We start from the raw sequence: 110,041 nt of genomic DNA, 5'->3' as shown, positions 1-110,041 counted from the left end.
AACGATCGGGACCGCGACGGCTCGCGCCGCGGCGCGGGCGGCCCGTCTCGCCTGCGTCGCAGGCCTCGCGCTCAACCTCTCGGCCTGCTTCCGCCCACTCTACGGGCCGACGGCGTCCGGCGAGTCGCTGCCCGCGCTGCTCGCCGGCATCCAGGTCGACGACATCGCGATGGCGCGCGACCAGGAGCGCATCGGGCACTACCTGCGCAGCGAGCTGATCTTCGCCCTCGACGGCTCCGGCCAGCCCGGGCCGAAGCGCTACCGGCTGAAGCTGCAGGGCAGCGAGTCGGTACAGACGCCGATCGTCTCGACCACCACGGGCCGCGCCGAGGCCGGCACCATCGTCGGCGTGGTCAAGTACAGCCTCGAAAACCTCGACGGCACCAAGATCGTCACCGAGGGCGTGGCGACCTCGACCGCGACCTATGACCGCTCGGTGCAGCGCTTCGCATCCCTGCGCGCCGCCCGCGACGCCGAGATCCGCCTCGCCTCGGTGCTGGCCGACCAGATCAAGACCCGCCTCGCCTCGGTGCTCTCGGCCAAGCCTTGAGGATCGGGCGGGGAGCCCGGGCGTGACCGCGGTCAAGGCCGGCGAGATCGATGGGTTGCTGCGGCGCGGGCCGGACCCGCGCATGCCGGTGATCCTGCTGTTCGGCCCCGATACCGGGCTGGTCGCCGAGCGCGCCAAGCAGCTCGCCGAGGGCTTCGTCACCGATCCGGGCGACCCGTTCGCCCTGGTGCGGATCGACGGCGACGTGCTCGCCGGCGATCCCGGCCGGCTCGTCGACGAGGCCGGCACCGTCGGGCTGTTCGGCGACAAGCGCGCGATCTGGGTGCGCCCGACGAGCCGGCCGATAGCGCCCGCCGTCGAGGCGCTGCTCAAGGGCGAGATCCAGGGCACGCGCATCGTGATCGAGGCCGGCGATCTGGCCAAGACCGCGCCGCTGCGCACGCTGTGCGAGAAGTCGGCCAAGGCGCTGGCGATCCCATGCTACGCCGACGACGCCCGCGCGATCGCCGACCTGATCGACCGGACGCTGGAGGCGCGCGGCCTGCGCATCGACCGCGACGCCCGCACCCTGCTGGCCGAAAGCCTGGGCGGCGACCGCCGGGCGAGCCTCGCCGAGATCGAGAAGCTCGCGCTCTACGCGGCCGGCACCGGAACCGTCGGGCTCGACGACGTCGAGGCGGTGGTGAGCGACGTCGCCGGCAGCCAGCTCAACACCCTGATCGACGCCGCCTTCGCGGGCCAAGGCGACGTGGTGGAGCGCGACATCCGCCGCTTCCGCCACGAGGGCCTCGACCCCTCGGCGATGTTGGGCTCCGGCCTGCGCCATGCGCTGCAGCTGCTCGCCGTGCGGATCGAGGGCGGCGACAAGGCGCCGAGCCTGATGGTCGCGAGCTGGCGCGGCCTGCACTTCAAGCGCAAGGGCAGCATCGAGACGCAGCTCGCCCGCTGGAGCCCCAACACCCTGCGCCAGGCGGTGCAGATCCTCCAGGACGCGATCCTGGCCTGCCGCCGCTCCGATCCGGTCCTGGCCCACGCCCACGCCTCCTCCGCCCTGCTGCGGATCGCGACGCAGGCGGCGCGGCGACGGGGCTGAGGCCCGGATCGCGCAAGCAAAGCCCGCCGATCGGCGCCGATCCGGCTTGACGAGCGACCGCCGCGCCGGATCACGCTGCGTGATCCGGCCGAAGCCCCGCCGGGCCGCTACCTACGGCTTGGCGAACCCGATGTCGGCGGCCACCGCATCGAGGCGCGCGGGCGCCCGCTCCTTCCGCTCGGAATAGCGGTCGACCAGGAGGTCGGCCCGCTCGCGGGTGAGCAGCGTGAACTTGTAGAGCTCCTCGCAGACGTCGACGACGCGGTCTTAGAGCGGCCCCGGCTTCATCCGGCCGGCCTCGTCGAACTGCGTGTAGGCGGCGGGCACCGAGGACTGGTTGGGGATGGTGATCATCCGCATCCAGCGCCCGAGCACGCGCAGGGCGTTGACGGCGTTGAACGATTGCGAGCCGCCCGAGACCTGCATCACCGCGAGCGTGCGCCCCTGCGTCGGGCGCACCGAGCCCTCCGAGAGCGGCAGCCAGTCGATCTGGCTCTTCATCACGCCGGTGAGCGTGCCGTGGCGCTCCGGGCTGACCCAGACCTGCCCCTCCGACCACAGCGAGGCGGCGCGCAGCTCCCGGACCTTCGGATGGTCGGCGGTGGCGTCGTCCGGCAGCGGCAGGCCGTCGGCGTGATAGATCCGCGCCTCGCCACCCATCGCCGCGAGCAGGCGGGCCGCCTCCTCGGCCAGGAACCGGCTGAAGGCGCGCGCGCGCAGCGATCCGTACAGGATGAGGAATCGCGGCGGATGGGCGAAGCTGGTCTTCGGCGCGAGGGTGCCCGGCGTCGGCACGGCGAAGTGCTCGGCGGCGATGTTGGGCAGATCGGCGAAGGGCGGCTTGTCCACGCGTCGGGCGTCCGTTATGTTTCAATATTCATTGAAATATTGGACCGACGATGGACGAAGCGCAAGCTCTGGCCGCCTTCGGCGCGCTCGCCCAGGCGCACCGCCTGCGGATCGTGCGCCATCTCGTGACCGCGGGGCCGGAGGGCGTCGCGGCCAGTGCCCTCGCCGGCGCGGTCGGCGTCTCGACCTCGAACCTCTCGTTCCACGTGAAGGAACTCGCGCATGCCGGGCTGATCGCGTCCCGGCGCGAGGGCCGCTCGATCCTCTACAGCGCGGCCTACCCGGCGCTCGGCGGGTTGATCCAGTTCCTGATGCGCGATTGCTGCCAGGGCCACCCGGACGTCTGCGCGCCGGCCCTGTCCGCCCTCGACACCTGCCGAATCCTTACCGATGACGAACGCCATCGCTGACGCGACGGCCGCCGGAGCCCCCAGATCGACGTCGCCCCGGGCGGCGTCCGTCCGTGCCGCCCGTCCGAGGCGGTGCGCGATCTGCTCCCGGACCGGCGCGGCTGGCGGCCCGGGGCCGGCTCACCGCCCCTCGGAGATCCGCCGGCCCTTGGTCTCGCGCTTGTAGAGGGCGATCGCCGCGGCGCATTCGGGCGACAGTTTGCTCAGGTTGGCCCGGAAGCAGGCCTCCACCGCCGGGCCGCCGGGCGGGTGCTCGCTGCAATGCTCGAGGTAATCGCCGGTGCAGTTCTGCTTCAGCGCCTCGCGGATGGAGCTGGTCTGGGCAAGGCCGAGACCGGGGATCGCGAGAAGGCCTGCGGCCAGGATCATCGTGCGTAGGCGGGGCATGGAGGTGTCCGTGCGAAGGATGGAACGGGCCGCGCGAACGGCCGGAGGCCGGCACCGAGGCCCGAATGCGAGCCTGCAGGCCCCGCCGCAACGCCACGGCGTGGACCGATGGAACGCGCTCCCGGACGGTGGACGCAGCCCGCTTCTAGGCGCGCGCACGCCGCCGCCACAAGGCTCGGCCCCGCATCCGTCCCGGGATCGGACGCGGGGGCAAGAGATCCGGACGCCGCGATGAGGCGTCCGGCGTCGGCCGGTCAGCCGGCGTCGGGCACCTGGAAGCGGCGGCAGAGATCCTCGAATTCCTGGGCCGTGCCGTAGCGGATCCGGATCTCGCCGGCCTCGGACGACTTCGCCTTCAGGGTCACGCCGAGGCCGAGCGCCAGGGCGAGGCGGCTTTCCAGCGAGCGCACCTCGGCGGTCTTCTCGGTCAGCCCACGCGGCCGGCCGGGCCGCGACACGTCGTCGGGCTGCTGCTCGGACGCGGCGATCGCCTCGACGTCGCGCACCGTCAGCCCCTCCTCGACGATGCGCTTGGCCACCAGCTCGGGCGCGCGCACGCCGAGCAGCGCGCGGGCATGGCCGGCGGTGATCTCGGCCGCGACCAGCCGCTCCTGCACCTTCGCCGGCAGGTTGAGCAGGCGCAGGGTGTTGGCGAGGTGGCTGCGGCTCTTGCCCAGGATCTCGGCAAGCTCGCGCTGCGTATAGGAGAACTCGCTCATCAGCCGCTCGTAGCCGGAGGCCTCCTCGATGGCGTTGAGGTCGGCGCGCTGGATGTTCTCCAGGATCGCGAACTCGAGCGAGGCGCGGTCGTCGATCTCGACCACCACCACCGGCACCTCGTCGTGCCCGGCCCGCTGGGCCGCGCGCCAGCGGCGCTCGCCCGCCACGATCTCGAACGTGCCGGGCACCTCGCCGAGCGCCCGCACCACGATCGGCTGGATGATGCCGCGCATGCGGATCGAAGCGGCGAGCTCGTCGAGGTCGGTCTCGCTGAAGCTGCGGCGCGGGTTGCGCGGGTTCGGTCGCAGGAACTCGACCGCGACCTTACGCTGCGCCTGCACCTTGCCCGCCTCGTTGCCCGCATCCCCGAAATCGCCGATCAGGGCCGCGAGCCCCCGCCCCAGCCGGGGCCGTGCCACCTCGTCCGCCATCCCGCTCACCCACTCACTCCGTTACGCATCGTTACGCCGTACACCTGAACCGTCCCGGGCCGCATCCGCCCGCCGAAACGGGCGGGTCGCGACTGCTCACGCCGCCGCCGGCACCCGGCCCTCGCGCTGGATCACTTCCGAGGCGAGCCGCAGGTAGGCCTGCGAGCCCGCGCATTTCAGGTCGTAGAGCAGCACCGGCTTGCCGTGCGAGGGCGCTTCCGACACGCGGACGTTCCTCGGGATCATGGTCTCGTAGACCTTCTCGCCCATGAAGCCGCGCACGTCCGCTACCACCTGCGTCGACAGGTTGTTGCGCGGATCGAACATCGTCAGCACGATCCCCTGGATCGTCAGCTTCGGGTTCAAGGCGCCGCGCACCTGCTCGACGGTGCGCAGCAGCTGGCTCAGGCCCTCGAGCGCGAAGAACTCGCATTGCAGCGGCACCAGCACCGCATCGGCGGCGGCGAGCGCGTTGATGGTCAGCAGGTTCAGCGAGGGCGGGCAGTCGATCAGCACGTAGCTGACGTCGCGCGTCGCGTTCGCGTCGCGCAGGCCCCGCAGCACGTTGCGCAGGCGGTGCGCCCGGTCGGGCAGCGAGGCCAGCTCCAGCTCCAGGCCGAGCAGGTCCATGGTCGAGGGCGCCACCGACAGGCGCGGAACCGCGGTGGGCACCACGGCCTGGGCCAGCGACGCCTCGCCCGCCATCACCTCGTAGGTCGAGACCCGGCGGGCGCGCCGGTCGATGCCGAGCCCGGTCGAGGCGTTGCCCTGCGGGTCGAGGTCGATCACCAGAACCTGCTCGCCGATCGCCGCGAGCGCGGTGCCGAGGTTGATCGCCGTCGTGGTCTTGCCGACGCCGCCCTTCTGGTTGGCCAGCGCCAGCACCCGGAGCGGCCGCGCGGGCGCGGCATCGGCAGCGGGATGGGGAGTCGCGTCGCTTGTCATGGGCGCCTGGGAGACGGGAACGCTTGGGGGAGTGGCAGGCTCTCGAGAGCTAGGGGCTCTTGGGAGCGAGGGCGGTGACGCGGACGATCCGGGCGGCCGACTCGGTTCGGCTCGGAATGAGATCGTGGCCGACTGTCCACCGCGCCGCGGCATCGGTCAATTCCGCAACCGCTTCCCGTCCCTTCGGAAACAGCCCGGTGGTGCCCGTTTTCAACAGTGGCTCGGTCCAGGCGAGAAGCTGGTCGAGCGGCGCGAGCGCCCGGGCGCAGACCACGTCGACCCCCTGGTGATCGCCGATCACCGCCTCGATCCGCGCGTTGTGGACCGTTACCGGCGCCCCGGTGACCCGGGCCGCCTCGGTCAGGAAGGCGCACTTGCGGGCGTTGCTCTCGACGAGGTCGACGCGGATGCCGGGCGGCCCGGCGATGGCGAGGATAAGCCCGGGGATGCCGGCGCCCGAGCCGAGGTCGAGCCAGCGGCGCGCCTCCGGCATCAGGTCGAGCAGCTGCAGCGCATCGGCCACGTGCCGCGTCCAGACCTCGGCCAGGGTCGCCGGCCCGACCAGGTTCTTGATCGTCTGCCAGCGCGCCAGCTGCGCCACGTAGAGATCGAGCCGTTGCGCTGTTTCACGTGAAACATTCGCGGCGGCGAGCACGCGGTCGCGATCGGCGCTCATCGCGAGGCCCCAGGAAGGCTTCGGACGACATCCGCGGGTTCCCCTCCCCCCCCTGCGGGGGAGGGTGGGCCTCGCGTCAGCGAGGGTCGGGACAGGGGAGCGCCCTTTCCGGAAACGGAGCTCCCCTCTCCCCCCCTGCTCCGCAGGGTACCCTCCCCCGCAGAGGGGGGAGGGAAGACGCGCGTTGCGGCTAGGACCATCCTCACGATGCCACCGCCTCGCGACGCCGCGCATGCGCGGCGAGCAGCGTAAGCGCGGCCGGGGTGACGCTCTCGATCCGCGCCGCCTGCCCCAGGGTTCCCGGCCGCACGGTCTCGAGCTTGATCCGCATCTCGTTGGAGAGCCCGGCGATGCGCCCGTAATCCAGCCGAACCGGCAGGCTCACCGCCTCGTCGCGGCGGAAGGCGGCGATGTCGGCATTCTGCCGGTCGAGATAGACCGCGTAGGTCGCATCCGTCCGCAGGCGCTGGGCGATCCGCGGCGAGACCGCGCTCAGCTCGGGCCAGACCGAGGCCAAGCGGCCCCAGTCCAGATCGGGATAGGAGAGAATTTGGAAGGCGGTGCGGCGGATGCCGTCCTGGTTGAGCGCGAGGCCGTGGGCCTGCGCCTGGGTCGGCGTCAGGGTCAGCGCGTCGAGGCGGGCGCGCACCGCCGACAGCTCCGCCTGCGACGCGGCGAAGTGCGCCGCCCGCCGGGTCCCGACGCAGCCGAGCGCGGCCCCGCGCGGGGTCAGGCGCTCGTCGGCGTTGTCGACGCGCAGGCTCAGGCGATACTCCGAGCGCGAGGTGAACATGCGGTAGGGCTCGCTCACCCCATGGGTGACGAGGTCGTCGATCATCACGCCGAGGTAGGATTCGGCCCGGTCGAAGGTCGCCACCGCCGCGCCGCCGGCGATCCGTGCGGCGTTGATCCCGGCGACCAGCCCCTGCCCCGCCGCCTCCTCGTAGCCGGTGGTGCCGTTGATCTGCCCGGCGAGCAGCAGGCCCGGCAGGCGCTCGGCCTGAAGCCCGGCATCGAGCTCGCGCGGGTCGACGTAATCGTACTCGATGGCGTAGCCCGGCCGCAGGATCCGCGTCGCCTCCAGGCCCGGGATCAGGGCGACGAGCCGGTGCTGCACCGCCTCCGGCAGCGCGGTGGAGATGCCGTTCGGGTAGATCGTCGGGTCGTCGAGGCCTTCGGGCTCGAGGAAGATCTGGTGGCCCTCGCGGTCGCCGAAGCGCACCACCTTGTCCTCGATCGACGGGCAGTAGCGCGGGCCGCGGCTGCTGATGCCGCCGGAATACATCGGCGACAGGTGCAGGGTCTCGCGGATCAGGTCGTGGACCGCTTGCGTCGTCCGGGTGATGCCGCAGCGGATCTGCGGGGTGGTGATCCGCTCGGTCAGGGTCGAGAACGGCACCGGCTCGGCGTCGGCCTCCTGCATCTCCAATCTTGACCAGTCGATGGTGCGGCCGTCGAGGCGCGGCGGGGTGCCGGTCTTCAGGCGCCCGAGCCGGAAGCCGAGCCGGTCGAGGGTCCGGGCCAGCCCGACCGCCGGCGCCTCGCCGACGCGGCCGGCCGGGATCTGAACCGGGCCGATATGGATCAACCCGCGCAGGAAGGTGCCGGTGGTGAGCACCACCGCGCCGCCGCTGAGCGTCCGCCCGTCGCCGAGCACGATCCCGGCGACGCGCCCGTCCCGCACCACCAGATCCTCGCAGGCGCCTGCGACCACGGTCAGGTTCCGGGTCTCGGCCACCGCCGCCTGCATCGCCGCCGCGTAGAGCTTGCGGTCGGCCTGGGTGCGCGGCCCGCGCACCGCCGGGCCCTTGCGCCGGTTGAGCAGCCGGAACTGGATGCCGGCCGCGTCGGCGACCCGGCCCATCAAGCCGTCGAGGGCGTCGACCTCGCGCACGAGATGGCCCTTGCCGAGGCCGCCGATCGCCGGATTGCACGACATCGCGCCGATGGTCGCCGGATCGTGCGTGACCAGGGCGGTGCGTGCGCCGCACCGGGCGGCGGCCGCCGCCGCCTCGACGCCGGCATGGCCGCCGCCGACGACGAGGACATCGAAGGCCTGTGGAGACGTCTCATGCATCCGCGGGATGTGCCGCCGCGCTGCGGAAAGGTCAATCGCCCGGGATCCGCTGAGCGGGATCGCATCGATCGTGCCCCATCCAGAGGCACGGTGCCGTCGCCTTCGGCAACGAATACTGCATTCGATCAGTCGATCCACCCGGCCCGAGCCTTGCCGCACGATGGCCGACTACGTTCGGCAGTCGAACGTGGCGAATTTCGATACCGACCCTAGATGAAACCCCTTGCGGGACTCACGATCGCGTGTCATCGACGATCTGTGAACGACTTATGAACGGACAACGGCGTCCGTCCCGGCCACCCGGGATTTCGTGACATCGCAGACCTCGCACGTGCGAGGGCGACCAACGAGGATCGAGACGATGCACATCATCACCATCGGCCTGGGTGCGCTCTGTTGCGCCGGCGGGGCCGTCGCCCACTTCATCGATCCGAGCCAGCGCAAGGAAGGCGTCTTCGGCCTCGCCGGCTTCGGCTTCCTGCTCACCGGGATGTTCCTGACCCGCTCGTGACACGCGATCGGGTTTTCACGTGAAACATCGGGCGTGTTTCGCGTAAGCCGGTGACAGGGTCGACATCGTCGGCGTCGTCCGTCGACATCGCCTTGGGCGACCAGCCCGCGCGACGCGCACGCAGCCTGTTCAGCGCGACAGCATCGAGCCGCCCCTCGCTCCGCGCAAGGAAGGGGGAAAACCGCGCTACTTGCCGATGCAGAAGCCGGAAAACAGGCGATCGAGCACCGCCTCGATCCCGACATGGCCGCCGACCTCGCCGAGCGCGCGGACGGCCAGGCGCAGATCCTCGGCCACCAGTTCCGGCATCGCCGCGACGGCGGGCAGCCGGTCGAGATGGGCGACGCAGCGCTCCAGGGCGTCGCGGTGGCGTTCGCGGGTGATGAGCGCATCGCCGCCGCCGAGCGCAGCCTCGGCCTCCGCGGCGATGGCATCAAGCAGCGCCGGCATCCCCTGCCCCGTCAGCGCCGACACGGCGAGGCCGCCGCCAGACCCGTCGGCGAGGTCCGCCTTCGTCCGCACGCGCAGCACCCGGCCGGTCGCCGCGGGCTCGGTCGCCTCCGGGCCCGGCGGCACCAGCATCAGGACGAGGTCGGCTTCCGCCATCCGGCGGCGGGTGCGCCGGATGCCCTCGGCCTCGACCGGATCGTGCGTCTCGCGCAGGCCCGCGGTGTCGACCAGCATCACCGGCAGGCCGCCGAGATCGAGCCGCACCTCGATCGCGTCCCGGGTGGTGCCCGGCACCGGCGAGACGATGGCCGCGTCGCGCCGGCTCAACGCGTTGAGCAGCGTCGACTTGCCGGCGTTCGGCGGCCCGGCGAGCACGACCCAGAACCCCTCGCGCACCCGCTCGCCGCGCCGCCCGTCGGCGAGCGCCGCGGCGATGGCGGCACGCAGGCGGGCGGCGCGGTCGAACAGGGCGCGATCCAAGGCCGCGTCGTCAACGTCGCCCTCGTCGGAAAAATCCAGCGCCGCCTCGGCGGCGGCCAGGCAATCGATCGCCTCGTCGCGCCAGGCCGCGACCTGCCGGCCGAGGGCGCCGTCGAGCTGGCGCAGGGCCTGACGGCGCTGAGCCTCGGTCTCGGCCTCGATCAGGTCGGCGACGCCCTCGGCCTCGGTCAGGTCCATCCGGCCGTTGAGCACGGCCCGCTGGGTGAAGGCACCGGCTTCGGCCGGGCGGCAGCCGGGAAAGGCGGTGAGCGCGCGGATCACGCCGGCCCGCACCGCGACGCCGCCATGCAGGTGCAGCTCCGCCATGTCCTCGCCGGTGACCGTGCTCGGCCCGGGCATCCAAGCGATCAGCGCCCGGTCGAGGATGGCGCCGTCGGTGGGGTCGCGCAGCGTCCGCAGCGAGAGGCGGCGCGGCGCCGGCAGCGGGCCGGCGAGCGCCGAGAGCACGGCACCGGCGGCCGGGCCGCTGACGCGGATCACCGCGATGGCGGCGCGCCCGAAGCCGGAGGCCGGGGCGAACAGGGTGGGGGGATCGCTCATAGTCGGATCGCTCATGCTCGGATCGCTCATGCTCGGATCGCTGATGGGGGCCCGGGGCTTCTCGGCATCCGCCCATCGGCGCGGGGGCGGCCGTCATCGATCGGCCGCATCCCGGCGAAAGGGTCTTGCCTCGGCAAACGACGTTGCGCAAACCGCGGGGCCGCGAAACCCGTCCGAAGGGAGCACGCCATGGCCCATACCCGTCGCGCGGTCGTCGCCGGCCTGGCGCTCGCCGGGCCGGCGCTCTCCGCCCGCGCCGCCGATCGCCTCGGCGCCGCCGCCAGGCGCATCGGGGCGCTCGAGGCGCGCCTCGGCGGTCGGGTCGGCGTGGCGTTCCGCGACGCGACGGGCGTGTTCCTCGGCCACCGCGCGGACGAAGCGTTCGCGCTGTGCAGCACCTTCAAGGTGCTGGCGGCGGCGGCGATCCTGGCCCGCGTCGCCGCCGGCCGCGAAACACTCGATCGGCGCATCGCCTACGGGGCGGACGATCTGCAGAGCTACGCCCCGGTCACGCGCTCGGCCCTGGATGCGGCCGGCGGCGGCCGTGCGGAGATGTCCGTCGATGGGCTCTGCGCGGCGGCGATCGTCCGGAGCGACAACACCGCGGCCAACCTGCTCCTCGACGCGCTGGGCGGACCGGCGGCGCTCACCGCCTGGCTGCGCGGGCAGGGCGACGCGGTCACCCGCCTCGACCGGACCGAGCCGACCCTCAACACCGCCCTGCCCGGCGATCCGCGCGACACCACCAGCCCGGCCGCGATCACCCGGACGCTGGACCGCTGCCTCCTCGGCGACGCGCTGGCCCCGCCGCACCGGGCGCGGCTGGAAGCCTGGATGGTCGCCTGCGAGACCGGCGGGGCCAAGCTCCGTGCCGGCCTGCCGCCCGCCTGGCCGGTCGGCGACAAGACCGGCAGCGGCGACAACGCGACGTCGAACGTCGTGGCGATCCTGCACCCGCCGGGCCGTGCGCCGATCTTCGCGGGTGTGTTCCTGACCGGCTCGGAGGCGCCGCCGGCCGCGCGGGACGCCGCCCATGCCGAGATCGGCCGCATCCTGGCGGAGGCGGTGTGATGGCCAAGGCGACGCCGCGGGCGACCCCCTCCTCGCGGGCGCTGGACAAGGCCGGCATCGCCTACGCGATGGTGGGCTACGCCTACGACCCGGAGGCGCCGCGCATCGGCCTGCAGGCGGCCGAGGCGCTCGGCGTCGCGCCGGGCTGCATCCTCAAGACCCTGATGGCCGCCGTCGACGGCCAGCCGGTCTGCCTGCTCATCGCCTCCGATTGGGAGGTGGCGATGAAGCGGGTCGCCGCCGCGATGGGCGGCAAGGCGGCGTCGATGCTGAAGCCGCCGGAGGCGGAGCGGATCACCGGCTACCACGTCGGCGGGATCAGCCCGCTCGGAGCCAAGCGCCGGGTGCCGGTGCTGATCGATGCGGGATCGCTCGCCGGCCGCACCGAGATCCACGTCAACGGCGGCGGGCGCGGCCTGCAGCTGCGGCTCGCAACCGCCGACCTCGTCACGGTGCTCCAGGCCCGGCTGGTCGCGTTGGCCGATCGGTAACGATCGGTTCACCCTGTGCGCCGACACTGGCACCGTGTGCCCGGTTTCCGCGGGTCGGGGGACGACGGGCGCATGCGCGCGAGAGCGATGATCCGGGCCTGCTTCCTCTGCGGCTTCGCCGTGGGGCCCGCCGGCGCGGCCGACCTGTTCGCCCCCGAGCCGGGGCCGGCCTATGGCGGACCCGTCGCGAGCGCGCCGCGCTACTTCCCGCACGGCGACGGCAGCGACGGCGTCCTGCTTCACGCCGCCCCGCCCCCGCGCCGGGTCGCCTGCCTGCCGCGCCGCGCGCCGGTGCCGACCAACGCGCCCGACGATCCGAGCTACGTCGGCTCGTCCTACGGCCTGTCGAAGCCGAGCTATTACGGCCTCACGCCCCCGCCGGGCGTCGACGACCCGTTCGGCCGGCCCCTGCTGCCGTATTGCCGATGAGCGCGGCGAGTTTGTTCCACCAGAAGCGGGGACCTGAGGTCGCCGCGAATCCGCGCCGCTTCACCGCGTCTGCAGACGTGCATTCTTGGACGCAAGGCACGGCCCGGATGCATCATCGTTTCGGCAGGGTCGGCGCAGATCGCAGGCGCATGCTGGCATGCGGCGAAGAGGGCGCTTAAGGCAGCGCTCGACGCCGCCGCCGGAGCCCGCCATGCCAGCCCATCCCACCCCCGAGACGCAGGCCATCACCGATCTCGCCCGCTTGCGCGAGACGGTCGCCGCGTGGCGCGCAGCCGGCGACCGCGTCGTGCTGGTGCCGACCATGGGCGCGCTGCATCGCGGCCACCTCGCGCTGATCGCGCATGCGCGGACCCTGGGCGAGCGCGTGGTGGCGAGCATCTTCGTCAATCCGACCCAGTTCGGCCCGAGCGAGGATTTCGCCCGCTATCCGCGCGACGCCGCGAGCGACCTCGCCCTGCTGGCGCAGGCCGGGACGGACGCGGCCTGGATGCCGGAGGCGGCCGCCATGTACCCGCCGGGGTTTTCGAGCCGCATCGAGGTGGGCGGCCTCACCGAGGGGCTGTGCGGCGCCTTCCGCCCCGGCCACTTCTCGGGCGTGGCCACCGTGGTGACGAAGCTGCTCAACCAGGTCCGGCCGGATGCCGCCCTGTTCGGCGAGAAGGATTTCCAGCAGCTGCAGGTGATTCGGCGCGCGGTCGCCGACCTCGACCTCGACGTCGCGATCCACGGCATGCCGACGATCCGCGAGGCCGACGGCCTCGCCCTGTCCTCGCGCAACCGCTACCTCGCGCCGGCCGAGCGGGCGACCGCGCCGAAGCTCCACGCGGTCCTGTCCGACATCGCGGCGCAGGCGCGGGACGGCGGCGAGACGGCACCTGCCATCGCGCGCGGGATCGCCGCGCTGGAGGCCGCGGGATTCGCCGTGCAGTACCTCGCCGTCTGCGATGCGGCGACGCTGGCCCCGCTCGCCCGCGTCGACGGCCCGGCCCGCGTGCTCGCCGCCGCCTATCTCGGCAAGACCCGTCTGATCGACAACGTTGCGGTGTGAGCCCCCCGCCGCGCCGGCGTCAGTGCTTGGCGAGCAGCGGCTCGGGCTGCGGCCCGTCCGTCTTGTCGCCCGGCTGATCGTCGAGCTTGCCCAGCGGCACGATCGCCCGCAGCCAGCCGCGGGTGTCGAAGCCGCCGTAATTGCGCTCGGCGACGTCCCGGGTGACGTAGGCCTGCAGGTTCACCGGCCCGAAATTGTAGCCGACGAGGGCGCCGACGGCGAACTGGCCCTGACGCTGGTAGCTCGCCCGGCCAGTCGGCAGGTCGGTGGAGCCGAAGGCGACGGCACCGACCTCGAGCTTGCCGAACTTCTTCGTCGCGGTCAGGTCGAGGTTGAGGAAGTCCGGGTAGTACGTGCCGGTGGGCGAGGTGGTGTCGAAGAAGATCCCGTAGAGGAAATGCGCCGTCAGGTTCCAGCCGTCGCCGTTGTAGGTCGCGGCGAAGCGCTGGTGCAGCACCGGGTTCCGGATCACCACCTTGGTGTCGCTCGGCAGGTAGGCGCCGAGCAGGTAGCTGACGCCGACATGCTGGCCGAGATCCCAGGCGAGCTGGGCCGCGAGCAGGGTCTGGCCGAACCCGCTCTGGTAGCGCGCGCCGTTCGGCGCCGTCGCGGTCACCGGCTGCAGCACCGTGAACTGGAGCCGGGCATCCAGCACCCGCCACGGCGTCGCCCAGATGATGGACGGCAGGTTGACGTTGAGTTCCGAGTCGCGGGGTCGCGTGTCGCGCACGCCGAAGCTCGACGTGTCGATGAGGTACAGCCCCTCCGCCAGCGGAAACCCGGCCGGCAGGCCGACGGTCTGGCCCGGCTGCGCGGCCGAGCCCGCCCGGGCGGCTCCGTGCGCGGCGCACGCCACCGCTGCGCCCACGAGCGCCACCTTCCAACCCGACACCGGCACGCAAGCCTCCTCCGCCGACGCGGTTCGCCGGCAAACGGACCATGCACGGATCGCGGCCGATCCGCCGCCTCCGATCGCGGGCACCGCACGATCGCAGGTTCGGCGTTGCAACCGGGCCACGCCGTCGCCGGGACGGCGCCCAGCCGCTCGAGCATTTTCCAGCGAGGTGGATCCCGGCTCGCGTGAAGAAAATGCTCTAGACCCCCTTGGGATGCGCGGCGAAGAAGTCGAGCATCGCGCGCGAGGCGTCGGGCCCGTGCGGATCGGTGAAGCTGCCGGCCCGGTCGCCGCCGGACCAGGCGTGGCCGGCGCCGCGCACCCGCCAATCCTCCAGCATCACCCGGCCCGCCGCGTCGGCGTAGCGGGTGCGGGTGTAGGGATGGCCGTCGCCGTCGAATTGCTCGCGCGAGGGCGTCAGCGCCGCGGCGCCCGCCTGTGCCAGCACCTGGTCGGCGTTGCGGATGCTCACCGTGGTGTCGTCCTCTCCGTGGAAGACGATCGTAGGCACGCGGGTGCCGCCGGGGCCGGCCGCGCCCATCTGCATCGCCATCATCGCCGAGCCGACGTCGCGGGCGCACGACGCGGCGAGGCCGGAATGCACGCCCACCGCCGCGTAGAGATCGGGAAAGGCGCGGGCGATGTTGGCCGCCGCCGCCCCGCCGGCCGAGAGCCCGGCGATGAAGACGCGGTCCGGGTCGATCGCGTGCTCGGCCATCACCGCGCGGGTGAGCCCGGCGATGATCGCGGCCTCGCCGGTCTCGCGGCCCTGGTCGCGCGGCTCGAACCAGTTCCAGCAGCGTTGCGCGTTGGCGCGGCCGGTCTGGACCGGGTAGGCGACGAGCACGCCGTCGCGCTCCGCCAGCCGGTTCATGCCGGTGCCGACGGCGAAGTCGTCCGCGGTCTGGTTGCAGCCGTGCAGCATCACCACGAGCGCGGCCGGATTCTGCGGCCGGCTCGGGACGAACAGGCGATACTCGCGCGCACCCGCCGGCCCGGCGAAGCTTTTGGTGACGAGCGATCCCTCGCCCTCGGCGGGCTCGGCCGAGCGGCCCGGCATCGGCGGCTTGGCGAAGCCGAAGCCGGGCGCCAGCCCCTTCGTGTTGAGGCCTTTGGTGTTCAAGCCCTTGGCGCTCAGGCCCTTCAGCACCGGCGCCAGCCCGCGCACGACGCCGTCGACCGCCGCACGCAGCTTCTCCGGGATCGGGCCGGCCGACGCGGTTTCGGCTCGGGGCGAAGCGCTCCTCGGCGCGGCCTCGGGCCTGGGCGCGGCCGCGGGCTTGGGCGCGGCCTCGACCTTCGCCTCGGCCCGGGGCGCGGATCGCGGGGCGTCGTCGATGCGCTCGGCGGTCAGGTCGAGGGTCGGCGGCTCGATCGCCTTCGGCGTGTCCTGCGGCGTGTCCCGCGGCGTCGCGTGGCCGCCGAGGCTGCGCTGGATCAGGTCGGTCGCCTCCGCGAGGCGGCCGGCACCGGTCAGCCGGGTCGCCTCCATCATGTCGGCGAAGCGGTCGCGCATCGAGTCGGAATGGTCGGTCATGGGAAGTCCTGGGGATCGCCGTGGGCGGATCGGAATGGGGCAGGAGGCTCGGAGCGGAGGCTCGGAGCAGAGGCGCGGCAGCGCCTCAGCGCAGCCGGTCGGCCAGCGCGGCGCGGACGGCGGGGCTGGCCTGGAGGCTGCCGAGCACGTCGAGGGAGGCGATCGCCGCACGGGCGAGGTCGGGGGTCACGTCGTCGGCGATGGTGGCGAGGCCGAGCACGCGGATGTCCAGCATCCGTCCCTCGGCCCGGGCCGCCTCGAGGCTGGCGCGGTCGATGTGGCGCAGGCCGAGCTCGACGCTGCGCCGCGCCATCGACTGGCGCGTCACGTCGGCATGCCGCTCGATCTGGTTGCGGATCGCGGTGCGGATGAAGTCGCTGCGGTTCGAGAACACCCCTTCGGCCACGAGCAGGTCGATGTGCCCGAGGTCGACATGCCCGAGGTTGATCGTGATCTTCTCGCTCTCGGGCTGCCGCGCCGCCGCCCGCGTGGGCTTCGGCCGTGCCATCACATCCATCATCGCGACCATCCCGTCACCATCCGTGTGGATGGCATATGGGGGCGCCATATTGCATTGCAATATGGGCTTCGTGCGATGCACCAACCCGTGAGGGCGGCTCTGCCGTCAGACGGCGGTGTCCTCGCCGATGTACTCGGCCCAGATCGCGCTGGCGCCGAGGCCGGCGCGGAATGCGGCGTGGCGCTCGCGCTCGGCGTCGGTCAGGCGGGCGCGGGCGGTGCGGACCGTGCGCACGACGCTCTCGGCGCTGCGGTCGACGACCGCGTCGGCGACCGCGGTCGCGCCGAGATCGAACCCGGTCTGCTTGCCGCCGAGCAGCTCGATGTAGACCTCGGCCAGGATCTGCGCGTCGAGCAGGGCCCCGTGCTTGGTGCGGCGGCTGGTGTCGATGCCGTAGCGGCTGCACAGGGCGTCGAGGTTGGCCGGCGCGCCGGGGTGCTTGCGCCGGGCCATCGGCAGGGTGTCGACCACGCTCTCGAGGACGATCGGCGGCGGCGCCTTGGCCCCGAGCCGGGCGTATTCCATGTTGAGGAAGCCGACGTCGAACGGCGCGTTGTGGATCACCAGCCGGGCGTCGCCGCAGAACTCGATCAGCGCGCCGGCGATCTCCGAGAACAGCGGCTTGTCGGACAGGAACGTGTCGGACAGCCCGTGCACCTTGAAGGCACCCTCCGAGACCGCCCGCTGCGGGTTGCAGTACTTGTGGAACGTCCGGCCCGTGGGGATGTGGTTCAGGAGCTCGACCGCGCCGACCTCGATCAGCCGGTCGCCGGTCTTGGGGTCGATGCCGGTGGTCTCGGTGTCGAGAACGATCTCGCGTACGACGTCGTGCATGATGTCCGGTCCCGAACGCTTCCGCGCGTCGCCTACCCGATTAGCCCGCTCGGGTTAACCCGCGCCTTCAGCGCCGCCGCAGGCGGACGTAGAGCGCGCCGGCGCCGCCGTGGTGGCGGGCGGCCTCCTCGAAGCCGAGCACGATCGGGCGCAGCTCCGCGCCGCGCAGCCAGTGCGGCACCGAGCGGCGCAGCACGCCGCGCTCGGCATAGGCGTCCTCGCCGCCCTTGCCGGTCACGACCAGCACCCGCGCATGCCCGGCGGCGCGCGCCCGCATCAGGAAGCCGACCAAGGCCGCGTGCGCCTCGGCCTGATAGAGCCCGTGCAGGTCGATCCGGCCCTCGATCGCCAGCACGCCGCGGCTGAGCCGCTGGCGCTCGCGCCGCTCCAGCCCGGGCGGGGCGGGGCCCGGGACGAAGGCCGGCCGCACCGGCGTCGGCGGCGCCGGGGCCGGTGTCCCCGCGCCGAGCCGGACCACGCGCCTGGGCTTCTTCGCCGGCGCGACGACGGCGACCGGGCCGGGCACGACGCTCGGCATCGCCGGCACGGGCTCGGGGAGCGGCACCGCCTTCTTGGCGGGGCTTTTGGCCGGCGCAGGTTTCGGCGTCGGCTTCGCCGCGGCCGGCGCCGCGGGCCCTGGGGCGTCGGCAGCGGGCTTGGCCTTCCGCAACGTCGCGCGGGCGCGCAGCGGCGTGATCAGCTTGGCGATCTCGCCCCAGAGATGGGCATCCTCGTGGGACAGCGCCCGCGGCCGGCGCGGCGGCCTCATGCCGGACGCTCGGATCGCGTGAGGTGAAGCGCGGGTCTCTTCTTCCATGGGAGAGGGAGCCGCGCCGTGACGCCCAGGATCCTTCCGGCTTCCACACTCCGACATGCGGACATTCGTTCGTCCGTTCCGGTTCCAGCGAGTCGCGGAAAGCGATGGCATTGGAGCCATGGCGTCGGAGACCAGAACCCCCTCATGGCGCGGCCGGCTTAGGCAGGAGCACGACGAAGCCGGGCTTGGTGTGCAGGTCTCCGGCCGCGACGCCGGCCGCCGCGCCGGTGCCGACGTAGAGGTCGCCGCGGGCCGGGCCGAGGATGGCCGAGCCGGTATCGGCCGCGACCACGAGGTGCCCGCTGCCGGGCTGGCCGGGCAGCCTGCCCTCCAGCCAGAACGGCAGGCCGTAGCGCCAGAGGGTGCCGTCCACCGCCAGGCTGCGGCCGGGGCTGAGGGGCGCGCCGGCCGCGCCCGGCGGGCCCAGGGCGGGATCGGTGACCGGCTCGGTGCGGAAGAAGATGTAGGACGCGTTCATCCGCATCAGCCGGCGGGCGTGGTCCGGGTGCGCGCGCAGCCAGGCGGTCCAGCGGGCGAGGCTGAGGTCGTTCAGGGCGAGGTGCCCCTCCGCCACCAGCAGCTTGCCGATCGAGGTGTAGGGCCGGCCGTTCTTGCCGTCGTAGAGCACGCGGATCGCCGACCCGTCGGGCAGGCGGACGCGGCCGGAGCCCTGCACCTGCAGCACGAACAGGTCGACGGCGTCGCGCAGCCACAGCAGCGGGCGGGTGCGGCCGGCGATCGCCCCGTCCTCGATCGCGGCCCGGTCGGGATAGGCCTCGAACCCGGCCGCCGCCGCGCGCCCGGCGCGCAACGCCGGATCGAGGCCGGGGCGGGTCTCGCCGGGGGCGAGCGTCACGAGGTCGTCGGGCCGGGCGAGCACGGCGGCGGCGAAGCCGGGGCCGGGCGCCAGCGATCCCTCGAGCTGCGGCTCGAAGTAGCCGGTGAGGAACCCGGTCTTCCGCTCGGGCTCGGTGCCGTCGGCCGGGCGCACGACGCGGTAGGCCGAGAACCGCTCCTGGAAGAACCGCCGCGCCCGCTCGGGCCAGCCGGCCCCGGTGCGATCGAGCGCGGCGGCGGCGGTGCAGGCGGCGGCGAGGTCGGCCGGCGACCCGGCGACGCCGGCGGCCTGCGCCGGATCGGGGCCGGGCGCGGCGCAGGTCCGGCGGAAGGCATCGAAGGCCGCCGCCGTCTCGTCCGCCTGCCAGCCGGGCAGGGCCGCGATCGCGACCGGCTCCAGCACGGCGTTGCCGACGCGCAGCGGCTCGGCGGCGCTCGCCGCGGCGGCCCCCGAAACGAGAGCGACCGCAGCGCGGAACGCTGCGGTCGGACGGGGCGGGTGTCGGGGCGGCATGGCTCTCGGGACGATGGCTGCGCGGGCGCCCTCAGGCCCCGGCTTCGGTCGCGACCAGCTGCCAGTTCGGGTCGCGGGTGCCCAGGGTGCGGGCGAAAGTCCAGACGTCGGGCACCTCGACCACGGCCTCGGCGCTGCCGTCCACCACGACGCCGTCGGCGTTGCGGGTGGCGGTGATGAGGTTGGAGAGGAACCGCACCGTGACCTGCGCGACGCGGTTCCGCACGTCGACGGCGACGATCTCGGCCTTGTCGATCGAGACGAAGGTGGTCTCCACCGTCTGACGGTTCTTCTCGCGCTCGGCGATGGCGCGCTCGAACGCGTCGCCGACCTCGCGGGAGAGCAGGGATTTCAGGGTCTTCCGGTCGCCCTTGGCGAAGGCGATCATGATCGCCTCGTAGGCGCCCTTGGCGCCCTCGATGAAGGCGCGCGGCTCGAAGCCGGGCTCAGCCTGGACGATCGCCTCGAGGCCGCGGGCGACGGCCGAGCCGGGCTCGGCGATGCCGCGCCAGTCGCGCGCCTGGGCCTCGGCGGCGCGCTCGGGCTGGACCCGGTCGGCGCCGGGCAGGCGCACGACGTTGTCGCCGTCGCCGCGGCCGGGCTGGGGCTCGGTGCGGCTGCGGTCGACCGGCTTGAACGGGGCGCGCTCGGCGCCGGTCTTCTGCCCGAGGACCGAGCGCAGCCGCCAGATCACGAAGACGGCGAGCGCCAGGAAGATGATCGTCGTCACGTCGAAGCTGTCCTGCATCACCGATCCGATGGTGGCCGCCGTGGAGCGCGGGTCCCGGCCGCAGCCTTGGCCCGTGCGCGCGGCTCCGGGAAATCCGAGAGGGGTCGCACGATGGTCATGTCACGCCGCACGCATCCTCGAGCGGACGCGGCCGGGCTCTCGAGGAAACGCGCCGCGTCCCCCTTTGCATAGGGGGCAATGGGCATATGGGGCAATGCACCGGCCGGTTCCAGGCGACATCGCGGAGGATCGCCCCGGCCGCGTCGTCGCGACACGCGCCGCCGGGACCGGCCGCGGCCCGACGCCGGCACCCGGTCGGCCGGGCGGCGGCACGGGGTCCGCGCGCCGTCCGGCGCCTCGCTTGTCCGCATCGAACGGGCATGTTAGCGGCCTCGCCTCTGCCCACGACCGCACAGGCATGGCGGTCACCCGTAGCCATCGGCCCGCGGCCGGTGTTCGATCTTTCGAGAAGGATGACCCGCCATGGCCGATTCCCCCGCACCGAACGGCAACGGGCAGGCCGACGAGGCCCCCGCGATCAACGCGCTCGCGCAGTACACCAAGGACCTGTCCTTCGAGAACCCGAACGCGCCGCGCTCGCTCCAGCCCCAGGAGGGCCAGGGCCCGCAGATCAACATCCAGGTCAACGTCAACGCGCAGCAGCTCGCCGAGGCCGACTTCGAGGTCGAGCTGACGCTGGAGGGCGACGCCAAGATCAACGGCGACGTGCTGTTCGCCTTCGACCTGAAGTATGCCGGCGTGTTCCGCATGCGCAACATCCCGCAGGACCAGGTCCACCCGGCGGTGATGATCGAGTGCCCGCGCCTGCTGTTCCCGTTCGCCCGCCAGATCGTGGCCGAGGCCGTGCGCAACGGCGGCTTCCCGCCGCTCTACATCGACCCGATCGACTTCGTCGGCCTCTACCGCCAGAAGGCGATGGAAGCCCAGGGCGCCGGCGAGGCGACCGGCCCCCTCGCCTCCTGAGTTCCGCGGCCTCCCGCGTCTCGACGACAGCCCGGCCGCCCGCGCGGCCGGGCTGTTTCGTTTTCACGGGAAACACCGCATCCGGGCGGCTCGCTGAAAGCGATCCGCCGGCGCGGACAGCCCGGCCGGCACGCCCGGGGCGCGTTACAGGATCGCTTCGATGCCCTTGTGGCTCACCAGCGAGAGCAGCTTGAGCGAGGGACCGCCAGGCTTGGCGTCTCCCCGCTCCCACTTGCTCACCAGCGAGGTCGTCACGTTGAGAGCCTTGGCGAAGATCGCCTGGCTCATGTTGGCCTGTTCGCGGATCCGCCGGATGCTCTCGGGCGGCAGCGGCTCGATGGGCGTGAGGCACGAAACATCGAACCGGCGCAGCGTCGCCTTGTCGATCGCCCCGATGGCGTGAAGGTCGCTCGTGGCCTCGTGGATCGATCGAAGCAGATCGCTCCTATAGGTCCGTTTCGGGCTTCTCATCGGAGAGGTCCTTCCACCCCTGGGTTTCGGCAAGCGTCTCGAATCCGGCGTCGCCGACATCTGCGAGGATCTTCGCGAACGCGCGAAGGGTCGTCAGTTCGGCACCCTTGATGTTGGGTTGGACGTTCTTGGGAAAGATGTGCAGGACGACGCATCGCCGGTCCGTGACCAGGAAGAGGACGGCACGGAAATCGCCCTTTCGGCCGACGTGCTGCTTGTACAGGTGAGCGCCGATCTCGGCGTCCACCAGCCCGAGATTGGCCTTCTCGGCGGCCTTGGCGAGCGTGCCCGCGGCGATCTTGCCCTTGCAGGCCTGCTTCCATGCCGAGCGGGTCACGAAAAGTCTCATGACACCCCCGACATGGACCGAACCTCGATCCGTTCGGCGGCCTCTCAAGACCGGGAACGCAAGCGCTCGGTACCGACGCCCAAAGTATAGGAACGAATCCTACGGTTCAAGCCTCTCCCCGATCCCGGGGCAGCGCCGCCCTCGGTGCCGTGGAGACCCTCACCGCGCCACGCCGCGATAGGCGGCCGCCAGCGTGCGCAGCGCCGCGGCGGCGCGCGGGTCCGGCGCCTGCGCGTGCAGCACGATCCGGGTGAGCGGCAGGGCCGGCAGCCCGAACGCGGCGCCGACGTCCCGCGCGCCGGCGGGCGCGACGCTGGGGGCGAGCGCCGCCACCGCGAGCCCGGCCGTCACCGCGGCGCCGACGGCGAGCACGCCGCCGCCGACGAAGATCTCGCTCCAGGGCAGGCCGGCCGCGTCGAGCGCGCGCAACGCCGCCGCCCGGACGTTGCAGGGGCCGGCGAGCGTCGCCATCGGCAGGGGCGCGCCGGGCTCGAACCGGAAGCCGAGGGCGGCGAACCACGCCAGCCGCTCCTCGGCCAGCACCGTGCCGCCCGCCTCGGCCGGGTCCTCGCTCCGGACGATCGCCGCGTCGACCTCGCCCGCATCGAACAGGCGCATCACGTCGCGCGACGGGGCGATCCGCACCTCGACGACGAGGCCGGACCCGGCGAGCCCGAGCCGGTGCAGCAGCGCCGGCAGGTCCGGGCCGGCGACGTGGTCGCTGATCCCGAGGACGAGCCGGGCGGGCGGCGCGGCGGCGAGGTCGGCCATCGCCCGCGCATGGGCCGCCAGCAGATCGCGGGCGGCGGGCAGGAAGCGCTCGCCCCGCGCCGAGGCCCGGACGCTGCGCGGGGTGCGGTCGACGAGGCGGCAGCCGAGCCGGTCCTCGAGCCGCTTCAGCCGCAGGCTGATCCCGGCCTGCGAGGTCTCCAGCGCCGCGGCGGCGCGGGTGAAGCTCGCCAGGTCGACGGTGAGCACGAAGGCCTGGACGCTTTCGATGTCGAGCGGGCGGGTCATCAGCACAACGATCCGTTATGGCAGATATAGCGCCCGATATCTTGCCGTTATCATCGCGGACGGCAAGGGTGTCCCTCGACCGGACCCGAGGACCCCCGCCATGCCCCTGACCCGCATCTCCCTGCGCGCCGGCAAGAGCCCGGCCTACCACGCCGCTCTCGTCGCCGGCCTCTACGCGGCGATGCGCGAGGCCTTCGCGGTGCCCGAGAACGACCTGTTCACGGTGATCCACGAGCACGGCTCCTCCGCCTTCGCCTACGATCCCGGCTATCTCGGCATCGCGCGGGACGACGACCTCGTGATGATCCAGATCACCGCCAACGACACCCGCGACACCGCGCAGAAGCGGGCGCTCTACGCGGCGATCGCCCGCAACCTCGGGCGGGATCCGGGCGTGAAGCCGGGCAACGTGCTCGTGAACCTGGTGGAGGTCGCGCGCGAGAACTGGTCGTTCGGCGACGGGCTGATGCAGTACGGCCCGCCGGCGTGACGATCCGGCGCGGCAGGCCGCTTTGAGCCGGTCCGCCTCCCGGCGTGTTCCCGAGGAGGCGCCGCATGCCGCGGCCTCACCGATGGGAACGTCATGTCCGACACCGCCTCCCCGCGCCCCGAGCCGCCCTTCGCGGCCCGGCCGATCCCCTATCCCGGCCGCTCGTCCGAGATGCAGCCGCCGCCCGATCACGGCGAGCACAGCTACGTCGGCTCCGGCCAGCTCACCGGCAAGGTCGCGCTGATCACCGGGGGCGATTCCGGCATCGGCCGGGCGGTGGCGATCGCCTATGCCCGCGAGGGCGCCGACGTGGCGCTCGCCTATCTCGACGAGCACGACGACGCCAAGGACACCGCCGCCTGGATCGAGAAGGCCGGCCGACGCGCGCTGCTCTTGCCGGGCGACGTCTCGGAGGCCGGCCATTGCGCCGCGCTGGTCGAGACGACGATCGCGGAGTTCGGCCGGCTCGACGTGTTCGTCAACAACGCCGCCGTGCAGGTGCTGGCCGACGACCTCGAGGGCATCGCGATCGCCGACTGGGACCGGCAATACGCGGTCAACGTCCACGCGATGTTCTACATCCTCAAGGCCGCCTCGCCGCACCTGAAGCCCGGCGCCTCGATCATCGCCACCTCCTCGGTCAACGCCAAGAACCCGGTCGAGCAGCAGCTCGCCTATTCCTCGACCAAGGCGGCGCTGTGCAACATGGTGGCGAACCTCGCCAAGATCCTGGGCAAGCGCGGCATCCGCGCCAACGCGGTGCTGCCGGGCCCGATCTGGACGCCGCTGATCCCGTCGACGATGTACACCAGCCAGGTCGAGAGCTTCGGCTCGATGACGCCGGCCGGGCGCCCCGGCCAGCCGGCCGAGCTCGCGCCCCCCTACGTGATGCTGGCCTCCGACGCGGCGAGCTACATCAACGGCGCGATGATCGCGGTGACGGGCGGCATGGTCACGATCTGAGGGCGGGTCTCGGCGCGCGGTCCGGGCGCCGTCGCCGGGCGCCCGGACCGCGCGCCGAGGGAGCCGGACGGCATCCGAGCCACGGCCTAAACCCGCCGTTAACCGAGATCGGCAATTTGTCGGATCGCTAGTGGCGTCGCTCGGGCTGTCCCTGCCGCCGCGCAAGGGTGGCAAATCATGCGGCTGATCATCGGCACACTGGTCGTCTTCGCCTGCGTCTTCGGCAGCTACGCGGCGATGGGCGGCCACCTGGAAGTGCTGTGGCAGCCGTTCGAGTTCGTCATCATCCTCGGCGCGGCGATCGGCGCCTTCATCATCGGCAACACCGGGCCGGTGCTCAAGGCCGTGCCCGCCATGCTGGCCACGCTCGTGAAGGGGCCGAAATACAATCAGCAAGCCTATGTCGAGCTGCTGGGCATGCAGTATTCGCTGTATCGGCTCGCGAAGCAGAAGGGCCTGATGGCGCTCGAGCCGCACATCGAGGAGCCGAGCGAGTCGGCGCTGTTCAACAGCTTCCCGACCTTCGCGGCGAACCACCACGCGGTCGAGTTCGTCTGCGACTACATGCGTATGGTGACGCTGGGCGCCAACAACGTCCACGAGATCGACGCCCTGATGGACGAGGAGCTGGAGACGCACCACCAGGAGCAGGAGCGGATCATCTCGGCGATGCAGTCGCTCGCCGACGGAACGCCGGCGCTCGGCATCGTCGCCGCCGTGCTCGGCGTGATCAAGACCATGGGGGCGATCAAGGAGCCGCCGGAGGTGCTGGGGCATCTGATCGGCGGCGCGCTCGTCGGCACCTTCTTCGGCGTGTTCGTCGCCTACGGCTTCTTCGGGCCGATGGCGCAGTCGCTCAAGAGCCTCTTCGAGGCCGAATCCAAGTACTACGTCTCGCTCAAGGCGGGCCTCCTCGCCCACATCGCCGGCCAGCCGCCGGTGATGGCGGTCGAGTTCGCCCGCAAGGCCCTGATGAGCGACGTCCGCCCGACCTTCAACGAAGTGGAAGCGGCGACCGCCGCCCTGCCCGCCTAGTTCCGACCCCACCTCGCGCAGGGACTCGACGGCCATGGCCCTCCAGCCGATCATCATCAAGAAGGTCAAGAAGGCCGCGCATGCCCACCACGGCGGGGCCTGGAAGATCGCCTATGCGGACTTCGTCACCGCCATGATGGCGTTCTTCCTGCTGATGTGGCTGATCAGCATGACGACGCAGGAGCAGAAGATCGGCCTGGCGGAATACTTCGCGCCGGCGGCTTCGAGCCCTGCGACCAGCGGCGCCGGCGGCTTGCTGTACGGCACCTCCCTCGACACCTCGGGCAACAAGCCGTCCAAGCCCCGCGAGGCGGCGACGGGCTCCGCCCAGCAGGAGGATGCGGTGCGCGCGAGCAGCCCGGGCAGCGCCAGCGATCTCGAGGCGAGCCGGCGGGCCGCCAGCGTTCCGGCCAACTACAGCGCCATCGCCAGCCTCCGGCAGGCGCTCCAGAAGCTGCCCGAGATCGCCGAATTGTCGCGCAACATCGTGTTCGAGACGACCAAGGAGGGCGTGAACGTCTCCCTCGTGGACGACGACGGCCGCTCGATGTTCCGCGAGGGCTCCGTCGAGCCCTACGAGCGCACCCGCCGCGTGCTGGAGGCGCTCGCGCCCGCCCTGCGCAAGCTGCCCAACCGCCTGTCCATCAGCGGCCACACGGCCGCCGCGCGCCCGGGCTCGACGCGGGCCGGCGAGCCCTGGACCCTCACCGCCGGGCGGGCGCTCGCCGTGCGCGAGGTCCTGGCCGGTGCCGGGGTGCCCAACGACAACTTCGCGTCCGTGGTGGGACGCGCCGACACCGAGCCGGTCTTCCCCGACAATCCCTACATCGCGCCGAACCGGCGGGTGACGATCACCCTGCTCAACGGGAGCCCGCCGGTGCCCCCGAACGTTCTCCGCTGACGACGGGGCGCCCGGCGCCCTCCGAGGCCGCAGCGTCTTCCCGCGCGCCGCTTTCCGCCCCGAGCGGACCGCTTGCGCCGCCTGAGCACCGCGACTCCGCCCGATCCGATCGTACCTTGACCGCGGGACCGGACCGGGCCACGCCCTGCGCCGCTCCCGCGTGCACCCAAGGACGGCATGGCCCCGACCACCCACCTCGCCCTGATCAACGTCTTCATCGGCGACATCCAGGGCGGCTTGGGACCGTTCCTCGGCACGTGGCTGGCCGAGGCCGGATCGTGGAGCCCGGCCCGCGTCGGCCTCGTCACCACCCTGGTCGGGTTCGGCACGCTGCTGCTCTCCGGCCCGTTCGGCGCGCTGGTCGACCGGGTCGGGCGGCCGCGGCTGCTGATCGCCGCGGCCTGCACCGCGATCCTCGCAGGCACGCTGCTGCTGCTGCCGGCCCGCGCCTTCGCCTTCGTGTTCACGGCGCAGCTGCTGGCGGCGGCCGGCGGCACGCTGCTGCTGCCGGCGGTGACCGCGCTGACCCTCGGGATCGTCGGCAAGGACCGGTTCCCGAGCCAGCAGGGGCGCAACCAGGCCTTCAACCACGTCGGCATCCTGATCGCCGCCGGCGCCATCACGCTGGGCACCGCCCGGTTCGGGTCGGCGATCGCCTTCTGGGTGCTCGGCCTGATGGCGGTGCTGGCGATCGCCGCCGCGCTGACCACCCCGGCCTCGGCCTGGAGCCAGCGCCGCGCGGTCGGCTGGACGGAGCCCGGTGGGGAAGACGGAGCGGAGGAGGCGCCGCAGCGGGCCGGCATCCGCGCCGTGCTCGGCGACCGCCGGCTGCTGGTGCTCGCCTGCGCGCTGACGCTGTTCAACCTCGGCAGCGGCGGCATGCTCTCGCTGCTCGGCCAGAAGCTCGTCGCCACCGCCGTCAGCGCGACGCACTGGACCGCGATCTACGTGATGGTGGCCCAGCTCACGATGGTGCCGGTGGCGCTGTTTTCCGGCTCGCTCGCCGACCGGCGCGGCCGGCGCAAGCTGCTGCTGGCGGCCTTCGCGGTGCTGCCGGTGCGCGCCGCGCTCTCGGCCTTCGTCGACGACCCGACCTGGCTGATCGCGGCCGAGATCCTCGACGGCGTCGCCTCCGGCATCGTCGGCGTGGCGGTGCCGGTGGTGGTCGCCGACCTGACCTGGGGCTCGGGCCGGACGCAGACGGCGCTCGGCACCGTCAACGCGGTGCAGGGCATCGGCGGCGCGCTCTCGGCCTGGTACGGCGGCCTCGCCTTCGGCCTGCTCGGCTGGACCGGCGCGTTCCTGGCGCTCGGCGCGCCGGCGCTGGCGGCGCTCGCCCTGGTGATCTGGTTCGACGCGACGCCCGAGCCCGGCCGGCGCTCGCGGCGGCGCCAGGCCCGCACCCTGCACCCCGCGACGTGATCCCGGAACTGCAGGATCGGGCGCGGGTTCACGCTCGCGCATCGGGTGGCACGAAACGTGACGCGCCGGGGCGCGACAGGCCCCGTGTCGGCCGGTCGCATCGTCCCGACGCGCGGCCGCCCGCACCTTACCCCCTCCCCTCCTCGCCCGCCCCTTGCCCGAGACAACACGGAAACGGCCCCCTCCCATGCGCGACGACGCCACCGGACGCACCCTCACCGCCCACGAATCGCACGAGACGCCCTGGCTCAGCGTGGTGCTGGGCTACGGGCCGATGCTGCCGCTGGCGGCCGGCGCCGCCGCCGCCTGGTGGATGCGCGGCCAGCCGCTCGACTACCTCGTCGCCCTGATGACGATCCTCTACGGCGCCGCGATCCTGCTGTTCCTGGCGGGCGTCCGCCGCGGCGTCAGCTTCCGCACCGAGGGCGGCCCGACGGTGATGCAGATCGCGACGATGCTCGGGCTGTTCGTGCTCGGGCTCTCCGCCCTCGTCACCGTGGTGATAGGCAAGGCGATCCCGGCGCTCGGCCTCCTGATCGTCGGCTACGCCGCCATCGCCGTGCTCGACCCGATCGCCGCGCGCGCCGGCGAGGCGCCGCTGTTCTTCGCCCGCCTGCGCCCGCTGCAGATGCCGATCGCGGTGATCAGCCTCGCGGCCCTGCTCTGGCTGAAGTGGATCTCGCCGTACTAGGTCGCTGCTCATCCCTCCCCCCGACGGATCTCGGGCTTGCCCGAGATCCGTACCCCGTGTGCCCAAGGCGGGCAGGCCCGACTTGGGTGCGGGGGAGGATGGCCCGCGAAGCGGGTCGGGAGAGGGGAGCGACGGTTCCGGATACGGCGCTCCCCTCTCCCGACCCTCGCTGACGCGAGGCCCACCCTCCCCCCGCTGAGGGGGGAGGGAGAGGCGCGGCGGACGCCTCGCCGCTCGGACACGACGACGGCCTTCGAAAACCTGCCCGGCTTGCCGCTGCCCCCGCCGCCGCGATACAGCCCGGCGACCCCCGAAGCGCGCGATCGAAACGAACCGTCATGTCCAAGGCCGATTCCAACACCGGCGAGAAGCCCGGCCTGAAGGCCCGCCTGCCGCGCGGCTTCGTCGATCGCCGCGCCGCCGAGATCGCGGCGCAGGGGCGGATGCTGGAGACGATCCGGGCGACGTTCGAGCTCTACGGCTTCGAGGCGCTGGAGACCCCGTTCGTCGAGTACACCGAGGCGCTGGGCAAGTTCCTGCCCGACCTCGACCGCCCGAACGAGGGCGTGTTCTCGTTCCAGGACGACGACGAGGCCTGGCTCTCGCTCCGCTACGACCTGACCGCGCCGCTCGCCCGCCACGTGGCCGAGAACTTCGACGCGATCCCCAAGCCCTATCGCAGCTTCCGCAACGGGTTCGTCTTCCGCAACGAGAAGCCGGGGCCGGGCCGCTTCCGCCAGTTCATGCAGTTCGACGCCGACATCGTCGGCGCGCCGTCGGTCGCCGCCGATGCCGAGGCCTGCATGCTGATGGCCGACACGCTGGACCGGCTCGGGCTCGCCGGCCGGTACGTGATCAAGGTCAACAACCGGAAGGTGCTGGACGGCGTGCTCGCGACGATCGGGCTCGCCGGCGACGCCCAGGCCGGGCAGCGCCTGACCGTGCTGCGCGCGATGGACAAGTTCGACAAGTTCGGCACCGAGGGCGTGCGCCTGCTGCTCGGCCCCGGCCGCAAGGACGAATCGGGCGACTTCACCAAGGGCGCCGGGCTCGATTCCGGCCAGGCCGACAAGGTGATCGCGCTGCTGCTCGGCGGCGGCTCGGACGCGGCGCCCGAGCGCTTCGCCTTCGTCGACGCGCTGCTCTCGGCCTTCGGCGAGAACGAGACCGCGCGGGCCGGCATCGAGGAGCTTCGGACGATCGCCACGCTGGTCGACGCGGCCGGCTACGGCGTCGACCGCATCCGCGTCGACCCCTCGGTGGTGCGCGGGCTCGAATACTACACCGGCCCGGTCTACGAGGCCGAGCTGACCTTCCCCGTCGTCAACGAGGACGGGCAGACCGTGCGCTTCGGCTCGGTCGCCGGCGGCGGGCGCTACGACGGGCTCGTCGGGCGGTTCCGCAGCGAGCCGGTGCCGGCCACCGGCTTCTCCATCGGCGTGTCGCGGCTGTTCTCGGCGCTGCAGCTCACCGGCAGCCCGCTCGTCGAGGCGGCGGCGAAGCCCGGCCCGGTGGTGGTGCTGGTGCTCGACCGCGACGAGATCGCCGCCTACCAGCGGCTCGTCGCCACCCTGCGGCAGGCCGGCATCCGGGCCGAGCTCTACCTCGGCGGGGCCGGGATGAAGGCGCAGATGAAGTATGCCGACCGCCGCGGCAGCCCGGTGGCGATCATCCAGGGCTCGAACGAGCGCGCGGCCGGCGAGGTCCAGGTCAAGGACCTCATCGCCGGCGCCGAGGCCGCCCGCAACATCGCCAGCAACGCCGAGTGGAAGGCCGCCCGGCCGGCGCAGTTCTCCTGCCCGGAGGCCGAGATGGTCGCCCGCGTGCGCGAGGTGCTGGCCCAGCACTTTTCGGACGAGGCCTGAAGGCAAGCGCCAACGGTCAGACTCTCCCTCCCCCGCACCCCAGTCGGGCCTGCCCGACTCGGGCACACGGGATGCGGATCTCGGGCGAGCCCGAGATCCGTCGGGGGGAGGGAAGAGCGGCGGCTCCCTCAGCGCGGGCAGCCGGCGGCGCGCTCCCGGCGCTGTATCTCGGCGACCTTGGCGCGGTCGCGGGCCGAGAGCGGCACGTCGGCGATGTCGTCGTAGCGGCAGCCGGCCTTGCCGAAGGCGCGGATCCCGCGCGGCGTGCGGAAGCAGTAGCCGGCCTCGGCGTAGACCGCGTTGCGCTCGCCCCAGAGTTCGTCGCAGGGGAATTCCGCCAGCGCCGGCGCGGCGAGGAGCGGCCAAGTCGCCAGGGCCAAGGTCGCCGGCAGGAAGGCGAGGGGGAGGACGCGCATCGGGGTCGGTTCCCATCGGGTCGGGTCGTCGGGTCGGGAGCCCGCATCATAGCCGGTGCGCCGGGCGCCGCACGGCCGCCGCGTCCCACAGGTTCGCCCCTGCGTGTTCATTCGCGCCCGTGCGCGGCGGCGGGGCGGTCGCCAAGCCCGGTTCCGGTTGCTACAGAACCGCTCGACGACGACGGGCAGGATCATGACGCGACCGCAGGCAGGAGAGATGGGGGCGGACGGGCTCGCACAGGCGCGGCTCTCGGCGCATCTCGCGCAGGGCGGCTACCGCTTCGTGACGCCGCCGGTGCTGCAGCCGGTGGAGCCGTTCCTGGAACTGTCCGGCGAGGACATCCGCCGGCGCATCTTCGTGACGCAGGGCTCGGACGGGGCCGAGCTGTGCCTGCGGCCGGAGCTGACGATCCCCGTCTGCCGCCTGCATCGCGCGCAGGCCGAGGGGCAGGCGGCCGATTACAGCTATTGCGGCCCGGTCTTCCGGCTGGCGGCCGACGAGCCCGACGAGTTCCTGCAGGCCGGCATCGAATCGATCGGCCGCACCGACACGCCGGCCGCCGACGCCGAGGTGCTCGGCATCGCGCTGGAAGGCCTCGCCCTGTTCGGGCACGCGGCGCCGGGCGTGCGCCTCGGCGACATGGGGCTCACGGTGGCGCTGCTGGAGGCCCTGAGCGTGCCGCCGGCCGCCAAGCGCCGGACGCTGCGGGCGCTCGCGGCCGGGCGCTCGCTCGACGCGGTCACCAACGCCGCCCAGCCCGAGGACCCGCATGCGGGCCTGCTCGCCGCGATCCAGGGCCAGGACCCGCGCGGCGTCCGCGCCTTCGTCGAGGACGTGCTGGCGATCGCCGGGATCTCGGCGGTGGGCGGGCGCAGCGCCGGCGAGATCGCCGAGCGGTTCCTGGCCAAGGCCGCGGCCCAGGCCAACGGCGGCGCCGGCCTGAACGCCGAGAACCGTGCGCTCGTCGACCGCTACCGCGCGATCGGGGGCGACCCGGACGCCGCCGCCCGCGACCTGCGGGCCCTCGTCCGCGACGCCGGCCTGCGCCACGACGCGCTCGAGGCGGCGCTCGACCTGTTCGAGGAGCGCAACGGCTTCATCGCCGCCCGCGGCCTGGCGCTCGAGGGTTTTCGCTTCTCCGGCGCCTTCGCGCGCAACCTCGACTACTATACAGGCTTCATCTTCGAGGTGACGGCGACGACGGACCGCGCCGGCCCGGTGCTGGTCGGCGGCGGCCGCTACGACGGGCTCCTGACCCATCTCGGCAGCGCGACCGCGCAGCCGGCGGTCGGCTGCACCTTCTGGGTCGACCGCGTCGCGCGCTGGGTCGACCCCGCGGCGGGAGCCGGCCGACCCGTGGCGGGAGCCGCCCGATGAGCGAGACCATGGACATCCCGGACGCCCCCCTGGTGCTGGCCGTGCCCTCCAAGGGCCGGCTGCAGGAGAACGCCGCCGCCTTCTTCGGCCGCGCCGGCCTGCGCCTGGCGCAGGGGGCGGGCGCGCGCGACTACCGCGGCAAGCTCGTGGGCGTGGCCGGCGTCGAGGTGCGCTACCTCTCCGCCTCCGAGATCGCGAGCCAGCTCGCCTCGGGCGCGGCCCATCTCGGCATCACCGGCGAGGACCTGATCCGCGAGACGCTGTCCGACGCGCACGGCCAGGTCGAGCTCCTGACGCCGCTCGGCTTCGGCAACGCCACCGTGGTGGTGGCCGTGCCCCAGGCCTGGATCGACGTGCGCGCCATGGCCGACCTCGACGAGGTCGCCGCCGAGATGCGCGCCCGCCACGGACGGCGCCTGCGCATCGCCACGAAGTACGTCAACCTCACCCGCCGCTTCTTCGCGGAGAAGGGGGTGGCCGACTACCGGATCGTGGAGAGCCTGGGCGCCACCGAGGGCGCGCCGGCCGCGGGCTCGGCCGAGATCGTGGTCGACATCACCACCACCGGCGCGACGCTGGCCGCCAACGCCCTGAAGATCCTCGACGACGGGGTGATCCTGCGCTCGGAGGCCAACCTCGTCGCCTCGCTCAACGCGCCCTGGGGCGCCCACCAGCGCGACGCGCTGCGCGCCGTCCTCGGCCGGATCGCCGCCGAGGAGCGGGCGCGGACCACCCGCGAGGTCCGCGCCGCGATGCCGGATTCCGGCGCGATCGACCTCGCCAGCATCAGCGGCCTGCACGAGGCCGAGCTGCCCTACGGCGCCCCGCGCGGGGCCGACGGCGAGATCGTGATGCGCTGTCCCGCGGACGCGGTGTTCGACCTCGCCGACGCCCTGGTCCGGGCCGGCGCCAGGGCCGTCACCGTCCGCCGGATCGACTACGCCTTCGCCGCCGAGAACCCGCTGGCGGAGCGGCTCCTGGCGCGGCTGTAGCGGCTGCAATCTGGCAAGACGCCCCGTGCCGTGCTCGATGTCCTCTCGTGGGCGACACGGTGACAATCTGCCTGCCGTAGCACTGCCGTCCCCCATCGATGGCAGGAGCGCATTGCGGGGTTCCGGCAGGCCCCGCCCCACGGCGTGAGGAGGCTTCGGCCTCCTTTCGCATGTCAGAGGGCGGCCCGGATGAGCGGGTACGGCTTGCGCAACTCCCGTCTCATGTCCCGGTCCCGCATCGTTGGGAACACCAACCGGTCGCCTATTGCGGCCCCTGCTTGGCGAATTCCGACTGCACCGCGCGCAGCACCGTCAGGCGCGCGTCGTAGATCGCCTTGAGGCAGGCGGTGTCGGCGGCGCAGGCGCGGCGCTCGGCGAGCCAGGTCTCCTGGTCGTCGCGCAGCTTGGCGCGGCCGCCCATCGGCAGCACGTCCTTCAGGATCTCGAAGCGGGTCGCCATCTCGACGTCGCGGTCGTTCAGGGCGAGCGTGGTGCAGACCGCCCGCTCGTCGGCGGCCTTCGCCGCCTCGCAGTCGAAGCTCGCGGCCCGGGCCGGCCCGGCGGCCAGCAGGAGGGCGAGGACGGGCAGGACAGGCAGGACGAGGCTTGGCTTGATGGCGAAGGTCATGGCGGTCCAACGGGGTGCGGCGGCGATGCGTTCGCCATCGCATGCCGGCCGGGTTAACCGAACGGAAAAATCGCTTCTTTCGGCGCCGCCGACAGAACGGCCCCCTGCGGTCGCAGCCGCGTCGGGCGGGGGATGGCTCGACCTCCGCCGACGATCTCCGGACCGCGATCGCCCCGCTCTCGCCGCCCCGGTGTTGCCGCCCTCCTCGACCCGCCCCGGAGGCGGACGGCCTCCCGTCGACCGCCGCACCGCCCTCGCCGGCATCGCGTTCGGGCGGCGCTCGGGCCTGCCCTGCACGCTGAGACCGGATTCGGGATCGGCCAGATCATCCCCCCGCCCGGACAGCTTCCAACCAGCGGTAGTTCATGCCGGATTAACACGCTGCGAGGTGTGATCGCGGTGCGACGTGCGGAACAAGCGTCGCTCCTTGAGGTGTTCCTATGAAGATCAAGAGCAAGACTTCCACCATCAAGTCGGTATCTGTCGCGCTCGGCGCGCTCGTCCTCGTGAATACGGGCGCTTGCGCTCAGTACGCGTCGGATCAGGCCGCGCACGCCGCCGACGTCCGCGCCATCCAGGCCCGACGCGATCAGCATGCCGCCAACGTCGCGGCGCTGTACGGGGATTACGCGGCGGCCGATGCCTACGCGCACGCCGCCCATGTTCGCCGCGTTCAGTCCTACCGGGACGCCGGGTACGCGCAGCGGCTCCGGTACTGGGGCTACTGAGGTCCGGATCGATCCTCTGCCGCCGGCCGATCGATGTGCGCGCCGAGCCGGGACGACGGATCGTCCCGACCCGGCGCGCGGACGCGGCCGCACGGCGATCGAAGGTGTCTTTCCATCCGGCATCCATCGCACTCGAACATGCCCTAGAGGCCGGGCTTCACGATCACCAGCACGACGATGACGATCATCAGCAGCGTCGGCACCTCGTTGAGCACCCGGTAGAACTTATGGCCGCGGGTATTCCGGTCGGCGGCGAAGTCCTTGACCATCCGGGCGAGCCAGCCGTGGATGCCGCTCATCGCCAGCACCAGCAGGAACTTCGCCTGGAGCCACCCGGTGACGTAGGCGCCGCTGGTCCAGGCCAGCGTCAGCCCGAGCACCCAGGTGACGATCATCGCCGGGTTCATGATCGCCTTGAGCAGGCGCCGCTCCATCACCTTGAACGTCGCCGACTGCGCCGCCGCGCCCGGCCCGGGGGGGAGGGCGGCGTGATAGACGAACAGCCGCGGCAGGTAGAGCATCCCGGCCATCCACGCGATCACCGCGACGACGTGGAACGCCTTGATCCAGGGATAGAGGGTGTCGAGCACGGGCGAGGGTTCCGGATGGGATGGTCGGGCAGGGCGCACGTCTCCGACATCGCACGGATAGGGCGCGTTTCCCCTCTCCCCGCGTGCGGGGAGAGGCCCACAGGCACCTCGTCGTGCCTGTGGGAAGCGGCGGCGAAGCCGAAGCGGCGGTGAGGGGGCGCGGACGAACGAGGCTCCGCCGTCGAAGCCCCCTCACCGTCGGCTGCCGCCTCGCCGCGACGACGACGAGGTCGTCGCGGCCCTCTCCCCGCAGGCGGGGCGAGGGGATGCGCGGCCTCTCGGACGCTTTTCAGGAGGACGGCGAGCCGCCCCTCAACCGCGCCAGCATCTGCTCCACGTGGGCCACCGGCGTCTGCGGGGTGATGCCGTGGCCGAGGTTGAAGATGTGCGGCAGGCCGCGGGTGGCCTCGAGCACCGCGTCGACGGCCGCGTCGAGGGCCGCGCCGCCTTCGATGAGCGTGTCGGGGTGGACGTTGCCCTGGGTCACCGTCGTCGCCGGCACCCGGTCGCGCAGGGCCTTGAGGTCGATCGACCAGTCGACGCCGACCGCGTCGGCGCCGGTCTCGGGCACCACCCGGGCATGGCCCTCGAGCCCGGCGCCGCGGCAGAACACGATGATCTTCGCATCCGGCACCTCGGCGCGGATGCCGGCGACCATCCGGGCGATCGGCCCGAACGACCAGCGGCTCAGCGCGTCGCGCTCGGTCTCCTCGGGGAGCGCGCTGTCGGAGACGTCGCCCACCGGCTCGACCAGCGCCGTGCCCGGCGGCAGCGCCGGCGGCAGCGTGCCGGCATGCGACTCGAAGATCTGCACCGCGTCGGCGCCGGCCCGGAGCTGGCGCACGAGGTAGGCGGTCTGCACGGTGACCAGGCGGTCGATCAGCGCGTCGACCAGGCCCGTGTCGGCCTCGGCCAGCGCACGGGCGGGCGCGAGGTCCGGCGTGCCCCGTCCCCCGATCATGTAGCTCGCCACCGTCCAGGGGCCCCCGCAGAAGCCCAGGAGCGTGGTCTCGGGCGGCAGCTCCGCCCGCAGGCGCCGCACCGTCTCGAAGACCGGCGCGAGATGGGCGAAGATCGCCGGGTCGTCGGCCTGGCGCAGGCGCTCGAACGCGGCCCGGCCTTCGAGCGGATCGAGGCGCGGCCCCTCGCCCTCGACGAAGCGGACGTCCTGCCCGAGGGCGTGCGGGATCACGAGGATGTCCGAGAACAGGATCGAGGCCTCGAAGCCGAAGCGCCGGATCGGCTGCAGCGTGACCTCGACGGCGAAGTCCGGGCTGTAGCAGAGGTCCAGGAACGAGCCGGCCTCCGCCCGCGTCGCCCGGTACTCCGGCAGGTAGCGCCCGGCCTGGCGCATCATCCAGGCGGGGGGCGGCGAGACCGCCTCGCCGGCGAGCACCCTGAGGACCTTGCGGTCGGGACCACCCTGCACCGTGCCCTGCGTGGCCATCCTGTCCCCCAATGCCGCCTCCCGTTCCGCCCTGCCGGGCTCAGGTCTCGTTCTCGAAAGGCCCGTTCGTCCGGTCCCCGTCGCGGCGCGACGAGGCCGTCCCCAGGCCGGCTCTATCTTAGAGAAGAGAGATTCTAGGACTCTGTTTTTTCTCTTGGAGGCTGAGTCACGGGATCGCAACCGTGTCCACAGGCTCTCCCGGCCGCAACGCCGTTAAGCAGGCTTTAACGGATTGCCGCTAATGTCTGCGATAGGCCAGTCCCGCCAGCGCCTTGCGCGGTGCGACGGAGCCGTGCGCGTGCCTGCGTCCCGGATTCTCCCAGGCGCACGGATTCCGCCATGCCGATGATGACGGTCTGTTGACGCCGGAGTCGATGGATTTCGCGGTCTCCGGCTGGACCGGGCCGGCGGGCCATCCTATCCACACTCATCGACTCCCCTGACGGCCGGCGGTGGATAAGGGCGTTTCGTCCCTTTTTTCCGACTCCGAGGAGACCGGATGCTTCGAGCGGCCGCGCGTTCCGACATCGTCTCCTCCGGCCGCCGGATGCGGTCGGCGCCCTGCGGGGACGCGTGCGGGCGGCGAGGGGCACGGATATGAGCCGCAGCTACTTCCACCTCCACCTCGTCTCGGATTCCACCGGCGAGACCCTGATCAACGTCGGCCGCGCGGCCGCCGCGCAGTACGAGGGCGTCTCGGCGATCGAGCACGTCTACCCGCTGGTGCGCTCCGGGCCGCAGCTCGAGCGGGTGATCTCGGAGATCCAGGCGGCGCCGGGCCTCGTGCTCTACACCCTCGTCGGCGGCGATCTCGGCGAGCGGCTGGAGAGCGCGTGCCGGGAATCGAGCTCGCCCTGCCTCTCGGTGCTGCAGCCGGTGCACAACCTGCTGCAATCCTACCTCGGCACCCAGAAGGCGGCGCGGCCGGGGGCGCAGCACACGCTCAACGCGGAGTACTTCAAGCGCATCGACGCGATGAACTTCACCCTGGCCCACGACGACGGCAACCTGCCCGACGACCTCGAGGAGGCCGACGTGATCCTGATCGGGGTCAGCCGCACCTCGAAGACGCCGACGGGGATCTACCTCGCCAACCGCGGGCTCAAGACCACCAACCTGCCGCTCGTGCCCGGCATGCCGCTGCCGCCGGCGCTGGAGCGGGTGCGCAAGGCCCTCGTCGTCGGGCTGATCGCGTCGCCCGAGCGCATCGTCCAGATCCGCCAGAACCGCCTGCTCAGCCTCAAGGCCGACGATTCCTCGATGTACGTCGACAAGGACGCGGTCGCCGACGAGATCACCGCCTCGCGCCGCCTGTTCAGCAAGAACCGCTGGCCGACCATCGACGTCACCCGCCGCTCGATCGAGGAGACCGCCGCCGCGATCCTCGACCTCTACCGCGACCACCGGCTGAAGTTCATCGCGGCGTGAGGCCGGCCCTCAGCCCGCCCTGCTGCCGGCCGGGCGGATGCTGAGCTCCAGGCCCAAGGCCCGGAGCACGCCCATGAAGGTCGCGAGCTGCGGATTCCCGCGGTTCGACAGGGCGCGATAGAGGCTTTCCCGCGATCGGCCGGTCGCCTGGGCGATCCGGGCCATTCCGTGGGCGCGCGCCGCCTTCCGGCAAGGACGCGCGGGCGGCGTATCGCCGGCGTGAGCAGCGATGCAGCTTCGAAGCGACACTTCGTCGGCCCGATGCTGGGCCCGCGTCCCGTCCCGCAACGCACACCCGCCCGCACCCACCCCGTTGACCACCCGCTAACCCGGGTCGCGGTAGACCCGTCACGGGGCCAGCGTCGCGTATCGGTCCCGCCGGCCTCGTCGCCCGGTTCATCCCGGACGGCGGGGCTTTGCGCGTCGCGCCCGGCGACGATCGGCTTGCGGGCGCGCGCCGATCCGTGACACTCCGGCGGGATGCAGCCTTCCTCCCCCTGGCTCGGGTCCGCGCCGCTCCTCCTCGCCTCGACCAGCCCGACGCGGCGGATGCTGCTGGAGAGCGCCGGCCTGGCCGTCGAGACGACGGCGCCGGGCGTCGACGAGCGCGCGGTCGAGGCGGCCTGCGCCGGCCCGGATCCCGGGACTTCGTCCGGGACCCTTTCGCCCGAGGCCTTGGCGCTGCGGCTTGCCGAGGCCAAGGCGGTGGCGGTCGCCGGGCGGCATCCCGGCCGCGTCGTCGTCGGGGCCGACCAGGTGCTCGCCTGCGACGGCGCGGTGTTCCACAAGCCCGCGGGCCTGGACGCGGCGCGCGCACAGCTGGCGCGCCTGGCCGGGCGCACCCACCTCCTGCACGCGGCGGTCGCCCTGGCGCAGGACGGCGCGGTCGAGAGCTTCGTCGAGACCGTGCGCCTGACCCTGCGCCCGCTCGATCCCCAGGCGATCGCGACTTATGTGGCGCTGGCGGGCGCGGAGCGCGTGCGGGCGAGCGTCGGCGGCTACCAGCTCGAAGGGCTCGGCATCCACCTGTTCGAGCGGGTCGAGGGCGACCACAGCACCATCCTGGGCCTGCCGCTGCTGCCGCTGCTCGCGCGGCTGCGGGCCAAGGGCCTCCTGGCATTCTAGGGACGCGACATGGCGGGACACGATCACCACGACCCTGCCGGGCACCGGCATCCCGATGCGGGGCACGACCGGGGCCACGACCATGCCGGCCATGATCACGGTGCGCATGACCACGCGGGTCACGACCATGCCGGGCACAGCCATGCCGGACATGGTCATGGCGGCCACGGCCACGTCCACGCGCCGGCGAGCTTCGGACGTGCCTTCGCGATCGGCATCGGGCTCAATGCCGCCTTCGTGGTGATCGAAGCCGGCTATGGATGGGCCGCCAACTCGATGTCGCTGGTGGCCGATGCCGGCCACAACCTCTCCGACGTGCTCGGGCTGGTGGCCGCCTGGGTCGCGTCGGTGCTGGTCAAGCGCCGCTCGACCGCGCGCTTCACCTACGGCCTGCGCGGCTCCTCGATCCTGGCCGCCCTGTTCAACGCCGTGTTCCTGCTCGTCGCCACCGGTGCGATCCTGTGGGAGGCGGTCTCGCGCCTGATCCATCCCGAGCCGGTGGCCGGCACCGCGGTGATGGTGGTGGCCGGCCTCGGCATCCTGGTGAACGGGGTCACCGCCTGGCTGTTCGCGTCGGGCGCCAAGGGCGACATCAACATCCGCGGCGCCTTCCTGCACATGGCCGCCGACGCCGCGGTCTCGGCCGGCGTCGTGCTCGCCGGCCTGATCATCCTCGCCACCGGCCTCGACTGGATCGACCCCGCCGTCAGCCTCGTCGTCGCCGGGCTCATCGTCTGGGCGACCTGGGGCCTGCTGCGCGACAGTGTCGCGATGTCCCTCGACGCGGTGCCGCCGGGCATCGACCCGGACGCGGTGCGCGCCTATCTCGGCGCCCGTCCCGGGGTCTCGGGCCTGCACGACCTCCACATCTGGCCGATGAGCACCACCGAGATCGCGCTGACGGCCCATCTCGTGATGGCGGACGGCCATCCGGGCAACGGCTTCCTCGTGGAGATCGCCGAGGCCCTGCGCGCCCGCTTCGGCATCGCCCACGCCACGGTGCAGATCGAGGAGGCCGGCGGGCCGCCCTGCCTCCTCGCGCGGGAGTGCGTCGCGTGAGGCGCGCCTTCGTCGTCGGCCACCCGATCGCGCATTCGCGCTCGCCGCTGATCCACGGGCACTGGCTGGCCGAGCACGGGATCGCCGGCAGCTACGCGCGCATCGCCGTCGCGCCGGCGGACTTCGCCGAGTTCTTTCGCCGGCTACCGGAATCGGGTTTTGCCGGCGGCAACGTCACGATCCCGCACAAGGAGGCGGCCTTCGCGCTGAGCGACAGCCTGACGCCGCGGGCGCGGGCGATCGGCGCGGTCAACACGCTGGTCGTCGGCGCCGACGGACGCATCGCCGGCGACAACACCGACGCGCCGGGCTTCGCCGCGCATCTCGACCGGAACCTTGGCGAAGGCTGGCCCGAGCGGGCCGGCACCGCGCTGGTGCTCGGGGCCGGCGGGGCGGCGCGCGCCATCGTCGTCGGCCTGGCCGAGCGCGGCCTGGCGCGGATCGTGGTCGCCAACCGCACCCGCGAGCGGGCGGAGGCCGTGGCGGCCTTGGCCCCCGGCATCGCCACCGCGATCGCCTGGGACGCGATTCCAGAGGCGATGCCGGAGGCCGGGCTCCTGGTGAACACCACCGCCCTCGGCATGGCCGGCCAGCCGCCGCTCGGCCTCGACCTCGGCCCGCTGCCGGCCCGCGCGGCGGTGGCCGACATCGTCTACGTGCCGCTGGAGACGCCGCTGCTTGCCGCCGCCCGCGCCCGCGGCCTTGCCGCCGTCGACGGGCTCGGGATGCTGCTGCACCAGGCCGTGCCCGGCTTCGAAGCCTGGTTCGGCGTGCGCCCGGCGGTGACGGAGGCCCTGCGCGCCGTCGTCGTGGCCGACCTGCCGGGATAGATTGGCCTGGATGAGCGACACCGCGCGCAAAAAACCGTTCGTGCTCGGGCTCACCGGCTCGATCGGCATGGGAAAGTCCGCCACCGCGGCGATGTTCGCCGCCCGCTTCGTGCCGGTGCACGACGCCGACGCGGCGGTGCATGCGCTCTACGGGCCGGGCGGCGCGGCGGCCGAGGCGATCGGCGCCGCCTTCCCCGGCACGCTCGCGCCCGACGGCGGCGTCGACCGCACCCGCCTGCGCGACGCGGTGCTCGGGCGGCCGGACAGGCTCGCGACGCTGGAAGGGCTGGTCCATCCGCTGGTCCGCGCCGCCGGCCACGCCTTCCTCGAGCGCCACGCGGCCGCGCCGCTGGTGCTGCTCGACGTGCCCCTGCTCTACGAGACCGGCGGCGAGACCCGCTGCGACGCCGTCCTCGTGGTCACCGCGCCGCCCGCGGTGCAGCGCGCCCGGGTGCTCGCCCGCCCCGGCATGACCGAGGCCGCCTTCGAGGCGATCCGCGCCAAGCAGATGCCGGACGCCGAGAAGCGGGCGCGGGCCGACTACGTGATCGACACGAGCCTCGGCTTCGCCGCCGCCGAGGCGGAGGTGGCGCGGATCGTCGCGCGGATATCCGACCAGGCGGGACATCGCTGACGTGGCTCCAGCGATTAACCTGGTCCTAACCCATTCGCGATAAACTGCCGGATCAATAAGAATTAACGCATCACCGTTAATGATTGCCTTCGAATCAGGAGGTGGTGCTGCATGTCGAAACGCCTGGAAGCGATGCGGGCCAATCCCGCGGCTGGGTGGACCGTGTCGGACATCGCTGCGCTCTGCGCCGAGTTCGACGTAGCTTGCCATCCACCACGGGGCGGCGGTTCGCACTATCGGGTCGGCCACCGGTCGCAATTCGAAAAGTTGACGATCCCCGCCGCTCGGCCGATCAAGGGGTGGTATATCCGCGAACTTGTTCGGTTCATCGACAAGGTCGGAGCCGCGCCATGAGCGAACTCACCTACCCCGTGGTGATCTCCCCACTGACCCAGGACGACGGCGGCGGCTTCGCTGCGACCGTGCCCGATCTCCCCGGCTGCATGTCGGACGGCGAGACGCCCGAGGAAGCGCTCGTGAACGTCCGCGACGCGATCGACGCGTGGATCGCCATGGCTCGCGAGCTCGGTCATGCCGTGCCCCCTCCCTCGCACGCGCTGCAGCGGGCTGTCGGCTGAACGGCACGCGCCGTCCTCGGCCGACGTCCGCCGCCGCCCGACGGCGTTCGGTTCCTCCACAGGGGGCGATATTTCGTCGGGAGCCGATGCGGGGGCGGCGGGTTGGCAGCCCAGGGGCCGCCTGCCGTCGCGGGCCGCCCGCGACGCACCCGAAGGACATCCGCCATGGCCACCAAGCCGAAGACGCTGCACGATGCGTTCTACGAGACGTTGAAGGACGTCTACTACGCCGAGAAGCAGTCGGTGAAGGCGCTCAAGAAGTCGGCCAAGGCCGCCGAGCATGCCGAGCTCCGCCAGGCCTTCGAGACCCATGCCGAGGAGAGCGCCAACCAGGTCGAGCGGCTCGGCCAGGTGTTCGAGATCATCGGCAAGCCGGCCCGCGCCAAGACCTGCGAGGCGATGCAGGGCATCACCTCCGAGATGGAGGAGGATCTGGAGGATTTCGGCGACAGCCCCGCCGCCGACGCGGTGCTGGCGGCCTGCGCCCAGGCGGTCGAGCACTACGAGATCGCCCGCTACGGCACCCTGAAGACCTGGGCCGCCCAGCTCGGCTACGCCGACGCGGCCAAGCTCCTCGACGAGACCCTGCAGGAGGAGAAGAAGACCGACGCGCTGCTCTCGGAGATCGCCGAGAAGCTCAACCTCGACGGCACCGAGCCGACCGAGGAGCCCGCCGGCAAGAAGGGCGGCCGCAAGGCGACGTAGGCGCGCACCGAACGACCCCGTCCCCGCATCGCAGCGCACGACGCGCCCCCTCTCCCGCACGGGGGAGGGGGCGCGTCGTGCGTCGAGCGATCCGGTCCTGCGGGGATTGGCCGATCCGGCCATCCGCTTCGAGACGGCTTTCTCACCTCTCGGTTCGAGACCGACCCTGCCATCCCGGGGCTGCGCAGCAGAGCCCGGGATCCGGAGCCGCCGACGGCGCCATCTTCAGCGCGACCTGCGGTTCTGGATGCCGGGCAGGTCCGCGGCGCCCCGGGATGACGACGGCGGGTGCCGCGACCGCGACGCCCATCGCTCCGATCCGCCCACTCCGCGCGAGCCCCCGGTCGGAGCGAGGCCTCGGAAACCCACCCCCTTGAGCCGGCATCGAAAACGCGATATGCGTGGTCTGCCCTCCTAAAAAAAGCGCCGCCGCCGCATCCGTGAGCCCCCGGGGCTCCGCCCAGACGATGCACGGGTCCGCCGCAACCGTTTGCGGCCAGACATCCGGCGCCCTCTCCCGATTGCCAGGCTCCCTGCCTCAACCTTCGCTTTCGTCGGTTCAAGACATCCCATGAACGAACAGTCCGACGTCTCCGCCCTCGCGGACATCCCAGGCTCGAACTTGCCCGACTCGAACTTGCCCGACCCGACCCCGTCGACCGAGGGCGCGCTCGCGGCCTCCGACCTCGACGCCATGCGCGAGGTCAAGCTCCAGGACCTTAAGTCCAAGACGCCGACCGACCTGATCGCCTTCGCCGAGGAGGTCGAGGTCGAGAACGCCTCGACCATGCGCAAGGCCGAGCTGATGTTCGCGATCCTCAAGCAGCTCGCGGCCAAGGAGGTCGAGATCATCGGCGCCGGCACCTGCGAGGTGCTGCAGGACGGGTTCGGCTTCCTGCGCTCGTCGGAATCGAACTACCTGCCGGGCCCGGACGACATCTACATCTCGCCGACCCAGATCCGCCGCTTCGGCCTGCGCACCGGCGACACGGTGGAAGGCCCGATCCGCGGCCCCAAGGACGGCGAGCGCTACTTCGCGCTGCTCAAGGTCAACACGATCAACTTCGAGAACCCGGAGAAGATCAAGCACAAGGTCCACTTCGACAACCTGACGCCGCTGTTCCCGACCCAGCGCTTCAAGCTGGAGCTCGACGCGCCGCCGAAGAAGGACTTCTCGCCCCGCATCATCGACATCGTCGCCCCCATCGGCAAGGGCCAGCGCGCGCTGATCGTCGCGCCGCCGCGCACCGGCAAGACCGTGCTGATGCAGAACATCGCGCAGTCGATCACCATCAACCACCCGGAATGCTACCTCATCGTGCTGCTCATCGACGAGCGGCCGGAGGAGGTCACCGACATGATCCGCTCGGTGAAGGGCGAGGTCATCGCCTCGACCTTCGACGAGCCGGCCACCCGCCACGTGCAGGTCGCCGAGATGGTGATCGAGAAGGCCAAGCGCCTGGTCGAGCACGGCCGCGACGTGGTCATCCTGCTGGATTCGATCACCCGCCTCGGGCGCGCCTACAACACCGTGGTGCCGTCGTCGGGCAAGGTGCTCACCGGCGGCGTCGACGCCAACGCGCTGCAGCGCCCGAAGCGCTTCTTCGGCGCGGCCCGCAACATCGAGGAGGGCGGCTCGCTCTCGATCATCGCCACCGCGCTGATCGACACCGGCTCGCGCATGGACGAGGTGATCTTCGAGGAGTTCAAGGGCACCGGCAACTCCGAGATCATCCTGGACCGCAAGGTCTCGGACAAGCGCATCTTCCCGGCGATCGACATCACCCGCTCGGGCACCCGCAAGGAGGAGCTGCTGGTTCCCCCGGACGCGCTCAAGAAGACCTACGTGCTGCGCCGCATCCTCAACCCGATGGGCGTCACCGACGCGATCGAGTTCCTGATGGACAAGCTGCGCCAGACCAAGAGCAACGGCGACTTCTTCGACTCGATGAACACCTGAGGGGTTTCGGGCCTTCGGACGAAAAAGAAGGCCCCGATCCTTGGATCGGGGCCTTTTTCATATGCGCCGTACCTCTTCCCTCCCCCCTTAAGCGGGGGAGGGTGGGCCTCGCGTGAGCGAGGGTCGGGAGAGGGGAGCGACCTCTCCGGATAGCGCGCTCCCCTCTCCCGACCCGCTTCGCGGGCCACCCTCCCCCGCAGAGGGGGGAGGGAGAAACCGCTCCGCCGCTCAGGTTCGTCGCCGCCGCCGCACCAGCATGTTCAGCCCCTCGACGCCGGCCGAGAACGCCATCGCGGTGTAGATGTAGCCCTTCGGCACGTGCGCCCCGAAGCCTTCGGCGATCAGCGTCATGCCGATCATGATCAGGAAGCCAAGCGCCAGCATCACCACGGTCGGGTTCCGGGCGATGAAGGCCGAGAGCGGCTCGGCGGCCACCAGCATCACGATCACCGCCGCGATCACGGCGATCATCATCACCGGCACGTGCTCGGTCATGCCCACTGCGGTGATGATCGAGTCGATCGAGAAGACGAGGTCGAGCAGCAGGATCTGGCCGATCGCCGCGGCGAAGCCGATCGCCGCGGCGCCCGTCGCCTTCTCCGGCGGGGGGTCGACGCTGTGATGGATCTCGCTGGTGGCCTTCCACAGCAGGAACAGGCCGCCGGCGAGAAGGATCAGGTCGCGCCAGGAGAAGGCGTGGCCGGCGACCTGGAAGACCGGGCTCGTCAGCTGCACGATGAAGGCGACCGTGCCGAGCATCCCGAGCCGCAGCACCAGGGCGAGCCCGATGCCGATGCGGCGCGCCTGCGCCTGGTGCTCGGGCGGCAGCTTGTTCGTCAGGATCGAGATGAAGATCAGGTTGTCGATCCCGAGCACCACCTCCATCACCACGAGGGTCGCGAGCGCGGCCCACACCGTCGGGTCGGCGGCGAGCTGAACGAGATGGTCCATCGGGCCCCTCCCTCGAAGCGCGCGCGCCTCAGCGCGGCGAGAGCCGGTTCGCGGTGCCCGGCCGGCGGGCGGCGTCCGGCGCGTAGATCCTCAGGATCTTCGGGAAGACCTTGAAATGCGCCGGGGTGTGGGTGGTGAGCTCGCCGTCGGTGTTGACGGCCCGCGGCTTGCGCGTGCTCAGCACCACCTCGGTGGTCTGGAAGGCGCGCACGTCCTCGGCCCTGCCATGGGTGCCGCGGCGGAGCGCCGGCAGCAGCGCGAGCAGCCGCCACCAGTGCTTCACCTCGAGCGAGTAGAAGTCGAGCTTGCCATCGTCGACGGTGGCGGTCTCCTCCACCGTCATGCCGCCGCCGTAGTGGCGCCCGTTGCCGACCGAGGCCTGGATCGTGGTGACGCGCTCGCGCTTTCCGTCGTGCTCGATCGTCACCGTGAAGGGCCGCACCCGGCGCAGCACCCGGAAGGCGGCGATGGCGTAGCCGACCGTGCCCCATTTCTTCTTCGATTCGGCGGTGAGCCCGCCGGCCAGATCCGCCGAGAAGCCGATGCTCGCCACGTTGAAGAAGTAGTGCCCGTTGACCCAGCCGAGATCGACCGGCTGCGCCGCCGCCGTGGTGATCAGCTCCGCGGCCGCCACCGGGTCGAGCGGCAGGCCGAGGGAGCGGGCGAGGTCGTTGGCGGTGCCGAGCGGCAGGATGCCCAACGGCAGCCCGGTCTCGACCAGGGCGGGTGCCGCCGCGTTCATGGTGCCGTCGCCGCCGCCGAGGATCACGAGGTCGACGTCGTGCGCGTGCCGCCGGATCACCGCGCAACCATCGCGCTCGGGCTCCGGCTCGACCAGGTCGAGCCCGCCCGCGCGCAGCGCGTCGCGCACGGCGTCGATCGCGCCGCCGCCGTTGCGGGCCTTCGGGTTGCACAGCAGCAGCGCCCTGCGGCGGCCCGCTGCATCGTCATGGGGAGGAACGCCCGCGCTCATCGGAAAACCTCCGGCATCCCGGATCGAGTTTGCGAATCGGACAAGCGGCAGCCCTTCGGCGCGTTCGCCCCCCCGCGGGGGCGCGGGGGCGACGGCGTGGCAGAGATCCGACATCGCGGTCGACGCCTCGACCGCCAGAGGGGCCCGGACCCGGAATACGGCCTAGGTGGCGTACCCGCCGATCGATCTCAACCCCGGCGCCCGCGCAATCGCGCGCTTCCCATGGGCCGGGGCGGCGGTTTCCGCGGCTTGGACGGTCTTCCGCTCGCATCGATCAGGACCGAAGCCTTCGGCCCGGCCCGGCCGGGTGCCTCGAGCGACCGGGTCCACCGGGCGGACTGCGCGCCTGTCGGGGAGGGGACGCGCGCGTGCTTGGCGTGGTCTTGGCGCGGTCTTGCGCTCCCGATCGGCCGGCGCAATCGCGGGCGTCCGCCGGCACCGGACGCGATTCGCGCGACCCGTCGATGCCGAAGGCGGTCGATCCGCGACGGCGTGCCGGTCCGACGGAACCAGCCGCCCACCCGCTTGCGTTAACCTCGGCCGTTCTAAAACGCCCCGTTCGACGTTCGGCCACCATCCGGTGATCCCATGTGCTCTGATCTCCCGCGCTTCGGCGCCCGGCGTTCCACGCTCGCGCTCGGCCTGATCCTCGCCGCCGGCGCAGTGCAGGCGCAGACGCCTCCGGCCTGGGTCGATCCGCCGGCGAAGGTCGCGCCCGGCACGCCGGCGCCTAAGGCCGAGCCGCAGCCGCAATCGCAGCCGCAAGCGCAACAGCCCCCAGCACGGGAGTCGACGCGGCCGGCCTTCGAGACCGCGGCCGGCACCGGTCGGAATGCGAAGCCGGATCGCGAGACGGCGCAGCCCGCCGGGAACGCGGCGAGCCCGGCGCCCGCCTTCGCGGAGACCGAGCGCGACGGGGCCGCCATGGGGGGGCCGAGCCGGCGGGCCGAGCGGCCGCGCCTGCGCCGTCGCTCGGCGCGGCGGCTCTCCGACACGCCGGCCGCCGACGCGCTGACCGTCGCGCCGCGGATTCCCTCCGGCGCGCGCGAGGCGGCGGCCGACCCGCGCTTCGCCGACTGGGCCGGGCAGGCCCAGGGCCTGGCCGAGGATTACCTCGCCTCCTTCTCCGGATCGAACGGCGCCATGGTCTCGGGCGCGTCGCGCTTCTACGGCGAGCGCCTGCGCTTCCACGGGCGGATGACGACGTTCGCGGCCCTGCTCGCCGAGAAGCGCCGCTTCGCGCAGCGCTGGCCCGAGCGGCGCTACGAGCCGCACGACACCCGCACCGCCTGCAATGCGGCGCTTCAGAGCTGCGTCGTGCGCACCCTCGTCGACTTCCGGGCCGGCAACCCGGCCCGCGGCGCGCGCTCGCAAGGGGTCGCCGAGCTGGTGCTCGAGGTGAGCTTCGCCGGCGGCCGGCCGGTGATCGTCTCCGAATCGAGCCGGGTGCTGCGCCGCGGCGCCACGGTCGGCGCGCTTCCCGGAGCCGGCGCCAACGGCTAGACGACACGCCATGACAGCCTCGGCCACGAAACCACCGGCCACCGGAACATCGGCCACGACGCCCCCGGATGCGGAAGCCGAGGCCGCGACGGCGCGCCCGGCGCTCGCCGGCCCTGAGCGCGCGGCCCTGCGCGGCGCGGTCGAGGCCGAGATCGCGCGCCGCAACCCGAAGCCGGTGGCCCTGCGCACGCTGCAGCTCCTCGCCGAGGCGGCGGTCGAGCCGTCCGAAGCGCCGCCGGGCCATCGCGTCGTCGACCGCCACGGCCGCCCGCGCCGTCATGCCGGGTCGGACGCGCCGCTGACGCTCGCCGAGCTCGTCGACGAGATCCAGGCCCGGCACCCGGCGCTGTTCCGGCCGCCGGCGACCGTGCCGGCCGAGCCCGAGCCCGAGGCGGCCAAGGACGCCAAGGACGCCTCGTTGCTGGCCGGCGCCGCCGAGATGCGCGCCGCCACCGCCCGCCTCGTCGAGACTGGCTCCGAGCGCGCCCGGGCGCTGGCCGAGCGCTCGACCGAGCAGGGCCGGGCGCTCGCCGAATCCGCCGCCGACCGCGTCTCCGGCGTCCGGGCGGGGATGGCCGCCTGGCTCGCCGCGCGGCACGCGGCGGCGGCGAACAGAGCCGCCGAGACGACGGCCGGCGCGGCCCCCCAGCCGGCCTCGCGCGATCCGGCATCCCCCGATCAGGCGTCCCGCGATCCCGCTTGGCGCGAGCAGGCGTCGCGGGTCGGGGCTTCGGCCCGGGACGGGGTCGGCCGCGTCGCCGCGCGCCTGCGCGACTGGCAGGGCGAGAGCGAATCCGTGCGCCAGCACCGGCGCTGGCTGGCCGGCGGCACCGCGGCGGCCCTGCTCGCGGTGCTGGCGGCCGGCCTCGTCGTCGGCAACCGTGCGCCCGAGAACGAGAGCCCGGCCCAGCGTGCGACGCGGGCCGGCGCCGAGAAACCCGCGCCGGCCGCGCCCGCGCCCGATCCGGTGACGCCGCCGCCCGAGACCGCCGACACGGTCGGCCTGCCCGAGCCGCCGGCTCCGCCCGCCGCCAACGCGATCAGCGGCAAGGCCGAGGTCATCGACACCGCGACCGTGCGCGTCGCCGGCAAGCTGATGCACCTGTTCGGCGTCGAGTGGGTGCGCGGCGGGCAGGCGGACGAGCTCACCAAGTACCTCGCCGGCCGGCCGATCACCTGCACGCCGGTGCCGGGCAGCGAGAACGTCTCCTGCACCGTCGAGGGCCGCGACCTCTCCGAGGTGGTCCTGTTCAACGGAGGCGGCCGCGCCTCGCCCGAGGCCTCCCCCGAGCTCGTCGCCGCCGAGGACCACGCCCGCACCGAGCGCATCGGGGTGTGGAAGCGCTAGAGCAGCGTCGCGCGAGGTGGACGCCGGCTCGCGTGAAGGCAACGCCATCCCGCGAGACGCGAGAGCGTTTTTCCGCGATCCGGTGATCGCGCAAAATACGCTCCAAGCCGCACGGGACGGACGCGTCGCCCGGACCCGCGCCAGCCGGGCGATGTGGGGAGGCGCCGCCCCTGCGAGGACGAGCGGCGCCCGTTCGCGCCGTCGCCCCCGGCTGCGCTAGGATGCCGGCGCGCCGCGTCGGCGCCTTGCGGGGATGGCGATGAGTCTCTCGATCGGCCTGAGCACCTTCGCGGTCGTGGCGGCGATCCTCGTGGTCGTGACGCTGGCGGCCGGCATCAACATCGTGCCGCAGGGCTACGTCTTCACCGTCGAGCGCTTCGGCCGCTACGCCCGCACCCTCGAATCCGGGCTCGGGCTGATCACCCCGTTCGTCGAGCGCATCGGGCGCCGCGTCAACGTGATGGAGCAGGTGATCGAGGTGCCGAGCCAGGAGGCCTTCACCCGCGACAATGCCGGCGTCACCATCGACGCGGTGGTGTTCTACCAGGTGCTCGACGCCGCCCGCGCCTCCTACGAGATCTCCAATCTCGACGTTGCGACGCGCACCCTGACGATGACCAACATCCGCACCGTGGTCGGCTCGATGGACCTCGACCAGCTGCTCTCGCACCGGGACGAGATCAACGAGCGGCTGCTCAGGGTGATGGACGCCGCCGCCTCGCCCTGGGGGGTGAAGATGACCCGCATCGAGATCAAGGACATCGTGCCGCCGGCGGATTTGGCCGGCGCCATGGCCCGGCAGATGAAGGCCGAGCGCGAGAAGCGCGCCTCGGTGCTGGAGGCGGAAGGCCACCGCCAGGCCGACATCCTGCGTGCCGAGGGGCGCAAGCAGTCGGCGATCCTGGAGGCGGAAGGCCGCAAGGAGGCCGCCTTCCGCGACGCCGAGGCCCGCGAGCGCTCGGCCGAGGCCGAGGCGAAGGCCACCGGCATGATCAGCGCCGCGATCGCCGCGGGCGACATCGCCGCGGCGAACTTCCTGGTGGCCGAGAAGTACGTCGAGGCGGTGCGCGCCATCGCCACCGCCCCGAACCAGCGCGTCGTCGTGGTGCCGATTGAGGCGGCGGCGCTCGCCGGGACGCTGGGCGGCATCGCCGAGATCACAAAGTCGGTGTTCGGGGAGGGCGCGAGCCCGCCGCGCGGACGCTCCGGCACCCCGCCGAACGCGGGCACGCCGCGCGCATGAGTGTTGCCGACATGAGCCTCGCCGACATCCCCGCGACCCTGGGCGCGGCCTGGGCCTGGATCCTCGCCGGCCTGGCGCTGGCCGGGCTCGAGCTGGCGGCGCCCGGCATCTTCCTGATCTGGCTCGGGCTCGCGGGGCTCGCCACCGGCCTCGTCGCGGCGCTCGTGCCCCTGCCGTGGCAGGCGCAGCTGCTGCTGTTTTCCGGACTCGCCGTCGCCGCGGTGCTCATCGCCCGCCGCCTCGGCCGCGACCACGTCCCGACCCTCAACCGCGCCGACCGCGGCCTCGTCGGTCGCGAAGGCCTGCTCGCCGAGCCGATCCAGGACGGCGCCGGCCGCATCCGCTTCGACGACACCCTCTGGCGCGTCACCGGCCCGGACCTCCCCGCCGGCGCGCGGGTGCGGGTGACGGGCATCGACGGGACGGTGCTGGTGGTGACGGGAGCGTGAGGCGGCTGCGGCTCGGGCTGGCCGCATCGTTCGCCGCTCCGCCCCGTCATCCCGGGGCCGCGCAGCGGAGCCCGGGATCCAGTGCCGCAGGTCGATCTTCAGTCCGCACCCTCGGCGGCTCTGGATTCCGGGCTCGCCTGCGGCGCCCCGGAATGACGGGGGTGGCGCCCCCTCACCCGAACGCGCCGACCTCGTGCTGGATCATCCCCGAGATCTCGCGCACCTGGGTGAACATCTTGGCGATCGGCTGGAACAGGCCGGAATGCTCGGCCTCGTAGGTGCCGACGTCGCGCGGGCCGGCCGGCTCGCCGAAGTTGAGGCCGAGCGTCGGGTCGGGGGTGACGGGGAAGATCTCGTCGAGGAGCTTCAGGCAGCCGTCGATGTCGAGGCGCAGGAAGCGCTCCAGCAACTGCTCGCGGCTGACGCCGGCCTGGGGCCGGAAGCCGGGGATGTGGACGGCGGTGAACCAGATCCGGTGGATCAGCGCGAGGCGGATCGCGTGGAGCAGGGTGAGGCGCACCGACATCTTCCGCAGGTCGGGGGCGGCGGCCTGCAGGCTCAGCGCGTCGGTGGTCAGCCGCCCGAACAGGCGGCGCAGGTTCGGCGCGAGGTCGAGGCGGTCGAGGACGCCGGCGATGACGATCAGCTCCTCGCGCCGGCCGTCCTTCTGGGTGCGGCGGGCGCGCTCGAGCCACACCGCGGGGTCCAGCGTGTCGATGTAGGCGCGCAGCACGTCGAGGTCGCCGACCGAGGCCGCGTGCTGGACCAGGCGGAAGGCGCGGGAGAACCGCACCGAGTCGCGGCGCATGTCGCGGAACAGGTCGGGCGCGCGCCCCGCCGCGCGGCCGAGCCCGTGCAGGGAGTTGGCGAGGTAGCCGAGCTGCTGCAGGATCGCGTTGTTGGGGATCGCCCGCATCTGGCGCGGATGGGTGATCAGCGCCGGCCCGCCCGAATCCGACTGCCGCGCCACCGGGCGCGAGCCGGTGCGGTCGATCAGCCCCGGGCCGAAGGTGCCGAGCAGGGCGGCGTAGCCGGGATCGTCGACCAGCGCCTCCATGTCCTGGCGCACGACGGTGAAGAACTCGAGGGCGAAGTCGGTCTCGGCGTAGACCGGATCGTCGGCGGCGTCCGCGCCCTCGGCCGCGTCGGAGAGGGCGTAGTCGGGGAAGGCGTCGTCCTCGGCCACGTCGAGGGCGTAGACGTGCTCGGCCACCCGCGCGATCGAGGCCTCGGCGATCGCCTGCGAGCCGAACAGCAGGTAGCCGTCGGTGCCCTGGAAGCTCGATTCGAGGCGGACCTTGATCCCGGCCTTCTGGTTGCGCGCGCGCGCATCCTCGGGGGCGAGGTAGGCGAGGCGGTCGCGCAGGGAGGTCGGGTGGGCGCCGCGGCCGATCGATTCGCCGTGGGTGTCGAAGATCGCCAGCTCGACGTCGGCGAGCCCGTTCGAGACCAGCATCTCGGTGATGCGCAGGCGCAGCCGCTCGATCCAGAAGGTGGCGGCGAGCTGGCCGACGTAGCGCCCGGAATCGGAATAGCCGAACTGCACGGTGAGGCGGCCGATGCGCTTGAGGTAGCGCCGCCAGTGCGGGTTGCGCAGCGCATCGTCGAGCACCCGGATGCCCTGCTCCAGGGCGCTCGCCGTCTCGAACAGCGGCGTGATCTCGAGCTTGTCGGCGATGCCGTAATGGCGCGCGAGCCAGAGCGCGGCCAGCAGCGTGTAGCCGGTCTCGGTCTCGGCGATGAGGAAGCGCACCGGGTGCGTGCCGTCGACGTGCTTGAGGATCTGCGCGATCGTCATCATCAGCCGGGCGGCGGAGGCGCGCTCGGCGGCGAGCGCACCGAAATCCACCGCCACCGGTTGCACGTCGTTGAGCAGCGTGTGGATCGCCGAGAGGTGCGAGCGGCGCTGGGCGGCGTCGGCCGGCTCGCCTTCGAGGTCGATGACCCGGCGGACCGCGTTGTGGATCTGGCTGGCGTTGAGCCGGAAATGCGGCAGCGCGTTCGAGAGCCCGTGCGTGGCGATGCCCGAGCGCAGGACCGCGATCCTGCGCCGGTCGGCGTCCGTCTCGGCCGCGGTGACGGCGCCGGCGAGCCCGGCCAGCAGCGCGCCGGAATCGGTCTGCGCCCGCTCGCGCTCGATGATCAGCGCCAGCGCGAAGCGGTGCACCGCCTCGAGCGAGGGCTTGTCGCCGAGCCGCGGCGCCACCGCGAGCTGGCGGTTGACGGCGGCCAGCGCCTGCTCGGCGAGCGTCCGCACCACGTTCGCGGCGGGGATGGCGGGGAGGTGGCGCATCACCCGGTCGAGCTGCATGCGCTTGGATTCGAGGCGGTAGCGCAGGGTGTCCCACCAGCCGATGTCGGTGCGCCCGTCGGTGTCGCAGCCGACCCAGCTGGCGATGGCGAAGGGCTTCGGCACCAGCTCGGTCCAGCGGTCGGGCCAGCGCCTCTGCGCGGCGTCGAGCAGCGCGCCGTTGAACGCGTCCACCGCCTCGCGGCCGTGGTTGGCGGCCACGCAGGCCTGCTCGAACTCGCCGTCGAGGGTGATCGGCGCGTCCGGCCGGGTCGAGAGCCGGGCGGCCTTCTCGATCAGGGGCGCGCGCGCATCCGGGTCGTCGAGGCTCGCGGCCTCGGCGAGCAGGGCCGCCACCGCCTTCGGCATGCCGAAGGTCGGGTGCGCGGTGAACACCACGGCGAAGGCGGTGCGCGCGATCCGGTCGCGGAAGCTCTTGAAGGCGCCGGGCCGGTCGGGCACCGCCGCCACGAGGCGCGCCGGCATCGCCGCGTCGGCATCGGGATGGTCCTCGATGCCGACGTAGGCGCGCAGCCGCGCCGCGCGGTCGGCCAGCGCCTGCGCCCGCAGGCGCACGAACAGCGCGTCGAGGTCGGCCTCGCCGATCTCGTCCCGGTCGAACCGGCGGGTGATCGCCAGCGTCACCGCCAGCACGGGGTTGCGGAACGGATCCTCGCTCGCCTGCTCGCGCGAGGCCTCGATCAGCCCGACGAGATGGCCTTCGAGCTCCTCCGGGTCGCGATGGGCGTGCGTTCGCATCGGTCAGGCTCCGGCAGGACGGGGGCAGGCGGCTTTTGGCGGGGACGCCCGGCGCGTGCAAGGCGCCGGCGGCCCGGGGCCGGAGAGGCAAGGACCGTTCCGCTCCGGCCAAGGTCTCGCCGCGGATCCCGGGCGCGTGCGGTCGCAGGCGTGCCCCGGGGTGCATGCGGCCTCCGCTTGCGCTAACGCTGCGGGGCAATGGAAACGCTCCTGATCCTGGCGGCCGTCGCGGCCTGCGCGGTGGCCGGCACGGTGGTGCTCCGGCTGCTCGCGCGCGGCCGGCGCGAACCGCTACGCCTCGACAGCGAGCACGACGCCGCCGACGAGGCGCTGCTGCTGGCCGAGATCGGCCCGACCGCGAGCCCGATCGACCGCTCCGGCGCGGTGCTCGACCTCGAGCCGATCCGGGCGGAGAGCCGGGAGGCGCCGCGCCTGGCCCGGCCCGATCGCACGGAGGGCGACCCGCGATGAGGACCTTTCTGCTCGCGCTGCTGGCCGCCGGGCTCGCCGCGGCGCCGGCCCAGGCGCAAGTCGCGCCGCCCGCGCCGGCCGCCCCTGCGCCCGTCCCTGCCCCCGCTCCCGAGCCGGCCCCGCCGACCCCGGCCGCCGACCTCGCGGTGCTGCAACCCTGCGGCGCGCGGGCGGCGCGCTTCGAGGGCGCCAAGGGCTTCGACGTGGTGGTGACGCGGATCGGCCGCGCCAGCATCGCGAACCCGCTGCGGCCGCTGACGCCGGAAACCAGCCAGGTGCTGCAGGTGGTGATCGCGGCCAAGCCCGCCACCGCCTACGGGCCGGACCTGACGGCGCTGCGCCGCGGGCCCGCCCCCGCCGCCCTCGAAACCCAGCTCGGCGCCCCGATCCGCTGGGAGAACGGCCTGCCGGACCTGCCCGACCCGCTGCCGATCGTGGCGGAGGACGGCACCCCGCTGGCCGCGCTCGCCTTCCGCGCCTGCATCGACCCGCCCGCCGTCGCCGCGCCGCCGGTGGTCGCACGCGGGACCAAGGGGAACGGCCAAGGGGCGAGCAAGGGGGCGGGCAGGGGGAACGCCAAGGGCAACGCCAAGGGGAACGCGCAGGGCAACGCTCTCGAGGCCGGGCCGGCGGACGGCGCGCCCGACCCGAGCGGCGCCGGCCAGGAACCGGCGAAAGCGGCCGCGCGGAGGCCGGCGAAACCCGCGCCGCGCAAGGATGCGGCCCCGAAGGTCCCGCCCGGCTTCCACGTCCCGCAGGGCGCCATCGCCGAGTAGGCGCGGGGTTCGGGCGGAGGCTCGCCGCGTTCTTCCCGCGCCTGACGCGGGTTGTCGTGCGCGCATCTCCGCAGGACGGCCCCGGATGGCTCGTTCCCGGCGCAGGACGGCCCCCTCTCCCGTCCGGGAGAGGGTTGGGGTGAGGGGTGCGACCTCGCCGGAAAGACCTGTCCCCTCGCCCTGTCCCTCTCCCGAACGGGAGAGGGGATCCGCGCCTCGCCGGCACGAGGCGCGGGTGCGACAGCCTTTTCGGCCGAGGCAAGCGCGTGCTGAATGTGCCACCACGGTCCCCGGACCGAGCCTGATCGAAGGATGCGAGGAACCATGGCGGAGATGACGGCGGCCGGGGTGATCGCGGCGCTCGGGCTTCGGCCCCACCCGGAGGGCGGGCATTACCGCGAGACCTTCCGCGATCCGCGCCTGGTCGCGGGCCGCTCGGTCGGCAGCGCGATCTACTACCTGCTCGACGTCGGCGAGGTCTCGGCCTGGCACCGCGTCGACGCCGCCGAGATCTGGCACTGGCACGCCGGCGCGCCGCTGGTGCTGACCGTGAGCCCGAACGGCCACGACGCCGCCGCCCACCATCTCGGCCCCGACCTGGCGCGCGGGCAGCGGCCGCAGCTGGTGGTCCCCGAGGGCCATTGGCAGACGGCGACCAGCCTCGGCGCCTGGACGCTGGTCGGCTGCACGGTCTCCCCCGCCTTCGACTTCGCCGGCTTCGAGATGGCCCCGCCCGACTGGCGCCCGACGCCGCGGTGACGCGGGCGCGTCCGGGCCGGGCCGCCGAGACGACGGCCGCGCATTCCCCTCGCCCCTCGCCCCTCGCCCATCGCCCCGCGGGCCGGGAGAGGGGAGGCGGCGCCGCGGATCGTCGATGCGGACGCGACGCCGCTCCCGCTCGCGCCCCGCGGCGCGAGGCCCGCAGCGCGACGAGCGCCCCGGCGACGATGAGCGCGCAGGCGAGGCCGAGCACCGGGGTCGCGGCGGCGTAGCCCGCGGCGACGAGGATCAGCGTCGAGAGCACCGGCGCGGCGTAGGCCGCGACGCCGAGCAGGCGGATGTCGCCGCGCTTGCAGCCAATGTCCCACAGGTAGAACGCCGCCCCGACCGGGCCGAGGCCGAGGGCCGCGACGGCGCCCCATTGCAGCGCGCCCGCCGGCCACGCCGTCACCTCCCAGGCGCGGTGGCAGGCGAGGCTGAGCGCGGCGGTGGCGAGGCAGAAGCCGGCGACCGCATCCGTCGGCACCGCGCCGACCCGGCGCGACAGCACCGAGTAGCCCGCCCAGACGAAGGCCGCGGCGAGCGAGGCCGCGTAGCCCGGCAAGGCCGCGTCCGAGAGGAATCCCGCAGCGGCGCCGCGAAGGTCGCCGCGGCCGAGGAACAGCGCCACCACGCCGGCGAGCCCGAGCACCGCGCCGAGGAGGTGGCCGGGCCGCAGCCCGCCGGCGCCGGGGAGCCGCGCCGAGAACAGCACGATCAGCAGCGGCCAGAGATAGTTGATCAGCCCGGCCTCGGCCGGCGGCGCCAGCCGCAGGGCGGCGAAGTACAGGGCGTGGTAGCCGAACAGCCCGCCGACCCCGAGCGCCCAGACCGGCCAGGGCTGGCGCAGCGATGCGAGGCCGGCGGCGATCCCGCCCCGGCGCGACAGCCAGCTCGCGCAGCCGACGAGGCCGCCGAGCGCGAACGTCATCGCCGCGAGCTGGAACGGCGGCACCGCCCCCGACGCCGCGGTGAACAGCGCCAGCAGCGACCACAGCAGGATCGCGCCGCAGCCGAGGAGGGTGGCGGAGGAGGAGGAGATCGCGCGAGACCCGTGATCGCGGAAGGGATTCCGCTCTCCCACGGACCCGCGGGCGAGGGCAACGGGGTTTTGGCGCGGGGCAGGCCCGGTCGGACGGCATCCCGGAACCACGCATCTCCCTCACCCCGCCGAGAAGCCGTCCGCGTCGCGCGCCGCGTGCAGGAAGCCGATCAGGCGTTCCGCCAGGAGGCCCGGCGGCTTCGCCGGGCGGATCAGCAGGGTCGCGATCGGCAGGCGGGGGCGGAAGGGGCGCAGCACGATCGGCAGGGCGAGGTCGCGGGCGGCGACCGGGTCGACGATGGCCAGCCCCAGACCTTCGGCGACGAGGCCGCAGCGGGCGGCGGTGTACTGCGCCGTCGGGCCGAAGCGCGGCGCCAGGCCGGCGTCGCGGAACGCCGCCTCCACCGCCTGCTGGAAGTCGCCGGGCGCGCCGGCGATCAGCGGCACGTCGGCGAGGTCCTGGACCGTGATCGCGCGCCCGCCCGCCAGCGGATGGCGCCGGGGCAGGGCGCAGACCGCGTCGACCGTCAGGAACGGCTCGGCGATCACCCCCGCATGGCCGGAGCGCGGGCGTACCAGGCCGAGATCGCACTGGCCGGAGGCGGCCCAGGACCAGATCGTGTCCGGCGCCGGCACGTGCACAGCCACCCGGGCTTCGGGATGCGCCGCCCGGAGGCGGCCGATCGCCCGCGGCAGCAGGCGGGCGACGAGCGACGGCTGGCAGGCGATGCGCAGCGGCCCGGTGCCCATCTCGCGGATGCGGCGGGCGGCCTCGCGCAGGTGGTCGAGCCCGGCATAGGTGCGCTCCACCTCGCGGGCGAAGGCCTCGCCCTCCGCGGTCGGCACCGCGCTGCCGTGCCCGCGCAGGAACAGCGGGAAGCCGAGGTCGCGCTCGAGCTGCGCGACCGCGCGGCTCACGTGCGGCTGGCCGATGCCGAGCGCCTCGGCCGCCCGCGTCATGCCGCCATGGCGCAGCACCGCGCGGAACAGGTCGAGATGGGCGGGGTTCATCATGCCCGATCCGCATGAAAAGCGAGGTTTCGGGCATTTTACGGCATGGGCCGGGGGTGGTTGTCAAGGCGCGGGCGCAGCCGGAGCGGCCGGCGGGACGGCGAACGCGATGCGGACGATCCTCAAACCGACGAATTCGACATCGACGATCCCGGCCCGGGCGACTCATGCGGGCTGGGGCAGCGGGCTCCTCGGCATCCTCATCTTCAGCGCCTCGCTGCCGGCGACGCGGGTGGCGGTGGCCGGCTTCGCTCCGCTGTTCCTCACCGCGGCCCGCGCCGCGATCGCGGGGCTGCTCGGGGTGGGGCTGCTGCTGGCGTTGCGCGCGCCGCGGCCGCTGCGGCGCGACCTCGGCCCGCTGGCGATCGTCGGGCTCGGCGTGGTGATCGGGTTCCCGCTGCTCACCGCGCTGGCGCTCCGGCACGTCACGGCGGCCCATTCCATCGTCTTCCTCGGCCTGCTGCCGCTGGCGACGGCCGTGTTCGGCGTGCTGCGCGGCGGCGAGCGGCCCAGGCCCGCCTTCTGGCTGTTCTCCGGCCTCGGCGGCCTCGCGGTCGCGGGCTTCGCCCTGGCGCAGGGCGGGGCCGGGTCGCTCGCCGGCGACCTGTCGATGCTGGCCGCGATCCTGCTCTGCGGCCTCGGCTACGCCGAGGGGGCCGCGCTGTCGCGCCGGCTCGGCGGCTGGCAGGTCATTTCCTGGGCGCTGGTGCTGTCGCTGCCCGTCACCCTCGCGCTGGCGCTCGCGACCCTGCCGGAGGCGTGGGACGTCGGCTGGCCGGCCTGGGCGGCGCTCGCCTACGTCTCGGTGTTCAGCATGCTCGTCGGCTTCGTGTTCTGGTATCGCGGGCTGGCGCTCGGCGGCATCGCCGGCGTCGGCCAGCTCCAGCTGCTGCAGCCGTTCCTCGGCCTGGCGCTGGCCGGCCTCCTGCTGCACGAGCCCGTGGCGCCGAGCATGCTGCTCGCCACCGCCGTGGTCGTCCTGTGCGTGGCCGGGGCCAAGCGTCATGCCTGACGTTGTCCGTCGGGCGATCGCGCGGGCTCACGCCGCCTGTCGCGCGACCGGACGCGGCGCGGGGCCTTCCCTCGCCGGCCCAAGGCACTCACGCATCGTGCAGGTCGAGCCGACGCGATCCGCGTCGATCGGTTCGCCCGGGGCAGAGACGTCAGGCGGCGCTCGCGCTGGCGATGGTGCTGCCGACGGCTTCCGCGATCGGCTTGAAGGCGTTGACGAGATCCGGGTCGACCTTGCCGGTCATGCCGCGGAGGAGGTCGTAGGCGGCCTCGCCCGAGAGCGGGCGCTTGTAGGGCCGCCGCTCGATCAGCGCCCCGTAGATGTCGCAGACCGTGATCAGGCGCACGAGGTCGGGGATCTGCCGCGCGGCCAGCCCGTCCGGATAGCCCGAGCCGTCGAGCGCCTCGTGGTGGGAGCGCACCACCGCGAGCATCGCCGCCGGGTAGTCCTGGCCCTGCAGCATCTCGATGCCCAGCACCGGATGGGTCCGCATCACCGCCATCTCGGCCTCGTCGAGGCGGGCCGGCTTGTTGAGGATCGCCAGCGGGATGCGGGCCTTGCCGAGGTCGTGCAGCAGCGCGGCCTGGGTCAGGTCGCGGCAATCCTGCGTGCGCAGGCCGAGCTGCCGGGCGAAGCCCGCCGCGAGGCCGGCCACCAGCAGGCAGTGCTGGTGCGTCGCGTCGTCGAAGCGCCAGACCACGTCGAGCCAGCCGCGGATGTCGGCCTTGTTGAGGGCGCCGACCACGAGGTCCGCGCCCGCCGCCGCCATCGCCGGGGCCGGGGCGCGGCCGGCGCGGCCGAGGTCGAAGATCCGCGTCAGCGCGGTGTCGGCCTCGGCGATGGCGGCCCGCACCGCGGTCCGGCCGCCGTCGGGCGCGGAAGGGGGCGCGGAGGGAAGCGCGGCGTCCGGTGCGGGCGATGGCGCCGGCGCGTCGACCGAGGGCGCCGGCACGACGGCGCGCAGGGCCGGCACGAGCTCGCGCAGCACCGCGTCGGCGCGGAGCGTGCGGGTCGCGCCGAGGGCCTGCGCCTGCAGGTGCGCCCGGGGCGTGTCCTCGTGGAGGACGCAGAGGAAGGGGACGCGCCCCGGGCCGAGCCGGTGCATGTACCGGTGCAGGCCCGAGACCTGCTGCGAATGGGCCAGCGAGGCGTCGCCGACCACGGCGACCACCTGGGACAGGTCGGGCGCGTTCCGGGACTGGTAGGGATCCAGCAGGTCGATCACCAGCGGCTCGCCGAGCGGTCGGAGCTGCCCGGCGAGCCTCCGGCCGCGCTCGGGCTGATCGGTGAGGACCAGGATCGTCTTCATGGATGTGCTTCGCCGCCCGCGATCCGCCCTTTCGCGCATCATGGGCCTGATTCCTCACCAGCAATTAAAGCAATCGCGGGTTGAGCGCGCAAAAAGCGGCCGGCGTGCATTGGCCTATAGGCACCGCGACGGGCAGATCCGGCTAGAACCCCCCCTGCGTCCCGCCGCCGCATCCGCAGCCGGCGGCGGTGCCCGATCGCGCCGGCGATGCAGGGGCGGGAAGCGTCGGGCGGCCGCGGACCCGGTCCGGGCGGGGGACCCGGGCGGCCCCCCGTCGTCGTTTCAGGCGATGTACTGGGCGCCGTTGATCGTCAGGGTCGAGCCGGTGATGAAGCCCGAATCCTCGGCGGCGAGGTACTCGACCGCGCGGGCGATCTCCTCGGCCTCGCCCAGCCGCCCGACGGGGATCGTCGAGATGATCTTGTTGCGCACGTCCTCGGGCACCGCCATCACCATGTCGGTGGCGATGTAGCCCGGCGCGATCACGTTGACGGTGATGCCCTTCGCGGCGCTCTCCTGGGCCAGCGCCTTGGCGAAGCCGATCACGCCGGCCTTGGCGGCCGAGTAGTTGGCCTGGCCGATCTGGCCCTTCTGGCCGTTGATCGACGAGATCAGGATGATGCGCCCGAAGCCGCGGTTGCGCATGCCCTCGATCACCGGGCGGGTCACGGTGAAGGCCGAGTCGAGGTTGGTCTTGATGACCGCCTGCCACTTCTCGAAGGTCATCTTGTGGAACAGGCCGTCGCGGGTGATGCCGGCGTTGTTCACCAGCACGTCGACGGGGCCGACCTCGGCCTCGACCGCCTTGATGCCGGCCTCGCAGGCGGCGAAGTCGCCGACGTCGAACTTGAACACCGGGATGCCGGTCTCGGCCTTGAAGCTTTGAGCCGCCTCGTCGTTGCCGCCGTAGTTGGCGGCGACTTTGTAGCCCTTGGCCGCCAGGCCCTTCGAGATCGCCGCGCCGATGCCGCGGGTGCCGCCGGTGACGAGGGCGACGCGTTGCTGAGCCATGGTTTCCTCCAGTTTCTTGAACGTGTTCCAGTTTCTTGAACGTGTTCTCGGTCGCGATCGGGCCGGGTGCGACGGGCGTCGCCTCCGGCCCGCGGATGGTGCCGTCATGCCGCGTGCGGATGGCGTCCGCACGCGAAATGTTTTGCGTCCGGCCTAAAGCCGGATTTTCGGCTCCGGAGAGCTGTGGCTCACGCGCGCTCGATGCACATGGCGACGCCCATGCCACCGCCGATGCACAGGGTGGCGAGGCCCTTCTTGGCATCGCGGCGCTTCATCTCGTGCAGCAGGGTGACGAGGACGCGGGCGCCGGACGCGCCGATCGGGTGGCCGATGGCGATGGCGCCGCCGTTGACGTTCACCTTGGCGTCGTCCCAGCCCATGTCCTTGTTCACCGCGAGCGCCTGGGCGGCGAAGGCCTCGTTCGCCTCGATCAGGTCGAGGTCGGCGGGCTTCCAGCCGGCCTTGTCGAGCGCCTTTCGCGAGGCCGGGATCGGGCCCGTGCCCATGACCTTGGGGTCGACGCCGGCGGTGGCCCAGGACTTGATCGTGGCGAGCGGGGTGATGCCGCGGCGCTCGGCTTCCGAGGCCGACATCAGCACGATCGCGGCGGCGCCGTCGTTGAGGCCGGACGCGTTGGCGGCCGTCACCGTGCCGTCCTTGGAGAAGGCCGGCTTCAGCTTGGCCATGGCCTCCACCGTCGCGCCGTCGCGGATGTACTCGTCGGTGTCGACGACCACGTCGCCCTTGCGGCCCTGGACGGTGACCGGGGCGATCTCCTCCTTGAAGCGGCCCTCCTTGCGGGCGGCCTCGGCCTTGTTCTGCGAGCGGGTGGCGAACTGGTCCTGCTGCTCGCGGGTGAGCTGGAAGGCCTGCGCCACGTTCTCGGCGGTGGTGCCCATGTGGTAGCCGTTGAAGGCGTCCCAGAGCCCGTCCTTGATCATGGTGTCGACGAGCTTGACGTCGCCCATCTTCTGGCCGCCGCGCAGGTACTGCGCGTGGGGGGCGAGCGACATCGACTCCTGGCCACCGGCGACGATGACGGTGGCGTCGCCGTTGGCGATCTGCTGCATGCCGATGGCGACGGTGCGCAGGCCCGAGCCGCAGACCTGGTTGACGCCCCAGGCGGTGGCCTTCTCGGGGATGCCGGCGGCGATGGCGGCCTGGCGGGCGGGGTTCTGGCCGGCGCCGGCGGTGAGCACCTGGCCGAAGATCACCTCGTCCACGTCGTCGGGGGAGACGCCGGCGCGCTCGAGGGCGGCCTTGATCGCCACCTTGCCGAGCTCGTGCGCGGGCACCGTGTTGAAGGCGCCGCCGAACGAACCAACCGCCGTGCGCGCTGCGCCGACGATGACGATGTCTTCGCTTGCCATCTGAAACGTTCTCCTCGTGGTCGGCCGGCGCGTCTTGGAGATCGCGCGCTCGAAAATGCCGTTCCCCCGGATGAAGGGCCTCGCTCGATCGAAGTCAAGAAGGCTGAACCGCCGGGCGTGACGCTCGGCGGGCGGCGGCTGCTCGCTCGGGCGACCCGGGACGCGCCGGGAATTAGCATTATTCCGCGGGAAAAGGCGCCAGATTGCTATTTTCGTCGCCGGCTGAAAGCCTTAAGGTCGAGATCGGCGCGTGGGCGGCTCCCGGCGGCGGGGGCCCGGCCGTGGTCGTCGCGCGATCGGGGAGAGGCCGCAGAGATGGCGGACAGCGTCAAGGCACAACAGACCGTCATCAAGAAGTACGCCAACCGGCGCCTGTACCACACCGGAACCTCGACCTACGTCACCCTCGAGGACCTCTCGACGATGGTGCAGAACGGCGAGGACTTCGTCGTCTACGACGCGCGCACCAGCGACGACATCACCCGCTCGGTGCTGACGCAGATCATCTTCGAGCAGGAGAACAAGGCCGGCGCCGACAACCTCCTGCCGGTGGCGTTCCTGCGCCAGCTGATCCGTTTCTACGGCGACAGCATGCGCACGATGGTGCCGAGCTTCCTCGAGTTCTCGATGGCGAACTTCGCGCGTGACCAGGACGGCCTGCGCGAGAAGTTCTCGACCGGCTTCGGCTCGTCGGCGTTCCAGAGCGCCATCGAGCAGCAGGTGCGGGCCAACATGGGCTTCTTCGGCGACGCCATGAAGATGTTCACCGGCTTCACCCCGCCCGGCGTGACGAACGCCGGCACCCATGCCGGGCAGGCCGCCCCGCCCGCGCCGGCCGCCGCCGCCGGCAGCGACCTCGACGACCTCAAGCGCCAGATGCTGGCGATGCAGGAGCGCCTCGAGGCGCTGGCGAAGAAGTAGACGCCTCTTCCCGCCCCCCGACGGATCTGGGGCTTGCCCGAGATCCGCACCCCGTGTGCCCAGGTCGGGCAGGCCCGACTTGGGTGCGGGGGAGGGGAGGGGCGCGTGCCGATAAAAGGTTGACGAACCGTTAACATCGGCCCCACCTTTGCAGCGCCGGCCCCGACCGGGCCGGGAGATGCGGGCGATGATGCAGATCGGGACAATCGGGCGTGTCGGGACGGTACGGGCGACCGTGCGGCCGCAGGCGCCCGAGCCGCGGGAGCCGGCGCGGCCGGCCGAGCCCTCCCGCGCCCTGGTGGCGATCGCCGGCAGCCGGGCCGAGGCGCCGGAGGACGCGGCCACGCAAAAAGCCCGCGGCGGCACGCGGCCGCTCGCAGGCTTCCTGACGCAGATGATCGTCGAATCCGACCCGACCCTGCGGCCGTCGCGGCTGGAGCGCACCGGGATCGCCGCCGCGCGCTACGCCGAGACGGCGCGGCTCACGGCCTGATCCCGGACGGCCGTCTCAGGCCTCGGTCGACTTGACGTTCAGGACCTGGCGGCCGCGATACATGCCGGTCTTCAGGTCGATGTGGTGGGGGCGGCGCAGCTCGCCCGAATCCTTGTCCGTCACGTAGGTCGGCGCCTTGAGGGCGTCGGCCGAGCGGCGCATGCCGCGGCGGGAGGGGGAGGTCTTGCGCTTCGGAACGGCCATGACGGGAAATCCTTGCGGTCTGGCGCCAAAGCGGCGCCCGGGCGTCTCCCGATCGGGATCGCCTCGCGCACCGCTCGATACGGAGATTCGAAGGCGCGCTTATAGCGGCGGCGGGCCGGCATGGCTAGGGGGCGTCGCGCGCCCTCGGCGAGCCCCCGGAACGGCGCGACGCTCCGCTCGGGAACGGCCGCGGATGGTGCGACGATGACGGCCCGTTGCCGGCCATTTGCGGGGCGCAATACTTGCCGACGGCGGGGTATGATGCCGCGGACGCAACCTGAGCCGGGGCCGGCGAAGATGCGTGCCACGCGGAAGAAAGTCGGGCGGGGGCAGAATTCTTTGAACCTTTTCCCGTCCATGCCCCGTTAAGCTTCGGGGCCGCCCGGCTGTTCGCATTACGAACCGGGCGCCCCGCCTCCTGAAGTCCCGCCGGCACGTGGGGTGACCCCGACCGACCCGACGGCGGATACGACCCGTTGAGAGAGATCACGTTCGATGGAATCGTCCGACGCGTGGCGCCAGACCGGCCGCCTGGACACCGAGCAGGGCAAGGGCGACCCGTTCGCCGCCGCGGTCCGCGCGACGCGGATGGCGATGATCATCACCGATCCGCGCCAGGCCGACAACCCGATCGTGTTCGTCAACGACGCGTTCCTGCGGATGACCGGCTACGCCCGCGACGAGATCATGGGCCGCAATTGCCGCTTCCTGCAGGGCGCGGGCACCGACCGCGGCGCCGTCGCGCTCATCCGCGAGGCGGTGACGGCGGGGCGCGACATCGCCATCGACATCCTGAACTACCGCAAGGACGGCACCCCGTTCTGGAACGCGCTGTACCTCAGCCCGGTCACCAACGAGGCCGGCGAGGTGCCCTACTTCTTCGCCTCGCAGCTCGACGTGACCGACCGCGTCGACGCGCACATGCGGGTCGAGCAGGAGAAGGCGCATTTCGAGGCCGAGGTCGCCAAGCGCACCCACGATCTCAGCCAGTCGCTCGCGACGCAGACGATGCTGGTCCACGAGGTCGACCACCGGGTCAAGAACAACCTCCAGATGATCGCCGCCCTGCTCGCCATGCAGACCAAGGCGATCACCGACCCGTCGGCGCGCGCGGCGATGGAGATGATGCTGACCCGCGTCGAGGCGCTCGGCACCGTGCACCGGCGGCTGTACCAGTCGAACGACGTCGAGCGCTTCGACGTCGCCGAGTTCGCCCGCGACCTCTCCAACGACCTGGTGCGCGGCTCCGGCCGCGACGGCATCCGCCTGCACCTCGACCTCGAGACGGTGGAGGTGCCGGTCTCCAAGGCGCCGCCGGTGGCGCTGATGATGAACGAGCTCATCACCAACGCGCTCAAGCACGCCTTCCCCGACGAGCGCCCCGGCCGGCTCTCCGTCACGGTCGCGCCGGACGGCAAGTACTTCGCCATCAAGATCGCCGACGACGGCATCGGCATGCCGATCGAGGTGATGGAGAAGCGCTCCTTCGGCAAGCGCCTCATCGGCACCCTGTGCCGGCAGCTGAACGCCAGCATCGCCTGGCAGTCGAACGAGCCGGGGACCACGGTCAACATACGCCTGCCGCGCGAGACGGCGGACAGTTCGGAGACGCCGTGACCGAACCGCTGCGGATCCTGGTGGTGGAGGACGAGGCCCTCATCCTCATGCAGATCGAGATGATGCTCGAGGAGGCCGGGCACCGCGTGGTCGGCACCGCCATGACCGCCGCCGAGGCGATCGCCCAGATCGAGGCGTGCCGGCCCGAGCTGGTGCTGATCGACCTGCGGCTCGCCGACGGCTCGTCCGGGATCGAGGTGGCGCAGGCGATCCGCGACCGCGCCGGCATCACCGCCGCCTTCATGACCGCCAACGCGCGCCAGCTCACCGAGGAGATGGAGGGGGCGACGGCGGTGATCTCGAAGCCGTTCAGCGAGACCGTGCTCGAGGCCGCGCTCGCCTACCTCGAGACCTGCGTGCGCCGCCCGCCGCCGACCGGCCCGGTGCCGAACGGGATGCGGATCTCGCCGCAATGCCTCGCCCGCTTCGCCGCGATGCGCCCCTGACGGCCGCCGGGCCCCGATGACGGAACGGATGCGCCCGCTCGGGATTGGAACCGGCGCCTGGGGCGGCGTGTCGCAGCGTTAAGCCGCGGTTCAAGCGCGCCGGCCCACACCCCAGGCCGTCGGCGCCGGGCACCGGGCCGCCGTTCCTTCGGGAGGACCACCATGGCCACTCAGTTCCTGCGCACCCTCGCCGTTCTCGCCTGCCTCGCCGCCGCGCCGGCGCTGGCGCAGAGCCCCGCCCCCGCGACCCCGACCAAGCCCGCGGCGACCGCGCCCGCCGCCCCGGCCGCCCCGATGAAGCCCTCGGCCCCCGTCGCCGGCGCGCCGAACGCCGCCAAGGGCGCCCTGCTCGACCTCAACAGCGCCTCCGCCGCCGAGCTCGACGCGCTCCCCGGCATCGGCGCCGCCCGCTCGGCCGCGATCATCAAGGGCCGCCCCTACAAGGGCAAGGACGACCTCGTGCAGAAGAAGATCCTCTCGCAGTCGGTCTACGACGGCATCAAGGACAAGGTCATCGCCAAGCAGAAGTGATTTTTTTGGCGGGGTTTGGCCGGCGCGCGGTGAGTGGGCTGCGCGCCGGTATGGAGGTGGGCAAAGCTCGACAGGGTTATTGACTGCTTTCAATCGGGAATACTCGTAGAAGCTGGTACAAGGTAGGCTTGAGTTTAATCGACAACCGAAAATGACCCGTCGCGGAAATCTAAGAGGTCTGCTCTTGGACAGTCTGTGGATCGGCGCCGGAGGCGAACCTACTCATTTGGCACACCCAATTTTATCTGATAGCTGCCTTATCGGACGCGGGGGGGGAATCCAGTTAAAACCAAATCCGCGCCGAATCAGCGCCCACCTTCAGCTCAAAAACTCGTCCAGTATGAGTGATCTGCGTTCATTATTGAGTTAAGATTTATTTGGACGCCGATCCACACCCTGGCTCCGAGTGATAAGATTCGGTCGGGTGAATTGCTGGCTGTGTAGGTGTAATTTCAGAGCATGTCCCAGTTGCCTGACACGCCACAGCCAGCACCGGCAAAGCCGATTGATCTTACCTCTGACCCAACTGTTGGTTGGGCAATATTTGTACTTGATGCTATCGCCTGCCTGTTTTGGGCGTACACCATAACAACTCTATTCGTCTTTGATGTGCTGAGGTACCTCGCTGAACGGTCCGTTCCTGATTACGTCTGGTTATTAGACTTCAAGGTCGTTCTGTTTCTGGGGATCGCAGCTTTCGCAGCGTTCTTTATTAGCAAGCTCGATCTCGTGTTTTGGAGTATGTATATTCTGGCATTTCCGCTTGTGCTATTGTTCTGGAAAATCCCGAAGCACGTATTTAAAACGGGCAGCCTCAATATAATATTTTATTTCATATTCACCGTAATTGGATTTTTTAGAAGCCTGAAATACAACATATTCGCCAGTTTCATCTCTGTCGCTAGTGCTATGATCGTTCTTCTATCTAGCAGCAAGCCTATGCTGTATGCGGCGAGCACGTGCTTAGGAGGATTGTTGCTGGCGATATTGGCGAGCCGTATCATTTCCGTGCTCAAGCCGGGCGACACATTTATCGTGTTCCGGAAAGTCATGAACTGGTGGCAAGATGCTACACTTAAGAAAATTGCTGAGGACACCGACTTTCGGCAATTCGCACTGATGAACCCAGACGACCGGGCAGTGCAACAGCAATTGTCGAACGTCGAGTTCGGCCTATTGTCCAATCGGGTAATGCTTTTCTCCGCAAAAAGCCTGCGAGCATATCAGAACAGCGGAGTAACCGCCGTATCAGGGGTGTTCGTCACCACTTTTTTGTTTGTAATAACAACGGTGTTTTTTACCCTGATTTATTATGCTGTTTATAAGATTGATGCTGCCAATTACTGTTTTACGGGAGAGCCATCAGGATTCGCATTCTTTGCCCTTAGCTTCAAAGCTATGTTCTTCACGACAATCAACGAGCTAAACCCAACAACAATCCTGGCGCAGTCCGTTAATATCGCACAAAACTTTATTTCATTATTCATCGGCGTAATATTCGTTTCCATTATCTTCACCTCGCGTAATCAAGTTCTTAGCTATCAACTTGACGAGACTATCAAGCGGCTCCAGGACGATGGGCAAGCTATCGAGTGTGCAATTTTTGGTCGTTATCAGATAAATTCGATGGACGAGTTGATGAATGAGCTTCGGCGTCTTAAAGCCGGTGGCCTGATGATTGCGGAGTTCTTCACCAAAAGGCTTTAGCAATACCGGTGAATGGTACAATATTTTGTAACACCTAGATTCTCATAATTATGTACATTTGGGTATGGGCGTTGGGGAGCTAATTGAGTAAGACGACGATAATAACGAGCGTAATATCACCGGCGGGAAGATTGACTTCGCTGGGCTTTAAGTTGCCTTCGATGGGCATTTAGCCCTATTCAAACTAAATAATTAATATAAATACAGCGAGCAACGCTTCAATATGTTTGTTAGATTCGCTTGGGATCGTCCTGAATATCACATTTGTCCCGCGCGGAGCTCGCCAACGCATCATGTCGGCGCGCGTATCTAACATTAAAGGGTGGTGAAGCGCGGTAAGATCCACGTGCAAGCCAGCGCGATCCTGGACGCGGCCGCTGCCGGACGCTTGACGTCGGGAAGGGCGTCAGGGTCGATGGCCGGCAACGTCCATTTCGCGAAACCAAACAGCATCCCAGATCGATACGAAGTTCTTGAGGAGCCATTCCGGCCAGTCTGTAGGGGCAGGATCAACCAGTCGGGCGGTAGGCTCCCTATCTGCGGCGGCACGCAATGCACAGCGGGCCATGCCTGAAATGGCCGACAAAGCTTGCTCGGACAGCATCTCGTCTACGTCCCACCACCGCCAGCCGCGAGGATGAGCGCCGAAGTTGTTTCGAATGAAGTAGGCATAGTCGGCTGCGCCTGCTCGTGCTTTCGACAGGCCCAACTCGCGACAGACTTGGCCACGGGTGGGTGAGGTAGAACTGGACTGCCGGACGCTCAAATACCCAGCCATGGCTTGGATGACGCAGTCGAAGGCGACAACCGCCTCGAGTGTGAAGTCACTTTTGAGCAATTGCTCGGCTCTTAGAAGGTGCGCGATGCCGAGATGGAGAGATGGGTCCAGAGTGTTCCAGCCCGCCCAGTCCGTCTGAGTTACCTGAGGTATCCGGCCTGAGTTTCGGCCCCATTGTCTGAGCGCCATATCTCGCCCTTCATTGAGAACTGCACTAACTGTTGTCATCGGCTGAGTCGGGCCATAGCGTTGATAAATTGCCTCGGCTGCGAATGGATGAAGAGCTTGTCCGTTCCGCTCTAATGCAGCCATAAGCACGGCAGCGACTCGTGACCTGTGCACATACTGCCGCGCATAGTGAAGGAACCAGCTTAGTACCTCATAGACCTCGGGCCTTTTTAGAACCTGACCCCACCCAACATTCCAAGCGGGCGCAATGGTGGTCACCCCAACTCCACGGCGAGAGGTGAACGCCCGAAAATGTGGCTCTTCTAGGCGGAGCGATACTTCTATGCTTTTCCCGATGAGGATGCTCTGAACTTCGAACCATTCACGCCTTTCAGGAAGCGTATGCATTACCCGCTCTAGACCGCCCAATAGTTGAGGCCGGAGTTGCTTCTTTATGCCCGCACTATCGGACCACTCAGCCAGCTTGCGCTTCGCTTCGCTGAATAATCTTTTGTTCTGTGGGTTTGCTCCTCCGCCGATGAGAGGCATAGCACTTCTCCGTTTTGGATGAGGCGCAGCTCATCAGGGCGATCGCTTAGTGCACCCGATAACATGAGCAACCTGCCATCCCTGATCCGGTGCGAACCTGCTGTGTACCTCGTGCTTCGGCTCTTAGCCGAAGCTTGGGCCTACAGAAGGTCGGGGAGCATTTCGGTCCGCATTCGGGGAAGGCACTCGATGTCCGTTCATGGCGCATAGCTGCCGTGCACCGCTATCAGACTGAACGACGGCTCTCGTATTCTGCTGCTCAAAACCGGAACGGCAGGAGTCCACGGATAGCCCTCGTTCAAGCCCGTCGAACCCGCGTCCCCTCAACCTTGTCCCTCACCCCAGCGGATGATACCCGCCAAAAACCCCCCACACCCAAACGTCCGAAAAAAATGCCGAGCCACACCATCCGCCTGCATCGCGGCGACCTGCCGGCCGGGTATGAGCCGGGGGCGGCGATCGCCGTCGACACCGAGACGCTGGGGCTCAACCCGCATCGCGACCGGCTCTGCGTCGTGCAGGTCTCGAAGGGGGACGGCTCGGCCGACGTCGTGCAGATCCTTCGCGATGGCCCGCTGCCCGCGGTGCTGGCGGGCATCCTGGCCGATGCGGGGGTGCGGAAGATCTTCCACTATGCGCGGTTCGACCTCGCGGTGCTGTACCGGGCGCTCGGGGTGATGCCGGCGCCGGTCTACTGCACCAAGATCGCCTCGAAGCTCGCGCGCACCTACACCGACCGGCACGGGCTCAAGGACGTGGTCCGCGAATGCGTCGGGGTCGACCTGTCGAAGGCGCAGCAATCCTCCGACTGGGGCGCCGAGACGCTGACGCCGGCGCAGGTGGAGTACGCCGCCTCCGACGTGCTCCACCTCCACGCCGCGCGCGACCGCCTCGACCGGATGCTGGCGCGCGAGAACCGCACGGATCTCGCCGAGGCCTGCTTCGCCTTCCTGCCGACCCGCGCCCGGCTCGACCTCGACGGCTGGCCCGAGGTCGACATCTTCGCCCACACCTGAGCGGCGCCCGGCCCGCGGCGGCGGCCCGGCGGGGGCGGCCGCCGGGCCGAGGCGGCGTCGGGCCGGATCAGTCGTCGCAGGGCAGCAGGTCGGCGCCGTCGGCGATGAACTGCGCGGTGTCGCGGACGGTCTGCGGCGTGCGCGGATCGTGGGCGACGAGGCCGGCCTCCTCGCGCAGGCGGTCGTTGCAGGCGCAGTGCGGCAGCCGGCCCGAGGCGCGGTCCGGCGTGCAGGCGTCGTGGTGGGCGCAGGCGAGGTCGAGGGCGTCCACCGGCGCGTGCCCCGGCCCGCGGTTGCCCGGGCCGCAGAAGTTGCCGTGGATCAGCAGGGCGTTGTGGGCGCCGTCGATCCGCGGCATCTCCTGCGCGTGGACCAGGGCGGGCAGCGCCACGGCGAGGGCGCCCGCGAGGGCGAGCCCGCGGAAACGGATGGTTCGAAAAACGGTCACGGTCGATCCTGTTCGCTGACGCCGCCCTCGACGGGGAAGATGGGGCGTCGATCCGGCAGGGCAACCGGCGGATCAGCCGCGCGATCCGAGCGTCGTCGCAAAGGTCGCACCGGGGTCGGGAGCCTACAGGGCCGGGCTCCGCCGGCGAAGCACCAGTCGATCGTGCCGGTCCGGTTGACGCATGTTAAGGCCGGGCCGGGCCGTTGCTATCATAGGCTGCAAAGATCGCTCGGATCGGCAGGAAACTGCCGGATCTCAAGATCGCGTGTGGTGCGAAGACCGCGCGCGCTCAGCCGGCATGGCCGTCCTGCGGGCGGTCGAAGTCGAGCGACGCGGTGTCGATCACGATCTGCGTCCGGCTGATCACCTCGAGCTTGCGCAAGATCTCGGACACGTGGGCCTTCACGGTCGAGTCGCCGACCTGGAGCGCGTGGGCGATCTGCTTGTTGAGCTTGCCCTGGCGGATCATCAGCAGCACCCGCATCTGCTGCGGGGTGAGCCGGGCGATGCGCTCGGCGAGCGGGGCCTTCCGCGCGGCGCCGCGGGCGGGCGGCCCGGCCTCGGCGAGGCCTTCGGGAATCGCGAGCGCGCCGGCGAGCACGTCCCGGATCGCCCGCGTCAGCGTCGCCTTGTCGACCGCCTTCGGCACGTAGCCGGCCGCCCCGTGGTGCAGCGCCTCGCGCATGATGCGCGGATCCTCGTGCCCCGACACCACCAGGATCGGCACGCGCGGAAACCGGCCGCGGATGGTGACGAGCCCGTCGAAGCCCGACACCCCCCGCATCGACAGGTCGAGCAGCGTCAGCTCGATGCCGCGATGGGCGGCCAGCATCGCGCAGGCCGCCGCGATCCCGTCGGCCTCGTGCAGCACCGCGTCGGGATCGGACAGGCCGATCGTGCTGGCGAGCGCCTCGCGGAACAGCGGGTGGTCGTCGACGATCAGGAGTTCCATGGCCTCCCCCTCCGGGGCTCGGCCGCCCCGCGCGTCCGCCCGCAACCGCCGACGAGGCCTCGCACATCCGCCGCATCCGGCCAAGCCCGGGGCGCCGTCCGCAGGCAGCACGCGCCCCGTGGGGCGCCTGCTGGCCGCACGGCCGGCGGCGGCCTCAGTTCGCCCGAACGACCTCGACGAGGTTGTCCGAGAACGAGGGCGCGTGGCCCATGTCGCTGAAGGCGCCCGACGAGATGCTGTTGACCGTGCCCTCGTTGAGCTGGCGCCAGTAGCCCAAAGTCGCGACCACGATGCCGGCCGTCACGTCGTCGGTGATGCGGGCCACGCCCTTGAACGCGCCGCGGTCGTTGGCGACCTGCACCTTGTCGCCGTCGCGGATGCCGCGGGCGTCGGCGTCGGCCTGGCTGATCAGTACGAACTGCTCGCCCTGGCCCTTCTGCTTGTCCTCCATGTTGGCGTAGCAGGAGTTCAGGAAGTAGTGGCTCTTGGGCGAGACGATGTTGAGCGGGAAGCGCCTGGCCAGCTCCGGGTCGTTGGCGTGGGATTCCCGCGGGCCGAGGTAGTCGGGCAGGGGATCGAGCGCCTCGCCGGGCTGGAAGCCCTCGTACATCTGCCGGAACGGCGGCGCGACGAAGTTCGTGGCGCCCTCCACCTTCAGCATGCACTTGCCGGTCGGCGTCGGGAAGTTGCCCTCCCGGTGCGGCGCCCGGTCGTCCGGCGTGCCGACCTTCAGGCGGGCGAAGCCGTGCTCGCGCATGTAGGCGAGGTCGATGCCTTCGCAGGCCGGCGACGACCAGTCGACGTAGTGCTCGAGGCACTCGCTGTCCGACCACGTGAAGTTCTCCTCCGCGTAGCCGAGCCGGGCCGCGAGCCGGCGGAAGATCTCGTTGTTCGGGATCGCCTCGCCGGGCGCGTCCGCGCACTTGGTGTTGTAGGTCAGGTAGAGGTGGCCCCAGGACAGGATCATGTCCTCCATCTCCGCGCCCATCGTGGCGGGCAGCAGGATGTCGGCGTAGGACGCTGTGTCGGAGATGAAGTGCTCGGCCGAGACCATGAACAGGTCCTCGCGCATCAGCCCCTCGACGATCTTGTCGGTCTCGGGCGCCTGCGTGACGGGGTTCGAGTTCCAGCACATCATCGACAGGATCGGCGGGTCGAGCTTCAGCTCGCCGGTGAGCGCGCGCCCGATCTGCAGGTTCGACACGACGCGGGTCCCCTCCGGGATCAGGTCGGGCCGGCACATCACGTCGAACTTGTAGGGATGCTCCCACACGCCGAACTGGGTGACGCCGCCGCCGACGTGACGCCACGCGCCGGTCAGCGCCGGGATGCAGGTGACGGCGCGGATGGTCTGGCCGCCGCCGTAATGCCGCTCCAGCGCCACGCCCATGCGGATGCCGACCGGCTGCTCGGTCGCCATCTCGCGGGCGAGCGTGCGGATGTCCTCGGCCGGGACGCCGGTGATCGCGGCGGCCCATTCCGGCGTGCGGGGCGCGGCCCGCTCCTTCAGCTCCGCGAAGCCGACCGTGTGGTTGTCGACGTAGTCCTGGTCGACGAGGCCCTGCGCGATGATCGAGTTGATCAGCGCCATGGCGAGCGCGCCGTCGGTGCCGGGCTTCGGGGCGATGTGCCAGTCGGCGGCCTTGGCGGTGCGCGAGGCATAGGTGTCGATGACGACGACCTTGGCGCCCTTCTTCTGGGCGTCCTTGACGATGGCCCAGTGGTGCAGGTTCGTCGAGACCGAGTTGCAGGCCCAGATCACGATGTACTTGGAGTGGATGTAGCTGTCCGGGTCGAGGCCGGCGGTCGGGCCGACGGTGAGCAGCCACGCGGTGCAGGAGCCCTCGCCGCAGAAGGTGCGCTCGGTCACGGTGGCGCCCATGCGGTTGAAGAAGGCGTCGCCGCCGTTCAAGCCGTGCACGAGGCCCTGGTTGCCGAGGTAGCTGTAGGGCGCGATCGCCTCGGGGCCGTGCTGGTCGATGATCGCCTTCCAGCGCGTGACGATGGTGTCGAGCGCCTCGTCCCAGGTGATGCGCGCGAACTGCTTCGCGCCCTTCGGGCCGACGCGCTTCATCGGGTAGAGCAGCCGGTCGGGATGGTAGTGGCGCTTCTCGTAGTCCTTCAGCTTCACGCAGAGGCCGCCGCGGGTCATCGGATGGTCCGGGTTGCCCCGCACGCCGAGCAGCTCCCCGTCCTTCACCTCGAACAGCATCGAGCAGGTGTCCGGGCAATCGTGCGGGCAGCCGCCGAAGAAGGTCTCGGTCAGGCTCTCGGCCTCCGCGACGATCAGGGAGTCCGGCTTGACGATTTCGTTCATGTTTCCTCCACCGTCGGGCGTCCGGCCTTCTTGGCGTCCCGGATGGCGTGCCCGATTCACGCCTAAGGTGCACGAAACTGCAAACCATTCCAAATTCCGGTCGGGCGGAAGGGCCGGATCCGGTGCGATCCCTGGCACCGGCCGTTTCGTCGTGGCCGGGCCGAGCCCGCGTGCCGGCCGGCCACGGTTCCGATGTCGGCTCGGGTCGTACGGCTCCGGGAGGCCGCCGCCGATGAAGGGCGCCCGGTGGACCTGACGCGCGCGCGCAGGTCCACCGGAAGCGGACGTCGCCGTCGCGCCCGCGCACGACCCATGGCAAGGCCGGACGGTCCGCTTCCGGGCCGCGCATGGAGCGACGACTTGGGAACGCGGGACTTGTACTTGCGTCTGCTCGATGGATGCGAAAGCCGACCTGCCTTGCATGCTGACGTTCGGTCCTCCCGATCGCCCTCGAACGCAATCGTCGGATTGCCACATCTATAAATTGCGTGCACGTTCCGATCTGCCGCACGGAAGTCGTCCATGTGCGGGCATGGGACGGAAACCGGAGCGCCGATGATAGACCGCTCACGAGCAGATCGGTGCCTTGAGGTGGCCCGTGAGCTGCGCGCCATGGCCGAGGAGACGCGGCGGACGCTCCAGGCCTCGCGCGCGCTCGTCCTACGCTCCCGGGAGCAGACCGCTGCGGGGCCTCTCGCATCCTGCATGGACGACGCCCCCGGCCCGTCGAACCAATTGGTGGCGTCCCTCATCGAGGCCTACGAGGCCGCGGAAGACGACCCCGACACCCAGACCCGCCTGCTCCTCGGTCACGTGCTCCATCATGTCGGGCGTCGCATCGCCGGCGTGATGGGACCGCGCGTGGCCGGGATCGCCGTGCATTGATCGCCGCGGCGCGGGGATCGGCGGACGGTCATGATGAACGGTGACGACCTGCAGGACGACGACCCCGGTGCGCTGGTCCGCATCGCCCGGTCGCTGGGCGTTCCGGTGGCGACCTTCCTGACCGCCGACCCGGCTCGGGCATCGGACACCGAAACCGCCGTGGCGGGCCTGGATCATCTCCCCGAAGTGGTGGCGCTGCTGCGGCTGTTCGTGCGGCTGAAGAGCCCCGAGGCCCGGGCCCGCTGCCTCGCCTACGTCGTGCAGGAGGCCACGCACGACAGCTGATCCGCACGGCCGTCCTCGACATCGGGCGAGAACGCAGGATGCTGGGACCCGACGAACGGCATTGCATCGATCCGAAGGCTCAGAACATCGTGATGGACCACGACCACTTTCCGATCGTCGGCATCGGCGCGTCCGCGGGCGGCATCGAAGCGATGCAGGGCTTCTTCCGCGGGGTGCCGGAGACGCTCGGGGCAGCCTTTGTCATCGTTACGCATCTCAGCCGGGACCACAAGAGCCTGCTCCCGGACGTCCTGGCCCGGTTCACGCCGCTGGAGGTCGAGACCGCCACCGACGGCGCGCCGGTCCGACCGGGCCGCATCTACGTCATGCCGGGCGGTTTCGTCATGGGCATCGTGGACGGCCGGCTGACGTTGAGGCCGCTCGAGCCGAAGGTCCGCGAGACCAAGCCGGTCGACATCTTCCTGACGGCCCTGGCCCTCGACCAGGGCGAGCGCGCGGTCGGCGTGATCCTGTCCGGCGGCGACGGGGACGGCGCCATCGGCATCAAGGCGATCAAGGAGCACGGCGGCCTGACCTTGGCCCAGACCCTGGACGGCTTCGGGCCCGAGACCCCCGACATGCCGCTCAGCTCGCTGCGCACCGGCTTCGTCGATTTCGGCGAGCCGGCCGAACGGATGGGCGACCGGATCGCCGCGCACAGCACCGCCGCGCGGGAGGCCCAGGCCGACCCGGCCGCGCAGGAGCTCGACGCCGAGCTGCTTGCTGAGATCTTCGTCATCCTCCGCTCGCAGGTCGGGCACGACTTCTCGGGCTACAAGCCCAACACCTTCGTGCGCCGCCTGCAGCGGCGCATCGGCGTGGTCGGGGCGGCCGGGCCGGACGCCTACCTCAAGCGGCTGCGTGCCGACCCGGCGGAAGTCGGGGCGCTGTTCCGGGATCTGCTGATCGGCGTGACGAACTTCTTCCGCGACGCCGCCGCCTTCGAGGCGCTCGCCGCCCACGTCATCCCGAAGCTTCTCGATGCGCGCGCGGCGACCGAGATCGTGCGGGTCTGGGTGCCGGCCTGCTCGACCGGCGAGGAGGTCTACTCCCTGGCCATCCTCCTGCGCGAGCACATGCTCACCCTGGCGGATCCGCCGCGCGTGCAGATCTTCGCCACCGACATCGACGAGCGCTCGCTCACGGTCGCCCGGACCGGCCTCTACCCGAGGACCTACCTATCCGCCGTCTCGCCCGAGCGGGTCGCGCAGCACTTCGTCGTCGAGGGCGACAGCGCGGTGGTCAAGAAGGCCGTGCGCGACCTGTGCACCTTCGCCCCGCACAGCGTGCTGCGCGACCCGCCGTTCTCGCGCCTCGATCTCGTCTCCTGCCGAAACCTGCTGATCTACCTCGGCGTCGATGCCCAGCAGCAGCTGATGCCGGTGCTGCACTACGCCCTGCGCCCGCGCGGCTACCTGTTCATCGGCATGGCCGAGAACGTGACGCGCTTCGAGGACCTGTTCGAGACGATCGACAAGCGGCACCGCATCTTCCAGGCGCGGGACGCGATCCCGCCGGCCCGGTTGCCGCCGATGTCCGGGCCGGACACGGCGGTCTTCGTGGGGACCGGCCATCCGCACCGGCGCAACGTGAAGACGCACGCGGCCCTGCGGCACACGGTCGAGACGCTGATGCTGTCCGAGTTCACGCCCCCCCACGCGGTCGTGACGCGGACGGGCGAGGCCGTGCATTACTCGTCGCGGATCGGCGATCATCTGGAGGTCGTGCCCGGCCAGCCGACCCGGGAGCTGGCCGCGATGGCGCGCAAGGGCCTGCGGCTGGATCTCCGGACGGCCCTGCGCGAGGCGATCGAGGGCAACACCCGGGTCGTGCGCGACAGCATCGGCGTCGAGCTTCCGGACGGGCGCCTGCAGACGATCACCCTGGTCGTCAAGCCGCTCCACACGCCGAGCGAGACGGAGCCGCTGTTCCTGGTGGTGTTCGACGAGGCCGCCGCCCCCGTCGAGAAGGAGCGGCGGCAGGCTCTGGAAGCCGACGATCGGGACGCGGCGATCCACGGCCTGGAGCGCGAGCTGAGCAGCACGCGCGAGCGGCTCCAATCCGTGATCGAGGAGTACGAGACCTCCCTTGAGGAGCTCAAATCCTCGAACGAGGAGCTGTACTCCGTCAACGAGGAGATGCAGGCCGCCAACGAGGAGCTCGAGGCCGCGAAGGAGGAGACGCAGTCTCTGAACGAAGAGCTTCAGACGATGAACGTCGAGCTGACGTCGAAGATCGAGGCGATCGATCAGCTGAGCGACGACCAGGCCACGCTGTTCGAGGGCATGAACGTCGCCAGCGTGCTCCTCACGCCGGATCTCCACATCCGCATGTTCACCCGTGCCGCGGCGCAGATCTTCGGCTTGCAGCCGAGCGACGTCGGCCGGTCCCTGCGCAACTTCTCGGCGCCGATCGCCCTGACGTGGCTGTCGGACGAGATCCCGACGGTGCTGGCGACGCGCCGGCCCTCCGAGCGGACGATCGAGGGCGCGGACGGCGCCCGCTACCACGTCCGGTTGATGGCCTCGTCCCGGAAGGGCAGCCGGGCGCCCGGCATCGTCGCGAACTTCACGAACCTGCGCGAGCCGGGGTGACCGACCGTCTTGTCCCTGCGCGCCCGCGACCCTTGCCCTGCGCGCCCGGGACCTCGGCGACGCCCGCACCGGTGCCCGTGCGCGGGCACCGGCCGTCGGCACGGCTTTGCGGAGCATGGCGCCTTCCGGCCCATGAGCGCGCGGATCGCGGCGCCGGCCCAAGCCGATGGTCGAACGGCAGCTTTTCGGCCGCTCGCCACCCCCAGGCGACCCCCGGAAACCGAGCCGCAGAGCGAAGCCCCTCGCGCCGAGGCTTCCTCAGTCCTTCGGGCGGTCCAGCTGCGCGATCAGCGCTTCAAGGCGCTCGCTCACCGGGGCGGAGAGGGTGTCGGCGTAGAGGTTGCGCAGGTTTTGGCCGAGGTGGCGGCGCACGCTCGGGTTCAGCGGCGGCTGGGTCTGGGGCGTCTCGCCCGGCCGGGACGTCTGCGGCTTCGCCATGACCACCGGACCCTCACGCCATTCCGACATCCCGGCAGAATGGCAAAGCTTGGTTAAGGCCTCGTCACCGGCAGGCCGCAGATGTCGCGGATTCGGAACCGCGCGCGGCGGGGGATTGTTGGCCGGTTGAGATCCCGTCGATTCCCCGATCCAAAACCCCGGACCCCGCGCGTGCTCCTCCCCCGCCTCATCTCCGCCGCCGCCGCCCTGGCGATCGCGCTTGCCTGCACCCCCGGGCACGCCCAGACCAAGCCCGGCGAGATCAAGGGCGTCGACGCGATGGGCGACAAATCCCGCAGCGCCAACGACGGCTGGAGCCAGGCCCCCGTGCCGCGGGAGGAATCGGCGGCCAAGGACGCGCCCAATCCCGGCGGCAACGCGACGGCCGAGAACCGCAACCGCGACGTGCCGGGCGCCTCGACCGGGTCCTCCTCCGGCACCGAGCCGCAGGCGCCGCTCGATCACCGCACCCCGGGCGCCTCGGGTCAGAACCCCGCCTCGCCGTCCAAGTAAGACGTCCTTAAACCAAGTCTTGCTTCGGCCGGGCTCGGGCCCGGCAAAATATTGCAGCCGCCGCGGGATGGATCGGGCCGGCAAATCGTGGCGGCCCCGACGGCGACAGACCGACGATCTGTGTCACGGAACCGCACTTGCCTCGGCGCGCCAATCCTGGGATGCATGCTGGAATAACTCCAGTTCTGATCGGGATGGACGGATGACGATTCAGGTCTCTCGCCGCGGCCTGCTGAAGGGTGGCGCCGTCACCCTCGCGGGCGGCTCGCTCGGCGCCCTCGGCTTCGGCGGCCTCGAGCCGGCGATGGCGGCGGCGGTGCGCCCCTTCAAGCTCGCGCAGATGCGCGAGACCCGCAACACCTGCCCCTACTGCTCGGTCGCCTGCGGCATCATCCTCTACAGCCTCGGCGACAAGTCGAAGAACGCCCGCTCGGCGGTGATGCACGTCGAGGGCGATCCCGATCACCCGATCAACCGCGGCACGCTCTGCCCGAAGGGCTCGGCGCTGCTCGACTTCATCCAGGCCGAGACCCGGACGAAGTACCCGCTGCACCGCGAGGCCGGCGCGAAGGAGTTCAAGCGCGTCTCCTGGGAATTCGCCTTCGAGCGGATCGCCCGGCTGATGAAGGAGGACCGCGACAAGAACTTCGTGGCCAAGAACGGCGACCTCACGGTCAACCGCTGGACCACGATGGGCTTCCTCGGCGCCTCCGCGACCTCCAACGAGACCGCGTGGCTGACCTACAAGACGGTCCGAAGCATGGGGGCCCTGGTCTTCGACAACCAGGCCAGGGTTTGACACGGCCCATCGGTCGCCAGTCTGGCGCCCTCCTTCGGCCGCGGTGCGATGACCAACCTCTGGATGGACATCAAGCACGCGGACGTCATCACCGTCATGGGCGGCAATGCTGCTGAGGCGCATCCCTGCGGCTTCAAGTGGGTGGTCGAGGCCAAGGCCCACAACAACGCCAAGCTGATCGTCGTCGACCCGCGCTTCACGCGCACCGCGTCGGTGGCCGACCTGTACTGCCCGATCCGCCAGGGGACCGACATCGCGTTCCTGTCGGGCGTGGCCAAATACCTGCTCGACAACGACAAGCTGCAGCACCGCTACGTCGCGGCGTATTCCAACGCCGGCTACGTCGTGCGCGAGGGCTACGACTTCCAGGACGGGCTGTTCTCCGGCTACGATCCGGAGAAGCGCGACTACGACAAGTCGACCTGGGACTACGAGATCGGGCCGGACGGCTACGCGGTCGTCGACGAGACGATGCAGCACCCGCGCTGCGTGATGCAGCTCCTGAAGAAGCACGTCGCGCTCTACACGCCCGAGATGGTGTCGCGGATCTGCGGCTCGCCGCAGGAGACCTTCCTCAAGGTCTGCGAGCTCATCGCCACGACCTCGACGCCCGACCGGACGATGGCCTCGCTCTACGCGCTCGGCTGGACCCACCACTCGAAGGGCTCGCAGAACATCCGCTCGATGTGCATCGTGCAGACCCTGCTCGGCAACATCGGGATGCTGGGCGGCGGCATGCAGGCGCTGCGCGGCCACTCCAACATCCAGGGGCTGACCGACATCGGGCTGATGTCGAACCTCATCCCCGGCTACCTGAACATCCCGATCGAGAAGGAGCCGACCTACCAGTCCTACGCCGAGAAGCGGCAGTTCAAGCCGCTGCGCCCGGGCCAGACCAGCTACTGGTCGAACTACAACAAGTTCTTCGTCTCGTTCCAGAAGGCGATGTGGGGCGAGAAGGCGACCAAGGAGAACGACTGGGCCTACGACTACCTGCCCAAGCTCGACGTGCCGACCTACGACGTGCTGCGCGGCTTCGAGCTGGCGAAGCAAGGCAAGATGACCGGGTACATCATCCAGGGCTTCAACCCCCTGCTGTCGTTCCCCAATCGCGCCAAGATGACGGAAGCCTTCTCCAAGATGAAGTTCATCGTGGTGATGGATCCGCTCAAAACCGAGACCGCGCGGTTCTGGGAGAACCACGGCGAGTACAACGACGTCGACACCGCCTCGATCCAGACCGAGGTGTTCGAGCTGCCGACGACGCTGTTCGCCGAGGAGGAGGGCTCGCTCTCCAACTCCAGCCGCTGGCTGCAATGGCACTGGCAGGCCCAGGACGCGCCGGGCGAGTGCAAGCCCGACATCGACATCATGGCGGGCATCTTCCTGCGCATGAAGGAGATGTACCAGAAGGAGGGCGGCGCCTTCCCGGACGCGATGCTCAACCTGACCTGGAACTACGCGATCGCCCACGAGCCGACCCCGGTCGAGCTCGCGCGCGAGCTGAACGGCTACACGCTCGCCCCGACGCCGGGCCTCGACGGGCAGACCCTGCCGGCCGGGCGCCAGGTCGACGGCTTCGCCCAGCTCAAGGACGACGGCACCACGGCCTGCGGCTGCTGGGTCTATTCGGGCTGCTACACGGAGAAGGGCAACACCATGGCCCGCCGGGACAACACCGATCCCGGCGACCGCGGCATCGCGCCGAACTGGGCCTTCGCCTGGCCGGCCAACCGCCGCGTGCTCTACAACCGCGCCTCGTGCGACCCGGAAGGGAAGCCGTGGTCGGAGAAGAAGAAGCTCATCGAGTGGAACGGCAAGCAGTGGGTCGGCTTCGACGTGCCGGATTACGGCGTCACCGTCGCCCCCGATAAGGGCGTCGGCCCGTTCATCCTCAACCAGGAGGGCGTCGCCCGCCTGTGGACCCGCGGCCTGATGCGCGACGGGCCGTTCCCGACGCACTACGAGCCGTTCGAGTCGCCGATGGCCAACATCCCGTTCCCGCGGGTGAAGGGCAACCCGGCGTCGCGGATCTTCAAGGACGACCTGGCCGATCTCGGCACCTCGGAGGAGTTCCCCTACGCGGCGACGAGCTACCGGCTGACCGAGCACTTCCACGGCTGGACCAAGCACGCCCGGATCAACGCGATCCTCCAGCCGGAGGCCTTCGTCGAGATCTCCGAGCAGCTCGCGAAGGAGAAGGGCATCGTCAAGGGCGGCTGGGTCCGGGTCTGGTCCAAGCGCGGCTCGCTCAAGGCCAAGGCGGTCGTCACCAAGCGCATCAAGCCGCTGATGTGCGACGGGAAGGCCGTCCACGTGGTCGGCATCCCGCAGCATTGGGGCTTCATGGGCCAGACGAAGAAAGGATGGCACCCGAACTCGCTCACCCCGGTGGTCGGCGACGCCAACACCGAGACGCCCGAGTTCAAGGCGTGGCTCGTCAACATCGAGGCGACGACGCCTCCTGCTGACGCCGTCGCGTAAGGGGAGCATCAGACCATGGCCGATTACAGCTCCCTCGACATCCGGCAGCGCTCCGCCTCCACGGAGACGCCGCCGGCCATCCGCTCGCACATGGAGGTCGCCAAGCTCATCGACGTGTCGAAGTGCATCGGCTGCAAGGCCTGCCAGTCGGCCTGCGAGGAGTGGAACGACTTGCGCGACGACGTCGGCGTCAACGTCGGCGTCTACGACAACCCGCACGACCTCACGCCCAAGACGTGGACCCTGATGCGGTTCACCGAGTACGAGAACGAGGCGACCAACAACCTCGAATGGCTGATCCGCAAGGACGGCTGCATGCACTGCACCGATCCGGGCTGCCTCAAGGCGTGCCCGTCCCCCGGCGCGATCGTGCAGTACTCCAACGGCATCGTCGACTTCATCGAGGAGAACTGCATCGGCTGCGGCTACTGCGTGAAGGGCTGCCCGTTCAACATCCCGCGCATCTCCGAGAAGGACCACAAGGCGTACAAGTGCACGCTGTGCTCGGACCGCGTCGCCGTCGGCCAGGCGCCCGCCTGCGCCAAGGCGTGCCCGACCGGCTCGATCATGTTCGGCACCAAGGCCGCGATGATCGAGCAGGCGCACGGCCGGGTCGAGGACCTCAAGTCGCGCGGCTTCGAGCATGCCGGCCTGTACGACCCGGCCGGCGTCGGCGGCACGCACGTGATGTACGTGCTCCACCACGCCGACAAGCCGCAGCTCTATGCCGGCCTGCCCCTCGACCCGAAGATCTCGCCGCTGGTCGCCTTCTGGAAGGGCGGCGCCAAGGTGTTCGGGCTCGCCGCGATGGGCTTCGCGGCGGTCGCCGGGTTCTTCCACTACGTCACGGCGGGGCCGAACGAGGTCGTCGCCGAGGAGGAGGAAGAGGCGATCGAGTACGACCACGAGAAGCGCCGCGACGCCGAGAGCGGCGAGGCCCGGCCGCACTGACGGGCACGGGAGGCCGGCGCCGCCGAGGGCGGGCCGGCCTCCCGGCTCCCGTTCGGGGCCACGGGCGCATCGATCGCGCGCGGTGGATCCCGGCGCGCGAGGACGACGCGGCCCTACGATAAGCGCGAGCCTTGTCCGCGATCGGGAGATCGTGGACGATGCTCCAGGTCGAGAGAAGCAGACCCGATGACCGTTCACACCGACATCCGAGACGGCGATGCCCGCCCCTTGCGCGAGGTGCACGAGGCGCCGGAGATCCTCTACGTTCCCCGCTACACCGGCCTGCAGCGCGTCAACCACTGGATCACCGCGATCCTGTTCACCCTGCTGACCCTCTCCGGCCTGGCGATGTTCACGCCGTACCTGTTCTCGCTCACCGGCATCTTCGGCGGGGGCCAGGCGACGCGGGCGATCCACCCGTGGTTCGGCGTGGCGCTGGCGGTCAGCTTCGCGCTGCTGTTCCTGCGCTTCTGGAAGCTCAACATCCCCAACAAGGACGACGTCGCCTGGTCGATGAAGATCGGCGACGTGGTCACCAACCGCGAGGACCGGCTGCCAGAGCTCGGCAAGTACAATGCCGGCCAGAAGGGCGTGTTCTGGGGCCAGACCGCGCTGATCGGGATCATGTTCGTCACCGGGCTGGTGATCTGGGACCAGTACTTCTACCAGTACACCGTCATCGAGACGAAGCGCTGGGCGCTGCTGGCGCACTCGCTCGCCGCGGTCGTCGCCATCGCGATCATCGTCGTGCACATCTACGCCGGCATCTGGGTGCGCGGCACCGGCCGGGCGATGGTGCGCGGCACCGTCACCGGCGGCTGGGCCTATCGCCACCACCGCAAGTGGTTCCGGCAGATCGCCGGCGGCAAGCGCCAGCGCGGCTCCACCGACAAGCGCGGGCACTGACGCCTTGGCCCGTTTCTTCAAGCGCACCCCCGCGGCCGAGCCCGCGGGGCAAGATCCCGCCGCGCAAGATCCCGCCGACACCGCCGGTAAAACCCCGAAACGCCAGAAGCTGCACGAGCTGCAGCCCGATCCGGACCGGATCGGCATCGCCGGCTCGGTGCCCTTCGTCCAGCTCCCCGTCCCGGCCGACCTGTTCGCGAACCGCGCCCTGCGGCTGCAGCGCCTTGCCCCCGACCATCCTATGGGCGGCTACCTCGACCTGCTTGCCCGCATCGCCACGGCGCAGGCCTCGGTTCAGGCCGCGCGCGCCGGACAGGTGCCGCAGCCCGAGACCGAGCCGAATGCCGACCGCGCCCTGCGGCTCGAGCACGGCATGCCGCCGCTCTCGCGCCACAGCCTGGAGGCGCCCGGCGCCTTCCTGGCCTGCCTGGACGGGCTGCTCGCCGCCCTCGACCTCGGGCCGGCGCCGCAGGCCGCCCACGACGCGGCGGCGGCGCTGCGATCCGCATCGCCGGAGGATCGCCTCGATCTCGGCGTGCAGGTGTTCGAGGGCGCGTTCCCGGTCGAGCGCATGGCCGAATGCGTGTTCGTCGCGGCCGCGCTCCAGCTCTGCCTGTCGGAGGCCGCCGCCCGCCTCGACCGGTCGGCGCTGAAGCCGGTGGCCGACGGCGTCTGCCCGGCCTGCGGCGGCGCTCCCGTGGCGAGCCTGATCGTCGCCTGGACCCCGGCCGACAAGGCGCGCTACCTCGCCTGCTCGCTCTGCGGCAGCCAGTGGAATCACGTCCGCATCCGCTGCACCGCCTGCGGCTCGGGCGAGGCGATCACCTACCAGAGCCTCGACGAGCTCTCGAAGGACATCCAGGTCGAAACCTGCGGCACCTGCCACAGCTACATCAAGCACCTGCACCAGCACCGCGACCCGGCGCTCGACCCCGTCGCCGACGACGTCGCCTCCTACGGCCTCGACCTGAAGATCGCCGAGGACGGCTTCCACAAGGCCGGGTTGAACCCGCTCTTCGTGACCTGAGCGCCGCTCCGCCGCCGGAGGCGAGGCGCCGGCGGCGCGGTTTCCCCCTTCCGCACCGGGCGGCGACATAACGTCCATCGCGCGCGCGCATGGACCGATTGCGCGCAATCGACGTTGTCCCGGCTCAGGCGCTCGATGCGCCGTCCCCTCGTCCAGGCCCCACCCCCATGATCAAGCTCACCCTCGCCGCCGCCCTCGCGCTCGGCGTCGCCGCCCCCGCTTTCGCCCAGGTCATCGAGACGCCGACCGGCACCACCGTCGTCGTGCCGCCGGGCGCGCCGGGCGTGGTCACGCGCCAGACTAACTCGACCGGCGAGGAAGGCGCCGCCACCTACTCGCCGACCGGCCGCGCCGCCGACGGCATCGCCACCGACTCGGCCGCCTCCGGCAACGAGGGCCAGCCCTCGCGCATCGGCTCGACCGGCAGCGGCGGCGGCCGCTGAGCTTCCGTCCCATCGGCTGACGGCGGCCCCGTCGAAATCGGTGACTGCAGGCGCGTTCCAGTGCGGATGCGCCTGCTTCGGTTATCCGCGGTTCGGCGATGCGGCGCCACCTTCAGCCGGGTTTCCATCGCGCCAGCAGGCTCCGGCGCAGCCGGCGCAGGCGTCCGGTGAGGCTTTGCCCGCGGCGCTCCGCCTCGGCCTCGACCTCGACATCGTAGCGCTCGATCCAGTCGATGTTCTCGGCGCGACGTGCCATCTGCTCGGCGACGCGACCAGGGTCGGGGATCTTCCAGCCGACCCCAAACCCATTCTCCGCGAAGGTCGTCGTGCCAGGTGTGAAGTAGTAGTGCGCGTGGTTCCTGTTGATGGCATCGAACAGGATGTAGTTTGCGTGCAGGTGCAGCATCCCCGACAAGGCGATGGTCCGCCGCGCCGGCGCCGAGAACGGCGCGGTATGGAAGGCCGAGCCAGTCAGCCCCATGACGACCCGTCTCTGGGCGAAGAGCTTGACCTGCTCGGCGAAGCTCATCGTCTCAGGGTACAAGATATCGACGCCCTGGCGCTCCAGCGCGGCCACAAGGTTGCTCTCGTTCACGAGGCGTTGAACCCCAGTCGGCAGGCGCGATTTCGACAAATAGGCCGGTCGCGTGACCGTATCGACCTCGGCTTCGGTCCAATGGCGACGCCCGATGGTGCGACACAGGTCGCCGAACACCGCGTGGGCGCTCTGCAAGCTCCGGAAGCTCGGCTCCGGGATTGCCACCCGCGGCAGCATGACGGGATCTGAGAAGCTCACCACCGCGTCGAGGGTCAAGTCGAAGGCCGTCGAGCATCTCGGCGAGGAACGGGTGGCGCTCCCAGTACGACCGGCCATGCTCAGGCTGGCAGACGAGCCAAACCGGGCCCGGCTCCCGGCCGACCAGCGGCCACAGGCGCGAGAGGACGTCAACGATGAAATGCCCGTAATGTCCGGTCATTCCATCGATGAGGATGTACAATCCGTCCGACGCTGCTGGAAGCGTCCCGCCGCCATCTTCGTCGACCGCAGGGTCGTCGACCGCGACGACCCGGTGCGGCGACCCGCCGACGGCGGGGCGGTAGGTCATGGGCGCCAGCATGCGGAGGCTCGGATTCGCCGCAATCCGCTCGGTCTCGCCCCATATTGCGTTGATGCGTTGAATACGGGTCGCCATCGCCCGTTACATCCCCCGTCGCACCAATCATGTGCTTAGATCCTACGGGTAGCCGTAGCGGCTCTTGGCGGCGGCGAGCAGGTGCAGCGCCTCGCCGTCGCGGCCGGCGGCGCAGGCTGCCGAGGCATGGGCGAGGTCCGCGCTGAACCGGTCGCCGACCGGCTTGTTGAGGTTACCGGTGGCGACGTCGCTGTCGACCACGGCCTGGGTCCGGCCGATCGCCGGGCCGCAGCCGGAGCCCTGCGGCAGCACCACGGGGGCCGGCGCCGCCGCGACGGCGACGGCGGGCGCCGCGGCCTTCTGCTGGCAGCCGCCGAGCGCGGCGGCGGCGAGGAGGGCGGCGAGCGAAAATCCGGAAATCTTGGTCGGCACGGGCGGCTTTCCCTGACACGGCGCAGCTTGCGCCGGACGGTTTTTGACCCCGCGCCGCCGGGCGGTCAATCGTAGGCTTCGATTGCGGTGCTCGATCTGCGATCGCCGTTCGCGTGATCGCGGTTTCCCTCCCCCGCAGAGGGGGGAGGGAACAGCTCGTTCGTCGACCGAACCGGCCTACTTCGCCTTGTCGGCGATGGCCTTCAGGCCCGACTCGTAGATGCCGGAGATCGCGTCGGTGGCGACGGTGTCCGGGGCGCCCTTGGCGTTGAAGGTCCCGGTCCAGCTCAGCTTCGAGCCGGTGCCGTCCGGCGCCACCGAGAGCGTCGACTTGTAGTCGGAGACCGGCAGCGGGCCGGACAGGATCGTGTAGGTGTAGCTCATCACCTTGTCGTCGCGGGAGACCTGCTCCTCGACGAGGGTGCCGCCGCCCTTGAGCGAGAGGGTGCGGACCTTCATGCCGTCCTTCTCGGACAGCGCGCACTTCTCCACCGCCGGGTGCCAGTCGCCGATGCCGCAGAAGTCGCCGATGGCCTGCCAGACCTTGGCGGGCGGGGCGGCGACCGTGGCGGTCTTGGCGACGTCGATGGCGTAGCCCGGCACCGTGCCGGCGACGAGCGCGAGGACGGGCAGAGCGAGGGTCCGGATCATGATGGGCGTCTCCGACGATAGGCGGCGCGCGCCGGTATTCCCGGCGCCGGCCCTCTCAGGGGGCCCGCACGAGCTAGGCCTCGACCCCCGCCGTGGCAATGGCGGCCGGGATGCGGAGATCGCCGGCCGGCACCCGTCGGTTCTCGCTAGCGCGCATTCCTGCGCCCGGCCTCGGCCAGCTGCTTGGCCCGCGCCCCCTGCGTTTCGAACATCCAGCCCGGGTATTCGCGCGGCAGCACGCTGACCGCGTCGAGGGCGTCGAGCTCGGGTTCGCTCAGCTCGATCTGCGTCGCGGCGATGTTGTCGTCGAGCTGGTCGAGGCGCTTGGCGCCGACGATGACGCTCGACACCACGCGCCGGTGCAGCAGCCACGCCAGCGCGATCTGCGCGATCGAGACGTTGCGGGCGGCCGCCATCGGCCGCATCGCGTCGATGCAGGATTCGGCGCGGCCGCGCTCCACCGGCGGGAAGTCGAAGGCGGCGCGCCGGCCCTCGCCGGCGGCGTCGCCGGAATACTTGCCCGAGAGCAGGCCGCCGGCGAGCGGGCTCCAGACCATCAGGCCGAGGCGCTCGCTCCGGAGCATCGGCACGATCTCGCGCTCGAGGTCGCGGCCGGCCAGCGTGTAGTAGGCCTGCAGGCTCTCGAAGCGGGCCAGCCCCTCGCGCTCGGAGATGCCGAGCGCCTTCACGATCTGCCAGGCCGCCCAGTTCGAGACGCCGACGTAGCGGACGTGGCCGTGCTGGACGAGGATGTCGAGCGCCCGCACCGTCTCCTCGATCGGGGTCGCCGGGTCGAAGCCGTGGATCTGGTAGAGGTCGATGTGGTCGAGCTGCAGCCGCTTCAGGCTGGCCTTCACCGCGTCGAGCAGATGCACCCGCGAGGCCCCGCGGCTGTTCGCGCCCGGCCCCGTCGGGCCGTAGGCCTTGGTCGCGACGACCACGTTCTCGCGCGGCACCTTGAGGGCCTTCAACGCCTGGCCGGTGATCTGCTCGGACAGGCCCTCGGCGTAGACGTCGGCGGTGTCGACGACATTGATCCCGGCATCGATCGCGCGGCCGACGAGGCGCTCGGCCTCCGCCTGGTCGAGCGCACCGATCTGCCGCCACATCCCTTCCCCGCCGCCGAAGGTCATCGTGCCGAGGCAGAGTTCCGAGACGAAGAGGCCGGTCCGGCCGAGCTTGTTCTGGCGCATGGGGGTGAATCCTATGAGGGGCGTGCCCTTCCCTCCCCCCTCTGCGGGGGAGGGTGGCCCGCGCAGCGGGTCGGGAGAGGGGAGCGACGATGCCTGAAAGGGCGCTCCCCTCTCCCGACCCTCGCTGACGCGAGGCCCACCCTCCCCCGTACCCAAGTCGGGCCTGCCCGACTTGGGCATACGGGGTGCGGATCTCGGGCAAGCCCGAGATCCGTCGGGGGGAGGGAAGGCGCGGCGGGCAAGGGACGGCGCATCGCTCGTCAGATAGGGCCGCCGCAGGCCGGGGCGAGCGGGCCGTCAGCCCTCGCAGCTCTCCGCGATCAGCCGGCGCACGAAGGCGGCGCAGGCGTCGAGCTCGGCGAGCGTGATGAATTCGTCGGCCTTGTGGGCGCGGGCGATCGAGCCCGGGCCGACCACCACCGCTGGCACGTCGCCGAGCGCCTGGAACAGCCCGCCCTCGGTGCCGAACGAGACCTTGGCGTGGCCGTTGCGGCCGGCGAGCCGCTTGGCCAGCGTCACCAGCGCCGAATCGGCCGCGGTCTCGAGGCCGGGATAATCGATCAGCGGGGCGACCGCGACGCCGCAGGCGGGATCGCGCGCGGCCATCTCCGCGGCGAGGGTCTCGGTTGCGAAGGCGATCGCGCGCCGGGCCAGCGCACCGGCATCGTCCGCGCCGATGGCCCGGAACTCGAAGTCGACGCTGCAGCGGTCCGGCACGATGTTGAGGGCGGTGCCGCCGTGGACGACGCTGCTGAGCCCGGTGGTGTGGGGCACGTCGTAGAGCGGATCGCGCGCGCCGGATGCCGCCAGCGCGTCGGCCATCTGCCTGACGTGGAGGATGAAGCGCGCGGCGTACTCGACCGCGTTGACGCCGGCCGGCGCCAGCGCCGAGTGGCAGGCCTTGCCGCGGAAGGTGACGCGGGCGGCGTGCTTGCCCTTGTGCCCGGTGACGACCGCCATCCCGGTCGGTTCGCCGACGAAGCATCCCAGCGGCGCGAGGCCCATCGCCCGCATCCGCGCGATCAGCGGGCGCACGCCGAGGCAGCCGACCTCCTCGTCGTAGGACAGGGCCAGGTGGAGCGGCCGGACGAGGGGCGCCGCCGCTATCTCCGGCAGGAGCGCGAGGCAGACGGCGACGAACCCCTTCATGTCCGAGGTGCCGCGCCCGTAGAGCCGGCCGTCGGCCTCGGTCAGCCGGAACGGGTCGTGGCTCCAGTCCTGGCCGGCCACCGGCACCACGTCGCTGTGCCCGGAGAGCACGTAGCCCGGCACGCCGGCCGGCCCGACCGTGATCCACAGGGCGGCCTTCTCCCCCGTCTCGTCCATCACCCGCTCGACCGCGGCGCCGTGCGTCTCCGCGAAATCCTGGACCCAGTCGACCAGCGGCAGGTTCGTCAGCGCGCTGGTGGTGTCGAACGCCACCAGCGTGGCGAGGATGTCCGTGGGCGTCGGTGCGGCTTGCATTCGGTCCTTCGTGCCGGGCTGCGGCGGCCGGGGGTGGTGCCGGGAGGGATAGCGAGAACCGGCCCCCGCGCGCAACGGCGCGGCTCGCACGCCGGCCGGCGCTCATCCGGCGGGTTTCGGCTTTCGCGGCCGGCGCGGGCGCTTCGGCGCGGCCTCGGCCCGGGCTAGGAACGCCGCGATGTCGGCGCCGAGGATCAGCGGCAGGTGGTCCGCGATCCGGGCGTCGTCCCAGGCCCACCAGCACACCTCCAGCAGGCGTGCGATGGTCTCCGGATCGAAGCGGTAGCGCAGGACGGTCGCCGGGTTTCCGGTGACGAGGGCGTAGGGCGGCACGTCGCGGCGCACCACCGCGCCCGCGCCGACCACGGCGCCGCTGCCGATGGTGACGCCCGACAGGATCGTGCTGTTGGCCCCGAGCCAGACCTCGTCGCCGAGGACGACGTCGCCGCGGGTGGCGTGGTCGTGCGCGCCGGCCGCCGCGTTCGGCCAGAAGGCGGCGAGCGCCTTGAACGGGTAGGTGGTGACGAGGTCGGTGCGGTGGTTGCCGAGCGCGATGGTGACGTTCGGCCCGATCGAGCAGAACCGGCCAATGTGGAGCCGGGCCGATTCCGGCTCCAGCACCCGCGGATTGCCGTAGCTGTGCGCCCCCACGGTCCAGCCCCAGCGCGCGATGCCGCGGGCGAGGTGGAAGGCGGTGAGGTCGTCGAAGACCGGTTTGGGCTCGATCATGCGGCGGGGCTCCCCGTCGGCGCCGGCGGGTCGCGCCATGCCTTTCCCGTGCCTGCGATGCCTTTCTACCGTGTCCGCGATGCCTTCCCCCGTGTCAAAGCGCCGGGCGGCACGGGGGAGGATGGAAGGGGCGATCGGGGCCGCCGTGCGAGGCCGCCGGGGGCGGCCCGAACCTGCGGCTGCAGCGATCGATATTGAACAAGCCGGCCGCGACACCGTTGCTCCCGTATAGAAACCAGGAGGAAACTTGATGTCGTACAAGATTCTCGCGCTCGCCACCTGCCTGATCCTGCCTCTCGGCGGCACCGCCTTCGCCCAGACCGGCAGCCCGGGCGCCGGGCCCAGCGCGGGCGGCACCGTGAATTCGGGCAGCGGCGCGGGCACGGCGGGATCGACCGGCGGCACCATGAGCGGTTCGGGCACCATGGGCGGCTCGGGCACCATGGCCCCGGGCGCCGGTGCGCCGCCCCCCGGCGCCAGCGGCGGCCCCTCGACCAGCACCGCGGGCTCGCCCGCCGGCAGCGGCAGCGGAAACGGCACCACCGGCAGCGGTGCGGCGCCCAGCGGCCGCTGAAGGCCGCGCGGACCCTGATCGAGGCGGAGCGGGCCGGGCGGCCCGCTCCGCCTTTCGCGTTCCCGGTGCCGTCAGCCGCCCTGCAGGCTCTCCGCGAAGTCCTCGGGCACCTCGCCGAAGCTCGCCAGGATCGTCGCGCTTTCCAGCTCGCCGGTCTCGTCGTCGGCCACCACCTTCAGCGCCGCGGTGCCGGGCATCCGCCCGGACATCGCTTCCGCCTTCTTCAGCGCCCCGCTCTCGGTCGGCGCCACCTCGCGGTCGCCGGGCACCAGGCGCTTGCGCTTGACCACGAAGGTCTGGACCACGAACGTCGTCTTCATACCCATTGCGCGTGTCCTTGACCGGTGTGGCGCGAGCCTGGCCCACGATCCTCGGATCGCGAAACCGGGTCGCACCTCTTGTGGGGTCGCATCGTCACACGCGAGACGGCATCCGCCCCGCCTGAAAACGCTCCGACCCGAGGATTGGCACGATTGACGCTAGAGCCTGTCCCGTGATCGATGGATCACGAAACAGGCTCTATCCAGGGTGCGGGATCGCATTGTCTTCACGCGAGCCGGACGCCGCCTCGCTCGAAAATGCTCTCGCGCCGTCGATGCGCCACCCTTGCGTGCCCGCTCCTTCTACACGGAACCGTCGATGATCGAGACGCGCCGCCGTCCGTGCCGGACCCTGTCGTGCGCCGTCCTGTGCGGATGGGCGCTGGCATCCGCGGGCGGGCCGCTGGGCGCCGCGGCGCGCGACCTGCGCATCGGCCTCGCCGCGGAAGCCACGTCGATCGACCCGCATTTCCACAACCTCGGCCCCAACAACGCGCTGCGGCGCCACATCTTCGAGGGCCTGGTCACCACCGACCCCGCGATGACGGTGCTGCCCGCGCTGGCGCTCGCCTGGACGGCCGACGACGCGCATACCTGGACGTTCAGGCTGCGCCCGAACGTCACCTTCTCGGACGGCACGCCGTTCACCGCCAACGACGTGATCTACACCTTCTGCCGCATCCCGCTGGTGGAGAACTCGCCCTCCTCCTTCGCCACCTTCGTCCGGCCGTTCGAGAGCGTCACCGCGCCCGATCCGCTCACCGTGGTGATCAGGACCGCCGAGCCGCTGCCGCTGCTGCCGACCAACATCACCGCGCTCGGCATGCTCAGCGCCAAGGCCTCGGGCGCGCCCGGCCCGGTCACCTTCGCCAAGGGCGGGTGCGCCGGCATGGGCACGCCGCCGAAATCCACCGATTTCGGCAACCCCAAGGTCGCCGTCGGCACCGGCCCCTATGCGCTCAAGGAGTACGTGCGCGGCACCCAGGTCGTGCTGGCCCGGAACCCGACCTACTGGGGCGCGGCGCCCGCCTTCGACACGGTGACGATGAAGCCGATCGTCTCCACCGGCCCGCGGGTGGCGGCGCTGCTCGCCGGCGACGCGGACCTGATCGAGAACCCGGCGATCCAGGACCTGCCGCGGATCGAGGCGGCGGGCTTCACCGTCGCCAAGGGCCTGTCGAACCGCATCATCTACATCCACCTCGACCAGTTCGACGGCCCGGGCTGGAAGACGCCGACGATCCGCGGCACCGACAAGGCTGCGCCGCCGGAGAAGAACCCGTTGCTCGACCGGCGCGTGCGCGAGGCTTTGTCCAAGGCGATCGACCGCAAGGCCGTCGTCGAGCGGGTGATGGGCGGGGTGGCGCAGGGCGCGGGCGAGCTGCTGCCGTTCCCGCTGGCCGGCACGACCAAGGACTTCCCCGTCGTCGCCTATGATCCGAAGGCGGCTAAGGACCTCCTGGCCCAGGCCGGCTACCCGAACGGCTTCGAGATCACGCTCGGCACGCCGAACGACCGCTACATCAACGACGAGAAGATCGCGCAGGCGGTGGCCCAGATGTGGAGCCGGATCGGCGTGAAGACGAGCCTCGACGCCGCGACCGCGTCGACCTTCTTCACCCGGCGCAACACCTTCTCGTTCTCGGCCTACCTCGCCGGCTGGGGCGCCGATTCCGGCGAGATGTCGAACTCGCTGAATTCGCTGCTGCTGTGCTTCGATCCCGAATCCGGCCGCGGCTTCACCAACCGCGGCCGCTACTGCAACCGCGAGGTCGACCGCCTCACCATCGAGGCGATGCGCACCTTCGACGAGAATGAGCGCTCCGCCCTGCTGCGCCGGGCCTCCGCGCTCGCCATGGCGGACTACCCGCTGATCCCGCTCCACTTCGAGGTCACCCCCTGGGCCACGGTGAAGGGCCTGCGCTACACGCCGCGGATCGACCAGTACACGCTGGCGATGGACGTCGCGGTGGTGAAGTGAGGGATCGGGATTTCCGGGCGCCGGGCATCCCCTCTCCCCGCACGCGGGGAGAGGGCCGCATGCACCGCGTCGTGCATGCGGCGAGCGGAAGCGAAGGTGAGGGGGCCGGGCAGGACGAGGCGCATCCGGATACGCCCCCTCACCGTCGGCTGCCGCCTCGCCGCGCCGACGACGAGGTCGTCGCGGCCCTCTCCCCGCGCGCGGGGAGAGGGGGGTGCGCCGACCCCGTCCTGCATCGATCGAAACCGCATCATTCCCCCGCCGGCAGGGCCGCTGCGCCGCCGCGGCGGCGGGCGTTCACCCGGTGCCGGAGGCGGTCGAGGCAGAGGTAGACGACGGGGGTGGTGTACAGGGTCAGGATCTGGCTCACGATCAGGCCGCCGGCGATGGCGATGCCGAGCGGGCGGCGGAGCTCGGAGCCCTCGCCGCCGCCGAAGATCAGCGGCGCCGCGCCGAGCAGCGCCGCCAGCGTTGTCATCATGATCGGCCGGAAGCGCAAGAGGCAGGCCTCGAAGATCGCGTCGCGGGGGCTGGCGCCGCGGGTCCGCTCCGCGTCGAGGGCGAAGTCGATCATCATGATGGCGTTCTTCTTGACGATGCCGATCAGCAGGAACACCGCGATCAGCGCGACGATCGTGAACTCGGTGCCGGTCACCAGCAGCGCCAGCAGCGCGCCGATGCCCGCCGACGGCAGCGTCGAGAGGATCGTGACCGGGTGCACGAAGCTCTCGTACAGGATCCCGAGGATGGCGTAGACGGCCAGGATCGCGGCCAGGATCAGCAGCGGCTGGCGCGAGGCCGAGGCGACGTAGTTCTTGGCCGCGCCCGCATACTCGCCGTGGATGGTGGCCGGCAGGCGCAGCTCCGCCATCGCCTTGTCGATCGCGACGGTGGCGTCCGACAGGCTCTTGCCGGGGCTGAGGTTGAACGAGATCGTGGTCGCCACGAACAGGCCCTGGTGGCTCACCTGCACCGGGGCGTTGCCGGTCTCGACCCGGGTGAAGGCCGAGAGCGGCACCATGGTCTCGACCGCGGACGAGACCGGCGCGCTCGAGGAGGCGCTGCCCTTCGAGGCGGCGATGGCGTTGGCGGCCGCGTTCCGGGCCGAATCCGACGCGACCGCGGCGGCGTTGGTGCTGGCGTCGGCCGCGGCGGTGGTCGAGGGGACGGCGCCGGCGGGCGCCGCCGCCACCGTGCCGGCGACCGCGTTGGTGGTGGCCGAGCCGCGCGCCTTGCCGCCGGAGGTCGAGACGTAGAGCTGCTTGAGGGTCTCGGGGTTCTCCAGGTAGCGCGGCGCGATCTCCATCACGACGTGGTACTGGTTGAGCGGGTTGTAGATCGTCGAGACCTGGCGCTGGCCGAAGGCGTCGTAGAGGGTGTTGTCGATCTTGTCGGGCGTGATGCCGTAGCGGAAGGCGGTGGCGCGATCGATCACCAGCCGGCTCTCCAGCCCGCCCTCCTGCTGGTCGGAGGTGACGTCGGCGAAGGTCGGGTCCTTCTGCAGCGCCTGCACCAGCTTCGGCGCCGCCGCGTAGAGCTCGGCCGCGGTGTCGCCCTGCAGGGTGTACTGGTACTGGGCGAAGCTCTGGCGCCCGCCCATCTGCAGGTCCTGGCGTGGGAAGACGTAGAGCCGGGCGCCGGCCACCTGCGAGAGCTTGGGCCGCAGCCGGTTCGACACCTCGCCGATCGAGGCGCGCTCGCCCACCGGCTTGAGCCCGACGAAGACGTTGGCCGAGTTGGTGCCGCGCCCGCCGGTGAAGCCGACGACGCTGTCCACCGCCGGGTCGGCCTGCACGATCGCGGCGGCCTCCTTGAGCTTCTTCTCCATCGACTGGAACGAGATGCGCTGGTCGGCCTGGATGCCGCCCATCATCTGGCCGGTGTCCTGCTCGGGGAAGAAGCCCTTCGGCACGATGACGTAGAGGTAGACGTTGAGCCCGACCGTCGCGGCGAGCACCAGCAGCACGAGGCGCGGGTGCCCGAGCGCGACGCGCAGGGTGCGCTCGTAGGCGTTCAGCGTGCCGGTGAAGGCGCCCTCCAGCCCGCGGATCAGGATGTTGGGGCGCCTGCCCGCGCCGTGCGCCTCGGGGCGCAGGAAGCGCGCGCACATCATCGGCGTGGTGGTGAGCGAGAGCACGAGCGAGATCAGGATCGCCAGCGACAGGGTCACGGCGAATTCCTGGAAGATCCGCCCGATCAGGCCGCCCATCAGCAGGATCGGCAGGAACACCGCGATCAGCGACAGGCTCATCGAGATCACGGTGAAGCCGACCTCGCGGGCGCCGACCAGGGCCGCCTCGATGCGGGACTTGCCCATCTCGATGTGGCGCTGGACGTTCTCGAGCACGACGATGGCGTCGTCCACGACGAAGCCGGTGCCGATGATCAGCGCCATCAGCGACAGGATGTTGAGCGAGTAGCCGAGCAGGTACATCACCGAGAAGGTGCCGACGATCGAGATCGGCACCGCCACCGCCGGGATCAGCGTGGCGCGCCCCGAGCGCAGGAACGCGAACACCACGAGGATGACGAGGCCGACCGCGATCAGCAGCGTCTCCTCGGTGGCGGCCAGCGACGCCCGGATCGTCGCGCTGCGGTCGCCGGTGAGCTTCACGTCGATGCCGCCGGGCAGCGCCGAGACGATCTGCGGCAGCGCCGCCTTCACCCCGTTGATCGTGTCGACGACGTTCGAGCCCGGCTGCTTGTAGACGAACAGCAGCACGCCCTGCTTGCCGTTGACCACGCCGAGGTTGCGCCGGTCCTCGACCGAGTCGATCACCTCGCCGACGTCGGTGAGCTTCACCGCCGCGCCGTTGCGGTAGGCGACGACGAGGTCGCGGTAATCCTCCGCCTTGCGGCCCTGGTCGTTGGCGTAGAGCTGGAAGCGCCGGTCGCCCGCCTCGATCGCGCCCTTGGGCGAGTTGGCGTTGGCCGACGCCAGCCCCGCGCGGATGCCCTCCAGGCCGATGCCGTAGTGGAACAGGGCGGTCGGATCGAGCTCGACGCGCACCGCCGGCAGCGACGAGCCGCCGATGTCGACGTTGCCGACGCCGGGCAGCTGCGACAGCTTCTGCTGCACCACCGTGGCGCCGGCATCGTAGAGCTGGCCGGGGGTCAGGGTGTCCGAGGTCATGCCGAGGATGACGATCGGCGAGTCGGCCGGGTTGAACTTGCGGTAGGTCGGGTTCTGGCGCAGCGCGGTGGGCAGGTCGGCCCGCGCGGCGTTGATCGCCGCCTGCACGTCGCGCGCGGCCCCGTCGATGTCGCGGCTGAGGCCGAACAACAGCACGATCCGCACGGTGCCGGTGGAGCTCGTCGAGGACATCTCGTTGACGTCGGCGATGCTGCCGAGCCGCCGCTCCAGCGGCGCCGCCACCGTCACCGCCATGGTCTCGGGGCTGGCTCCCGGCATCTGCGCCTGGACCAGGATGACCGGAAAATCCACCTGCGGCAGCGGCGCCACCGGCAGCTTCAGGAACGCGAAGAGGCCGGCGAGCAGCACGCCGACGGTCAGCAGCGTCGTCGCCACCGGGCGCCGGATGAAGGGCTCGGAGATGTTCATGGGCGAAAGCCCATAGGCGTCACGGCGCTGTTCCCCTCTCCCCGCACGCGGGGAGAGGCCCGGCTGCACCCCGTCGTGCTGCCGGGAAGCGCAGGCGAAGCCGCAGCGAGGGTGAGGGGGCGCGAACGGTGGAGGCTCCTCCGCCGAAGCCCCCTCACCCTCGGCTGCCGCCTCGCCGCGACGACGACGAGGTAGTCGCGGCCCTGTGCCCGCAGGCGGGGCGAGGGGATGCGAGGCGCTGTCGCGATCTTCCTCACGGCAGCGCCTCGCCTGCAGGCAGGTCCGGCTCGGGTTCGCGGCGGCCGGTGATGCGGCGCTCGAGGCGGTCGAAGAACAGGTAGATCACCGGGGTCGTGAACAGCGTCAGCACCTGGGAGACGATGAGGCCGCCGGCGATGACGATGCCGAGCGGCTGGCGCAGCTCCGAGCCGACGCCGGTGCCGACGATCAGCGGGACCGCGGCGAACAACGCGGCCAGGGTCGTCATCAGGATCGGGCGGAAGCGCAGCAGGCAGGCCTCGTAGATCGCGTCGCGCGGGGACATCCCGTCCTCGCGCTCGGCCTGGAGCGCGAAGTCGATCATCATGATCGCGTTCTTCTTCACGATGCCGATCAGCAGCACGATGCCGATGATCGCGATGATGTCGAGCGAGAGCCCGAACAGCATCAATCCGAGCAGCGCGCCGATTCCCGCGGACGGGAGCGTCGACAAGATGGTGATCGGGTGGATGAAGCTCTCGTAGAGGACGCCCAGCACGATGTAGACGGTGACGATCGCCGCCAGCACCAGGAACAGCTCGTTCGAGAGCGCCGACTGGAAGGCGAACACCGACCCCTGCGGCACCACGCGGAAGCTCGGCGGCAGGTCGATGCTTTTCCGCGCCTCCTCCACCGCGTCCACCGCCTGGCCGAGCGCGGCGCCCGGCGCGAGGTTGAACGACACGGTGGTGGCCGGGAACTGGCCGAGATGCGAGATCAGCAGCGGCGCCCGGCGCTCGTCGATCCGCGCCACCGCCGAGAGCGGCACCTGCCCGCTCGATGCGGTGGAGGAGGGCAGGTAGATCGCGTCGAGGCTGGCGATGGTCCTGTGCAGGTCGGGGTCGGCCTCGAGGATCACCCGGTACTGGTTCGACTGGGTGAAGATCGTCGAGATGATGCGCTGGCCGAACGCGTCGTAGAGCGCGTTGTCGATCGTCGCCGGCGTGATGCCGTAGCGCCCGGCCGTCGGCCGGTCGATCGTGACGTAGGCGGCCAGGCCCTGGCCCTGATGGTCGCTGGCGACGTCGGCCACCACCGGCGACCGCGACAGCGCGTCGGTGAAGCGCGGCACCCAGGTCTCGAAATCCTCGAGGTTCGGCGTCTCCAGGATCACCTGGTACTGCGTCGCCGACACCGCGGTGTCGATCGTCAGGTCCTGCACCGGCTGCATGTAGAGGCGCAGGCCCGCGACGTCGGCGGTGGCCGCCTGGATGCGGCGGATGATGGCGCCGGCCCGCTCGGCCCGCTCGGCCTGGGGCTTCAGGTTGATCAGGAACCTCCCTGAGTTCAGCGTCACGTTCTGGCCGTCGACGCCGATGAACGAGGACAGGTTGGCGACGTCCGGGTCCTTGAGGATGATCGCGGCGATGCGCTGCTGGCGCTCGGCCATCGCGGCGTAGGACAGGGTCTGGTCGCCCTGCGTGATCCCCTGGATCACGCCGGTGTCCTGCACCGGGAAGAACCCCTTCGGGATCGTCACGAACAGGGTCGCGGTGAGCGCGATGGTGGCGAGCGTGACCAGCAGCGTCAGGCCCTGGTGGTCGAGCACCACCCGCAGCGCCCGGCCGTAGGCCGCGATGGTGCCCTCGGTGGCGCGCCGGCCCATCCGCCCGAGCACGCCCTCGCGGCGGCGGGTCTCGGCAAGGGACGCGGGAGATTGGGGCACGTGCTTGAGCAGGCGCGCGCACAGCATCGGCACCAGCGTCAGCGAGACCACCGCCGAGATGATGATCGTGGCCGCCAGCGTGATCGCGAACTCGTGGAACAGGCGCCCGACCACGTCGCCCATGAACAGCAGCGGGATCAGCACCGCGATCAGCGAGACGGTGAGCGAGATGATGGTGAAGCCGATCTCGCGGCTGCCCTTGAGCGCGGCCTCGAGCGGGGAATCGCCGTCCTCGACGTGGCGGGCGATGTTCTCGATCACCACGATCGCGTCGTCGACGACGAAGCCGGTGGCGATGGTCAGCGCCATCAGCGACAGGTTGTCGAGGGAGAAGCCGTAGAGGTCCATCACCGAGAGCGCGCCGATCAGCGACAGCGGCACCGACAGGCTCGGGATCAGCGTGGCGGAGACGCTGCGCAGGAACAGGAAGATCACCAGCACGACGAGCGCGATGGCGAGCCCGAGCTCGAACTGCACGTCCTCGACCGAGGCGCGGATCGTCACCGTGCGGTCGGTGAGCAGGCTCACCTGGATCGCGCCCGGCAGCGTGCCCTGGAGCTGCGGCAGCAGCGCCTTGATCTTGTCGACGGTGGCGATGACGTTGGCGCCGGGCTGGCGCTGGATGTTGAGGATGATCGCCGGCGTCTCGTCGGCCCAGGCGCCGAGCTTAGTGTTCTCCGGCCCCTGCACCACGTCGGCCACGTCCGACATCTTCACCGGGGCGCCGTTCTTGTAGGCGATGATCGCGTCGTCGTAGGCCTTCGGGTCCTGGATCTGGTCGTTGGCGTTGATCGCGTAGCTCTGCTTCGGGCCGTCGATGGTGCCCTTCGGCGTGTTGACGTTGAGGTTGGTGATCGTGGTGCGCAGGTCGTCGATGTTCAGCCCGTAGGCGGCGAGCGCCCGGGCGTTGAACCGCACCCGCACCGCCGGCCGCTGGCCGCCGGAGATGCTGACGAGGCCGACGCCGGCCACCTGGGAGATCTTCTGGGCGAGCCGCGTCTCGGCGAGATCCCGCACCTGCGTCAGCGGCAGGGTCTTGGAGGTGAGCGCGAGCGTGATCACCGGCGCGTCGGCCGGGTTGACCTTGGCGTAGATCGGCGGCGCCGGCAGGTCGGACGGCAGCAGGTTGCCGGCGGCGTTGATCGCCGCCTGGACCTGCTGCTCGGCGATGTCGAGCGGCAGGTCGAGGTTGAACTGCAAGGTCACGACCGAGGCGCCGGCCGAGGATTGCGAGGTCATCTGGTTGAGGTTGGCGAGCTGCCCGAACTGCCGCTCCAGCGGCGCGGTCACGGCCGAGGTCATCACCTCCGGGCTGGCGCCGGGATAGAACGTCTGCACCTGGATCGTCGGGTAGTCGACCGAGGGCAGCGCCGAGACCGGCAGGTTCAGGTACGACACCCCGCCGACGATCAGGATCGCCAGCATCAGGAGCGTGGTCGCGACCGGGCGCAGGATGAAGAGGCGGGACGGGTTCATGCCGGGGGCCCGCTCGCGGACAGGCGGAGGCGATCACCGCGGCGATCCGTGCGCATCCCCTCGCCCCGCACGCGGGGAGAGGGCTGCGACGACCTCGTCGTCGTCGCAGCGAGGCGGCAGCCGACGGTGAGGGGGCTTCGCCGGAAGAGGCTCGTCCGGATCCGCCCCCTCACCGCCGCTTCGGCTGCGCCTTCGCGTCCCGCACGGACGACGAGGTCCGTGCGGGCCTCTCCCCGCGTGCGGGGAGAGGGGAAGCGCGCCGTCTGGATCGCGTCACTCACGGCTGCTGCCGCCGGCGGCCGCGCTTCTGTCCGGCCTCTTGGGCGCCGCCGGCGTCGGCGGCGGGGGTGACCTTCTGGCCGTCGACGCCCTCCGTGATCCGCACCGGGGCGCCGTCGCGCAGGCGGTCGGTGCCGTCGGTGACGACGCGGTCGCCGGCCTGGAGGCCGGAGAGCACCACCGTCCGCGTGCCGTCGGTCTCGCCGGTCTTGATCGGGCGGACCGAGACCTTCGCGTCGCCGTCCATCAGGTAGACGTAGGTGCCGGGCGTGCCCTGCAGGATCGCGCCGTTGGGAACCAGCGCCGCGTTCGCCACCGTATCGACGGTGAGCTTGGCGTTGACGAACTGGTTCGGGAACAGCTCCTCGTCCTTGTTGTCGAACAGGGCGCGCAGCTTCACCGTGCCGGTGGTGACGTCGATCTGGTTGTCGACCGTGTCGAGGGTGCCGGTGGCGATCTCGTGGGCGTCGCCCCGGTCGTAGGCGCGGACCGCGAGCTTGGCGCCGGCGCGCACCCGGCGCATCACCCGGAGGACGTCGTCCTCGGGCAGGGTGAACACCACCGAGATCGGATGGAGCTGGGTGACGACGACGATGTTGGTCGAGGCCGCGGTGATGTAGTTGCCCTGGTCGACCTGGCGCAGGCCGACCCGGCCCTCCACCGGCGAGATGATGCGCGCGTAGGCGATGTTCAGCCGCTGCTGGTCGACGAGGGCCTGGTCGGAGGCGACCGTGCCCTCGTTCTGCTTCACCAGCGCGCCCTGGGTGTCGACGTTCTGCTTCGAGATCGAATCCTGCTGGGCGAGGCGCTGGAAGCGGGCCAGGTCCAGCTTCGAGTTCTGCAGCAGCGCCTGGTCGCGGGCGAGCTGGCCCTGGTACTGGGCGAGCAGCGCCTCGTAGGGCCGCGCGTCGACCTGGGCGAGGTAGTCGCCCTTCTTCACGGTCTGGCCCTCGCGGAACCCGATGTCGGTGAGGTAGCCGCTGATCTGCGATTTCACGGTGACGGTGGCCAGCGGCGTGACGGTGCCGAGCCCCTGGAGCACCACCGGGATGTCGCCGGTGACGATCTGCGCGATGCCGACCGCCTGCGGCACGTCCATGCCGCCGCGCTTGCCGCCGCCGCGGCCGCCCTTGCCCTGGGTCTCACCGGGGCCGCCCGCGACCTGCGTGCGCCCGTCGTACCAGCGGTGGGCCACCGCGCCGGCGGCCAGCAGCGCCAGGAGCAGCAGCATCCAGCGGAAGGGGCGGAACCGGCGCGTCTTGCCGGGCGACGCGACCGGGTCCGGCTGGAACGCGCGCGCCGTGTCCGTGCGGATGGGTGAGCTCTCGTTCATGACTGATTAGACCACGTTCCGGACGCCGCCGCGCCCGTGTCGCGCCCTATCCTCTCGCTGTTTTCGTCCGCGGGCCGACCGTTCGTCGGCCCGGGGAGCGAATCCGACACCCTGGTCCCGGCCGCCTGTACGGCATCCGAACGGACCGTGCCCTGCGGCACCCGCGCCGGGCGCGGCTCGGGTCCGGGTGCGCCCGCTCGGCATCCCTGCGCCGCAGCCATCGCCCGTCAATGCGTCGTCAGTACGGCACCGATGTTTCGGTGCTGTTGCTGGCCCGTCAGGGCCGCTCCAGCGCGCGGTAGTACCGCACCACGTCGCGGTAGGATTCGTCGACCGGCACCACCGGGACCGCGCGCCGCAGGCCGAGGCCGAGGGCGCCGACGGCGAAGGCGAGCGCGAGGGCGCGGCGGGGGGACATGGCGGGCTCCGGCGATCCGTGACGGCAGGCGGACGAGGCCATAACGCGAAAAGGCCCGCCAACGAATTGGCGGGCCTCGCGACGACCGGTCCGGCGCCAGGTCAGGAACGGAACGAGGGGGCGGAGTTCCGCGCCCACCGGCGCCGCACCGGCCGTGTTCCCGAAAGCTATCTCACGGCTGATGAATGTCAACATTCGTCAGCCGTGAGGCCTGGCAGCAATCGCCGGTGGCGTGCGCTCCCGCACGTTTCGGGCGGGATCGGCGCCATGGTATCACCTCGCCGATGTCCGCCTCCCGCTTCGCATGAACCCGGTCCTCTCCGGCCTCCCGACCACGGTGTTCGAGACGATGTCGCGGCTCGCCCGCGAGCACGGGGCGATCAATCTCGGGCAGGGGTTCCCCGACGACCCGGGCCCCGCCGACATGCGCGCCCATGGCGCGCGGGCGCTCGTCGAGGGCTCGAACCAGTACCCGCCGATGATGGGGCTGCCGTCCCTGCGCGCGGCGGTGGCGGCGCATTACGCCCGGCACCAGGGGCTCGCCCTCGATCCCGAGACCGAGGTGATGGTGACCTCGGGCGCGACGGAGGCGCTCGCCGGCGCGCTGCTGGCGCTGATCGAGCCGGGCGACGAGGTCGTGCTGTTCGCGCCGATGTACGACGCCTACCTGCCGCTGGTGCTGCGCGCCGGCGGCGTGCCGCGGATCGTGACCCTGACGCCGCCCGCCTTCGGCCTCGACGAGGCCGCGCTCGCCGCCGCCTTCTCGCCGCGCACCAAGGTGGTGCTGCTGAACGACCCGCTGAACCCGAGTGCCACCCGGCTCGGCGCCGACGACCTCGCGCGGCTGGCCGCGTTCTGCCGCCGCCACGACGCGATCGCGCTGTGCGACGAGGTCTGGGAGCACGTGGTGTTCGACGGCGCCCGCCACGTCCCGCTGATGAGCCTGCCCGGCATGCGGGCACGCACGGTGAAGATCGGCTCGGCCGGCAAGATCTTCTCGCTCACCGGCTGGAAGGTCGGGTTCGTGATGGCCGACGCGGCGCTGATGCGGACGCTCGCCAAGGCGCACCAGTTCCTCACCTTCACCACGCCGCCGAACCTGCAGGAGGCGGTGGCCTACGGGCTGGCGAAGGACGATGCCTACTTCACCGGGATGCGCGCCGGCTACGCCCGCTCGCGCGACCGGCTCGCCGGCGGCCTCGCCGATCTCGGCTTCACGGTGCTGCCGGCGCAGGCGACGTGGTTCCTCAACCTCGACATCGCCGATCTCGGCCACGCCGACGACGTCGCCTTCTGCGAGGCGCTGGTGCGCGAGCATCGCGTCGCGGCGATTCCCGTGAGCGCGTTCTACCCGGACCGGGCCGTGCGCACGCTCGTGCGGCTCTGCTTCGCCAAGGCCGACGCGACGCTGGACGCGGCGCTGGACCGGCTCTCGGGCGTGCGGCGGGCGGCATCGTGAGCGGGTTTCGGCTTTGGGATGAAACGCCCATCCCCTCTCCCCGCAAGTGGGGAGAGGCCCGGCCGCACCCCGTAGTGCGGCCGGGAAGCGCAGCCGAAGCGGCGGTGAGGGGGCGGTGCCGTGGGAGGCTCGCCGGTCGAAGCCCCCTCACCGTCGGCTGCCGCCTCGCCGCGACGACGACGGGGTCGTCGCGGCCCTCTCCCCGCAGGCGGGGCGAGGGGATGCGCGGGGACCGGGCGCGCGTTCCGATGGGGCGGGAGCTCCTGTGGCCGGGGGCCTTGCTCCAGGGGCCATTGCTCCAGGGGCCATGCGTCCGTCCGCCGAGCGACGACGACGCCCCCCGCCTTGCCGGGGCAGCCCCGCGGCACCACATCCTGGGCCATGGCCACCCTCGCTCACCGGTTTCCGCCGATGGATCCCTCGCAGACCTTCTCCCAAAGCTGGCGCGCGGGCACGACGCTGCGCATCGGCGACCAGAGCCGCGAGGCGACGCTCGCCCGGCTCGAGGCGCTGGCGCACCTGCTCGATTCCGCCTTCCTGATCCCCGGCCTCAACCGGCGGGTCGGGCTCGAGGCGGTGATCGGCCTCGTGCCGATCGTCGGCGACATCGCCGGCATGGTGATCTCGTCCTACATCGTCGCGGAGGCGCGCCGCCTCGGGGCGCCGCGCTGGCTGATCGCGCGGATGGCCTTGAACGTCGCCTTCGACGGCGCGATCGGCATCGTGCCCCTGGCCGGCGACCTGTTCGACGCCGCCTTCAAGGCCAACCGCCGCAACGTCCGCCTGCTGCGCCGCTGGATGGAACGCAGCGGCGGGCTGCGCCCCAACGAGATCGACGGCACCGCCGTGCGGATCGACGGCTGAGGGTTCCCAGGGCACGCGGTTCCCGTCCCCTCCCCCCTCTGCGGGGGAGGGCGGGCCTCGCGTCAGCGCGGGTCGGGAGAGGGGAGCGACCTCTCCGGATGCGGCGCTCCCCTTTCCCCCCCTGCTGCGCAGGGTCCCCTGCCCCGCACCCCAGTCGGGCCTGCCCGACTGGGGCACACGGGATGCGGATCTCGGGCAAGCCCGAGATCCGTCGGGGGGAGGGAAATCGCGCGCACCCTACGACCCACTTCGTGCCCCACTTGCGGAGCAGCCCGCGATGAACGAGATCGCCCGGCCCCCCGAGGGCGACGCCGTGCCCGCGCCGATGCCCGGGGCGCAGCCGATCGTGCTGCGGCCGAGCGAGGGCCTGCCCGAGGCGCGGCCGCTGGCGCCCCGCCGCGGCGGCCTGTCGCCGCTCAACCGGCGCCGGCTCGAGAACTTCCGCCGCAACCGGCTCGGCTACGTCTCGTTCCTGATCTTCCTGGCGCTGTTCGTCGTCAGCCTGTTCGCCGAGATCCTGGCCAACGACCGGCCGATCGTCGCCTCCTACAAGGGCGAGTGGCTGTTCCCGGTGCTGATCGACTACCCGGAGGAGAAGTTCGGCGGCTTCCTGGCGCGGACCGACTACCGCACCCCCGAGATCGCCAGGGAGATCGCCGAGAACGGCTGGGCGATCTGGCCGCCGATCCCGTTCTCCTACGACACCATCAACGACGGGCTGCCGACGCCCTCGCCCTCGCCGCCGACCTGGATGCTCACCGACGCGCAGTGCCACGCCGCCGAGACGGTGCCGGGGAAGGGCTGCGCCAGCATTCCCTGGCACTGGCTCGGCACCGACAACACCACGCGCGACGTGCTCGCCCGCGTGATCTACGGCTTCCGCATCTCGGTGCTGTTCGGGCTGATCCTGGCCGCCGTCTCCTCGCTGATCGGCGTGGTCGCCGGCGCGGTGCAGGGCTATTTCGGCGGCTGGGTCGACCTGTCGTTCCAGCGCTTCATCGAGGTCTGGGGCGGCATCCCGACCCTCTACCTGATCATCATCATCTCGGCCTTCATCGCGCCGGGCTTCTTCGTGCTGCTCGGGATCATGCTGCTGTTCTCGTGGGTGGCGCTGGTCAGCGTGGTGCGCGCCGAGTTCCTGCGCGCCCGCAACTTCGAGTACGTGCGGGCGGCCCGCGCGCTCGGCCTGTCGAACGTCCGCATCATGACGGTGCACCTGCTGCCCAACGCCATGGTGGCGACGCTGACCTTCCTGCCGTTCATCCTCAACGGCTCGATCACCACCCTGACCTCGCTCGACTTCCTCGGCTTCGGCCTGCCGCCCGGCTCGCCCTCGCTCGGCGAGCTGCTGGCCCAGGGCAAGGACAACCTCACCGCGCCCTGGCTCGGCCTGTCCGGCTTCCTGGTGATCGCCGCGATGCTGAGCCTGCTGGTCTTCGCCGGCGAGGCGGTGCGCGACGCGTTCGATCCGCGCAAGACCTTCCGCTGAGCAAGACCTTCCGCTGAGCGAACCCTGCCGCCGAGCAAGACCTTCCGCCGAGCGAACCCTGCCGCCGAGCGCGCCTGTCCGCACCGCAAGACTGTCCGTCGGCACCGGCGTCGCGCGAAGCGACTGTGTCCCGGAGATGCGCCCGCCGGCCGCGCGCCGCGAATGCCTCGCGCGAGGACCGGGCCGGCCCTCGGATGCTTGACGCCTGAGGTTCGAGCACCGTCGGCGCGGCGGGATCCTCCGGCCCGAGGCATCCGTTCCCACGCCCGGCCGCGAGAACATCATCGCGATACTTAGTATGTCTATACCGGTACGCGTGAATTCAAAATATCCCAGGCCATTGATCTTGGTGCGACACTTTTATCCACCATTGCGCAGACCTCCAGTTTGGACATAAAGCCGTCGCCCGGGCCGGCGGTCGCGCAAGACGCATCCGTCCAGCATTTGGCCCGCCCGCCCCGCCCGCGCGCGGGCGCTGTAACGGGTTCGGGCAACAGCGGAATCCCGCCCTCCGCAGTTGCAGAGATTTCGCGCGGCGCTGAGCACTGCATTGCTGCGGATGCCGGGTCGGTTGCACGGATAGCGCCGAAGCACGGCAGGCAAGATCCACACTTGTTCGTGTGTTGAGCACCGATAACCGCTCCGACATCCTTGCTTTCTCTGCCAAACATCATAATTCCTGCGGGTGGGGACCCATCAAGGAACAGGCAAGGAACGGACGTATGTCTGAAACTACACCGTCGGCACAGACCAGCAACGAGTATATCGAGCGGACCGTCGACGTCGTCGCGGCCTACGTGTCGAACAACTCCGTGCCGATCACGGAACTGCCGACGCTCATCGCCAGCATTCACGAGGCGCTGAACAACGTCGGCTCCGGAACGACCCCCGTCGCGGCCGAGACGGTCGAGAAGCCCAGCCCCGCGCAGATCCGCAAGTCGATCCGCCCCGACGGGCTGGTCAGCTTCATCGACGGCAAGTCCTACAAGACGCTGAAGCGCCACCTGACCAAGCACGGCCTCGACCCGCACAGCTACCGCGACCGCTACGGCCTGCCGGCCGACTACCCCACCACCTCGGCGAACTATTCGGCCCAGCGCTCGGCGCTCGCCAAGAGCCTCGGCCTCGGCCAGCCCGGCCGCTCGACCCCCGCCGAGGCCCCCGAGGAGGTCGAGGAGGCGGCGCCCGCGCCCGCCCGCCGCGGCCGCAAGGCTGCGACCTCCGCCGTGAAGGCCAGCCAGTCCCGCAAGGCCGACGCCGCCTGAGGCCGAGGCGGCCTCGCGCCCGCTCCGGCACGATCCGAGCCCCATCGGCAGACCCGGTCTCGCCGGAGACCTGCGTGCCGTCGGGCGGGTCGTGCCGGACGGGCGGATCGCGCCCCCCTCCGCTCCCTCTGCCTCCGCTCCCCCTCCCTCCGCTCCCCTGCAGCGCCCGACGACCGGCCCACGCCGCTCGGGCCGGCATTCGCCGGACGCGTGAGCGGGAAAGGCGCGGCGTGCCGAGCGAACCGACACCGCACGCGCGCCGCGATCCGGCGCGGCGTGCGGTGTCGTTTGCGAAGACCGTTCTCTCGAAGGATCGGCGGCGTCAGAGCGCGGCGCGCTGCCCGAGCAGCCGGGCCCGCGCCCGCGCGACCAGGGCGGCGCGGGCCTGCTCGGCGTCGTCGGCATCGAGCAGCGGCGAGGCGGCGAGGGCGGCGAGGTAGGCCCGCTCGGGCGCGCGGCAGGCGCCGATCGCCGCGTCGGCCGCCAGGAGCCGGCTTCCGATCGCGGCGCGCAGACCGAAATGCCGGTCGAGGCAGCCGTGCCAGGAGGCGTAGCGCGTCCCGGCCTCGCCGGCCCGCGCCGGCAGCACGGCGGCGAGCGCGACGAGCAGGCCCGCGGCAAGCAACGATTTCGGGATGGAACGGAACATCATGGGCGTCGGGGTGGGCGGCTCCGATCCCGGAACGTCGCGCCGACGCGGTGAAGGTTTCGTCAACGCCCCGACTGCGAGGCCATCCCGTTTCGGGACGTCGCCGCCGATCTCAGCGGTTGGCGGTGGTGACCGGGGAGGTGACGCCGCCGAGGGAGACCCAGGCGACGGCGTCCTGGCTCTCGCGCTTGATGAAGGTGTAGCCGGTGCGGTGCCAGGGCAGGATCTGGCTGGTCTTGTTGTCGAGCACCAGGTCGCCGTGCTCACCCTGATCACCGACCGCGGCGACCTGGTGCTCCACCACAAGACCAGCCAGCGCCCGCCCTGGCACCGCACCGGCTACACGTTCAGCAAGCGCGAGAGCCAGGACGCTGGCGCCTGGGTCTCCCTCGGCGGCGTCACCTCCCCGGTCACCGCCGCCAGCCGCTGAGATCGCCGGCGACGTCCCGCGACGGGATGGCCTCGCAGTCGGGGCGTTGACGCAAGCTTCACCGCGTCGGCGCGACGTTCCGGGATCGGAGGCGCCCACCCCGACGCCCATGATGTTCCGTTCCATCCCGAAATCG

104 protein-coding genes and 4 pseudogenes (1 of these 108 cut by a window edge) are annotated in these 110,041 nt (G+C 71.4%); 59 read left to right on the top strand and 49 right to left on the bottom strand.

Annotated features, from left to right (window positions below; translation table 11 throughout):
* Together lptE and holA are read left to right on the top strand one after the other, a co-directional pair.
* Nucleotides 1–550, top strand: partial view of an LPS assembly lipoprotein LptE gene (lptE, locus tag MKK60_RS05410; protein ID WP_147728217.1) — the 3' portion only. The gene continues 11 nt to the left of window position 1, outside the view; 550 of the gene's 561 nt are visible here — the last part of the coding sequence; the start codon falls outside the window, past its left edge; its stop codon occupies nt 548–550.
* A 22-nt stretch (nt 551–572) separates the two neighbouring features.
* The gene (holA, locus tag MKK60_RS05405) at nt 573–1,604 is read left to right on the top strand and encodes a DNA polymerase III subunit delta (protein WP_243984157.1); all 1,032 of its coding nucleotides are present in this window, start codon (nt 573–575) and stop codon (nt 1,602–1,604) included.
* Nucleotides 1,605–1,715: 111 nt separating this feature from the next.
* On the opposite strand, the pseudogene arsH reads toward holA, so the two are convergent.
* Nucleotides 1,716–2,453, bottom strand: a pseudogene (gene arsH, locus MKK60_RS05400) (arsenical resistance protein ArsH).
* Between the two features lie 50 nt (nt 2,454–2,503).
* On the opposite strand from arsH, the gene MKK60_RS05395 reads away from it, so the two are divergent.
* Entirely contained in the window at nt 2,504–2,863 is a 360-nt protein-coding gene (locus MKK60_RS05395) for an ArsR/SmtB family transcription factor (protein WP_243984155.1), read from the top strand.
* 120 nt (nt 2,864–2,983) lie between these two features.
* On the opposite strand, the gene MKK60_RS05390 is transcribed toward MKK60_RS05395, so the two are convergent.
* The 5 genes from MKK60_RS05390 to mnmG all read right to left on the bottom strand — a co-directional run bounded on the left by MKK60_RS05390 (nt 2,984) and on the right by mnmG (nt 8,099).
* A complete protein-coding gene (locus MKK60_RS05390) occupies nt 2,984–3,250 on the bottom strand; it encodes a hypothetical protein (RefSeq protein ID WP_147728221.1) in 267 nt (88 codons plus the stop codon).
* A gap of 254 nt (nt 3,251–3,504) precedes the next feature.
* Nucleotides 3,505–4,401, bottom strand: a complete 897-nt coding sequence (locus tag MKK60_RS05385) for a ParB/RepB/Spo0J family partition protein (RefSeq protein WP_243984197.1) — start codon at nt 4,399–4,401, stop codon at nt 3,505–3,507.
* Nucleotides 4,402–4,497: 96 nt separating this feature from the next.
* On the bottom strand, nt 4,498–5,346 hold the full coding sequence (locus MKK60_RS05380) for a ParA family protein (protein ID WP_147728222.1): 849 nt from the start codon (nt 5,344–5,346) through the stop codon (nt 4,498–4,500).
* Between the two features lie 49 nt (nt 5,347–5,395).
* A complete protein-coding gene (gene rsmG / locus MKK60_RS05375) occupies nt 5,396–6,022 on the bottom strand; it encodes a 16S rRNA (guanine(527)-N(7))-methyltransferase RsmG (RefSeq protein WP_243984153.1) in 627 nt (208 codons plus the stop codon).
* 202 nt (nt 6,023–6,224) lie between these two features.
* The gene (mnmG, locus tag MKK60_RS05370; RefSeq protein ID WP_243984152.1) at nt 6,225–8,099 is read right to left on the bottom strand and encodes a tRNA uridine-5-carboxymethylaminomethyl(34) synthesis enzyme MnmG; all 1,875 of its coding nucleotides are present in this window, start codon (nt 8,097–8,099) and stop codon (nt 6,225–6,227) included.
* Nucleotides 8,100–8,460: 361 nt separating this feature from the next.
* Between mnmG and MKK60_RS05365 the strand changes: the two genes are divergently transcribed.
* Nucleotides 8,461–8,610, top strand: coding sequence for a hypothetical protein (locus MKK60_RS05365; RefSeq protein WP_187275615.1), 150 nt, complete (start codon nt 8,461–8,463; stop codon nt 8,608–8,610).
* A 186-nt stretch (nt 8,611–8,796) separates the two neighbouring features.
* Here MKK60_RS05365 and mnmE read toward each other — a convergent pair whose 3' ends face one another.
* On the bottom strand, nt 8,797–10,101 hold the full coding sequence (gene mnmE, locus MKK60_RS05360) for a tRNA uridine-5-carboxymethylaminomethyl(34) synthesis GTPase MnmE (RefSeq protein WP_243984195.1): 1,305 nt from the start codon (nt 10,099–10,101) through the stop codon (nt 8,797–8,799).
* A gap of 189 nt (nt 10,102–10,290) precedes the next feature.
* On the opposite strand from mnmE, the gene bla reads away from it, so the two are divergent.
* From bla to panC, 4 genes are all read left to right on the top strand, one after another.
* Nucleotides 10,291–11,172, top strand: a complete 882-nt coding sequence (bla, locus tag MKK60_RS05355) for a class A beta-lactamase (protein ID WP_243984151.1) — start codon at nt 10,291–10,293, stop codon at nt 11,170–11,172.
* Nucleotides 11,172–11,663, top strand: coding sequence for a YbaK/EbsC family protein (locus MKK60_RS05350; RefSeq protein WP_243984150.1), 492 nt, complete (start codon nt 11,172–11,174; stop codon nt 11,661–11,663). Before bla ends, MKK60_RS05350 begins: the two co-directional genes overlap by 1 nt.
* Before the next feature lie 72 nt (nt 11,664–11,735).
* On the top strand, nt 11,736–12,092 hold the full coding sequence (locus MKK60_RS05345; RefSeq protein WP_409567368.1) for a hypothetical protein: 357 nt from the start codon (nt 11,736–11,738) through the stop codon (nt 12,090–12,092).
* A 211-nt stretch (nt 12,093–12,303) separates the two neighbouring features.
* A complete protein-coding gene (panC, locus tag MKK60_RS05340; RefSeq protein WP_243984149.1) occupies nt 12,304–13,161 on the top strand; it encodes a pantoate--beta-alanine ligase in 858 nt (285 codons plus the stop codon).
* A 19-nt stretch (nt 13,162–13,180) separates the two neighbouring features.
* On the opposite strand, the gene MKK60_RS05335 is transcribed toward panC, so the two are convergent.
* The 7 genes from MKK60_RS05335 to MKK60_RS05305 form a co-directional block, all read right to left on the bottom strand.
* The gene (locus MKK60_RS05335) at nt 13,181–14,053 is read right to left on the bottom strand and encodes a transporter (RefSeq protein WP_243984148.1); all 873 of its coding nucleotides are present in this window, start codon (nt 14,051–14,053) and stop codon (nt 13,181–13,183) included.
* A gap of 202 nt (nt 14,054–14,255) precedes the next feature.
* On the bottom strand, nt 14,256–15,572 hold the full coding sequence (locus MKK60_RS05330) for an alpha/beta hydrolase family esterase (protein ID WP_409566039.1): 1,317 nt from the start codon (nt 15,570–15,572) through the stop codon (nt 14,256–14,258).
* A 106-nt stretch (nt 15,573–15,678) separates the two neighbouring features.
* Nucleotides 15,679–16,113, bottom strand: coding sequence for a CopG family transcriptional regulator (locus tag MKK60_RS05325; protein WP_243984190.1), 435 nt, complete (start codon nt 16,111–16,113; stop codon nt 15,679–15,681).
* 105 nt (nt 16,114–16,218) lie between these two features.
* Nucleotides 16,219–16,947: a DNA polymerase III subunit epsilon gene (gene dnaQ / locus MKK60_RS05320; protein WP_243932958.1), complete on the bottom strand. Its 729-nt coding sequence runs from the start codon at nt 16,945–16,947 to the stop codon at nt 16,219–16,221.
* Between the two features lie 67 nt (nt 16,948–17,014).
* The gene (locus MKK60_RS05315; protein WP_243984147.1) at nt 17,015–17,716 is read right to left on the bottom strand and encodes a Smr/MutS family protein; all 702 of its coding nucleotides are present in this window, start codon (nt 17,714–17,716) and stop codon (nt 17,015–17,017) included.
* A 190-nt stretch (nt 17,717–17,906) separates the two neighbouring features.
* A complete protein-coding gene (locus MKK60_RS05310) occupies nt 17,907–19,115 on the bottom strand; it encodes a murein transglycosylase A (protein WP_243984146.1) in 1,209 nt (402 codons plus the stop codon).
* Between the two features lie 31 nt (nt 19,116–19,146).
* Nucleotides 19,147–19,863: a Tim44/TimA family putative adaptor protein gene (locus tag MKK60_RS05305; RefSeq protein ID WP_147860295.1), complete on the bottom strand. Its 717-nt coding sequence runs from the start codon at nt 19,861–19,863 to the stop codon at nt 19,147–19,149.
* A gap of 465 nt (nt 19,864–20,328) precedes the next feature.
* On the opposite strand from MKK60_RS05305, the gene secB reads away from it, so the two are divergent.
* Complete coding sequence (gene secB / locus MKK60_RS05300; protein WP_147729755.1) at nt 20,329–20,829, top strand: protein-export chaperone SecB; 501 nt, start codon at nt 20,329–20,331, stop codon at nt 20,827–20,829.
* A gap of 144 nt (nt 20,830–20,973) precedes the next feature.
* Here the strand turns inward: secB and MKK60_RS05295 are convergent, their stop codons facing one another.
* The 3 genes from MKK60_RS05295 to MKK60_RS05285 form a co-directional block, all read right to left on the bottom strand.
* Nucleotides 20,974–21,300, bottom strand: a complete 327-nt coding sequence (locus MKK60_RS05295) for a helix-turn-helix domain-containing protein (protein ID WP_147844690.1) — start codon at nt 21,298–21,300, stop codon at nt 20,974–20,976.
* Nucleotides 21,275–21,637 carry a type II toxin-antitoxin system RelE/ParE family toxin gene (locus MKK60_RS05290; protein ID WP_187275658.1) on the bottom strand — a complete coding sequence of 121 codons (363 nt, stop codon included), beginning with the start codon at nt 21,635–21,637 and terminating at the stop codon, nt 21,275–21,277. Before MKK60_RS05290 ends, MKK60_RS05295 begins: the two co-directional genes overlap by 26 nt.
* Nucleotides 21,638–21,808: 171 nt before the next feature.
* Nucleotides 21,809–22,666: a LysR family transcriptional regulator gene (locus MKK60_RS05285; protein WP_243984145.1), complete on the bottom strand. Its 858-nt coding sequence runs from the start codon at nt 22,664–22,666 to the stop codon at nt 21,809–21,811.
* Between the two features lie 100 nt (nt 22,667–22,766).
* Here MKK60_RS05285 and MKK60_RS05280 point away from each other — a divergent pair, with 100 nt between their 5' ends.
* The 7 genes from MKK60_RS05280 (at nt 22,767) to hisS (ending at nt 30,033) form a co-directional block, all read left to right on the top strand.
* Nucleotides 22,767–23,156 (top strand): tautomerase family protein, encoded by a 390-nt coding sequence (locus MKK60_RS05280; protein WP_147727228.1) that lies wholly within the window; start codon nt 22,767–22,769, stop codon nt 23,154–23,156.
* A gap of 93 nt (nt 23,157–23,249) precedes the next feature.
* Nucleotides 23,250–24,119: an SDR family oxidoreductase gene (locus MKK60_RS05275; protein WP_147727229.1), complete on the top strand. Its 870-nt coding sequence runs from the start codon at nt 23,250–23,252 to the stop codon at nt 24,117–24,119.
* A gap of 177 nt (nt 24,120–24,296) precedes the next feature.
* Entirely contained in the window at nt 24,297–25,154 is an 858-nt protein-coding gene (motA, locus tag MKK60_RS05270; protein ID WP_147727230.1) for a flagellar motor stator protein MotA, read from the top strand.
* A 34-nt stretch (nt 25,155–25,188) separates the two neighbouring features.
* On the top strand, nt 25,189–26,055 hold the full coding sequence (locus tag MKK60_RS05265) for a flagellar motor protein MotB (protein ID WP_243984144.1): 867 nt from the start codon (nt 25,189–25,191) through the stop codon (nt 26,053–26,055).
* Nucleotides 26,056–26,232: 177 nt separating this feature from the next.
* Entirely contained in the window at nt 26,233–27,477 is a 1,245-nt protein-coding gene (locus MKK60_RS05260) for an MFS transporter (RefSeq protein ID WP_147843633.1), read from the top strand.
* A 187-nt stretch (nt 27,478–27,664) separates the two neighbouring features.
* Nucleotides 27,665–28,168, top strand: coding sequence for a DUF3429 domain-containing protein (locus MKK60_RS05255; protein WP_243984143.1), 504 nt, complete (start codon nt 27,665–27,667; stop codon nt 28,166–28,168).
* A gap of 338 nt (nt 28,169–28,506) precedes the next feature.
* Nucleotides 28,507–30,033 (top strand): histidine--tRNA ligase, encoded by a 1,527-nt coding sequence (gene hisS, locus MKK60_RS05250; protein ID WP_243984142.1) that lies wholly within the window; start codon nt 28,507–28,509, stop codon nt 30,031–30,033.
* Between the two features lie 128 nt (nt 30,034–30,161).
* Here the strand turns inward: hisS and MKK60_RS05245 are convergent, their stop codons facing one another.
* Nucleotides 30,162–30,449 (bottom strand): YARHG domain-containing protein, encoded by a 288-nt coding sequence (locus tag MKK60_RS05245; protein ID WP_243984141.1) that lies wholly within the window; start codon nt 30,447–30,449, stop codon nt 30,162–30,164.
* Nucleotides 30,450–30,642: 193 nt separating this feature from the next.
* On the opposite strand from MKK60_RS05245, the gene MKK60_RS05240 reads away from it, so the two are divergent.
* On the top strand, nt 30,643–31,827 hold the full coding sequence (locus MKK60_RS05240) for an ATP phosphoribosyltransferase regulatory subunit (RefSeq protein ID WP_243932809.1): 1,185 nt from the start codon (nt 30,643–30,645) through the stop codon (nt 31,825–31,827).
* Between the two features lie 8 nt (nt 31,828–31,835).
* Nucleotides 31,836–32,819: an ATP phosphoribosyltransferase gene (gene hisG, locus MKK60_RS05235; protein WP_409567370.1), complete on the top strand. Its 984-nt coding sequence runs from the start codon at nt 31,836–31,838 to the stop codon at nt 32,817–32,819.
* A gap of 262 nt (nt 32,820–33,081) precedes the next feature.
* Here hisG and MKK60_RS05230 read toward each other — a convergent pair whose 3' ends face one another.
* Complete coding sequence (locus tag MKK60_RS05230) at nt 33,082–33,447, bottom strand: lysozyme inhibitor LprI family protein (RefSeq protein ID WP_243984139.1); 366 nt, start codon at nt 33,445–33,447, stop codon at nt 33,082–33,084.
* Nucleotides 33,448–33,887: 440 nt separating this feature from the next.
* On the opposite strand from MKK60_RS05230, the gene MKK60_RS05220 reads away from it, so the two are divergent.
* Complete coding sequence (locus MKK60_RS05220) at nt 33,888–34,175, top strand: hypothetical protein (protein ID WP_147728165.1); 288 nt, start codon at nt 33,888–33,890, stop codon at nt 34,173–34,175.
* 143 nt (nt 34,176–34,318) lie between these two features.
* Here MKK60_RS05220 and hemJ read toward each other — a convergent pair whose 3' ends face one another.
* Together hemJ and MKK60_RS05210 are read right to left on the bottom strand one after the other, a co-directional pair.
* Nucleotides 34,319–34,765 carry a protoporphyrinogen oxidase HemJ gene (gene hemJ, locus MKK60_RS05215; RefSeq protein ID WP_147728164.1) on the bottom strand — a complete coding sequence of 149 codons (447 nt, stop codon included), beginning with the start codon at nt 34,763–34,765 and terminating at the stop codon, nt 34,319–34,321.
* 289 nt (nt 34,766–35,054) lie between these two features.
* Nucleotides 35,055–36,212: a uroporphyrinogen decarboxylase gene (locus MKK60_RS05210; RefSeq protein ID WP_147728163.1), complete on the bottom strand. Its 1,158-nt coding sequence runs from the start codon at nt 36,210–36,212 to the stop codon at nt 35,055–35,057.
* A gap of 597 nt (nt 36,213–36,809) precedes the next feature.
* On the opposite strand from MKK60_RS05210, the gene MKK60_RS05205 reads away from it, so the two are divergent.
* On the top strand, nt 36,810–37,640 hold the full coding sequence (locus MKK60_RS05205) for a pyruvate, water dikinase regulatory protein (protein ID WP_147728162.1): 831 nt from the start codon (nt 36,810–36,812) through the stop codon (nt 37,638–37,640).
* A gap of 9 nt (nt 37,641–37,649) precedes the next feature.
* Here the strand turns inward: MKK60_RS05205 and MKK60_RS28410 are convergent, their stop codons facing one another.
* Complete coding sequence (locus MKK60_RS28410) at nt 37,650–37,889, bottom strand: addiction module antidote protein (protein ID WP_313901112.1); 240 nt, start codon at nt 37,887–37,889, stop codon at nt 37,650–37,652.
* Nucleotides 37,890–38,120: 231 nt separating this feature from the next.
* On the opposite strand from MKK60_RS28410, the gene MKK60_RS05195 reads away from it, so the two are divergent.
* The 8 genes from MKK60_RS05195 (at nt 38,121) to rho (ending at nt 44,531) form a co-directional block, all read left to right on the top strand.
* The gene (locus tag MKK60_RS05195; protein ID WP_243984137.1) at nt 38,121–38,765 is read left to right on the top strand and encodes a Maf family protein; all 645 of its coding nucleotides are present in this window, start codon (nt 38,121–38,123) and stop codon (nt 38,763–38,765) included.
* A gap of 9 nt (nt 38,766–38,774) precedes the next feature.
* Nucleotides 38,775–39,824 (top strand): cation diffusion facilitator family transporter, encoded by a 1,050-nt coding sequence (locus MKK60_RS05190; RefSeq protein ID WP_243984136.1) that lies wholly within the window; start codon nt 38,775–38,777, stop codon nt 39,822–39,824.
* A complete protein-coding gene (locus MKK60_RS05185; RefSeq protein ID WP_243932996.1) occupies nt 39,821–40,654 on the top strand; it encodes a shikimate dehydrogenase in 834 nt (277 codons plus the stop codon). The genes MKK60_RS05190 and MKK60_RS05185 overlap by 4 nt, the downstream gene beginning before the upstream one ends.
* Nucleotides 40,655–40,664: 10 nt before the next feature.
* Nucleotides 40,665–41,288: a dephospho-CoA kinase gene (gene coaE / locus MKK60_RS05180; RefSeq protein WP_147860016.1), complete on the top strand. Its 624-nt coding sequence runs from the start codon at nt 40,665–40,667 to the stop codon at nt 41,286–41,288.
* A 111-nt stretch (nt 41,289–41,399) separates the two neighbouring features.
* Nucleotides 41,400–41,642 carry a type II toxin-antitoxin system HicA family toxin gene (locus MKK60_RS05175; RefSeq protein ID WP_147728283.1) on the top strand — a complete coding sequence of 81 codons (243 nt, stop codon included), beginning with the start codon at nt 41,400–41,402 and terminating at the stop codon, nt 41,640–41,642.
* On the top strand, nt 41,639–41,866 hold the full coding sequence (locus tag MKK60_RS05170) for a type II toxin-antitoxin system HicB family antitoxin (RefSeq protein WP_147728284.1): 228 nt from the start codon (nt 41,639–41,641) through the stop codon (nt 41,864–41,866). The genes MKK60_RS05175 and MKK60_RS05170 overlap by 4 nt, the downstream gene beginning before the upstream one ends.
* Nucleotides 41,867–42,031: 165 nt before the next feature.
* Complete coding sequence (locus tag MKK60_RS05165) at nt 42,032–42,571, top strand: ferritin-like domain-containing protein (RefSeq protein ID WP_243984135.1); 540 nt, start codon at nt 42,032–42,034, stop codon at nt 42,569–42,571.
* 694 nt (nt 42,572–43,265) lie between these two features.
* Nucleotides 43,266–44,531: a transcription termination factor Rho gene (rho, locus tag MKK60_RS05160; protein WP_147728289.1), complete on the top strand. Its 1,266-nt coding sequence runs from the start codon at nt 43,266–43,268 to the stop codon at nt 44,529–44,531.
* Between the two features lie 228 nt (nt 44,532–44,759).
* On the opposite strand, the gene MKK60_RS05155 is transcribed toward rho, so the two are convergent.
* Together MKK60_RS05155 and MKK60_RS05150 are read right to left on the bottom strand one after the other, a co-directional pair.
* A complete protein-coding gene (locus tag MKK60_RS05155; protein WP_243984134.1) occupies nt 44,760–45,482 on the bottom strand; it encodes a TerC family protein in 723 nt (240 codons plus the stop codon).
* Nucleotides 45,483–45,510: 28 nt separating this feature from the next.
* Nucleotides 45,511–46,455 (bottom strand): lipid kinase, encoded by a 945-nt coding sequence (locus MKK60_RS05150; protein WP_243984133.1) that lies wholly within the window; start codon nt 46,453–46,455, stop codon nt 45,511–45,513.
* A 588-nt stretch (nt 46,456–47,043) separates the two neighbouring features.
* On the opposite strand from MKK60_RS05150, the gene MKK60_RS05145 reads away from it, so the two are divergent.
* From MKK60_RS05145 to MKK60_RS05130, 4 genes are all read left to right on the top strand, one after another.
* Complete coding sequence (locus MKK60_RS05145; RefSeq protein WP_243984132.1) at nt 47,044–47,958, top strand: hypothetical protein; 915 nt, start codon at nt 47,044–47,046, stop codon at nt 47,956–47,958.
* 10 nt (nt 47,959–47,968) lie between these two features.
* Nucleotides 47,969–49,306 (top strand): nuclease, encoded by a 1,338-nt coding sequence (locus tag MKK60_RS05140; RefSeq protein WP_243984131.1) that lies wholly within the window; start codon nt 47,969–47,971, stop codon nt 49,304–49,306.
* 259 nt (nt 49,307–49,565) lie between these two features.
* A complete protein-coding gene (locus MKK60_RS05135; protein WP_243984130.1) occupies nt 49,566–50,549 on the top strand; it encodes an SPFH domain-containing protein in 984 nt (327 codons plus the stop codon).
* Nucleotides 50,546–50,998: an NfeD family protein gene (locus MKK60_RS05130; RefSeq protein ID WP_243984129.1), complete on the top strand. Its 453-nt coding sequence runs from the start codon at nt 50,546–50,548 to the stop codon at nt 50,996–50,998. The genes MKK60_RS05135 and MKK60_RS05130 overlap by 4 nt, the downstream gene beginning before the upstream one ends.
* 172 nt (nt 50,999–51,170) lie before the next feature.
* Here the strand turns inward: MKK60_RS05130 and MKK60_RS05125 are convergent, their stop codons facing one another.
* Nucleotides 51,171–54,047, bottom strand: coding sequence for a phosphoenolpyruvate carboxylase (locus MKK60_RS05125; protein WP_243984128.1), 2,877 nt, complete (start codon nt 54,045–54,047; stop codon nt 51,171–51,173).
* A 198-nt stretch (nt 54,048–54,245) separates the two neighbouring features.
* Here MKK60_RS05125 and MKK60_RS05120 point away from each other — a divergent pair, with 198 nt between their 5' ends.
* The 3 genes from MKK60_RS05120 (at nt 54,246) to MKK60_RS05110 (ending at nt 56,053) form a co-directional block, all read left to right on the top strand.
* Nucleotides 54,246–54,518, top strand: coding sequence for a hypothetical protein (locus MKK60_RS05120; RefSeq protein ID WP_147728644.1), 273 nt, complete (start codon nt 54,246–54,248; stop codon nt 54,516–54,518).
* On the top strand, nt 54,515–55,294 hold the full coding sequence (locus tag MKK60_RS05115; RefSeq protein WP_243984127.1) for a hypothetical protein: 780 nt from the start codon (nt 54,515–54,517) through the stop codon (nt 55,292–55,294). Before MKK60_RS05120 ends, MKK60_RS05115 begins: the two co-directional genes overlap by 4 nt.
* 333 nt (nt 55,295–55,627) lie before the next feature.
* Nucleotides 55,628–56,053 carry a cupin domain-containing protein gene (locus tag MKK60_RS05110; protein WP_409565995.1) on the top strand — a complete coding sequence of 142 codons (426 nt, stop codon included), beginning with the start codon at nt 55,628–55,630 and terminating at the stop codon, nt 56,051–56,053.
* A gap of 136 nt (nt 56,054–56,189) precedes the next feature.
* Here MKK60_RS05110 and MKK60_RS05105 read toward each other — a convergent pair.
* Both MKK60_RS05105 and MKK60_RS05100 read right to left on the bottom strand, forming a co-directional pair.
* Nucleotides 56,190–57,095 (bottom strand): annotated as a pseudogene (locus MKK60_RS05105) (DMT family transporter); the annotation flags it as partial.
* A gap of 120 nt (nt 57,096–57,215) precedes the next feature.
* Nucleotides 57,216–58,109 carry a LysR family transcriptional regulator gene (locus tag MKK60_RS05100; RefSeq protein ID WP_243984126.1) on the bottom strand — a complete coding sequence of 298 codons (894 nt, stop codon included), beginning with the start codon at nt 58,107–58,109 and terminating at the stop codon, nt 57,216–57,218.
* 106 nt (nt 58,110–58,215) lie between these two features.
* On the opposite strand from MKK60_RS05100, the gene MKK60_RS05095 reads away from it, so the two are divergent.
* Nucleotides 58,216–59,118 carry a DMT family transporter gene (locus MKK60_RS05095; RefSeq protein ID WP_243984125.1) on the top strand — a complete coding sequence of 301 codons (903 nt, stop codon included), beginning with the start codon at nt 58,216–58,218 and terminating at the stop codon, nt 59,116–59,118.
* Nucleotides 59,119–59,269: 151 nt separating this feature from the next.
* On the opposite strand, the gene MKK60_RS05090 is transcribed toward MKK60_RS05095, so the two are convergent.
* The 3 genes from MKK60_RS05090 to MKK60_RS05080 all read right to left on the bottom strand — a co-directional run bounded on the left by MKK60_RS05090 (nt 59,270) and on the right by MKK60_RS05080 (nt 62,808).
* Nucleotides 59,270–60,427: an HD-GYP domain-containing protein gene (locus MKK60_RS05090; protein ID WP_243933054.1), complete on the bottom strand. Its 1,158-nt coding sequence runs from the start codon at nt 60,425–60,427 to the stop codon at nt 59,270–59,272.
* A 282-nt stretch (nt 60,428–60,709) separates the two neighbouring features.
* Entirely contained in the window at nt 60,710–61,438 is a 729-nt protein-coding gene (gene phbB, locus MKK60_RS05085; RefSeq protein ID WP_147729164.1) for an acetoacetyl-CoA reductase, read from the bottom strand.
* A 188-nt stretch (nt 61,439–61,626) separates the two neighbouring features.
* Nucleotides 61,627–62,808, bottom strand: coding sequence for an acetyl-CoA C-acetyltransferase (locus MKK60_RS05080; protein WP_147729163.1), 1,182 nt, complete (start codon nt 62,806–62,808; stop codon nt 61,627–61,629).
* Nucleotides 62,809–63,123: 315 nt separating this feature from the next.
* Here MKK60_RS05080 and phaR point away from each other — a divergent pair, with 315 nt between their 5' ends.
* Complete coding sequence (gene phaR, locus MKK60_RS05075; protein ID WP_243933063.1) at nt 63,124–63,729, top strand: polyhydroxyalkanoate synthesis repressor PhaR; 606 nt, start codon at nt 63,124–63,126, stop codon at nt 63,727–63,729.
* A gap of 187 nt (nt 63,730–63,916) precedes the next feature.
* Nucleotides 63,917–64,222, top strand: coding sequence for a hypothetical protein (locus tag MKK60_RS05070; protein ID WP_243984124.1), 306 nt, complete (start codon nt 63,917–63,919; stop codon nt 64,220–64,222).
* 15 nt (nt 64,223–64,237) lie between these two features.
* Here the strand turns inward: MKK60_RS05070 and rpmF are convergent, their stop codons facing one another.
* Complete coding sequence (gene rpmF, locus MKK60_RS05065) at nt 64,238–64,426, bottom strand: 50S ribosomal protein L32 (protein WP_147729459.1); 189 nt, start codon at nt 64,424–64,426, stop codon at nt 64,238–64,240.
* Between the two features lie 495 nt (nt 64,427–64,921).
* Between rpmF and MKK60_RS05060 the strand changes: the two genes are divergently transcribed.
* The 4 genes from MKK60_RS05060 (at nt 64,922) to MKK60_RS05045 (ending at nt 68,727) form a co-directional block, all read left to right on the top strand.
* Entirely contained in the window at nt 64,922–66,043 is a 1,122-nt protein-coding gene (locus MKK60_RS05060) for a histidine kinase dimerization/phosphoacceptor domain -containing protein (RefSeq protein WP_147729460.1), read from the top strand.
* Entirely contained in the window at nt 66,040–66,489 is a 450-nt protein-coding gene (locus MKK60_RS05055) for a response regulator (RefSeq protein WP_147729461.1), read from the top strand. The genes MKK60_RS05060 and MKK60_RS05055 overlap by 4 nt, the downstream gene beginning before the upstream one ends.
* 162 nt (nt 66,490–66,651) lie before the next feature.
* Entirely contained in the window at nt 66,652–67,020 is a 369-nt protein-coding gene (locus tag MKK60_RS05050; protein WP_243933067.1) for a ComEA family DNA-binding protein, read from the top strand.
* A 459-nt stretch (nt 67,021–67,479) separates the two neighbouring features.
* Entirely contained in the window at nt 67,480–68,727 is a 1,248-nt protein-coding gene (locus MKK60_RS05045; RefSeq protein WP_243984123.1) for a hypothetical protein, read from the top strand.
* A 406-nt stretch (nt 68,728–69,133) separates the two neighbouring features.
* Here MKK60_RS05045 and MKK60_RS05040 read toward each other — a convergent pair whose 3' ends face one another.
* The gene (locus MKK60_RS05040) at nt 69,134–70,222 is read right to left on the bottom strand and encodes a hypothetical protein (protein ID WP_243984122.1); all 1,089 of its coding nucleotides are present in this window, start codon (nt 70,220–70,222) and stop codon (nt 69,134–69,136) included.
* A 392-nt stretch (nt 70,223–70,614) separates the two neighbouring features.
* Between MKK60_RS05040 and MKK60_RS05035 the strand changes: the two genes are divergently transcribed.
* Nucleotides 70,615–71,238: a ribonuclease D gene (locus MKK60_RS05035; protein ID WP_243984121.1), complete on the top strand. Its 624-nt coding sequence runs from the start codon at nt 70,615–70,617 to the stop codon at nt 71,236–71,238.
* A gap of 67 nt (nt 71,239–71,305) precedes the next feature.
* Here the strand turns inward: MKK60_RS05035 and MKK60_RS05030 are convergent, their stop codons facing one another.
* From MKK60_RS05030 to MKK60_RS05020, 3 genes are all read right to left on the bottom strand, one after another.
* Nucleotides 71,306–71,686, bottom strand: coding sequence for a hypothetical protein (locus MKK60_RS05030; protein WP_243947932.1), 381 nt, complete (start codon nt 71,684–71,686; stop codon nt 71,306–71,308).
* Nucleotides 71,687–71,975: 289 nt separating this feature from the next.
* Nucleotides 71,976–72,638, bottom strand: coding sequence for a response regulator (locus MKK60_RS05025; protein WP_243984120.1), 663 nt, complete (start codon nt 72,636–72,638; stop codon nt 71,976–71,978).
* Nucleotides 72,639–72,792: 154 nt separating this feature from the next.
* On the bottom strand, nt 72,793–74,955 hold the full coding sequence (locus MKK60_RS05020) for a molybdopterin-dependent oxidoreductase (protein WP_243933073.1): 2,163 nt from the start codon (nt 74,953–74,955) through the stop codon (nt 72,793–72,795).
* A gap of 591 nt (nt 74,956–75,546) precedes the next feature.
* On the opposite strand from MKK60_RS05020, the gene MKK60_RS05015 reads away from it, so the two are divergent.
* Genes MKK60_RS05015 through MKK60_RS05005 form a run of 3 tightly spaced genes read left to right on the top strand, consistent with a single transcriptional unit; the run spans nt 75,547 to nt 78,719 of the window.
* A complete protein-coding gene (locus tag MKK60_RS05015; RefSeq protein WP_147725363.1) occupies nt 75,547–75,840 on the top strand; it encodes a hypothetical protein in 294 nt (97 codons plus the stop codon).
* A 30-nt stretch (nt 75,841–75,870) separates the two neighbouring features.
* On the top strand, nt 75,871–76,125 hold the full coding sequence (locus MKK60_RS05010; protein ID WP_243984119.1) for a hypothetical protein: 255 nt from the start codon (nt 75,871–75,873) through the stop codon (nt 76,123–76,125).
* Nucleotides 76,126–76,163: 38 nt separating this feature from the next.
* Complete coding sequence (locus MKK60_RS05005; RefSeq protein ID WP_243938210.1) at nt 76,164–78,719, top strand: CheR family methyltransferase; 2,556 nt, start codon at nt 76,164–76,166, stop codon at nt 78,717–78,719.
* Nucleotides 78,720–78,977: 258 nt separating this feature from the next.
* Here MKK60_RS05005 and MKK60_RS05000 read toward each other — a convergent pair whose 3' ends face one another.
* The gene (locus MKK60_RS05000) at nt 78,978–79,157 is read right to left on the bottom strand and encodes a NepR family anti-sigma factor (RefSeq protein WP_147843913.1); all 180 of its coding nucleotides are present in this window, start codon (nt 79,155–79,157) and stop codon (nt 78,978–78,980) included.
* Nucleotides 79,158–79,328: 171 nt separating this feature from the next.
* Here MKK60_RS05000 and MKK60_RS04995 point away from each other — a divergent pair, with 171 nt between their 5' ends.
* The 6 genes from MKK60_RS04995 to MKK60_RS04970 all read left to right on the top strand — a co-directional run bounded on the left by MKK60_RS04995 (nt 79,329) and on the right by MKK60_RS04970 (nt 86,280).
* A complete protein-coding gene (locus tag MKK60_RS04995; protein WP_243984118.1) occupies nt 79,329–79,670 on the top strand; it encodes a hypothetical protein in 342 nt (113 codons plus the stop codon).
* A gap of 202 nt (nt 79,671–79,872) precedes the next feature.
* A complete protein-coding gene (gene fdnG, locus MKK60_RS04990) occupies nt 79,873–82,953 on the top strand; it encodes a formate dehydrogenase-N subunit alpha (RefSeq protein WP_147728353.1) in 3,081 nt (1,026 codons plus the stop codon).
* Between the two features lie 15 nt (nt 82,954–82,968).
* The gene (gene fdxH, locus MKK60_RS04985; RefSeq protein ID WP_243984117.1) at nt 82,969–83,904 is read left to right on the top strand and encodes a formate dehydrogenase subunit beta; all 936 of its coding nucleotides are present in this window, start codon (nt 82,969–82,971) and stop codon (nt 83,902–83,904) included.
* 186 nt (nt 83,905–84,090) lie between these two features.
* Nucleotides 84,091–84,810: a formate dehydrogenase subunit gamma gene (locus MKK60_RS04980; RefSeq protein ID WP_147728351.1), complete on the top strand. Its 720-nt coding sequence runs from the start codon at nt 84,091–84,093 to the stop codon at nt 84,808–84,810.
* A 4-nt stretch (nt 84,811–84,814) separates the two neighbouring features.
* Nucleotides 84,815–85,837: a formate dehydrogenase accessory protein FdhE gene (gene fdhE, locus MKK60_RS04975; protein WP_147860200.1), complete on the top strand. Its 1,023-nt coding sequence runs from the start codon at nt 84,815–84,817 to the stop codon at nt 85,835–85,837.
* 167 nt (nt 85,838–86,004) lie between these two features.
* On the top strand, nt 86,005–86,280 hold the full coding sequence (locus MKK60_RS04970) for a hypothetical protein (protein WP_147842273.1): 276 nt from the start codon (nt 86,005–86,007) through the stop codon (nt 86,278–86,280).
* 112 nt (nt 86,281–86,392) lie between these two features.
* Here the strand turns inward: MKK60_RS04970 and MKK60_RS04965 are convergent, their stop codons facing one another.
* The 6 genes from MKK60_RS04965 to MKK60_RS28405 all read right to left on the bottom strand — a co-directional run bounded on the left by MKK60_RS04965 (nt 86,393) and on the right by MKK60_RS28405 (nt 91,882).
* A complete protein-coding gene (locus MKK60_RS04965) occupies nt 86,393–87,055 on the bottom strand; it encodes a glycosyltransferase family 61 protein (RefSeq protein ID WP_279603977.1) in 663 nt (220 codons plus the stop codon).
* A gap of 460 nt (nt 87,056–87,515) precedes the next feature.
* Nucleotides 87,516–87,845, bottom strand: coding sequence for a hypothetical protein (locus MKK60_RS04960; protein WP_147860202.1), 330 nt, complete (start codon nt 87,843–87,845; stop codon nt 87,516–87,518).
* 177 nt (nt 87,846–88,022) lie between these two features.
* Nucleotides 88,023–88,496 carry an SRPBCC family protein gene (locus MKK60_RS04955; protein WP_147729221.1) on the bottom strand — a complete coding sequence of 158 codons (474 nt, stop codon included), beginning with the start codon at nt 88,494–88,496 and terminating at the stop codon, nt 88,023–88,025.
* A 146-nt stretch (nt 88,497–88,642) separates the two neighbouring features.
* On the bottom strand, nt 88,643–89,689 hold the full coding sequence (locus tag MKK60_RS04950; protein WP_243938205.1) for an aldo/keto reductase: 1,047 nt from the start codon (nt 89,687–89,689) through the stop codon (nt 88,643–88,645).
* 297 nt (nt 89,690–89,986) lie between these two features.
* Complete coding sequence (gene argE / locus MKK60_RS04945; RefSeq protein ID WP_243984115.1) at nt 89,987–91,153, bottom strand: acetylornithine deacetylase; 1,167 nt, start codon at nt 91,151–91,153, stop codon at nt 89,987–89,989.
* Between the two features lie 102 nt (nt 91,154–91,255).
* A complete protein-coding gene (locus tag MKK60_RS28405) occupies nt 91,256–91,882 on the bottom strand; it encodes a CatB-related O-acetyltransferase (protein ID WP_279603611.1) in 627 nt (208 codons plus the stop codon).
* Between the two features lie 250 nt (nt 91,883–92,132).
* Here MKK60_RS28405 and MKK60_RS04935 point away from each other — a divergent pair, with 250 nt between their 5' ends.
* The gene (locus tag MKK60_RS04935; RefSeq protein WP_147863032.1) at nt 92,133–92,456 is read left to right on the top strand and encodes a hypothetical protein; all 324 of its coding nucleotides are present in this window, start codon (nt 92,133–92,135) and stop codon (nt 92,454–92,456) included.
* 71 nt (nt 92,457–92,527) lie between these two features.
* Here the strand turns inward: MKK60_RS04935 and MKK60_RS04930 are convergent, their stop codons facing one another.
* Nucleotides 92,528–92,782 carry a hypothetical protein gene (locus MKK60_RS04930; protein ID WP_147729101.1) on the bottom strand — a complete coding sequence of 85 codons (255 nt, stop codon included), beginning with the start codon at nt 92,780–92,782 and terminating at the stop codon, nt 92,528–92,530.
* A 313-nt stretch (nt 92,783–93,095) separates the two neighbouring features.
* Between MKK60_RS04930 and MKK60_RS04925 the strand changes: the two genes are divergently transcribed.
* Nucleotides 93,096–94,757 carry an ABC transporter substrate-binding protein gene (locus tag MKK60_RS04925; protein ID WP_243984114.1) on the top strand — a complete coding sequence of 554 codons (1,662 nt, stop codon included), beginning with the start codon at nt 93,096–93,098 and terminating at the stop codon, nt 94,755–94,757.
* 250 nt (nt 94,758–95,007) lie between these two features.
* Here the strand turns inward: MKK60_RS04925 and MKK60_RS04915 are convergent, their stop codons facing one another.
* The 4 genes from MKK60_RS04915 to MKK60_RS04900 form a co-directional block, all read right to left on the bottom strand.
* On the bottom strand, nt 95,008–98,319 hold the full coding sequence (locus MKK60_RS04915; protein WP_147842999.1) for an efflux RND transporter permease subunit: 3,312 nt from the start codon (nt 98,317–98,319) through the stop codon (nt 95,008–95,010).
* 253 nt (nt 98,320–98,572) lie between these two features.
* Nucleotides 98,573–101,719, bottom strand: a complete 3,147-nt coding sequence (locus tag MKK60_RS04910; protein ID WP_243935793.1) for an MdtB/MuxB family multidrug efflux RND transporter permease subunit — start codon at nt 101,717–101,719, stop codon at nt 98,573–98,575.
* A 277-nt stretch (nt 101,720–101,996) separates the two neighbouring features.
* A complete protein-coding gene (locus MKK60_RS04905; RefSeq protein WP_243984113.1) occupies nt 101,997–103,331 on the bottom strand; it encodes an MdtA/MuxA family multidrug efflux RND transporter periplasmic adaptor subunit in 1,335 nt (444 codons plus the stop codon).
* Between the two features lie 277 nt (nt 103,332–103,608).
* Nucleotides 103,609–103,749, bottom strand: coding sequence for a hypothetical protein (locus MKK60_RS04900; protein WP_187274922.1), 141 nt, complete (start codon nt 103,747–103,749; stop codon nt 103,609–103,611).
* Between the two features lie 304 nt (nt 103,750–104,053).
* On the opposite strand from MKK60_RS04900, the gene MKK60_RS04895 reads away from it, so the two are divergent.
* The 4 genes from MKK60_RS04895 to MKK60_RS04880 all read left to right on the top strand — a co-directional run bounded on the left by MKK60_RS04895 (nt 104,054) and on the right by MKK60_RS04880 (nt 108,826).
* Nucleotides 104,054–105,208: an aminotransferase gene (locus MKK60_RS04895; protein ID WP_147729522.1), complete on the top strand. Its 1,155-nt coding sequence runs from the start codon at nt 104,054–104,056 to the stop codon at nt 105,206–105,208.
* Nucleotides 105,209–105,619: 411 nt separating this feature from the next.
* Nucleotides 105,620–106,072 (top strand): DUF4112 domain-containing protein, encoded by a 453-nt coding sequence (locus MKK60_RS04890; RefSeq protein WP_147729523.1) that lies wholly within the window; start codon nt 105,620–105,622, stop codon nt 106,070–106,072.
* Between the two features lie 277 nt (nt 106,073–106,349).
* A complete protein-coding gene (locus MKK60_RS04885; RefSeq protein ID WP_147729747.1) occupies nt 106,350–107,561 on the top strand; it encodes an ABC transporter permease in 1,212 nt (403 codons plus the stop codon).
* Between the two features lie 722 nt (nt 107,562–108,283).
* On the top strand, nt 108,284–108,826 hold the full coding sequence (locus MKK60_RS04880) for a MucR family transcriptional regulator (RefSeq protein WP_243984112.1): 543 nt from the start codon (nt 108,284–108,286) through the stop codon (nt 108,824–108,826).
* A gap of 322 nt (nt 108,827–109,148) precedes the next feature.
* Here the strand turns inward: MKK60_RS04880 and MKK60_RS04875 are convergent, their stop codons facing one another.
* Together MKK60_RS04875 and MKK60_RS04870 are read right to left on the bottom strand one after the other, a co-directional pair.
* A complete protein-coding gene (locus MKK60_RS04875) occupies nt 109,149–109,478 on the bottom strand; it encodes a hypothetical protein (RefSeq protein ID WP_243984111.1) in 330 nt (109 codons plus the stop codon).
* Nucleotides 109,479–109,587: 109 nt separating this feature from the next.
* Nucleotides 109,588–109,740 (bottom strand): annotated as a pseudogene (locus MKK60_RS04870) (transglutaminase-like cysteine peptidase); the annotation flags it as partial.
* On the opposite strand from MKK60_RS04870, the pseudogene MKK60_RS04865 reads away from it, so the two are divergent.
* Nucleotides 109,732–109,905 (top strand): annotated as a pseudogene (locus MKK60_RS04865) (transglutaminase-like cysteine peptidase); the annotation flags it as partial. The pseudogenes MKK60_RS04870 and MKK60_RS04865 sit on opposite strands and share 9 nt — an antisense overlap.
* Nucleotides 109,906–110,041 lie beyond the last annotated feature (136 nt).

This window comes from Methylobacterium sp. J-092 (genome assembly GCF_022829325.1).
GTDB lineage: Bacteria > Pseudomonadota > Alphaproteobacteria > Rhizobiales > Beijerinckiaceae > Methylobacterium.
The sequence above is the reverse complement of the archived record's forward strand: the minus strand, read 5'-3'. Positions and strand labels throughout refer to the sequence as shown.

What these genes read in the sequence shown, in the direction of transcription:
- MKK60_RS05395 (WP_243984155.1), top strand. Translation starts at nt 2,504, where the DNA reads ATGGACGAAGCGCAAGCTCTGGCCGCCTTCGGCGCGCTCGCCCAGGCG.
- MKK60_RS05390 (WP_147728221.1), bottom strand. Translation starts at nt 3,250, where the DNA reads ATGCCCCGCCTACGCACGATGATCCTGGCCGCAGGCCTTCTCGCGATC.
- MKK60_RS05385 (WP_243984197.1), bottom strand. Translation starts at nt 4,401, where the DNA reads ATGGCGGACGAGGTGGCACGGCCCCGGCTGGGGCGGGGGCTCGCGGCC.
- MKK60_RS05380 (WP_147728222.1), bottom strand. Translation starts at nt 5,346, where the DNA reads ATGACAAGCGACGCGACTCCCCATCCCGCTGCCGATGCCGCGCCCGCG.
- rsmG (WP_243984153.1), bottom strand. Translation starts at nt 6,022, where the DNA reads ATGAGCGCCGATCGCGACCGCGTGCTCGCCGCCGCGAATGTTTCACGT.
- mnmG (WP_243984152.1), bottom strand. Translation starts at nt 8,099, where the DNA reads ATGCATGAGACGTCTCCACAGGCCTTCGATGTCCTCGTCGTCGGCGGC.
- MKK60_RS05365 (WP_187275615.1), top strand. Translation starts at nt 8,461, where the DNA reads ATGCACATCATCACCATCGGCCTGGGTGCGCTCTGTTGCGCCGGCGGG.
- mnmE (WP_243984195.1), bottom strand. Translation starts at nt 10,101, where the DNA reads ATGAGCGATCCCCCCACCCTGTTCGCCCCGGCCTCCGGCTTCGGGCGC.
- bla (WP_243984151.1), top strand. Translation starts at nt 10,291, where the DNA reads ATGGCCCATACCCGTCGCGCGGTCGTCGCCGGCCTGGCGCTCGCCGGG.
- MKK60_RS05350 (WP_243984150.1), top strand. Translation starts at nt 11,172, where the DNA reads ATGGCCAAGGCGACGCCGCGGGCGACCCCCTCCTCGCGGGCGCTGGAC.
- MKK60_RS05345 (WP_409567368.1), top strand. Translation starts at nt 11,736, where the DNA reads ATGCGCGCGAGAGCGATGATCCGGGCCTGCTTCCTCTGCGGCTTCGCC.
- panC (WP_243984149.1), top strand. Translation starts at nt 12,304, where the DNA reads ATGCCAGCCCATCCCACCCCCGAGACGCAGGCCATCACCGATCTCGCC.
- MKK60_RS05330 (WP_409566039.1), bottom strand. Translation starts at nt 15,572, where the DNA reads ATGCGCGACCGCTTCGCCGACATGATGGAGGCGACCCGGCTGACCGGT.
- MKK60_RS05325 (WP_243984190.1), bottom strand. Translation starts at nt 16,113, where the DNA reads ATGATGGATGTGATGGCACGGCCGAAGCCCACGCGGGCGGCGGCGCGG.
- dnaQ (WP_243932958.1), bottom strand. Translation starts at nt 16,947, where the DNA reads ATGCACGACGTCGTACGCGAGATCGTTCTCGACACCGAGACCACCGGC.
- MKK60_RS05315 (WP_243984147.1), bottom strand. Translation starts at nt 17,716, where the DNA reads ATGAGGCCGCCGCGCCGGCCGCGGGCGCTGTCCCACGAGGATGCCCAT.
- MKK60_RS05310 (WP_243984146.1), bottom strand. Translation starts at nt 19,115, where the DNA reads ATGCCGCCCCGACACCCGCCCCGTCCGACCGCAGCGTTCCGCGCTGCG.
- MKK60_RS05305 (WP_147860295.1), bottom strand. Translation starts at nt 19,863, where the DNA reads ATGCAGGACAGCTTCGACGTGACGACGATCATCTTCCTGGCGCTCGCC.
- secB (WP_147729755.1), top strand. Translation starts at nt 20,329, where the DNA reads ATGGCCGATTCCCCCGCACCGAACGGCAACGGGCAGGCCGACGAGGCC.
- MKK60_RS05295 (WP_147844690.1), bottom strand. Translation starts at nt 21,300, where the DNA reads ATGAGAAGCCCGAAACGGACCTATAGGAGCGATCTGCTTCGATCGATC.
- MKK60_RS05285 (WP_243984145.1), bottom strand. Translation starts at nt 22,666, where the DNA reads ATGACCCGCCCGCTCGACATCGAAAGCGTCCAGGCCTTCGTGCTCACC.
- MKK60_RS05280 (WP_147727228.1), top strand. Translation starts at nt 22,767, where the DNA reads ATGCCCCTGACCCGCATCTCCCTGCGCGCCGGCAAGAGCCCGGCCTAC.
- MKK60_RS05275 (WP_147727229.1), top strand. Translation starts at nt 23,250, where the DNA reads ATGTCCGACACCGCCTCCCCGCGCCCCGAGCCGCCCTTCGCGGCCCGG.
- motA (WP_147727230.1), top strand. Translation starts at nt 24,297, where the DNA reads ATGCGGCTGATCATCGGCACACTGGTCGTCTTCGCCTGCGTCTTCGGC.
- MKK60_RS05265 (WP_243984144.1), top strand. Translation starts at nt 25,189, where the DNA reads ATGGCCCTCCAGCCGATCATCATCAAGAAGGTCAAGAAGGCCGCGCAT.
- MKK60_RS05260 (WP_147843633.1), top strand. Translation starts at nt 26,233, where the DNA reads ATGGCCCCGACCACCCACCTCGCCCTGATCAACGTCTTCATCGGCGAC.
- MKK60_RS05255 (WP_243984143.1), top strand. Translation starts at nt 27,665, where the DNA reads ATGCGCGACGACGCCACCGGACGCACCCTCACCGCCCACGAATCGCAC.
- hisS (WP_243984142.1), top strand. Translation starts at nt 28,507, where the DNA reads ATGTCCAAGGCCGATTCCAACACCGGCGAGAAGCCCGGCCTGAAGGCC.
- MKK60_RS05245 (WP_243984141.1), bottom strand. Translation starts at nt 30,449, where the DNA reads ATGCGCGTCCTCCCCCTCGCCTTCCTGCCGGCGACCTTGGCCCTGGCG.
- MKK60_RS05240 (WP_243932809.1), top strand. Translation starts at nt 30,643, where the DNA reads ATGACGCGACCGCAGGCAGGAGAGATGGGGGCGGACGGGCTCGCACAG.
- hisG (WP_409567370.1), top strand. Translation starts at nt 31,836, where the DNA reads ATGGACATCCCGGACGCCCCCCTGGTGCTGGCCGTGCCCTCCAAGGGC.
- MKK60_RS05230 (WP_243984139.1), bottom strand. Translation starts at nt 33,447, where the DNA reads ATGACCTTCGCCATCAAGCCAAGCCTCGTCCTGCCTGTCCTGCCCGTC.
- MKK60_RS05220 (WP_147728165.1), top strand. Translation starts at nt 33,888, where the DNA reads ATGAAGATCAAGAGCAAGACTTCCACCATCAAGTCGGTATCTGTCGCG.
- MKK60_RS05210 (WP_147728163.1), bottom strand. Translation starts at nt 36,212, where the DNA reads ATGGCCACGCAGGGCACGGTGCAGGGTGGTCCCGACCGCAAGGTCCTC.
- MKK60_RS05205 (WP_147728162.1), top strand. Translation starts at nt 36,810, where the DNA reads ATGAGCCGCAGCTACTTCCACCTCCACCTCGTCTCGGATTCCACCGGC.
- MKK60_RS05195 (WP_243984137.1), top strand. Translation starts at nt 38,121, where the DNA reads ATGCAGCCTTCCTCCCCCTGGCTCGGGTCCGCGCCGCTCCTCCTCGCC.
- MKK60_RS05190 (WP_243984136.1), top strand. Translation starts at nt 38,775, where the DNA reads ATGGCGGGACACGATCACCACGACCCTGCCGGGCACCGGCATCCCGAT.
- coaE (WP_147860016.1), top strand. Translation starts at nt 40,665, where the DNA reads ATGAGCGACACCGCGCGCAAAAAACCGTTCGTGCTCGGGCTCACCGGC.
- MKK60_RS05175 (WP_147728283.1), top strand. Translation starts at nt 41,400, where the DNA reads ATGTCGAAACGCCTGGAAGCGATGCGGGCCAATCCCGCGGCTGGGTGG.
- MKK60_RS05170 (WP_147728284.1), top strand. Translation starts at nt 41,639, where the DNA reads ATGAGCGAACTCACCTACCCCGTGGTGATCTCCCCACTGACCCAGGAC.
- MKK60_RS05165 (WP_243984135.1), top strand. Translation starts at nt 42,032, where the DNA reads ATGGCCACCAAGCCGAAGACGCTGCACGATGCGTTCTACGAGACGTTG.
- rho (WP_147728289.1), top strand. Translation starts at nt 43,266, where the DNA reads ATGCGCGAGGTCAAGCTCCAGGACCTTAAGTCCAAGACGCCGACCGAC.
- MKK60_RS05155 (WP_243984134.1), bottom strand. Translation starts at nt 45,482, where the DNA reads ATGGACCATCTCGTTCAGCTCGCCGCCGACCCGACGGTGTGGGCCGCG.
- MKK60_RS05150 (WP_243984133.1), bottom strand. Translation starts at nt 46,455, where the DNA reads ATGAGCGCGGGCGTTCCTCCCCATGACGATGCAGCGGGCCGCCGCAGG.
- MKK60_RS05145 (WP_243984132.1), top strand. Translation starts at nt 47,044, where the DNA reads ATGTGCTCTGATCTCCCGCGCTTCGGCGCCCGGCGTTCCACGCTCGCG.
- MKK60_RS05140 (WP_243984131.1), top strand. Translation starts at nt 47,969, where the DNA reads ATGACAGCCTCGGCCACGAAACCACCGGCCACCGGAACATCGGCCACG.
- MKK60_RS05135 (WP_243984130.1), top strand. Translation starts at nt 49,566, where the DNA reads ATGAGTCTCTCGATCGGCCTGAGCACCTTCGCGGTCGTGGCGGCGATC.
- MKK60_RS05130 (WP_243984129.1), top strand. Translation starts at nt 50,546, where the DNA reads ATGAGTGTTGCCGACATGAGCCTCGCCGACATCCCCGCGACCCTGGGC.
- MKK60_RS05125 (WP_243984128.1), bottom strand. Translation starts at nt 54,047, where the DNA reads ATGCGAACGCACGCCCATCGCGACCCGGAGGAGCTCGAAGGCCATCTC.
- MKK60_RS05120 (WP_147728644.1), top strand. Translation starts at nt 54,246, where the DNA reads ATGGAAACGCTCCTGATCCTGGCGGCCGTCGCGGCCTGCGCGGTGGCC.
- MKK60_RS05115 (WP_243984127.1), top strand. Translation starts at nt 54,515, where the DNA reads ATGAGGACCTTTCTGCTCGCGCTGCTGGCCGCCGGGCTCGCCGCGGCG.
- MKK60_RS05110 (WP_409565995.1), top strand. Translation starts at nt 55,628, where the DNA reads ATGACGGCGGCCGGGGTGATCGCGGCGCTCGGGCTTCGGCCCCACCCG.
- MKK60_RS05100 (WP_243984126.1), bottom strand. Translation starts at nt 58,109, where the DNA reads ATGATGAACCCCGCCCATCTCGACCTGTTCCGCGCGGTGCTGCGCCAT.
- MKK60_RS05095 (WP_243984125.1), top strand. Translation starts at nt 58,216, where the DNA reads ATGCGGACGATCCTCAAACCGACGAATTCGACATCGACGATCCCGGCC.
- MKK60_RS05090 (WP_243933054.1), bottom strand. Translation starts at nt 60,427, where the DNA reads ATGAAGACGATCCTGGTCCTCACCGATCAGCCCGAGCGCGGCCGGAGG.
- phbB (WP_147729164.1), bottom strand. Translation starts at nt 61,438, where the DNA reads ATGGCTCAGCAACGCGTCGCCCTCGTCACCGGCGGCACCCGCGGCATC.
- MKK60_RS05080 (WP_147729163.1), bottom strand. Translation starts at nt 62,808, where the DNA reads ATGGCAAGCGAAGACATCGTCATCGTCGGCGCAGCGCGCACGGCGGTT.
- phaR (WP_243933063.1), top strand. Translation starts at nt 63,124, where the DNA reads ATGGCGGACAGCGTCAAGGCACAACAGACCGTCATCAAGAAGTACGCC.
- MKK60_RS05070 (WP_243984124.1), top strand. Translation starts at nt 63,917, where the DNA reads ATGATGCAGATCGGGACAATCGGGCGTGTCGGGACGGTACGGGCGACC.
- rpmF (WP_147729459.1), bottom strand. Translation starts at nt 64,426, where the DNA reads ATGGCCGTTCCGAAGCGCAAGACCTCCCCCTCCCGCCGCGGCATGCGC.
- MKK60_RS05060 (WP_147729460.1), top strand. Translation starts at nt 64,922, where the DNA reads ATGGAATCGTCCGACGCGTGGCGCCAGACCGGCCGCCTGGACACCGAG.
- MKK60_RS05050 (WP_243933067.1), top strand. Translation starts at nt 66,652, where the DNA reads ATGGCCACTCAGTTCCTGCGCACCCTCGCCGTTCTCGCCTGCCTCGCC.
- MKK60_RS05045 (WP_243984123.1), top strand. Translation starts at nt 67,480, where the DNA reads ATGTCCCAGTTGCCTGACACGCCACAGCCAGCACCGGCAAAGCCGATT.
- MKK60_RS05040 (WP_243984122.1), bottom strand. Translation starts at nt 70,222, where the DNA reads ATGCCTCTCATCGGCGGAGGAGCAAACCCACAGAACAAAAGATTATTC.
- MKK60_RS05035 (WP_243984121.1), top strand. Translation starts at nt 70,615, where the DNA reads ATGCCGAGCCACACCATCCGCCTGCATCGCGGCGACCTGCCGGCCGGG.
- MKK60_RS05025 (WP_243984120.1), bottom strand. Translation starts at nt 72,638, where the DNA reads ATGGAACTCCTGATCGTCGACGACCACCCGCTGTTCCGCGAGGCGCTC.
- MKK60_RS05020 (WP_243933073.1), bottom strand. Translation starts at nt 74,955, where the DNA reads ATGAACGAAATCGTCAAGCCGGACTCCCTGATCGTCGCGGAGGCCGAG.
- MKK60_RS05010 (WP_243984119.1), top strand. Translation starts at nt 75,871, where the DNA reads ATGATGAACGGTGACGACCTGCAGGACGACGACCCCGGTGCGCTGGTC.
- MKK60_RS05005 (WP_243938210.1), top strand. Translation starts at nt 76,164, where the DNA reads ATGCTGGGACCCGACGAACGGCATTGCATCGATCCGAAGGCTCAGAAC.
- MKK60_RS05000 (WP_147843913.1), bottom strand. Translation starts at nt 79,157, where the DNA reads ATGGCGAAGCCGCAGACGTCCCGGCCGGGCGAGACGCCCCAGACCCAG.
- fdxH (WP_243984117.1), top strand. Translation starts at nt 82,969, where the DNA reads ATGGCCGATTACAGCTCCCTCGACATCCGGCAGCGCTCCGCCTCCACG.
- MKK60_RS04980 (WP_147728351.1), top strand. Translation starts at nt 84,091, where the DNA reads ATGACCGTTCACACCGACATCCGAGACGGCGATGCCCGCCCCTTGCGC.
- MKK60_RS04970 (WP_147842273.1), top strand. Translation starts at nt 86,005, where the DNA reads ATGATCAAGCTCACCCTCGCCGCCGCCCTCGCGCTCGGCGTCGCCGCC.
- MKK60_RS04965 (WP_279603977.1), bottom strand. Translation starts at nt 87,055, where the DNA reads ATGCTGCCGCGGGTGGCAATCCCGGAGCCGAGCTTCCGGAGCTTGCAG.
- MKK60_RS04955 (WP_147729221.1), bottom strand. Translation starts at nt 88,496, where the DNA reads ATGATCCGGACCCTCGCTCTGCCCGTCCTCGCGCTCGTCGCCGGCACG.
- MKK60_RS04950 (WP_243938205.1), bottom strand. Translation starts at nt 89,689, where the DNA reads ATGCGCCAGAACAAGCTCGGCCGGACCGGCCTCTTCGTCTCGGAACTC.
- argE (WP_243984115.1), bottom strand. Translation starts at nt 91,153, where the DNA reads ATGCAAGCCGCACCGACGCCCACGGACATCCTCGCCACGCTGGTGGCG.
- MKK60_RS28405 (WP_279603611.1), bottom strand. Translation starts at nt 91,882, where the DNA reads ATGATCGAGCCCAAACCGGTCTTCGACGACCTCACCGCCTTCCACCTC.
- MKK60_RS04935 (WP_147863032.1), top strand. Translation starts at nt 92,133, where the DNA reads ATGTCGTACAAGATTCTCGCGCTCGCCACCTGCCTGATCCTGCCTCTC.
- MKK60_RS04930 (WP_147729101.1), bottom strand. Translation starts at nt 92,782, where the DNA reads ATGGGTATGAAGACGACGTTCGTGGTCCAGACCTTCGTGGTCAAGCGC.
- MKK60_RS04925 (WP_243984114.1), top strand. Translation starts at nt 93,096, where the DNA reads ATGATCGAGACGCGCCGCCGTCCGTGCCGGACCCTGTCGTGCGCCGTC.
- MKK60_RS04915 (WP_147842999.1), bottom strand. Translation starts at nt 98,319, where the DNA reads ATGAACATCTCCGAGCCCTTCATCCGGCGCCCGGTGGCGACGACGCTG.
- MKK60_RS04910 (WP_243935793.1), bottom strand. Translation starts at nt 101,719, where the DNA reads ATGAACCCGTCCCGCCTCTTCATCCTGCGCCCGGTCGCGACCACGCTC.
- MKK60_RS04905 (WP_243984113.1), bottom strand. Translation starts at nt 103,331, where the DNA reads ATGAACGAGAGCTCACCCATCCGCACGGACACGGCGCGCGCGTTCCAG.
- MKK60_RS04900 (WP_187274922.1), bottom strand. Translation starts at nt 103,749, where the DNA reads ATGTCCCCCCGCCGCGCCCTCGCGCTCGCCTTCGCCGTCGGCGCCCTC.
- MKK60_RS04895 (WP_147729522.1), top strand. Translation starts at nt 104,054, where the DNA reads ATGAACCCGGTCCTCTCCGGCCTCCCGACCACGGTGTTCGAGACGATG.
- MKK60_RS04890 (WP_147729523.1), top strand. Translation starts at nt 105,620, where the DNA reads ATGGATCCCTCGCAGACCTTCTCCCAAAGCTGGCGCGCGGGCACGACG.
- MKK60_RS04885 (WP_147729747.1), top strand. Translation starts at nt 106,350, where the DNA reads ATGAACGAGATCGCCCGGCCCCCCGAGGGCGACGCCGTGCCCGCGCCG.
- MKK60_RS04880 (WP_243984112.1), top strand. Translation starts at nt 108,284, where the DNA reads ATGTCTGAAACTACACCGTCGGCACAGACCAGCAACGAGTATATCGAG.
- MKK60_RS04875 (WP_243984111.1), bottom strand. Translation starts at nt 109,478, where the DNA reads ATGATGTTCCGTTCCATCCCGAAATCGTTGCTTGCCGCGGGCCTGCTC.